The sequence below is a fragment of the Paenibacillus aceti genome, from assembly GCF_003614185.1.
Taxonomy (GTDB): Bacteria; Bacillota; Bacilli; order Paenibacillales; family Paenibacillaceae; genus Fontibacillus; species Fontibacillus aceti.
Genome location: NZ_KZ987724.1, coordinates 4176410 through 4278567 on the forward strand (window position 1 = coordinate 4176410; position 102158 = coordinate 4278567).

General features: G+C 46.9%; 109 protein-coding genes, 1 tRNA gene and 4 pseudogenes (1 of these 114 cut by a window edge). 36 read left to right on the forward strand and 78 right to left on the reverse strand.

The window, feature by feature from the left end; all coding sequences use genetic code 11:
* Positions 1-484: 484 nt before the first annotated feature.
* The 3 genes and pseudogenes from BFJ94_RS18680 (at position 485) to BFJ94_RS18695 (ending at position 2612) form a co-directional block, all read left to right on the forward strand.
* Entirely contained in the window at positions 485-955 is a 471-nt protein-coding gene (locus BFJ94_RS18680) for a pyridoxamine 5'-phosphate oxidase family protein (RefSeq protein WP_120464009.1), read from the forward strand.
* A gap of 332 nt (positions 956-1287) precedes the next feature.
* Positions 1288-2137: pseudogene (locus tag BFJ94_RS25900) on the forward strand (Rpn family recombination-promoting nuclease/putative transposase).
* Between the two features lie 73 nt (positions 2138-2210).
* Positions 2211-2612, forward strand: a complete 402-nt coding sequence (locus BFJ94_RS18695) for a 23S rRNA (pseudouridine(1915)-N(3))-methyltransferase RlmH (RefSeq protein ID WP_120464011.1) — start codon at positions 2211-2213, stop codon at positions 2610-2612.
* Between the two features lie 66 nt (positions 2613-2678).
* Here the strand turns inward: BFJ94_RS18695 and BFJ94_RS18700 are convergent, their stop codons facing one another.
* The 4 genes from BFJ94_RS18700 to BFJ94_RS18715 all read right to left on the reverse strand — a co-directional run bounded on the left by BFJ94_RS18700 (position 2679) and on the right by BFJ94_RS18715 (position 10142).
* Positions 2679-5039, reverse strand: coding sequence for a DEAD/DEAH box helicase family protein (locus tag BFJ94_RS18700; RefSeq protein WP_120464012.1), 2361 nt, complete (start codon positions 5037-5039; stop codon positions 2679-2681).
* Positions 5036-7066 (reverse strand): site-specific DNA-methyltransferase, encoded by a 2031-nt coding sequence (locus BFJ94_RS18705; RefSeq protein ID WP_188831468.1) that lies wholly within the window; start codon positions 7064-7066, stop codon positions 5036-5038. Before BFJ94_RS18705 ends, BFJ94_RS18700 begins: the two co-directional genes overlap by 4 nt.
* Positions 7067-7672: 606 nt before the next feature.
* On the reverse strand, positions 7673-8344 hold the full coding sequence (locus BFJ94_RS18710; RefSeq protein ID WP_120464013.1) for a zinc ribbon domain-containing protein: 672 nt from the start codon (positions 8342-8344) through the stop codon (positions 7673-7675).
* A gap of 43 nt (positions 8345-8387) precedes the next feature.
* Positions 8388-10142 (reverse strand): S-layer homology domain-containing protein, encoded by a 1755-nt coding sequence (locus BFJ94_RS18715; protein ID WP_162944337.1) that lies wholly within the window; start codon positions 10140-10142, stop codon positions 8388-8390.
* A gap of 171 nt (positions 10143-10313) precedes the next feature.
* Here BFJ94_RS18715 and BFJ94_RS18720 point away from each other — a divergent pair, with 171 nt between their 5' ends.
* The 5 genes from BFJ94_RS18720 to radC all read left to right on the forward strand — a co-directional run bounded on the left by BFJ94_RS18720 (position 10314) and on the right by radC (position 12405).
* Entirely contained in the window at positions 10314-10679 is a 366-nt protein-coding gene (locus tag BFJ94_RS18720) for a helix-turn-helix domain-containing protein (RefSeq protein WP_120464015.1), read from the forward strand.
* Positions 10680-10938: 259 nt separating this feature from the next.
* The gene (locus BFJ94_RS18725; RefSeq protein WP_120464016.1) at positions 10939-11157 is read left to right on the forward strand and encodes a hypothetical protein; all 219 of its coding nucleotides are present in this window, start codon (positions 10939-10941) and stop codon (positions 11155-11157) included.
* 31 nt (positions 11158-11188) lie between these two features.
* Positions 11189-11374: a hypothetical protein gene (locus BFJ94_RS18730; protein ID WP_120464017.1), complete on the forward strand. Its 186-nt coding sequence runs from the start codon at positions 11189-11191 to the stop codon at positions 11372-11374.
* A gap of 121 nt (positions 11375-11495) precedes the next feature.
* Positions 11496-11675, forward strand: a complete 180-nt coding sequence (locus tag BFJ94_RS18735) for a hypothetical protein (RefSeq protein ID WP_120464018.1) — start codon at positions 11496-11498, stop codon at positions 11673-11675.
* A 112-nt stretch (positions 11676-11787) separates the two neighbouring features.
* A complete protein-coding gene (gene radC, locus BFJ94_RS18740) occupies positions 11788-12405 on the forward strand; it encodes a RadC family protein (protein WP_229717089.1) in 618 nt (205 codons plus the stop codon).
* A gap of 250 nt (positions 12406-12655) precedes the next feature.
* On the opposite strand, the gene BFJ94_RS18745 is transcribed toward radC, so the two are convergent.
* Positions 12656-13729: a hypothetical protein gene (locus BFJ94_RS18745; RefSeq protein WP_120464019.1), complete on the reverse strand. Its 1074-nt coding sequence runs from the start codon at positions 13727-13729 to the stop codon at positions 12656-12658.
* 88 nt (positions 13730-13817) lie between these two features.
* A complete protein-coding gene (locus BFJ94_RS25455) occupies positions 13818-13979 on the reverse strand; it encodes a hypothetical protein (RefSeq protein ID WP_162944338.1) in 162 nt (53 codons plus the stop codon).
* A 102-nt stretch (positions 13980-14081) separates the two neighbouring features.
* Here BFJ94_RS25455 and BFJ94_RS18750 point away from each other — a divergent pair, with 102 nt between their 5' ends.
* Together BFJ94_RS18750 and BFJ94_RS25905 are read left to right on the forward strand one after the other, a co-directional pair.
* Positions 14082-14789, forward strand: coding sequence for a helix-turn-helix domain-containing protein (locus tag BFJ94_RS18750; RefSeq protein WP_162944339.1), 708 nt, complete (start codon positions 14082-14084; stop codon positions 14787-14789).
* Positions 14776-15813 (forward strand): annotated as a pseudogene (locus tag BFJ94_RS25905) (recombinase family protein); the annotation flags it as partial. The gene BFJ94_RS18750 and the pseudogene BFJ94_RS25905, both read left to right, overlap by 14 nt.
* Positions 15814-16449: 636 nt before the next feature.
* Here the strand turns inward: BFJ94_RS25905 and rlmH are convergent.
* On the reverse strand, positions 16450-16929 hold the full coding sequence (rlmH, locus tag BFJ94_RS25910) for a 23S rRNA (pseudouridine(1915)-N(3))-methyltransferase RlmH (protein ID WP_229717094.1): 480 nt from the start codon (positions 16927-16929) through the stop codon (positions 16450-16452).
* Positions 16930-17370: 441 nt separating this feature from the next.
* On the opposite strand from rlmH, the pseudogene BFJ94_RS18760 reads away from it, so the two are divergent.
* A pseudogene (locus tag BFJ94_RS18760) lies at positions 17371-18004 on the forward strand (sterol desaturase family protein).
* A gap of 112 nt (positions 18005-18116) precedes the next feature.
* Here BFJ94_RS18760 and BFJ94_RS18765 read toward each other — a convergent pair.
* Both BFJ94_RS18765 and BFJ94_RS18770 read right to left on the reverse strand, forming a co-directional pair.
* Positions 18117-18398 carry a small, acid-soluble spore protein, alpha/beta type gene (locus tag BFJ94_RS18765; RefSeq protein WP_120464022.1) on the reverse strand — a complete coding sequence of 94 codons (282 nt, stop codon included), beginning with the start codon at positions 18396-18398 and terminating at the stop codon, positions 18117-18119.
* Between the two features lie 169 nt (positions 18399-18567).
* Positions 18568-19047 carry an immunity protein YezG family protein gene (locus BFJ94_RS18770; RefSeq protein WP_120464023.1) on the reverse strand — a complete coding sequence of 160 codons (480 nt, stop codon included), beginning with the start codon at positions 19045-19047 and terminating at the stop codon, positions 18568-18570.
* Positions 19048-19182: 135 nt separating this feature from the next.
* On the opposite strand from BFJ94_RS18770, the gene BFJ94_RS18775 reads away from it, so the two are divergent.
* The 6 genes from BFJ94_RS18775 (at position 19183) to BFJ94_RS18805 (ending at position 24863) form a co-directional block, all read left to right on the forward strand.
* Complete coding sequence (locus BFJ94_RS18775) at positions 19183-20484, forward strand: IS1380 family transposase (protein WP_120463466.1); 1302 nt, start codon at positions 19183-19185, stop codon at positions 20482-20484.
* A 592-nt stretch (positions 20485-21076) separates the two neighbouring features.
* Positions 21077-21256, forward strand: a complete 180-nt coding sequence (locus BFJ94_RS18785) for an Arc family DNA-binding protein (protein ID WP_120464025.1) — start codon at positions 21077-21079, stop codon at positions 21254-21256.
* A gap of 138 nt (positions 21257-21394) precedes the next feature.
* Positions 21395-22075, forward strand: a complete 681-nt coding sequence (locus tag BFJ94_RS18790) for a response regulator transcription factor (protein WP_120465312.1) — start codon at positions 21395-21397, stop codon at positions 22073-22075.
* Between the two features lie 154 nt (positions 22076-22229).
* Positions 22230-23153 carry an ABC transporter ATP-binding protein gene (locus BFJ94_RS18795; RefSeq protein WP_120464026.1) on the forward strand — a complete coding sequence of 308 codons (924 nt, stop codon included), beginning with the start codon at positions 22230-22232 and terminating at the stop codon, positions 23151-23153.
* Entirely contained in the window at positions 23146-23943 is a 798-nt protein-coding gene (locus tag BFJ94_RS18800) for an ABC transporter permease (RefSeq protein ID WP_120464027.1), read from the forward strand. The genes BFJ94_RS18795 and BFJ94_RS18800 overlap by 8 nt, the downstream gene beginning before the upstream one ends.
* A 20-nt stretch (positions 23944-23963) precedes the next feature.
* Positions 23964-24863, forward strand: coding sequence for a sensor histidine kinase (locus BFJ94_RS18805; protein ID WP_120464028.1), 900 nt, complete (start codon positions 23964-23966; stop codon positions 24861-24863).
* Here the strand turns inward: BFJ94_RS18805 and BFJ94_RS18810 are convergent.
* From BFJ94_RS18810 to BFJ94_RS18835, 7 genes are all read right to left on the reverse strand, one after another.
* On the reverse strand, positions 24860-26458 hold the full coding sequence (locus BFJ94_RS18810; protein WP_120464029.1) for a permease-like membrane multi-spanning protein: 1599 nt from the start codon (positions 26456-26458) through the stop codon (positions 24860-24862). The two genes, BFJ94_RS18805 and BFJ94_RS18810, sit on opposite strands and share 4 nt — an antisense overlap.
* Positions 26455-27165: an ABC transporter ATP-binding protein gene (locus BFJ94_RS18815; protein WP_120464030.1), complete on the reverse strand. Its 711-nt coding sequence runs from the start codon at positions 27163-27165 to the stop codon at positions 26455-26457. The genes BFJ94_RS18810 and BFJ94_RS18815 overlap by 4 nt, the downstream gene beginning before the upstream one ends.
* 120 nt (positions 27166-27285) lie before the next feature.
* Entirely contained in the window at positions 27286-27945 is a 660-nt protein-coding gene (locus BFJ94_RS18820) for a GAP family protein (RefSeq protein ID WP_120464031.1), read from the reverse strand.
* Positions 27935-28714, reverse strand: coding sequence for a MerR family transcriptional regulator (locus BFJ94_RS18825; protein ID WP_120464032.1), 780 nt, complete (start codon positions 28712-28714; stop codon positions 27935-27937). The genes BFJ94_RS18820 and BFJ94_RS18825 overlap by 11 nt, the downstream gene beginning before the upstream one ends.
* A 19-nt stretch (positions 28715-28733) precedes the next feature.
* Positions 28734-28883 carry a hypothetical protein gene (locus BFJ94_RS25460; protein WP_162944341.1) on the reverse strand — a complete coding sequence of 50 codons (150 nt, stop codon included), beginning with the start codon at positions 28881-28883 and terminating at the stop codon, positions 28734-28736.
* Positions 28884-29061: 178 nt separating this feature from the next.
* Positions 29062-29229, reverse strand: coding sequence for a CxxH/CxxC protein (locus BFJ94_RS18830; protein WP_120464033.1), 168 nt, complete (start codon positions 29227-29229; stop codon positions 29062-29064).
* A gap of 146 nt (positions 29230-29375) precedes the next feature.
* The gene (locus BFJ94_RS18835; RefSeq protein WP_120464034.1) at positions 29376-30638 is read right to left on the reverse strand and encodes a S1C family serine protease; all 1263 of its coding nucleotides are present in this window, start codon (positions 30636-30638) and stop codon (positions 29376-29378) included.
* Positions 30639-31022: 384 nt separating this feature from the next.
* Here BFJ94_RS18835 and BFJ94_RS18840 point away from each other — a divergent pair, with 384 nt between their 5' ends.
* A complete protein-coding gene (locus BFJ94_RS18840) occupies positions 31023-31232 on the forward strand; it encodes a hypothetical protein (RefSeq protein WP_120464035.1) in 210 nt (69 codons plus the stop codon).
* Here the strand turns inward: BFJ94_RS18840 and BFJ94_RS18845 are convergent.
* From BFJ94_RS18845 to rpsF, 23 genes are all read right to left on the reverse strand, one after another.
* On the reverse strand, positions 31201-32007 hold the full coding sequence (locus tag BFJ94_RS18845; protein WP_120464036.1) for an MBL fold metallo-hydrolase: 807 nt from the start codon (positions 32005-32007) through the stop codon (positions 31201-31203). The genes BFJ94_RS18840 and BFJ94_RS18845 overlap by 32 nt on opposite strands.
* A gap of 6 nt (positions 32008-32013) precedes the next feature.
* Positions 32014-32763: a two-component system regulatory protein YycI gene (gene yycI, locus BFJ94_RS18850; RefSeq protein ID WP_120464037.1), complete on the reverse strand. Its 750-nt coding sequence runs from the start codon at positions 32761-32763 to the stop codon at positions 32014-32016.
* Positions 32764-32802: 39 nt separating this feature from the next.
* The gene (locus tag BFJ94_RS18855; protein ID WP_120464038.1) at positions 32803-34095 is read right to left on the reverse strand and encodes a YycH family regulatory protein; all 1293 of its coding nucleotides are present in this window, start codon (positions 34093-34095) and stop codon (positions 32803-32805) included.
* Entirely contained in the window at positions 34092-35915 is a 1824-nt protein-coding gene (walK, locus tag BFJ94_RS18860; protein WP_120464039.1) for a cell wall metabolism sensor histidine kinase WalK, read from the reverse strand. Before walK ends, BFJ94_RS18855 begins: the two co-directional genes overlap by 4 nt.
* Positions 35916-36629 carry a response regulator YycF gene (gene yycF, locus BFJ94_RS18865; protein WP_120464040.1) on the reverse strand — a complete coding sequence of 238 codons (714 nt, stop codon included), beginning with the start codon at positions 36627-36629 and terminating at the stop codon, positions 35916-35918.
* 219 nt (positions 36630-36848) lie between these two features.
* Positions 36849-38408, reverse strand: a complete 1560-nt coding sequence (locus tag BFJ94_RS18870) for a peptidoglycan DD-metalloendopeptidase family protein (RefSeq protein ID WP_120464041.1) — start codon at positions 38406-38408, stop codon at positions 36849-36851.
* A 238-nt stretch (positions 38409-38646) separates the two neighbouring features.
* Positions 38647-39423, reverse strand: a complete 777-nt coding sequence (locus BFJ94_RS18875) for a hypothetical protein (protein WP_120464042.1) — start codon at positions 39421-39423, stop codon at positions 38647-38649.
* 433 nt (positions 39424-39856) lie between these two features.
* The gene (locus BFJ94_RS18880) at positions 39857-41143 is read right to left on the reverse strand and encodes an adenylosuccinate synthase (protein ID WP_120464043.1); all 1287 of its coding nucleotides are present in this window, start codon (positions 41141-41143) and stop codon (positions 39857-39859) included.
* A 213-nt stretch (positions 41144-41356) separates the two neighbouring features.
* Positions 41357-42721: a replicative DNA helicase gene (gene dnaB, locus BFJ94_RS18885; RefSeq protein ID WP_120464044.1), complete on the reverse strand. Its 1365-nt coding sequence runs from the start codon at positions 42719-42721 to the stop codon at positions 41357-41359.
* 1 nt (position 42722) lies between these two features.
* Entirely contained in the window at positions 42723-43166 is a 444-nt protein-coding gene (gene rplI, locus BFJ94_RS18890; RefSeq protein WP_120464045.1) for a 50S ribosomal protein L9, read from the reverse strand.
* Positions 43163-45142 (reverse strand): DHH family phosphoesterase, encoded by a 1980-nt coding sequence (locus BFJ94_RS18895; protein ID WP_120464046.1) that lies wholly within the window; start codon positions 45140-45142, stop codon positions 43163-43165. Before BFJ94_RS18895 ends, rplI begins: the two co-directional genes overlap by 4 nt.
* A gap of 11 nt (positions 45143-45153) precedes the next feature.
* Positions 45154-46080 (reverse strand): DUF2232 domain-containing protein, encoded by a 927-nt coding sequence (locus BFJ94_RS18900; protein ID WP_120464047.1) that lies wholly within the window; start codon positions 46078-46080, stop codon positions 45154-45156.
* A 7-nt stretch (positions 46081-46087) separates the two neighbouring features.
* Positions 46088-46390, reverse strand: a complete 303-nt coding sequence (locus tag BFJ94_RS18905; protein WP_188831475.1) for a MazG-like family protein — start codon at positions 46388-46390, stop codon at positions 46088-46090.
* 102 nt (positions 46391-46492) lie between these two features.
* Positions 46493-46921: a CBS domain-containing protein gene (locus BFJ94_RS18910; RefSeq protein WP_120464048.1), complete on the reverse strand. Its 429-nt coding sequence runs from the start codon at positions 46919-46921 to the stop codon at positions 46493-46495.
* 205 nt (positions 46922-47126) lie between these two features.
* Entirely contained in the window at positions 47127-48209 is a 1083-nt protein-coding gene (locus BFJ94_RS18915) for an LCP family protein (RefSeq protein ID WP_120464049.1), read from the reverse strand.
* A gap of 317 nt (positions 48210-48526) precedes the next feature.
* On the reverse strand, positions 48527-49522 hold the full coding sequence (locus tag BFJ94_RS18920) for an ABC transporter ATP-binding protein (RefSeq protein ID WP_120464050.1): 996 nt from the start codon (positions 49520-49522) through the stop codon (positions 48527-48529).
* 4 nt (positions 49523-49526) lie between these two features.
* On the reverse strand, positions 49527-50546 hold the full coding sequence (locus BFJ94_RS18925; RefSeq protein WP_120464051.1) for an ABC transporter ATP-binding protein: 1020 nt from the start codon (positions 50544-50546) through the stop codon (positions 49527-49529).
* Entirely contained in the window at positions 50513-51493 is a 981-nt protein-coding gene (locus BFJ94_RS18930; protein ID WP_120464052.1) for an ABC transporter permease, read from the reverse strand. The genes BFJ94_RS18925 and BFJ94_RS18930 overlap by 34 nt, the downstream gene beginning before the upstream one ends.
* Positions 51490-52461, reverse strand: a complete 972-nt coding sequence (locus tag BFJ94_RS18935) for an ABC transporter permease (RefSeq protein ID WP_120464053.1) — start codon at positions 52459-52461, stop codon at positions 51490-51492. The genes BFJ94_RS18930 and BFJ94_RS18935 overlap by 4 nt, the downstream gene beginning before the upstream one ends.
* Before the next feature lie 120 nt (positions 52462-52581).
* Positions 52582-54333 carry an ABC transporter substrate-binding protein gene (locus BFJ94_RS18940; RefSeq protein ID WP_120464054.1) on the reverse strand — a complete coding sequence of 584 codons (1752 nt, stop codon included), beginning with the start codon at positions 54331-54333 and terminating at the stop codon, positions 52582-52584.
* A gap of 551 nt (positions 54334-54884) precedes the next feature.
* Complete coding sequence (gene rpsR, locus BFJ94_RS18945; protein WP_120464055.1) at positions 54885-55154, reverse strand: 30S ribosomal protein S18; 270 nt, start codon at positions 55152-55154, stop codon at positions 54885-54887.
* A gap of 19 nt (positions 55155-55173) precedes the next feature.
* On the reverse strand, positions 55174-55656 hold the full coding sequence (ssb, locus tag BFJ94_RS18950) for a single-stranded DNA-binding protein (RefSeq protein WP_120464056.1): 483 nt from the start codon (positions 55654-55656) through the stop codon (positions 55174-55176).
* Positions 55657-55705: 49 nt separating this feature from the next.
* Entirely contained in the window at positions 55706-55990 is a 285-nt protein-coding gene (gene rpsF, locus BFJ94_RS18955; protein WP_068778621.1) for a 30S ribosomal protein S6, read from the reverse strand.
* 245 nt (positions 55991-56235) lie between these two features.
* On the opposite strand from rpsF, the gene BFJ94_RS18960 reads away from it, so the two are divergent.
* Positions 56236-56433 carry a YjzC family protein gene (locus BFJ94_RS18960; protein ID WP_120464057.1) on the forward strand — a complete coding sequence of 66 codons (198 nt, stop codon included), beginning with the start codon at positions 56236-56238 and terminating at the stop codon, positions 56431-56433.
* A gap of 1182 nt (positions 56434-57615) precedes the next feature.
* Here BFJ94_RS18960 and BFJ94_RS18965 read toward each other — a convergent pair.
* The 18 genes from BFJ94_RS18965 to BFJ94_RS19060 all read right to left on the reverse strand — a co-directional run bounded on the left by BFJ94_RS18965 (position 57616) and on the right by BFJ94_RS19060 (position 67914).
* The gene (locus BFJ94_RS18965) at positions 57616-58080 is read right to left on the reverse strand and encodes a phBC6A51 family helix-turn-helix protein (protein WP_120464058.1); all 465 of its coding nucleotides are present in this window, start codon (positions 58078-58080) and stop codon (positions 57616-57618) included.
* Positions 58073-58651 carry a Rossmann-fold NAD(P)-binding domain-containing protein gene (locus tag BFJ94_RS18970; RefSeq protein ID WP_120464059.1) on the reverse strand — a complete coding sequence of 193 codons (579 nt, stop codon included), beginning with the start codon at positions 58649-58651 and terminating at the stop codon, positions 58073-58075. The genes BFJ94_RS18965 and BFJ94_RS18970 overlap by 8 nt, the downstream gene beginning before the upstream one ends.
* Complete coding sequence (locus tag BFJ94_RS18975) at positions 58641-58832, reverse strand: hypothetical protein (RefSeq protein ID WP_162944342.1); 192 nt, start codon at positions 58830-58832, stop codon at positions 58641-58643. Before BFJ94_RS18975 ends, BFJ94_RS18970 begins: the two co-directional genes overlap by 11 nt.
* Before the next feature lie 73 nt (positions 58833-58905).
* Positions 58906-59472, reverse strand: coding sequence for a stalk domain-containing protein (locus BFJ94_RS18980; RefSeq protein ID WP_120464061.1), 567 nt, complete (start codon positions 59470-59472; stop codon positions 58906-58908).
* A 47-nt stretch (positions 59473-59519) separates the two neighbouring features.
* A complete protein-coding gene (locus BFJ94_RS18985) occupies positions 59520-60686 on the reverse strand; it encodes a hypothetical protein (RefSeq protein ID WP_120464062.1) in 1167 nt (388 codons plus the stop codon).
* Between the two features lie 74 nt (positions 60687-60760).
* Positions 60761-61621: a hypothetical protein gene (locus tag BFJ94_RS18990; protein WP_120464063.1), complete on the reverse strand. Its 861-nt coding sequence runs from the start codon at positions 61619-61621 to the stop codon at positions 60761-60763.
* A 31-nt stretch (positions 61622-61652) separates the two neighbouring features.
* Positions 61653-62219 (reverse strand): hypothetical protein, encoded by a 567-nt coding sequence (locus BFJ94_RS18995; RefSeq protein ID WP_162944343.1) that lies wholly within the window; start codon positions 62217-62219, stop codon positions 61653-61655.
* 43 nt (positions 62220-62262) lie between these two features.
* Entirely contained in the window at positions 62263-62703 is a 441-nt protein-coding gene (locus tag BFJ94_RS19000; protein WP_120464065.1) for a hypothetical protein, read from the reverse strand.
* Between the two features lie 286 nt (positions 62704-62989).
* Entirely contained in the window at positions 62990-63316 is a 327-nt protein-coding gene (locus BFJ94_RS19010) for a cold-shock protein (protein WP_229717116.1), read from the reverse strand.
* 4 nt (positions 63317-63320) lie between these two features.
* Positions 63321-63500 (reverse strand): hypothetical protein, encoded by a 180-nt coding sequence (locus BFJ94_RS19015; protein ID WP_120464067.1) that lies wholly within the window; start codon positions 63498-63500, stop codon positions 63321-63323.
* A gap of 122 nt (positions 63501-63622) precedes the next feature.
* Positions 63623-63835 (reverse strand): hypothetical protein, encoded by a 213-nt coding sequence (locus tag BFJ94_RS19020; protein ID WP_120464068.1) that lies wholly within the window; start codon positions 63833-63835, stop codon positions 63623-63625.
* Positions 63828-64217: a hypothetical protein gene (locus tag BFJ94_RS19025; protein ID WP_120464069.1), complete on the reverse strand. Its 390-nt coding sequence runs from the start codon at positions 64215-64217 to the stop codon at positions 63828-63830. Before BFJ94_RS19025 ends, BFJ94_RS19020 begins: the two co-directional genes overlap by 8 nt.
* A 116-nt stretch (positions 64218-64333) precedes the next feature.
* Positions 64334-65248, reverse strand: coding sequence for a hypothetical protein (locus tag BFJ94_RS19030; RefSeq protein WP_120464070.1), 915 nt, complete (start codon positions 65246-65248; stop codon positions 64334-64336).
* Positions 65249-65679: 431 nt separating this feature from the next.
* On the reverse strand, positions 65680-65910 hold the full coding sequence (locus tag BFJ94_RS19035) for a hypothetical protein (protein ID WP_120464071.1): 231 nt from the start codon (positions 65908-65910) through the stop codon (positions 65680-65682).
* A gap of 736 nt (positions 65911-66646) precedes the next feature.
* Positions 66647-67000: a hypothetical protein gene (locus BFJ94_RS19040; RefSeq protein ID WP_120464072.1), complete on the reverse strand. Its 354-nt coding sequence runs from the start codon at positions 66998-67000 to the stop codon at positions 66647-66649.
* A 164-nt stretch (positions 67001-67164) separates the two neighbouring features.
* Positions 67165-67380 carry a hypothetical protein gene (locus tag BFJ94_RS19050; protein ID WP_120464074.1) on the reverse strand — a complete coding sequence of 72 codons (216 nt, stop codon included), beginning with the start codon at positions 67378-67380 and terminating at the stop codon, positions 67165-67167.
* Positions 67377-67679, reverse strand: a complete 303-nt coding sequence (locus tag BFJ94_RS19055; RefSeq protein ID WP_120464075.1) for a hypothetical protein — start codon at positions 67677-67679, stop codon at positions 67377-67379. Before BFJ94_RS19055 ends, BFJ94_RS19050 begins: the two co-directional genes overlap by 4 nt.
* 4 nt (positions 67680-67683) lie before the next feature.
* On the reverse strand, positions 67684-67914 hold the full coding sequence (locus BFJ94_RS19060) for a hypothetical protein (RefSeq protein ID WP_120464076.1): 231 nt from the start codon (positions 67912-67914) through the stop codon (positions 67684-67686).
* 274 nt (positions 67915-68188) lie between these two features.
* Between BFJ94_RS19060 and BFJ94_RS19065 the strand changes: the two genes are divergently transcribed.
* From BFJ94_RS19065 to BFJ94_RS25915, 3 genes and pseudogenes are all read left to right on the forward strand, one after another.
* Complete coding sequence (locus BFJ94_RS19065; protein WP_120464077.1) at positions 68189-68413, forward strand: helix-turn-helix domain-containing protein; 225 nt, start codon at positions 68189-68191, stop codon at positions 68411-68413.
* A gap of 806 nt (positions 68414-69219) precedes the next feature.
* Positions 69220-69459, forward strand: a complete 240-nt coding sequence (locus BFJ94_RS19080) for a hypothetical protein (protein WP_162944344.1) — start codon at positions 69220-69222, stop codon at positions 69457-69459.
* Positions 69460-69501: 42 nt separating this feature from the next.
* Positions 69502-69603: pseudogene (locus BFJ94_RS25915) on the forward strand (ATP-dependent DNA ligase); the annotation flags it as partial.
* Here the strand turns inward: BFJ94_RS25915 and BFJ94_RS19090 are convergent.
* Positions 69600-70250 (reverse strand): hypothetical protein, encoded by a 651-nt coding sequence (locus BFJ94_RS19090; RefSeq protein WP_120464081.1) that lies wholly within the window; start codon positions 70248-70250, stop codon positions 69600-69602. The pseudogene BFJ94_RS25915 and the gene BFJ94_RS19090 overlap by 4 nt on opposite strands.
* A gap of 294 nt (positions 70251-70544) precedes the next feature.
* Here BFJ94_RS19090 and BFJ94_RS19095 point away from each other — a divergent pair, with 294 nt between their 5' ends.
* Both BFJ94_RS19095 and BFJ94_RS19100 read left to right on the forward strand, forming a co-directional pair.
* Positions 70545-70736, forward strand: coding sequence for a type II toxin-antitoxin system HicA family toxin (locus BFJ94_RS19095; RefSeq protein ID WP_120464082.1), 192 nt, complete (start codon positions 70545-70547; stop codon positions 70734-70736).
* A gap of 23 nt (positions 70737-70759) precedes the next feature.
* Positions 70760-71179, forward strand: a complete 420-nt coding sequence (locus tag BFJ94_RS19100; protein ID WP_120464083.1) for a type II toxin-antitoxin system HicB family antitoxin — start codon at positions 70760-70762, stop codon at positions 71177-71179.
* A gap of 473 nt (positions 71180-71652) precedes the next feature.
* Here BFJ94_RS19100 and BFJ94_RS19105 read toward each other — a convergent pair whose 3' ends face one another.
* The 7 genes from BFJ94_RS19105 to BFJ94_RS19130 form a co-directional block, all read right to left on the reverse strand.
* Complete coding sequence (locus tag BFJ94_RS19105) at positions 71653-72420, reverse strand: helix-turn-helix domain-containing protein (protein ID WP_120464084.1); 768 nt, start codon at positions 72418-72420, stop codon at positions 71653-71655.
* Positions 72420-73031, reverse strand: coding sequence for a tyrosine-type recombinase/integrase (locus BFJ94_RS25920; RefSeq protein ID WP_229717113.1), 612 nt, complete (start codon positions 73029-73031; stop codon positions 72420-72422). Before BFJ94_RS25920 ends, BFJ94_RS19105 begins: the two co-directional genes overlap by 1 nt.
* Positions 73032-73053: 22 nt before the next feature.
* On the reverse strand, positions 73054-73446 hold the full coding sequence (locus tag BFJ94_RS25925) for a site-specific integrase (RefSeq protein WP_229717112.1): 393 nt from the start codon (positions 73444-73446) through the stop codon (positions 73054-73056).
* Positions 73447-73585: 139 nt separating this feature from the next.
* Positions 73586-73676, reverse strand: a tRNA-Ser gene (locus BFJ94_RS19115).
* A 162-nt stretch (positions 73677-73838) separates the two neighbouring features.
* Positions 73839-74060, reverse strand: coding sequence for a DUF951 domain-containing protein (locus BFJ94_RS19120; protein WP_120464085.1), 222 nt, complete (start codon positions 74058-74060; stop codon positions 73839-73841).
* A 30-nt stretch (positions 74061-74090) separates the two neighbouring features.
* Complete coding sequence (locus BFJ94_RS19125; protein WP_120464086.1) at positions 74091-74975, reverse strand: mechanosensitive ion channel family protein; 885 nt, start codon at positions 74973-74975, stop codon at positions 74091-74093.
* 16 nt (positions 74976-74991) lie between these two features.
* Complete coding sequence (locus tag BFJ94_RS19130) at positions 74992-75228, reverse strand: putative Se/S carrier protein (RefSeq protein WP_120465315.1); 237 nt, start codon at positions 75226-75228, stop codon at positions 74992-74994.
* Positions 75229-75401: 173 nt separating this feature from the next.
* Between BFJ94_RS19130 and yyaC the strand changes: the two genes are divergently transcribed.
* Entirely contained in the window at positions 75402-76010 is a 609-nt protein-coding gene (gene yyaC, locus BFJ94_RS19135) for a spore protease YyaC (protein WP_120464087.1), read from the forward strand.
* Here yyaC and BFJ94_RS19140 read toward each other — a convergent pair.
* The 12 genes from BFJ94_RS19140 to rpmH form a co-directional block, all read right to left on the reverse strand.
* Positions 75982-76482, reverse strand: coding sequence for a DUF4446 family protein (locus BFJ94_RS19140; protein ID WP_120464088.1), 501 nt, complete (start codon positions 76480-76482; stop codon positions 75982-75984). The two genes, yyaC and BFJ94_RS19140, sit on opposite strands and share 29 nt — an antisense overlap.
* Before the next feature lie 26 nt (positions 76483-76508).
* Complete coding sequence (locus tag BFJ94_RS19145) at positions 76509-77663, reverse strand: aminotransferase class V-fold PLP-dependent enzyme (protein ID WP_120464089.1); 1155 nt, start codon at positions 77661-77663, stop codon at positions 76509-76511.
* Between the two features lie 62 nt (positions 77664-77725).
* Positions 77726-78568: a ParB/RepB/Spo0J family partition protein gene (locus BFJ94_RS19150; RefSeq protein WP_120464090.1), complete on the reverse strand. Its 843-nt coding sequence runs from the start codon at positions 78566-78568 to the stop codon at positions 77726-77728.
* The gene (locus BFJ94_RS19155; protein WP_120464091.1) at positions 78561-79322 is read right to left on the reverse strand and encodes a ParA family protein; all 762 of its coding nucleotides are present in this window, start codon (positions 79320-79322) and stop codon (positions 78561-78563) included. Before BFJ94_RS19155 ends, BFJ94_RS19150 begins: the two co-directional genes overlap by 8 nt.
* Positions 79323-79528: 206 nt before the next feature.
* Positions 79529-80347, reverse strand: coding sequence for a nucleoid occlusion protein (noc, locus tag BFJ94_RS19160; protein ID WP_120464092.1), 819 nt, complete (start codon positions 80345-80347; stop codon positions 79529-79531).
* Between the two features lie 280 nt (positions 80348-80627).
* Complete coding sequence (gene rsmG, locus BFJ94_RS19165; RefSeq protein WP_120464093.1) at positions 80628-81350, reverse strand: 16S rRNA (guanine(527)-N(7))-methyltransferase RsmG; 723 nt, start codon at positions 81348-81350, stop codon at positions 80628-80630.
* Complete coding sequence (gene mnmG / locus BFJ94_RS19170; protein WP_120464094.1) at positions 81343-83241, reverse strand: tRNA uridine-5-carboxymethylaminomethyl(34) synthesis enzyme MnmG; 1899 nt, start codon at positions 83239-83241, stop codon at positions 81343-81345. Before mnmG ends, rsmG begins: the two co-directional genes overlap by 8 nt.
* Before the next feature lie 71 nt (positions 83242-83312).
* Positions 83313-84692 carry a tRNA uridine-5-carboxymethylaminomethyl(34) synthesis GTPase MnmE gene (gene mnmE, locus BFJ94_RS19175; RefSeq protein ID WP_120464095.1) on the reverse strand — a complete coding sequence of 460 codons (1380 nt, stop codon included), beginning with the start codon at positions 84690-84692 and terminating at the stop codon, positions 83313-83315.
* 309 nt (positions 84693-85001) lie between these two features.
* A complete protein-coding gene (jag, locus tag BFJ94_RS19180) occupies positions 85002-85715 on the reverse strand; it encodes an RNA-binding cell elongation regulator Jag/EloR (protein ID WP_120464096.1) in 714 nt (237 codons plus the stop codon).
* Positions 85712-86596: a YidC/Oxa1 family membrane protein insertase gene (locus BFJ94_RS19185; protein WP_120464097.1), complete on the reverse strand. Its 885-nt coding sequence runs from the start codon at positions 86594-86596 to the stop codon at positions 85712-85714. The genes jag and BFJ94_RS19185 overlap by 4 nt, the downstream gene beginning before the upstream one ends.
* Before the next feature lie 68 nt (positions 86597-86664).
* Positions 86665-87021 (reverse strand): ribonuclease P protein component, encoded by a 357-nt coding sequence (rnpA, locus tag BFJ94_RS19190; protein WP_120464098.1) that lies wholly within the window; start codon positions 87019-87021, stop codon positions 86665-86667.
* Positions 87022-87218: 197 nt separating this feature from the next.
* Complete coding sequence (gene rpmH, locus BFJ94_RS19195; RefSeq protein WP_068778604.1) at positions 87219-87353, reverse strand: 50S ribosomal protein L34; 135 nt, start codon at positions 87351-87353, stop codon at positions 87219-87221.
* Between the two features lie 331 nt (positions 87354-87684).
* On the opposite strand from rpmH, the gene gnd reads away from it, so the two are divergent.
* The 9 genes from gnd to gyrB all read left to right on the forward strand — a co-directional run bounded on the left by gnd (position 87685) and on the right by gyrB (position 98020).
* The gene (gnd, locus tag BFJ94_RS19200) at positions 87685-88584 is read left to right on the forward strand and encodes a phosphogluconate dehydrogenase (NAD(+)-dependent, decarboxylating) (RefSeq protein WP_120464099.1); all 900 of its coding nucleotides are present in this window, start codon (positions 87685-87687) and stop codon (positions 88582-88584) included.
* A gap of 12 nt (positions 88585-88596) precedes the next feature.
* Positions 88597-89277 (forward strand): GntR family transcriptional regulator, encoded by a 681-nt coding sequence (locus BFJ94_RS19205; protein ID WP_120464100.1) that lies wholly within the window; start codon positions 88597-88599, stop codon positions 89275-89277.
* An 82-nt stretch (positions 89278-89359) separates the two neighbouring features.
* Positions 89360-90904 carry a gluconokinase gene (gntK, locus tag BFJ94_RS19210; RefSeq protein WP_120464101.1) on the forward strand — a complete coding sequence of 515 codons (1545 nt, stop codon included), beginning with the start codon at positions 89360-89362 and terminating at the stop codon, positions 90902-90904.
* A gap of 537 nt (positions 90905-91441) precedes the next feature.
* A complete protein-coding gene (dnaA, locus tag BFJ94_RS19215) occupies positions 91442-92788 on the forward strand; it encodes a chromosomal replication initiator protein DnaA (RefSeq protein ID WP_120464102.1) in 1347 nt (448 codons plus the stop codon).
* Between the two features lie 279 nt (positions 92789-93067).
* Positions 93068-94210 carry a DNA polymerase III subunit beta gene (gene dnaN, locus BFJ94_RS19220; protein WP_120464103.1) on the forward strand — a complete coding sequence of 381 codons (1143 nt, stop codon included), beginning with the start codon at positions 93068-93070 and terminating at the stop codon, positions 94208-94210.
* A gap of 219 nt (positions 94211-94429) precedes the next feature.
* Positions 94430-94645: a S4 domain-containing protein YaaA gene (yaaA, locus tag BFJ94_RS19225; protein WP_120464104.1), complete on the forward strand. Its 216-nt coding sequence runs from the start codon at positions 94430-94432 to the stop codon at positions 94643-94645.
* 46 nt (positions 94646-94691) lie between these two features.
* Entirely contained in the window at positions 94692-95804 is a 1113-nt protein-coding gene (gene recF / locus BFJ94_RS19230; RefSeq protein WP_120464105.1) for a DNA replication/repair protein RecF, read from the forward strand.
* Between the two features lie 17 nt (positions 95805-95821).
* Positions 95822-96070, forward strand: coding sequence for an extracellular matrix regulator RemB (gene remB / locus BFJ94_RS19235; RefSeq protein ID WP_120464106.1), 249 nt, complete (start codon positions 95822-95824; stop codon positions 96068-96070).
* A gap of 33 nt (positions 96071-96103) precedes the next feature.
* On the forward strand, positions 96104-98020 hold the full coding sequence (gyrB, locus tag BFJ94_RS19240) for a DNA topoisomerase (ATP-hydrolyzing) subunit B (RefSeq protein WP_120464107.1): 1917 nt from the start codon (positions 96104-96106) through the stop codon (positions 98018-98020).
* Between the two features lie 86 nt (positions 98021-98106).
* Here the strand turns inward: gyrB and BFJ94_RS19245 are convergent, their stop codons facing one another.
* On the reverse strand, positions 98107-98886 hold the full coding sequence (locus BFJ94_RS19245; protein ID WP_120464108.1) for a YheC/YheD family protein: 780 nt from the start codon (positions 98884-98886) through the stop codon (positions 98107-98109).
* A 321-nt stretch (positions 98887-99207) separates the two neighbouring features.
* Here BFJ94_RS19245 and gyrA point away from each other — a divergent pair, with 321 nt between their 5' ends.
* The gene (gene gyrA / locus BFJ94_RS19250) at positions 99208-101751 is read left to right on the forward strand and encodes a DNA gyrase subunit A (protein WP_120464109.1); all 2544 of its coding nucleotides are present in this window, start codon (positions 99208-99210) and stop codon (positions 101749-101751) included.
* A 189-nt stretch (positions 101752-101940) separates the two neighbouring features.
* Positions 101941-102158, forward strand: the 5' portion of a protein-coding gene (locus tag BFJ94_RS19255) for an HD-GYP domain-containing protein (protein WP_120464110.1). The gene runs 877 nt beyond the window's last position; only the first 218 of its 1095 coding nucleotides appear in the window; the start codon lies at positions 101941-101943; its stop codon lies off the right edge, out of view.

Sequence of the window (102158 nt, forward strand, 5' to 3'; positions counted from 1 at the left end):
TTGTACCACTGATTGATTAAACGGAAATCCGTATTATCGGTAATTACATCAATACCGCCAATCAAACGTTTCTCGCATAATTTGCGAATAGCTTTATCGGTTATCGAACTTGCGATGGCTTGCGCAAAATCCTGCCCTTTTATGACCTTAAAAGGCCGATCATAAAAGAAGGAAACCTGTTCTGACAGCTTTTCGGAGGTACCTAAACGATTGTGTCTGCGTGCTATGAGCTCATAGGCTTTGCATAGCGCCTCTTCCCGCTCCCTCCAAGTCTCAGCTAACTGAACGCCTCTTAAGATCGGCAGCAATTCGTTAGCACAATTCAGTTCCTTGAATGCTGTTCCGAACCATTATTCACACTTGCCAACCCTTCTGGTACCTTACCGTCATTTGCCGCTATTATTGTATTATTCTTCACATGTAATAGGTTTTTACTATGATAGGTTTATAATGTATGCCTTATTACACTCTAGGAGGTAATAAAATGAGCAAGTACGACGAAGCCATGAAGCTGCTGGAAGATAAAGTGGGCAACAAGGACGGCCTGATCTCTCTGTCCACTATCGCGCTGGAACCCGGGGCCGATGGCAAATACCGACCTGCCGCCCGCATTGTGGACGCCTATTATGAGGACGGCGCGTTCTACACCGTCACCTACGCGACCTCAGGCAAGATGCAGCAGATCGCCAAAAACCCCGAAGTCGCCGTCTGTATCATCGTCGAAAACTTTACGGCCGATGGTATCGGTGAAAACCTGGGCTGGGTGTGTGACGAGAAAAACGCGGAAATGATGACAAAGCTGCGCACTATATTCGCCGCGTGGTATAACGAAGCCAATAACGACGAAGACCCTAACACTTGCCTGCTGCGCATTCGCCTGACAAAGGGCCTGTGGAATGACGCCCACAAAGGGATCAGAAATGAGATTGATTTTGTCAATAAGACAGCCAATTAAGTGGTCTACGTGGTTTCTATATTTTGCATATTAGGTTGCTGCCGTAAGGGTATAAACATACTGTGTGGTTCGCCTTATTGGATTAATGTGAAGTAGCCATTTGATAACAGACAATGTTAGCTCAAAGGGAGTGTCCGCACACTCCCTATTTTTTGTCGTTACTTGTGATACGGTTCACCGTATCTATTGATAGGGTAAACTCAGACGAATCGGATACCACCCTACTTTAACATTACAATACAAGTACGCCAATTCACTTTTGCGTGTCTGCTTAATGTGTGATTAAGAACCTGTGGGCATGATATACTATTAATGAATGGAGCTGATTGCAGATGAATGAACTGCTTGACCCTCGCAATGACTTTTTATTCAAACGGATTTTCGGCAGTGAGGAAAATCGTGACTTCTGCTTGCCTTCTTAAACAAAACCTTTATGGAGGCCGACAGACACCTTTGACAGAGATCATTTTGCTGAATCCTTATACTGAAAGGGACGCTCCCCGCGACAAACAGTCGATATTGGACATTCGCGGTAAAACTGCGGATGGTGAACTTATCAACGTTGAAATACAACTATTCAACAAATACGATACCGAGAAACGTACCCTTTTCTACTGGAGCAAGCTATACAGCGGACAGCTTCAAGAGGGCCAGTCTTATAAAGTATTGAAGAAATGTGTCACCATCAATATCCTGAACTACTCATTCCTGCCCAACAGCCAATATCATAACGTTTTCCATCTGCGTGAGGATCGAAGCGACATCCCGCTTATAGATGACATGGAATTGCATTTTCTTGAATTGCCCAAGCTTGGCGATCATGCGGCTCCTGTTGAGAGCGGTTGATTGGTTAACTGGTTACTTTTCTTGAGGGGTGTTGATAAATCTAATTGGGAGGTACTGGCAATGAACGAGCCTGTGTTGAAAAAAGCAATGGACACATTGGAATTTCTTAGTCAGGATGCCGAGGCCCGCCGATTGTATGAAGACAGACAAAAGTATCTGCATGATGAAGCTTCCATGATTGAAGGAGCATTGGCTGAAGGCGAAACTCGAGGCGAGAAAAAGAAAGCGGTCCAGATGGCTCTGGAGCTTCTCAAGCTTGGAGTGGATAAAACTATTATAGCTAAGGCCTCCGGGCTGTCTGAAGCTGAAATCATCGCTTTAAAAAAGAAAAGCTAAAGTGAAATGGTGAAGAGTCAGTCCAATGGAGACTGGCTCTTCATACTATTTTAAGAACGCGAGGTAAGTTTTTATGAAAATTAGTGTTTATACTGTCGGCGACAAAATGGAAAAATTCTATCTTGAGGCCATTAAAGAATATGAGAAGCGACTGAGCTGCTACTGTAGCATTAAGCTCATTCACTTGAAGAAGGAACGCGATCTGCAAAAGAAGTTAAACCCCAGCTCATTTGTTATAGCCATCACAACTTCGGGGAAAAGCATCTCTTCGGAAGAACTGGCAGTTAAGCTCGATCAGGACGCATTATCTGGAGTCTCTGACATCTCCATTGTTGTTGGTGCAAATCCACCTGAATACAATGAAACTTTGACACTGAGCCAGATGGAGATGAATTTCGGGTTACAAACCACGGTTCTTTTTGAACAGATTTATCGGGCATACCGAATAATCAATAATCACCCATACCATAAATAAAACAATTTAAAGGACGTTCCTTTGATATTACTTCAAAAGAACGCTCTTTGAAGTTTGAATTGAATTTTAATAATTGTAGCCTCCAAATGACTCTGCTGCAAGAAAACCTTCTAAATTTGATCCTTCAGGAGCAAGACACTTTTTAACAGCCTCGTTCACACTCTCACAATACAGAGGAAATGCTCTGCCGTTTTTAAGCACCCACACAGTGAAACCAACATTTTCTTCTTTCTGTATATGAGTATTCCAACGACCTTCTGTAACAAGTCGAATTTTTATTTCTGGCCCATTCCCGTATTTTTTTAAATCAAGTAACTTCCTACCTGCATCTCCTACTATGAGATGATCACCTTTTGTGTCAATGGCTACTATCGCATTATCAACCCAAACAATAAAATCAGGGTTGAAATGGTTAGTCCCGCCCATATCTAATAAAGGAATCTCAAAAAAACCTCTTGACGGGTTTCTGAACCAAACTCTTTTGGTAGTATCAATTGCTATTGCAAACTTCTTCTCTAATTTATTCAACCCACTGTAGCCTTCATGTATAGCATTTTTAAATTCCACTAACTCTGAAGGATTTACAGTGAACTCAGGAACCTTGTATGTGCTTAAATCGCTGTGTATAACTACCGAATTATCAATGTAAGCTTTAACTACCTTTTTTGCAGCTTCTCGTATATTGTCCGCTGCTCGACTGCTATATTCAACTAGAGCATCAAATTTGGGGTTCTCAATGTCACAAAGATTGACTGCCTTCGGCTGGTATTTAGAAATTTCACGTATGAAAACCCATCTTGCAGTAACTCTGTTACTATGTTCAATTTCAACCCATTCTTCTTTCTGGCCGTTACTAGTTCCAATCGTTTGAAGTATTTGAATTCTGCCACCTTTACCGACAGTATTAACATCATCATTTGTATAATCGTGTATCTGTTCAATAATTCGTCTAATAGGCTCTTGAGCATTAGCTGAATAAACTGAAATCTCAGGAACAAACCTTTCCTTCTTAGGAGGAAGTGTTGGTTTCTTATCGGATTTTGACCCGCCTTTATAGATTGTTAAATTAATATCTGGTGATTCAACAATTAATTTAGACTCAACCTCAGCAAGCACTTGTTCAAATACACTTTTTTCATCAGTACGAATATAAAAGTAAGCTGTATTCAGTTCTGGACTTGGATAATGTTGGCGGCCAGGCTGCCTCAATACACGGCCAATAATTTGAGTAACCTGATCCTTTGAGCCCATGTCCTTGTCAATATAAGCAAAATATACTTCTGGATCATCCCATCCCTCTTGTAAAGAAAGGTTAAAAATAACATGCTTAAAATCCCCAGATATGAACTTATCATAGTCCGCATCGCCACCTGAAAATAAATTAAACTCAGGTGGGGCTGGCTGTTTGGGACTAAACTTTAGATCACAATATACAGCTATGTCCGCAGGGTCTATCCCCTTCGTCTCAACCAAATACCTCCAAATTAAGATCGGGCGTGCACTCCGCTCAGAAAAGGGCTTATCCTCACTATCCTTAGCCAAACCCGTAACAACATTTGTATTACTGACATAGATAGATTTTGGTGTAAATGAAAGCCCTAATTCAGCAGCGGAATCCCCGACTTTTTCCATTTGCTCTAACATCTCATCAATAGCTATTTCCATCGGGGTTACGTAACCGCCCAAAAGAATATTCTGCTTAACAAGATGTGAATTAACAACTTCTGAGCTTTTCACAGATGTTACAAAATCACTTTCACTCCATCCTTTATCTTGCTGAAGTCGATCAATAGTTCTTTTTAGAGCTTCGGGGATTCGCAGAGTTGCACTTGCAGCAATCAACGCATCTGGTTCGAGTTCCAACAAAAGTTCAGTCTGCTGATTAGATAGGTTATGTCCTTCATCATATACAATGACAAACGGCCTTCTTCTTCCATGACTATCTCTTCTTTGTTTTAGCAGCTCCCAAAGAGATTTATCCGCACTATCAAGTTCAACTTGATAGATTTTACGATCTCCCTTTTCTTTATCTTTCTGATTAAATTTACCTATAGTTGCAACGAGTACAAGACCTCTATCAGTTCTTTCAATATCCCAAAGCTTACAATCCAATAAGGGTTTTACATCAAAACCATCAAGCAAGTTTGCATACTTCCCAGACATTAAGTTGTAGTAAGTCTGCCAAACTACAACCCGACCCTTAGATAACCACAATACTATCGGCTCAACCGGAAGAGTAGAACGAATCTGTGCAATAGAATCGGCTAAAATCAATGTTTTTCCACTACCCGTAATAGAAGATAGGTTCTGGTAAAACGGGACAATCTTTGTTCTAGTAATTGTAAGAGGATCCTCCAGGTAATGTACAAACCTGTCTGTTATTGTTGTAGAAGCCTTGATTTGAAAAGGCAGGAGCTCCACGATCATTCACTTCCTTCATCATCGTTAAACCGGTCATTGTTCTCATTTAAACCAAGATGAGCAAGTATTTTGTCAGGTATCTTGTAGAAGTTTACGCTCTTGGCTTGATAGACTTCATATCGGGCGTACACATGATATGGCGGCTTTAAGCCTGCTTTCTTGGCCTCTTGAATAATCTTACTATAAGTGTCAATATCTAGTTGTCCTACAGAATCTTCACCATTCCATACTATGAAGTACCCTTCATCTAAATCATTTTTACCAACTAAGAACTCAAACCCGGGTTTATCTATTCTTTGTAAATATAGATTTGCCCTTTTTTCATCTTCCCAATGAGAAGTAATAACGACATCAACCAATTCATCCTTCTTCATTGAAAGAACAGTGTTAGCATCTATTTGCTTAGTGAGCAACTGGAATTGAAATCCAGCATTGATGGGTTCAGCCACTTGTACTAACCTACCATGTTCATCTGGTCTTTCCCCAGTAATCACCCTTTTTAACCTTAACTGTGTTAAACTACGGGCATATTTATCCCCTTTATCAGGACTCCCCTGCTCGATAAGAATGAATCGTCTTTGGGCAGCAGTCTCCTTGTTTAGCTCAAGTACCGCATGCCCTGTTGTCCCCGATCCTGCATATGGGTCAAGTACGAGTCCATTGGAAGGACACCACAGTTGAATTATTTTTTTAATCAATTTAAGTGGCTTAACTGTTTGAAAATTATGTCCTTTTCCTACGATAGCATCAAGCTCATTTATTCCCGACTGGCTGTGCCCAGACTCTTCATGGTCCCAAGACTGGGCACCAATGACATCAGGCTCGGTGTAATCGTCGTCCGCCCAATACGTCATAGGTACTTTACCTTGCTTTACTTTATTTAGATGTCGTTTTATATAGGGTCTTCCGAAGCCATCTCCAGAAAAGTAGAGTATTGGCCAGACCTCTGTATCCCTTACTCTAATGGCTTGATCTCTAGACTTTTTAATTATTTCGTGATTATAAATCTCTTCATCTGTTACTACAGGATTATTATCAAGGTTATGCTCAGACATTACTTGTGGTATAGGAGCAGACTTTATAACTAATGCCTTAACTCGACCATCTTGAATATCCTTCTCAACATACTTACTTCCCCAGGCCTCCAGCCAACTTTTCATAGTTTTTTTAGGATTGGACCATGCTCTTGCACCTGGATAATGTAGTGCTCCAGTGAAAGGAGATTGTATTGCATATCTATCCTTTTCAGATGGAGTTGCTACTGTAGGATCACCGTTTGTTTTCCATGGACCGTCTGGATCATTATCAGGATTTCTATACTTTTGATCCATTGCTTCATCCCGTGATAGAAGACCTGTCTTTACCAACGTCTTATCCTTTGCATAAACAAGAACATATTCTGTTGCCGTGGACAGGTGTTTACTATCATTCTTCGGAGAATAAGACTTCTGCCAGTTAATAATTCCTATTCTGTTTTGTTCGCCGAATACTTCATCCAACATCATACCAAGATGGAATAACTCATTCTCATCTATACATATAGCCAACACCCCGTTTGGCTTCAGCATTACCCTCATCATGTTAAGACGCGGTAACATGGCCTTCATCCATTTAGTGTGCCTTGAACCATCTTCAAGAGAAACAAGCCCCCCTAATTCCGGATCATTAGGGTCTGTATCCCATTTATCGTTGTAACGGAAGTATTGCCCAGTATTATACGGTGGGTCTGTGACTATCAGGTCTACTTGACCTCGATATTTATATAATGTGACCATGGCTTGAAGATTTTCACCTTCAATCAATAAATTCTTGCTTTGTTCATGTTCCGACCCCACGGACAAGGACTTATTGACACGGGTAACTCGTGGTCTAACCTTTTTATCTATTTCCTTTGCAGTTCTTTTACCGTAAAAGCTCAGAGCAACTCCACCACTTACCATACTTTTAACAAGCTTTATTAAATCCTCTTTGTCAAGAAGATCAAGTTGATCCAGATCATTTGCCGATACAGCTCCATACTGCTTTTTGAGCATATAGTAAAACCTCCAATTTAACACTTGTATGACTTTAATTCAAGAAGCAGTTTAAAACCTACACCTTTAAGTATCTCTTTTTTACCGAAGATAGTCAAAACCTTATTCTACAAATCTCCCTCTTGATACACTAAAACTGCAGTATTAGGTTTGCTATTTTCTATAGAAATATAGATATAATAAGCTGATTAGTAACGCAATCATTACTAAATAGAACTAGCATCCATATTCCAGTAAAAGATGAACTACACATATCTGATTTATCGTGATTAACAATAGTGGCTGCACAATACTGGCTCGAGCAAAAATAAAGAGAGCAACCAATTCCTCGCTTGCTCTCTTCAGTCGCTATATCTAACACCCTCCCGCCTTCCGGCGAGCAGCTCATACGCTATATGGTACGATGAACCATTTCATGTACGTCGTACCATATGCCGATTATGGTTCTTTATCACTTCGTTATAAACCCTTTCAAGCTTTCTTCCTGATAGAATGGCCTATTGATCGAGGTTTTCTAAAAATACGATGCTGCGATATACCGCACAATGCTCTTCGTCTTCTTATTAAGCAACAACCTCCATGAATTGTAACATTGGAATAATGCTTTTATGCACTTTCCTCAAACTTGTAATTGCAGAAACGACATATCTTCGCTCTCGCCTTTACGATCTCTGCACATTGAGGACATTCTTTCGTGTCGTTGCCGCTGTTGTTATATTGCTTAAGGCTTTCAACCTCGCTGGTTATCAGCTCTTGCTGATTAAGCATATGCTGCTCATAATTGCTCTTGGTTTCATCTATCAAGGCCTCGTAATGCTTATGTTCTCGAATGATTTCGTCTCGCAAAGCGTCTATCTCTTCCTTGAGTGCATTTTTCCTCACTTCTGCTTCCTGTTGCCGCTGCCTTGCTTGTCTAAGCATCGCCTTGGCCTTGCTTTTCCATTTAAGCCCGAACAGAAAGACGACGATCCCAAGAATAGCAACACCTACGACAGCAGCGAGAAAATGATTCAAAGCTTCTTCATCTACAAGCCCCGTTATAACACTGAAGAAAAAAATAAGAGTACCGACGACTCTAGCCAGTGAACCGAAAAAGCCCAGCAAACCGCCGCCAACTTCGGTTCCTAATGCTACAGCCTTGCACTGCTCGTATTCCTTCTCAAGACTCTTGAGTTTGGCCTTCATTGGCTCTGTTTTAAGCTTCAAGTCCTTCTCTAGTTGCTCCATTTTTATCTTGAAGGCATCAGAGGTATTTATTGTCCTGATAAATTGCTGCATACGATTGTTCACTCCTTTCTTGGCTAAAGGGTTGCTCGTATATCTACAGATTGATCCGCCGAATCGAATTGTTCCCGGCATCGAACAGAATAATGTTCCCAGCTTTATCAAAGGTTATCTGATCTATTGACTCAATAGGGTTGCCGTCGTTATATATCAAATCAGTGCCGCGGACAAAATAGTTGAGGTTGCCTGCCGTATCCATCTCATATACGGTATCTCCACTCGAAAAGTAAAACTTGCCATTGTACGATGTAATCGACTCAAGTGCAAATGTATTAATCGTCTTGATCGTTTTGATCTTCCTTGGGAAAAGCTGAATAGCATTCAATGTCCGTGTCCCGGCATCCAGAATATAAATCGCTTGTTCATTGTAAACAATTGCCGCTTTCCCACTGAAAGCACTGCTGCTGTTTTCCTTGGTGCTAGCGATAATTTTGCTTTGTTCACCTTTCTTGGCTTGCAAAATATAGCTATCAAGTACTTTGTTGTTATCGTCACGGGACACGATGCCATATATCACTTCATCTTCACGAATGGCATGCACAAAACTGAGGTAGCTTTGATACCCAAACCCTTCATCGCTACCATACGAAAACAGGTCTACAGAAGGCTGCACCTGATGCAAGCGTGTATCCGCAGTTGCGGAAAAATAACCGCCAGAAACGTGAATAGACCCTACAAGCACCTTGTCTGCCTGATAATTGTACGCCAGCAATTGCTGTTTGCGGTTTTCCTTATCATTCAGGGGAAATAAATCATCCGGCTTGTTGTCTCTCGTATCCATCGTGCTGACAGTCCCATTAGCAGACGTAAATTTGCGGATGCTTCTATTCCGGCTGTTTAGAAAATAAATGTTGTCCGCTTTATCAATCACCATACTGTCAATGTAGCTTATCTTGGCCTGCGACACAGGGCCGTCCGTGTTTCCCGATCCAGTACCCCCAACCAGTGTGTCAACGGTAAACTTGTCGGATTGCTCTGGCTTTTCTGGTGTTTGTGGCAATGAAGGAGCCGGGTTGCTTGGCGTTTTATTGTTGTCTGGCAATGTTGGCGTTGGCGTAACTGGTGTTGTCACATCCGTATTATTTCCACCCACATCTTTGTTGTCGTTGCCATACTGATATGCTCTCCAAAGAAGCACAGCGGCCTCGGCACGAGTAACTGTTGCTTGGGGGCGGAAGGTCTCGTCCTGATAGCCAGATACCAAGCCATTCTCAATAGCGATGGCAACATAGTCCTTGGCCGATTCAGAGATTCCCTCATAATCCTTGAACATAGCTTCCAGTGTACTGTGGTCAGGCAGACGGGTTGCATCATACCCTTTCAATTTAACCAACGCCACAGTAATGTCTTCTCTGAGTGCAGGCTGATTAGGATTAAAAACATACTGGCCGTTCGCAGTTCGATACCCTGTCATATAATCTTTGACAGCTTCAACAAATGGGGATGCCCAATTGGTTACAGGAACATCGGCAAAGGATGAGTAATTGACCTTCTTCACTCCAATACCTGATGCGGCAATCATGATCTTGGCAAATTCAGCCCGTGTAATCGTATTGTTGGGCCGAAATTTACCGTCAGGGTAGCCACTGATGACTTTGCGATTCACCATTTCAGCTATGTATTTGTAGGCCCAGTTGGTTTGAGGTAGATCGGTGAAACTTACGGTTTGCTGTGCTGCATCTGCACCCTGCCACTCCTCGCCATAGGATGGCAAAGCAGCGAACGCAGTTGTTGCGATACTTGAAAATGAAAATATTAACGCTGCGATGCCAAGAATAAACTTTCTCATCATGCTTTGTATCCTCCTGTACATTTGTTTAGTGCATCTATCATTCATAGATGTCATTAGGCATATTTTACTATATCGATCAAAAAAGGTCACTTATAAATGTACTTAATATGAACTTTGATGGTGTTATGCTGATCTTTCAACTCCTCTACGCTTTACATTAGAGGTGATATCATGTCGGAGTTTGTAAAGCTGGTAGGTGAGAATATCAGACTTGTACGTAAAGCACAGGGAATAACTCAGGAGAAGCTTTCAGAGATGTCCGGATTAAGCGAAAAATACTTATCAGATACAGAGCGAGGAGTACGCAATATCTCGTTGGAGTCTTTAGAAAAAATAATGCAAGCATTGAAGATCAAGCCTTATGAGCTGTTTCTATTTGCAGGTGCGGAAGAAGCCATTACGGACAAGCAAAAACTGATTGAGATGTTCCAGCCTTTACTCGCTGACCGCAATGTCAATGAAATTCAGTTTCTGCTTAGAATCGCTCAGGATTTTGTTAGTACGTTTGAGAAATCGAACAACCATTATACAGACTAAAAATACACATATTTTCCCGAGGCACCACGTCTAATATAACAAAGGGGGTCGTCTTCCGTTTCATGCCCCACCCCTATTTCCAAGGGCTGCTTTCTGCTGTTGATACAGCGGATTGCAGTCTTTTTTGTTTCTGCGACAAATCAGTAAAATTCAATTCACATAGCCTGCTCGCTTGATGAGCGGGCTATTTGTCGTTGCTTGACAGAGATCAATTTACTGGCTGTGAGATGACGCCGCACAAGAAAGGAGATGAATGCAGATGTCTGTTAAGAAAGGTTTGCCTGCGGAGATGGAGGAGCTGTTGAAGCAACTTGTCATGAATGGGGGCATCCGCATGGCCGGGATAGTGCTGTTTGCCTATTGCCGCAGGATGTACCAAGTGGATGAAGAGACAGCTGCTCGCTGGATGGTTGCCTACTTCGAGCGTGAATTCCCTCGGCAGTTGCAACGATATCGTAATCACATCGCCAAGTCTTAATCCAACTATATTCAGAGAGGAAGATCGGACAATGAATTATCAATCCTTCAAATGCAACAGCTCCAAGGAATATTTAGGATTTTGTGACCAGAAAGGTTTTATCTACAGCGTGCAACTGGACACTAACAACTATGCAATCGTCGCTCTGTACAACGGAGAGGTCACAACATTGATTCACTACACTGTTCAATCGTCTGCAGTGCAGAAGAAGGCATAAGTCAGATTGTGCAAATTTCCGTAGTTTCGATCCCAAGCAATATCATAGAGACTCAGATGGGGCCGTATCGTCAAATGACGAGAAAAGGCTATTTTATTGCCTTGAAGGGAGGTGAAGGGCTATGAAAACCGTTGAATATCTGGAAGCACAGAGAGATCGTTTGAAGACCATGATACAGAGGATGAACACAAATGCCGGATTTGACTCGGAAGATGGGAGAAAGTACACTCAGGTTCTTGTGAAGCTGGCTCTGACTCATATGCAGATTGAAGAAATAAAAAAAGAAGCCGCCCGCAAATGAGGCGACTCAACAAAAAAATAATCTTATATTCATCATACTGAACATCATCATATCACGCAATAGGAGGAGTCTAATCGGGCTTCTCCTTTTTGCATTTCAGGAGGAAATAGCCGTGAACTATTCATACGAAATGTCATCCATCAAACCTCTTTTGATCAACGCTTTCGCTGAGAAAGAAGGCTCCTATATAGTACATGAGATCATTACCCGGTTTCCAACGATGCGAGAGCTAATAAATGTTTCCGAGCAAGAGTTGCTTTCTATCAAAGGCGTCGGCAAGGTTAAAGCTCGACAGATCGTCGCCGCGTTGCAGTTGGCACAACGTTTAAGCAGGCCTGCTTGCAGTCAGCCGCGAATCATCCGCAAACCGCAGGATGCCGCCGATTTATTAATGCAGGAGATGCGTTATCTTCAGCAAGAGCATTTTGTTACGCTGTTCCTGAATACGAAAAACCACGTTATCGGACAACCCGAGACGCTCTCCATCGGCTCTTTAAACGCGGCAATTGTTCACCCTGCTATTGTGTTTCGTGCTGCTGTAAAACGATCGTCTGCATCCATCGTGGTCTGCCATAACCATCCCAGCGGCGATCCGACTCCATCCGCAGAGGACATCCAACTAACGAAACGATTATCCGAGGCTGGCGACGTTATAGGTGTAGACGTACTTGATCATATCATCATAGGCGACGGCATCTTTGTCAGCTTGAAAGAACGTGGATTAATGTAGCTTGTGTTTATTGTGTAGTATCAATAAAGGGAAAGGCCGCTCGCTGACGTCGCGGCCCACCCTACGGCGATACAAATAAACCACCCCTCCGCCCCTGAGGGGAACGCAAGGACTACTGCCCTTGCATCCCATCACTCGCCGTGCGGCGTTCCTTGGCTAACGCCAAGGAGTCAGAGCAGTGTCGGAGGTGAAAGACGCCTATCAAGCCTGTAATGAACTCGCTATCGCTCGGGCTTGACAGGCTCCTGTCCTAGTACAGAGGTATAACATGCTCTGAGAAATGGTTGCTTCTAGTCGGACTGTATACCTTGTTAAAACCAATCAAAGAGGTGGTTATTGGCTTGTACTCTGAACATATCGGATTCACTTTCATATCAGTTCTATAACTTATATCCTGATTATTCCAACTCTTTTCGACAGCATCAAGGTTCGTTTTCATTAACCTTAGGATCGGCGATGTAGATAGCCAAATATCCAAATCAGTTCTGAAAGCTTCAAACAGGTTCATCTTGGGATTCTTGAAAGCCTCATGGTTCCTTAACTTTCTTTTTTCCTGTGCATTTAAAGACATATATGCTGCCTGAAAGGTGCCATATTTCTTTATTCTGCGGATAATTTTATCCCGGCCACTAAATCTCCCGGTATCAACTACCAGCATATTCTTTAATGCGTCAGATCGATCATCGAACAGAAATTGGAATACCGTTAGTCTTGCGTTCTTGTCTCTTATCTTTCTCGTTTTCTCAACCCGAGTCCATGTGATATCAGAAATCCCCTGTTCTTCAGCCTTATCATAATTCTTTACCTGTTGACCTTTGCTCTTGCCATATAAAAAGGTCTGATCTAGCATCATGTAGTTTGTCGGCGGCTTTTTTTGATATCCTACGAAAAGGCACTTCGATAGTTCTTCTGATGTTACCGTATGGAGATAATCAACCTTGTCGTCGCTTTTTACTACGTATGCAAAATGATGACTGCCTATTACGAAGTCAATTATTTTAAGCACTGCGGCAGGAGTGAGCCTGTGTTTCCATGGATTCAGCATGATTGAGGTCGTCGCCGCCTTAGGGTTCATCTGCTTCCACTGCACACTGAAAAGCTCATATACCAACCTATATCTATAGTGCGTTTCGTCGTCTTCAGTTTGATACATTGCAGGCTTTATGATAGCGAGAAACTCCTGCGACGGTAGCTCTTCAGAACAAATTATCAACTTATCATAAGGACATGAAAAGCTATCATCAGTATCATCAGTTATGATATCCTTTAAAGCTTGGACTGTGTTCAATAGCTCTGATATTTTTCGCTTATTATACAAATACATGAGAATTCACTCCAAATATCAAGAGGCCTCAAATCCAGACGTAGCAAGGGATTGAGGTCTCTTGCTTGTCATTCTTGTACACCCGTTGTTAGAGCCGATAAACCTGTTCTTTAATCTCAGCTTCCACAAGCAAAGCCAGCTTTCTTAGGAATTGCTCCTCAGCCCTGTGCTGACCCTCTTGCAATTCAACAATGCTTTTGTCTAACTCATCAGGAAGCTCAGCACCACAAACATGGTCCTTCATATTCATTTAAACACCACCATTTATATTTGTCTAAGTAAATATATTTGCTTATTATCATATCAACACATATAATTGGTGTAAAGAAAAATTAGAAAGGGGATGCCGACCATGGCCTCCAGACCGATAACTACATTTGAATTTCTAAAGCTTAAGGAAAGCACTCTTGGTGAGCGTATCCGCTTTTTCCGTGAAGAAGTCGGCAAACTCAATGCAAAAAGCGATTATACAACGAAAGCGATCAGTGAGAGGTTGGGAGTGACACCGCAATCTATTACCGCCGTTGAACGCGGAGATTCAAAAAATCCTTCATATCAGCTTGTTTATGGATTAACCAAGGAATTAAACATTTCGCTGGATGTTCTGAATGATGATTTTTATAGGGGTGAAATAAAGACATTCACAATTGGCTGTTCAGAATTAAAACCTGCTTCTCAACAATCTTCATCTGCTGAACGCCAATCCGATTTGCCATCGGACTTTCATTTCGGATGCTACATTTATCAGCTCTTTCCGAACGGCAGAATGCGGTTTATTTACAATAAGGATACTGTCAACACAGTAGATCACAAGACCTTTATTGACTGCCTGGCCCGTTTTATTGCCGAAGTCGAAATGCACAGTCGTTCAGGAGATTTATTTGATGATGCTATTGCAGACCATCCTTCACCACTGCATCATGCTATTGAATTATTTAAGGCCTCTATTGAACATCCAAATGTATTCCCTCTGTTCCCAATAAAGGACTGGAATCAACTTTACAACGATTTTCTGAGCAAATATGAGCAACAGGAGGACAAGCAGGATGAGCAAGCTTAAAGCGGTCATATACGCACGTGTGAGTACAGAAGAGCAAGCCAAGGAGGGCTTTAGTATCGCCGCACAGATCGCAGAACTGGAGAAATATGCAGGGCTGAACAATCTTGAGATTGTGGAGCGATATATTGACGAGGGAGCCAGCGGTAAAAGTATCAAAGGAAGATCGCAACTCATTAAACTGCTGAAGGATGCCGAGCAGCAAAAATTCCAGATCGTTATGCTGTATAAGCTTGACAGACTTGCCCGCAAGTTGCGTGATCAATTGGAAATCAGTGATACGCTGGTCAATTCCAATATCAAACTGGTCAGCTTGAAGGAGAACTTCGATACATCAACACCTACTGGCATGATGACCTTTCAGATGTTTGGCATGATTGCAGAATTGGAACGAAGCAATATCATCGAGCGAGGAAAGCTTGGACAACAACAGCGGGCACGCGAAGGAAAATACAATGGCGGCGTTGTTCTCGGCTATAACAACATCAACAAGGAGCTTGTGGTGAATGAATCCGAAGCAATCATCGTCAAGAAGATATTTGAATACGCCGACCAAGGTTTGGGGCTGAAGGCAATCACGCGACGGCTCAATGAAGCCGGATACCGTTCCAAGCAGGGCAAGCCCTTCTCTACCAACGGCATCAAAACGATCCTGAGCAATCCGATCTACATCGGCAAGATTCGCTACAATCAGGTTGAGAACTGGTCTGAAAAAAGACGCAAAGGAAAGAACGCCGACTTCATTCTGACAGACGGCATCCATGAGCCAATCATTGCGAAGGAGCTATGGGATAGAGTCCACTCGGCGATTCAGAAACGCTCCTACAAGCCTTCACGCTCGTATACGCCGTACATTCTTAGCGGAATATTGAAATGTCCCGCTTGCGGCCACGGCATGGTTCCTGCACGTTCCAAGGGAGGCAGTGGAGAGCAATATCGTTATTACGTCTGCGGGCAGTTTCATAATAAAGGGGCGAGTGTATGCCGCTCCAACATGATCAAGGCTGAATACGCCGAGCAGCAAGTGATGGATGAGTTGCATCGTATCGTAGCAAAGCCATACATTTTGAGAAAGCTTGTTGACCACATAAATCAGCAACGATCAAATGCAGAGTTGCCCCTGCTAGATGAAAAGAAGGTGGTTGAGCAGCAAATTGCCAAGATACAAAGAAAGCTTAAAAGTTTGAAAGAAAGCATTATGAACGACCCTGACTTGGCTGATATCTTCAAGCCCGATCTGCTGGCGACTCAATCCGAGCTGCATTCACTTCAAAAACGCTTAGATGAAATTGTAGTCAGTGAAGCACAGTACGATAACAAATCTGTCGATTATGACTCTCTGCATAACTTGCTCACCAAGGTACAGGATGCTTTAAATCACGCCGACAAGGATGAGCAGAAAGCCTTGCTTCGACTCCTCATCCAGAGCATTCTTATATCCAAGGACAAGCCTTCCAGAAGGGAAAGCCGCCGCATAGAGCGAATCATCCTGCACTTCGACTTTGCTATCGAATCGCTTCATAGCGACACGGCAGAGCTTGTAAGACGCATGGCGAATTACTCCAAATCCATTGCTCCTATTCATCCATCTGCTTTGGATTGTATAAACAATTTAACAGAAATCAGCTACGGGGACTTGATGGAGTCCCTTTCTATTTTACCCTTAAAGGCGATACGGTTCCCCCCGATTGATCTTCACCGCGCGATAAATCTGCTCGGTGAGCACCAGCCGCATCAGCTGGTGCGGCAGCGTCATGCGCCCGAAGCTGAGCTTCTGCTGGGCGCGGCGCAGCACTGGATCGGAGAGCCCATGGCTCCCTCCGATCACGAACGCGACATGGCTCGACCCGTAGGTGCCGAGCCGGTCGAGTTCGGCGGCCAGCTCCTCCGAGCTCCAGAGCTGGCCGCCGATGGCGAGCGCGATCACATGCGCGCTCTCCTTCACATGCGCGAGGATGCGTTCGCCCTCGCGCTCCTTTACGATCGACACCTCAGCTTCGCTCAAGGTGTCCGGCGCCTTCTCGTCCGCTACTTCAATCATCTGAAATTTGATGTAAGGGTTCAGGCGCTTGGCGTATTCCTGGATGCCCTGCACCAAATATTTTTCTTTTAATTTGCCAACGGCAATAATCTGAATCAACATATAAATCCTCCGTCTCGACGATTAATCCTCATCATTCTTACTTTTCTAACGAAACGTCATATCGCTATTTACTCCAAAAAGAGCCACCAAAACTTCTAACGAAACAGGGTATCGTTATTACGCTCAAAAAGTAGATTATAGCCGCATTTCTGCCCAAATAACGATCGACAGTTTCGTTAGATTTAATTTGCCACGATTTTTGCCTCAATAACGATATGGAGTTTCGTTAGAACAATTACCCGCTCCATTTTATCAAAAATCCCCATCGAAGTATTCCAATCACGCAAATAAAACCTGCAATAAGCTCGTATCTCCTGCATATCCATATATCAGCATGACCGAGTAAGGTTGCGGCCCGCAGACCCATTGCTTAATTCTGGACTTACAGCTGAACATGGCATCGAACCGCCAGACTATCCCTTAATACGGAGGTGTTTTAAAATGAAGGCTAAATATGTAAAGGAGTATTTCCTGTTCCCCGACATCAGCATCATGTGCTTGATCTTCCTGATCAGCTTCGGCTTCCTGATTCCAAATCTGACATCCATAGGCCTGTGGATTGCACTGGTCGTAGGCATGGCCGCTTATTCAGCTGCCGAGTATTTCACTCATCGCTTCCTGTTTCATATGAGAACCCCAAAGAAGCCCTTCTTCCTAAAAATACTTAAGCGTTTACACTATGACCACCACGCCAGTCCGAACGATCTGCATCTATTGTTCCTGCCCCTATGGTACTCCCTGCCGAACATGGCTATCGCCGGAGCAGCCGCCTACCTCATCACATCAAGTCTTGTTATTACGATTGCTTTTATCGATGGGGTAATCCTGTTCTTACTGTTCTACGAAATGGAAGCATTATATCGCCCATCGTCCAGTCAGCCCAATCTCCCCCTGGGGGCGTTGGATGAAGAAAGTCCACCTATGGCATCACTTCAAGAACGAGAATTACTGGTATGGTGTCACAAACCCGGTGTTTGACCTAGCCCTGGGAACCTTCGAGGATCACAAGAATGTCGAGTTAAGCCAAACCGCGCGGAATCTTGAACAACGTGAAAATAAAAAGCACGAGCTATAATCGTTCCCCCCATACTCAGTCATAGATCGTCGAACAACCCCTGGACGAACTCAGCCCGACAAACACGAAACGGTTTGCGGGCTGCTTTTTTCATTATTTTAACTTACTGCTGCTATTTCTTAAAATTCGCCAGCTTCTGCTGCGACATGCGGATCATCTCACGCACCATAGAGCCGCCGATCTTACCGCCGATTTTCCCGACCGATTCAGTCGTCAAATCGCTGTTGTCCCCCTGTGTCAGAGGAATACCCATCTCCTCGGCCACCTCAAACTTCACATCATCCGGCCGGTTGGGGTCAACGTCGTAGCCCTCTTTTCTCATCACTTCAGCCTTAAATGACTGCATCTCCTGCTCAACTCCAGGGACAACATACCTTCTGCGTCTTCTAGACATATCCTTGAATCACTCTCCACATCTATTTTGGCCTAATATGCCCGGAATCGGCAAAAGATATCCCTTATCATACCTCACTATTCACTTGATTCTCCTGGTTCGAAGTAATGATACAAAAAAGAAGGCTTGTTCCTACTCATAATTCAAAGTAAGACAAGCCTATTTTTCTTCAATTATTCTTTACATATTCCATCATTTTATTAATCTTAATTCTATCACTTTCATCTTGTGGGATATTATTCAAGTATTTATTTTCCCAATACTCCAACCTATCTGAAGGCCCAAAACCTGACTCTCCCCATCTTGTATAATCATATTCTATTTTTAATTTCCCTTCAAATGTCAGTTTCATAGTCATTGAAAACCAAGGTTCTTGACCATTTTCCAAAAATACATTCTTCAGATCAATTATAGCTCTAAACAATTTGTCCTCTAATTGATTGTATATGTCTAAATTAATATTGTATCTACTTGGAATGTCTAAAGAATAAACATAGTCCTCTCCATTCTTAGGTTTAAAGAAAAAGAATACCCCTCCTTCTCCATCTTCTACCTCACCATTGAAATAAAAATCTTCCCATTCTGTCGGTATCATTTGATCTACTGTTTCTGCAATTTCCCTGTATAAATTATTCATTTTCTTCTCCACTCAATTAACCTCCCGATTGATTTAATCCTGAATTTCGAAAGTAACATCGTCTGAAAAACAAGAAAAGGGCTCCAATTCTTTGGTAGAATGGTGTTTGTCCAGAACATCACCTACAAAGAAAGGAGCACCTTTTAGATGAAGTCTACCACACCCGTCAGCAAAATCAAGACCGAATTTACCTTGCAAAACGCCTCAAATGTTGGAGGAAGCAAAATCTTTCTGGAATATCTCGAAAAAATCAAGCTCGGTAAGGCTTTGCAGAATTTAAATTGTACCAAGCAAGGCAATTCCCTGTTCCCTGTTTTCCGCATCCTGCTCTATCTCATTGTCGGCTGGATACTCGGATGCGAACGCCTCTTTCATTTCCGCAGGCTGCAACATGACGCGCTCATCCGGCGGTTTCTCGGCGGGCGCTGTCCGCATCACACCCTGCTGTATAAGGAACTGGATCGACTCAGCAAGACCCGCCCAACCTTAACGCTGGATTTGCGAAAGCTGAATCAGCAGATTATTGCACCCTGTCTGCCTTCTGAACTCATCGTGGACCTAGACTCCACGGTAGAAACGGTATACGGTCACCAAGAGGGGGCGGCAGTCGGCACGAATCCCCACAAACCCGGACGTAAAAGTTACCATCCGCTGATGGCGTTTGAGGGCCAGTCGCGCCTGTGCCTGAATGCAGTACTGCGTGCTGGGAATACGCACGCTTCCACCGATGCAGCCGCCTTCCTCCGTCAGATCTTTGAGTTGCTTGGTGACCGTCCGGTAAAGTACGCCCGGTTTGACAAGGGATTTGGCGGCGAAGACTTCTACAGCCTATGGGAAGCCAAGCGAATCGGGTATGTCGGGAAATTGAAATGGACGCAGCGACTTCAGGCCGAAGTAGGGCGATGCCGCTACTGGAAGCGGTTTGTCGATGAGGATTGGGTCATCGAGGGGATCACCCTGATCTACCAAGCCACCTCATGGAAGAAACCGCGCCGCGTTGTGGTGATTCGTAAAGCGCAGGTGTTTGACGGCGATCAAGCTCGGCTTCTCCTCGATACGGACTGGCATTACGAAGCGATCGTCACCAATCTCGAGTGGGAGCCGATCGACCTTTGGCGCTTTTACAACCAGCGTTGCTGCATGGAGAACTATATCAAAGAAGCCAAACGCGGCTTTTCCATCGATCGAATCGCTACCGGTGACTTTACCGCTAATGAAATCGACCTGCTCATCAAGCTGCTCGCCTACAATCTCTACGAGAGATTCAAGCGAGACTGTTGCGAACCGGTCCATCAAGGGTATACGATTGCCCGGTTCCGTCTAGAGTTTTTCCACTGTGCAGCTACGATGATTCAGCATAGCCGACAAGTCGTTCTGAAACTGGCTAAAGATTTCGCGAACCGCTGCGCCTGGCAACGTATCGCCGCCAAAGTCGCTGCCTTAGAATGACGTTTACCACAAATTAACATGGAAACCGTTTAGCCCTGTCTTATGGGGAGGGGGAAAGACTACCCTCTTTTCAGAATCGTCGCGTAATCCACTGGGTATTTCCCTGTTTATTACAGTTGTTGCCTACTAATCCTGCTACAAACTGGCCACCATTATGGGCTTTCGAAATTCAGGTTAATATTCTTTTAGAAACGGGCCTCTTATTGCCTATTTGATAAGTGACTTTGAATAAATCGGGTCTCAATGAGTCCCTGTCCATATATAATTGCAAATAACTTTGAAGCTCCTTCATTTGTCAGTTCCTCATATTGGAACAATTCGGACTGCTTTGGCTCAGGTAAACATTGAAGTATTTCGTGAAACAACGATTGAAGCCTCTTTGATTTAGCTCGATACTCCTCATTTCGACTCGATACAATGCTTCCGATTTCGTCAGCTCGCATTGTAATAAATTCATCCAAGTAACTCCTTAACATTTTCACTGGCCATCACACTCCGCTTCTAATTGACATCATTTAGATGTCAATATGAATGTATAATAAGCGCACTCACATTGATATAATATTGACATCACTCTGAAGGAGCAGATCTCATGGCTACGAATAAACGTGTATTCACATTGCGCTTAGAAGAAGAGAACTTTGAAAAGATCAAATTCATAGCGGATAAAAATAAACGATCCATTGCCAAGCAAATCGAATACTTGATCGAACAACATATCGAAGATTATGAAACAAAGCACGGAACCATCTTACTCCCCAAAGACTTCTAACAATCAAAGTCTCGTGACCTCTAGTTCATCCCATAATTAAAGGCAACCCATCACGGTCGCCTCTTTTACTGGTTTCTAAGGATTATAGCTTCCATATTATTCATAATAACAAATTCAGAAAGGAATCTGGTGCAAGCCGTGAATAAGATTCTGGTGATCGAGGATCAAGAAGATGTGAATCACTTGCTGGCGGAGGCGCTGAACACGGCGGGCTATCGCGTTAAATCCGCATATACCGGCCTGGAGGGGATCCAGGAAATTCAGACCAACGCCTATGATTTAATTTTGCTGGATATTATGCTCCCTTACAAGAGCGGAGACGAAATTCTGAGAGAAATGCGAACCTTCTCGGATGCGCCAGTCATTATTATTTCCGCCAAGGATATGGTCGGGGTGAAAATAGATCTGCTGCGGTTAGGTGCGGACGACTATATGACCAAGCCCTTCGATTTAGGAGAAGTGATTGCTCGGGTCGAGTCTAACTTGCGCCGCTCTCATCGACAGATTCAAGAGAACCCGATTCAGACCTATAAAAATATTACACTCGACGAACGCACCAAGCGAGTTTGTGTGAGCGACAGCGAAATTGAGCTGACTGCCACGGAATATATGATTCTGGAGCTGCTGATGAAGCACACGGGCAAGGTGTTCACCAAGGCCAATCTATACGAATCGATCTGGCAGGATGAATATCTCGGCGACGACAACGCCGTCAAGACTCACATCAGTAATCTGCGCAGCAAGCTCAAGAAGGTTAGCCCGGACGAGCAGTATATCGAGACTGTATGGGGACTTGGGTATCGCTTGTACCAGGAATAAATTGAAACTTTACGGCGGCGCGCTGAAGAGCCCTCCGTCGCCTTGAACCCACACTCAAATTATCGCTTTCCTAACACTTTTTCGCGTGGCTCTTGACCTTTTCTTAACCTTTACACCCTATACTTTAGCGTATAGAAAGGACAGGTGAACCATCATGGCAGAGCATGTACTACGAACTACGAACCTGACGAAGAGCTATCGCGGAGCCGCTGTATTGAAGCAGATATCATTGAGTCTAGCTCCAGGCAGAATCTATGGCCTCATCGGACAAAATGGGGCGGGGAAAACGACGTTAATGCGGCTCATCACCGGGTTGAGTTTTCCCTCAAGCGGAACGATTGAGCTATTCGGCCATCAGGGCGAGAAAGACCTGCAACTCGAACGTAAACGAATCGGCAGCATGATTGAATATCCCAGCTTAACCTTGAGTATGACCGCCCAGGAAAATATCAGGCTTCACCGTATTATGCGAGGTATCCCGAACAAGGAAATCGAGGACGAAGTATTGAAGCTGGTCGGCCTGGCCGGTACCGGGAAGAAGAAAGCCAAGAACTTCTCGCTTGGCATGAAGCAGCGCTTGGGGATCGCGATCGCCCTACTCAGCAGCCCCGAATTTCTAATTCTGGACGAGCCGATTAATGGCCTTGATCCTGTAGGGGTCATAGAAATCCGCAATTTGCTTAAGAAGCTGTGTGAGGAACGGCATATGACCATCCTGATCTCAAGCCACAACCTGCCAGAGCTGTATCAGACGGCAACCGACTATATCATCGTCCATCAAGGCGAATTGAAGCAGCTCCTTACACAGGAACAGCTGGAGGAACGCTGCAAGCATCATTTTCTCATCCGCAGTAATGAACCGGAAAAATTGGTAAGCGTACTGGAAACGCAGCTGCATACGACGAATTACAAAGTAATGCCTGATCAAAGCGTGAAGCTATACGATTATCTCGATGACAAAGAGAAGGTATCACGTGTCCTGTACGATCACGGAGTAGTGATCACTAATCTCTCTAACGAAGGAGACACGCTGGAGAACTATTTTATCTCGGTCATAGGGGGTGAGCCGCATGCTTAATCTGATTCAGGCCGACCTGTATAAACTGCGGAAGTCCGCGCCTATTAAAGTGTTGCTGGCCATCACAACGATCAGCGCGATCATCATGGCAGTAATGGCTTATCTGATCCCCCAAGGCAAAATAGATCCTAATCTGACCGGGCTTGGATTCATGTTCTCGGATGTCAACGTCATCAGCATTCTGGGCGCCGTCATGGCTGCGGTGTTAATCTGCGGCGATTTTGACTCAAGGACATTTCATGATGCGGTGGCCAGCGGCTCCAGCCGGGCTTCGATCATCCTGGGCAAAACCGTCGTCTTCTGCTTCTCCATCCTGTGCATCCTGCTCCCTTATATCATCACAACAGGTATTGTCCTCGGCACGGGCTTCAAATTCAGCATGGGTTCCGTAGCTGTAGGGTTCCTGAATATGATGACAACAGAAGCCGGGAAGGCACTAACAGCGGCGGAAATGTGGAAAATAGCCAGTATCATCTTAAGCATAACCCTGGTCTATATAGCTCAAGTCAGCATCTGTATCCCGCTTGCTTTTACGTTGAAAAAGCCTGTACTGGTCGTCGCCATTTATTACGGATTTTCCATCCTGATGGCGCAGCTTGGAAGGCTGAGCGAAAGCTCCAAGTGGTTTGACCGTATTTTCTCTTGCACACCCTATGGAGGGAACTATACCTTTCTAACACTGGCTTCAGAGACGGGAGAGATCATCAAAGCCCTCACGATCAGCTTGATATTCATCATTCTCATGCTCATTGTCACCTACAGCTTGTTCAGAAAGTCGGAGATTAAATAACGGAAGGTCGGTGAGACGCGGTGGCCATTGCAGCAGGATTCCTAAGTATTCTAGTCATCGGGCTTATTCTATATTTCATATTCATCCTGCGGCAATTGCGCAGCATCAACCGGCAGCTCAGCAAGCGTCTGAGCGAACAGACGCGACAACCGATCAGCCTACAGCTCGTAAGCAAGGAACTGAATGATTTAGCGATCCATATCAATCAATGCCTGCAGGCGGAGGAGACCCTCCGTCTTAAAGGCATTCGCGAAGAAAAAAGCCTCAAGGAAATGATCACTAACATCTCCCATGATCTGCGGACCCCCCTTACCGCTATTAAGGGCTACCACCAACTGCTGGCCCAGACCGAATTATCTGATGACCAGCAGAAGAAGCTGGAAATTGCCCAGAAGCATGCCAATGAGCTGGGACTACTGGTCGAACGCTTCTTTGAATATTCCTATCTGGTCAATGCTGAACCGGCGCTGGATCGGAAGCGAATCAACCTGACCAATCTAGTAGCAGAATGCCTTGCCGCATCCGTTCCTGTGCTTGAAGAACATAAGCTGGCTGTGCAGCTTGAGGAGTCTCCGCCCATCTATGTGCTTGCCGATCAGGAGCGGATCACTCGAATTATCCATAATTTGATCCGCAATGCGATCCAGCATTCAGCCGGAACTCTACATGTCAGTCTATATGAGGCCGATCAGGCCATTCTATCCTTCCGTAATAGCATTAGATCCGGCTACAACATCGATGTGAAGCGGCTGTTCGACCGCTTCTATACAGGAGATCAAGCGAGAAGCAGCAGCACAGGGCTCGGCTTGTCTATCGTGAAATTATTGGCCGAGCAGTTGGGCGGAAGCACGGATGCAGCGCTGCAAGACGGTTGTCTGGAGATACGAGTTCATTTTCCATTGTGCCGGAATGAGCATTAGAGCGCCTGAAACAACCGCTCCCCTCGGGTCGCAATATACCTATACATCACATAACATAGCGCAAGCAGGATGACTCCAATGCCTGACAAGACGAGATTTCCGTCCACATGGGATAACATGAACATAATCGCCAACGGAACCACTACGCTGATGAAGCCTAGGAGCATAGACACAAGCACCGCCGCGCTTTGTTTAATCACAGTGACTTCCGTGGTCCACTCCAGATTAGGGAGCTTCAAATTAGCAATTACTCCAAGCATCGCGGAATAACAAGCGTAGATCACAGGAATCACCATCAACAACAAGCTCTCCACCCATCCCGTACGCAAGGAAATTATAAGCATCCCGCAGCTGATCATAGAGATCGGAACAGTGATGGTAAGATTCACCGCGACTTTACTGAGCAGAATGTCTTTTTGGGATATAGGCGAGCTTTTGAGAATCCATAGATGATTGCCTTCCAGAGAAATAGAACTTGATGCGGTACAGCTTAATATGACGAACAAAGAAACAGCCAGCGGGACCATTCTGCCCAAGTAGTCAGTCAATTGCGGGACTTCTATCAGCTGCCCCAGCCTCTCTGGGTTCATGAACAACAAAGCAATCGATGTCACCAGCAATAGGATCATGCCTATGCCTGTGTTCAGCACATATAAGGAAGAACTGTAATATCGGCGCAACTCCTTGAAATATAAGGCACGGAAAGGAGATGATGTTCTTAGCGACTTCAGCACATATTTACTGTTGGTATGAGAAGTCGTCAACCCGGTGTGTATCGCCTTATATTTCATACCAAGTACAGTAGAGAACAAGATGAACACCAGTAACGATATAGAAATAAATAACAAAATTGAGAAAACTTGAGACGAACAAACAGCATCAACATAGATCGCTGCCAAAGGATACAGCTTAAAGATCATATCCCCCAATTGTGCACTGACATCCGCAAGCACCTGCTCGCTTCCATTCATCCGGAACGAAGCCATGATTATCCCTATCGTTACAGCCATAGTTAGAATAAGACTGATCAATCGACTCGCTCTGAACCGGGAGGATATCCAACTGATCAGTGCGCCAATCAAAGTCGCAGCGATGATCGGTAATAACGGAATAAATAGAAGCGTGATCAGAAAGAACAGATAATATGACGCTCCAGGACTCACTTGTATCGCATACACCGCACCAGCTGGCAGCATCAGCACGAGAGTGAAAAATAAATTCAGCATATAGAGCAGAAGAACACGGCTCGCTACCACATGACTAGTTCTAATCGGCAACGACATGACCAGATCATAATCTTTATAGCCAAATAATACTCCACTTGCTTTATAGATCGTTGTAAAGAACCCTATGACCGATGCCGCCGACATCATAATCGCCAGTAGCAGATCCATACGGCCCATTTGTTCGAAAAGCTGTGCCATCGCGTAGCTATATCCAAAGGAAGCTGCCGCTACCATGAATATGCCTATCAGGATGCTAAGACTGAGCAGAAGCAGCTTGCGCCTTTCCTTTGTATCTTGGGTATGCAGTGCTTTATTCAGGCCAAAGGTGGATAGCAGCTGTATTTTCGTTAATCGCCATATATTTATCATTTGTCCACCAACTCCAGGAATACATCTTCAAGGCTATGATCCCCCTTCACATCCTCTGTCTTGCCATGGGTAATCAACCGACCTTCCTTAATGATCGCAATCTTGTTGCACAGCTTCTCTGCCACATCAAGCACATGGGTGGAGAAGAAGATCGCACTGCCATTGCTGCACAGCTCTGCCATAATCGTCTTCAACATATGGGCCGCCTTCGGATCAAGTCCGACAAAAGGTTCGTCCAGCACTAACAATTTAGGCCTATGAATAAGAGCCGAGATGATCGCCAGCTTCTGCTTCATGCCATGAGAGTAAGAGGAAACCAGATTCCCCAAACTGTCTGTAATCTGAAAAGCATCGCCATATTTCTTAATTAGCAGCTCCCGGTCCGCTCGCGGTACACCATAGAGATCACCGATAAAATTCAAGTACTGTATGCCAGTAAGATGATCGTATAGATCCGGGTTGTCCGGAATATAGGCAGTAACCCTCTTGCAGGCCACCGGGTCCTTCTTGATCGAGATACCATCAATTTCAATATCCCCTTCTTCAAAGTCCAGAACACCAACGGCTGAGCGGATCGTCGTCGTTTTTCCTGCCCCATTATGTCCGATAAAACCGTAAATATCGCCCTTCTCAACCACCAGATTCAGGTCGTCTACAGCCTTCTTACCGCCCTTATACCTCTTAGTGAAATGTCTTATTGTAAGCATCTTCCCTCACCCCTCCATGGATATGTATAACCTAACAGAACAAATATAATACGATTAATCTAGGTTAAACGTTCAATTGTATCCATCCACTTTGGGGTAATGTAGATTTTTAGGCTCCAATTACAGATTGTCTACACTATTAAAAATTAAAATCAGCCCCACAATGCACATGATCCACGAAAGGGCCGATCCGGTATTCGAGAGCTTGATTCGCAGCCGCTCCAACGGTCTTTGCATGACCCTACCAAATAAAGCATGTAGGATAAACAATACTAGTGGCGGCAGAATCATGATGAAATTATAGCCGCCTAGAATGGTAAGCCACTGATACGCGGGTAAATTGGCGGCAGTCATAAGACCAATCGCTGCAAAATAAGGAAGTGCCATCCCCACTTCAACCACGGATGTCGTAAATCCAAGGGCAATCATAGCGGCTTTACTTTTGGACTTCGGTCTTGGCAGATCTGTCCTTTTTTTCTTACTTGTAGGACAGAAGAAGCTGGCTATGAATAAAATGGTGCCGATTATCATCATCGTCCAGCTAATGGACCGATGCTCAAGAATCGAGGATAGCGTTGACAACAGCTTATCCAGACCTAGCATGAGCGCAAAGCCTACCGCGAAATAAAAAGCGGCAACCGTGACCAAATAAATCATTAAGCGTGAACCTAATCGCTCCTTTTCAGATAGTAGCAAATAAACCGTTACTCCCAGAGTTGCCGGACTCAGTGTATCTAATAAGGCTAGTCCGCCGATCATACCTAGTAGTTCAAGACTCACGATATTCCCCCTTCCCTCCTAACCGCCCTTGCAATAAGACCATATGAGCCTCATAAGCCTGCTCCATAAAATCAAGAAGCTCCTGCTCAATCGGATATAGTCCGAGCAGCTCGGATTGCTGCGGGGATTTTCTCACTTCCCACAATTTATCGATAAATTCATTTTCATCTTCAAATTCCTCCGCTTGCTTTTCCAGCATACGGCGTACAATACTTTGAACCTTAGGTGAATCAGGCCCATCCTTCATATGCTGCTTCAACTGGCCCAGCAAAGCGATCCACTCCATTGTATCTGGATCTTCTCCGTTCATTTTTGGAACCCTCGCTAATAGCTCCCTCTCCCTCTTGCTAAATATACTCTGCTCCAAAGAGGGCGATCTTTTCTTGTATTGCTGGGACAACTGGATTAGCTTCTGCACTGCCGCCTGTTCATCCCCGCCTTCGACGACAATTCCATGAATTAACTCCCGCAGAGAAGACTCCATACGCTTTAGTCTCTGCTGCTCTTCGAGGATACAGGCCAATTGGTTATTTAGACTGTCCCGCCAATTCCAATTGGGGTCAGATAGCATTTTTTTGATCTCTTTCAGACTGTAGCCCATCCCTTTTAAAAAATGGATATATTGGAGTCTCTTCAGCTCCTCTTCCGTATAGAGACGATGTCCTCCCTCTGTTTTGGCAGGTGCCGTCAGCAATCCGATCTGATCATAGTAACGAAGAGTTCGGACGGAAATGTCTGTCTGCTTGGCAACTTCTTTAATATGGATCAAGACAAGGAACCTCCTCGTGTTATTCTTCTCTATCCTTAATTGCAGCATATTTCAGTAAATACCCCAGCCCTAGCCCAATAATGACCCCAGGCAATGCCTTATCCACGATAAAGCCAAGCCCCGCGCCAATAATGACACATCCATAAATAATGGCATCATCTTTCTTCATAACCGCAGCCCCTCCATAAGGATTAGAAATTAAGTCATTGTCTCGATTATACAAAATGACGTAACGTCACTTTCAAGGGCTTTCGTCTTGAATTTACGTGTTCCCTCCAAATTGACTTTTTAGTGAAAAAAATAAGCCCTCCCAGCAAGGGAGAGCTTATTGTTCTTCACTATAGTTATCACACAACCAAGAACCGCGCCTCATGCTGGCATTCCTCACATTTTACCGGCGGCTCCCAATCAATAAATTTCGTATGTTCCAAATCTACAACGTCCGGTGCTTCCTCGAACTCTTCAATGAACTTATCGATAGCTACATCTACATGATCTTTGCACACTACATACATATACGTTAAAGCATCCTCTCTGTTGCCGCAGCTACTAAAGCATACGCTTCTAGAATTACAAATATCCTGTATCTGTTCTACCACACTCGGACGCAAAAAGGAACCAATTTACGCATACTTTCTCGTGGAAAATATGTCCCTCACTTCTACCGATCCTCAAGTCCCGATTCGATCTCCGCTTCGGACGGCTTATCCGTCAGCTTACAGTTGGCCGTCTGTACCTTACCATCGCGGTAAAAGGTAATCTCCAGCGTATCCCCGACCTTCTTATGATCATACAGATACTTGCGGAGCTCCCGCGTCGAGGCGATCGGCTGTTTATCAAACTGCACGATCACATCATTCAGCCGCAATCCCGCCGACTTGGCCGGGCCATGCGCCTCCAGTACAATTACACCCGCTGTGACGTTCTCCGGTAAGTTCAGCTCCTTGCGCTGCGCCACATCAATCGGGGCATATGGATTATCCAGATCCAGGGAATACACCCCGAGATAAGGACGGATGACCTTGCCATATTGCATAATGCCATCCACCGTCTTCATCACATCATTCACCGGAATGGCAAAGCCCAGCCCTTCCACACCGGTATCGGAGATCTTCATCGTATTGATCCCGATCAGATGCCCCTTCAGATCGACCAAGGCACCACCACTATTGCCTTCATTGATCGCCGCATCAATCTGAATGACCTCTTGCTCCCAATCATACACACCATCCTGATTCAGTGATATGGGAATCAAGCGGCTCGTATAACTGATAATCCCTGACGTCAATGTCCCCCCAAGACCGAGTGGATTACCGACAGCAATCACCGTCGCTCCAGCCCGTAATTTATCAGAATCTCCAAGCTCAATGACCGAATCGCTCCCCTTGCCTTCTACGCTCAGCACCGCGATATCATCGATGGAATCCTGGCCAATGATCTCCGCCTTCCGCGATAACCCGTCACTGGACACGACCTCAAGATCATCCGCTCCGCTAATCACGTGGCTATTCGTAATTATGAAGGCCTTGCCGTTCTCTTGCTTGAAGATTACCCCTGATCCCAACGCAGCATCCTCCGGATTTATCCTCGAATACTCATTATGATTCAGAATGCTGACCACACTCGGCGACGCCTTATCGGCTGCCATACTAATCCGGTTGAACGGATCAGTCGCATCCTCCCACGCACTAACTGTATTAATCAAGTCCACAGGATTCTTCGAAGCGTTAAATCCCGAGAATAATATAAATAACAACACAACAAAGGTCGCACTAAGCAAGGAGGAGATCAATGAGACTTGCCAAGTGGACAGACCCTTTTTCTTATGCTTCGGCGCTCTCCAGCCCGGCTTCTGATTCTGTGACCTGCGCAAATACCGCCTTGAAATCTTTGTGGAGTAAAAATCATCATCGAACAATCCCATCAAGTCTCCCCCTCCATGACTCTGCCCTGGGTATGTGTCTATGTCCATCCAGTTTTTCAGCTGGTCAACCCATCAGAGTCTTCAGTTCCCCTTCAAACTGTATGCCGGTACAGCAAAGCCATATGACCACACAATTCCCTAAATGATCTGACGTTAAAATCGACTTATAGGTTGCTCTCCTGAAGCAGTTATAGATCTTTTTTTATGCTGAATCAGGAATGTTTGTCCCGATCCTGGACTACACTAAATTTAGGCGATAAGTTTTAGTTTCATTCTACCATATCCTGAGCAATACCGGATGGGACTATAGTATTTTCAATTCAGGGAAATTTAACTAGATATCGCTTCCAATTTACCCTATTCATAAAAAAGGAGAGAATTATCTTGAATACCAACTCTTTATCCCTGCTCCAGGAAGTGCATATGCTGGCCAAGCTGGCCGATATAAAAGAAGAGCATTACCATCAACTGGTAATGCTCAGCGCTATGATAGAGCTATTAATCGAGAAAGGGATCATTACTCGTCATGAAATTGAGGCCAAAGCGGCCGAATTGAACTCTTTTATAAGTCCGCCACCTTATCCCATGGCGTAGGCCGATCATAATAAGTATCACAGAGCTTGAACTCACTGTCCTTATAGAAGCAACCACGATCCTCCATGGCACCGCGCACGGACATTCTGGCCAGATCCGGCATATTATGCTCCCGGCTTAGATGAGCTAGATAGACCCGTTTGATGCGTCCGCACAGAATCTCACTCATTAACTCTCCGGTTGCTTCATTGGACAAATGGCCCATATCCCCGAGAATACGACGCTTAATATTCCAAGGGTAACGCCCCATGCGCAGCATCTCGATATCATGATTCGCCTCCAACACGATCACATCGGAGTCAGCGATGGCCATCTTCACCTTATCACTGGCATAGCCCAGATCGGTGCAGACACTCAGCTTCTCCTTGCCGTCATAGAAACAGTAGGCTACAGGCTCGGCGGCATCATGCGAAATACCGAAAGACTCGACCCGCAGTGAACCGAAATCCCGGGACTGACCAGTTCCGAGGATACAGCGGTTCTCTTCGGCGATCTTACCGACGGCCTTCTCCATCGCGGCCCATGTCTTCTCATTGGCATAGATCGGCAGATTATATTTTCTCGCCACCGGCCCAAGGCCTTTAATATGATCTGAATGCTCATGCGTGATTAGAATCCCTTGGATCTCCTCTCCGGCAACTCCGCGCTCCTGCAACAGCTCGTCCACCCGCCTCGCGCTGAAGCCGGCATCCACCAATAACGTCGTCTCTCCATTAGTAACCAGTGTCGCATTTCCCGTTGAACCGCTAGATAATACTGTAAATCGTAGCCCCATTCCCCATTACTCCTTCACTTTCTCTGTATTCGGACTGATGACATCCCCGCTGATTCCCTGCACGTAATACTCCTTACCGCTCTCCAGGATGAATCTCCAGGCTGGCGCCGCAGGCAGATGTGCATCCGAATTGAACACCTCTCCGTAATAACCGAGTTCGATCTCTGTGACGACCGAGCCATCCGGCAGGAAATTCTCGATCAGATTGCCGAGCGCCTTGGAGGCGGACAGCACTCGCTGCGCCTTCTCATCCCCCGTGTCACTAATCTCAATCCTCGGCTGCCGATAGGAAATGATCTTCTGCTCACTGTAATAGAGCGTCAGATTAATCTTAAACAACGGCCATTTGCCATCCACTAGAGGATGGAGGATGAACTCTCCCGCCCGGCTGGCCGCTTCATCATATCTATATTGCCCGATATCCGGGATACTTGCCTTAAGTGCGTTCACAAGCTCCTTGCTCGTAAAGATCAGCTTGCTGTCGATAGGGGCTTCAAGCTCGACCATCCGGTCATGGTAATCCCCGTTCACGAAGCGATAAGAGATCTTCGGTAATGCCGGCGTATCTCCGGGAATTTTGGCCAGTACCTTGATCCCCTTCTCATCCATCGCCTTCTGAATATTACTCTCTAGCGAGGTGAAGTCCAGATTGGAATCCGCCTGCTCCTGTAGATCATTCCATAGCTGATAGCCAAGTACCAGATTCAGCAGCAAAAAAGCATAGATTAACACATTCTTCGCGCGGCTCCAATCCATCCTCCAGCCTCCTTTCCATACTCGTATTGTCAAACCGAATCAAGGCAAAATCCGTGTCGCTCCGTTCTGCAGCTCAGCCACCCACATCGGAGTCAGCTTAAGCCCATTCTCGCCAAGCGTAGGAAGGTAAGCCGGATACAGTCGCTTGATGACGGATTCATGGCTTAACAATTCAATCTTCCGGCGAAGCTCATCTCCGCCGGCCAGCTTAATGACCTGCTTATCCGCCTTCTCTCCTAGCGAATAGATTAATGATCGTTCATACCCGGTAATCGTCCCCTGACGCAATTCAAGAGAGATCACCCCATAATGGAAGGTCGATTGATCGATGATCGGAAAAGCCCCATACTGCCCCGAGCCATAATATTGCTGGAACATCACAGTCTGCGATTCGGCATTAGGCCCCTCACTCTGATCTAATCGATATTTTCCGTTCCAGCCGCCATGCTGATTCACAAAATCAACAGCAGACAGCGCATTCCGACCCGGACTACTCTCGCCCGTCACGGCCGCCGCCACAGGATCCGTATAATTGATCCAGTTACGGCTCTGACGAACCTGGAGACTGCGCCTGCCATCAGTATATATCTCCGAGCCATCCTTCTCACGAATATAGCGGGTGATGCTCGGATCAAAGAATATGCTCTGCATCTGCTCTGTAGAGAACAACCCCGTACGCAGCGTTGTCTCGACCATTTCTATAGATTGCTCAGGGATATAATACCCCTTCTCCAGTGTATAAGAAATCCAATCCTTGCCGAAATCAGCCTGTTGCTTCACATACTGCATCCTCAAATCGGCCTTAGTGGCTTCATAGACGACATCCCCCCGAGAACTGAAGAAGAAGACTCTCACCTGCTCCTCGGTATCCGTGCTGTAGATCAAGAGTCGGCTAATGCTCTCCCCTTCGAATAACGGGTCCTTGGTAATTTGCATCACCTTCTGCAGCAGCTCTACCGGCATTCCCTTGCCGAATTCCAGTTCAAGACCGATCTGCTCACTGCGGATCTCCGACCAATTGATGTTGTTTACGGGATAGCGCTGAAAGCCGTCAAATTGCCGACCCTTCAGCCGCGAATAGATCAAATTATAGAACGTCGATTCCGGGTAAAAGACCGTATGGCGGTTGTCCCCCAAATGCACCGTAATCTGCGAAGGATACAGCAGCTCATCCGCTTCCAGCTCGGTACCCATATTCTCCGTCTTGATATATTCATTCGCCGTCTTCACCACCGGATTACTGCCCGGCAGGCGATAGATCAGGAAATAACTTTGCACCAAGCTGCAGACGACTAATAGAACAAGGGTTATCGATTTTATTTTTTCCTTCATGTCATCCTGCCCCCTTGTTCCTGCTGCGGCAGTGTGAAGATTACCTTCGTGCCCTTGCCCACTTCCGATTGCAGCCAGATCGAGCCACCATGCGCCTTCACAATTTCCCGGGCAATGGATAAGCCAAGCCCCGTACCGCCCATATTCCTCGAACGAGCCTTATCTACCCGGTAGAACCGTTCAAAGATTCGCTCCTGATCCTTCTTCGGAATACCCATCCCGTTATCCTCTACCGAGATAGCGAGCATTCCGTCGTCGGCATTTCTGGCCTCCAGGGAAATCGTCCCGCCCTCCGGCGTATACTTAAGTGCATTCGAGATCAGATTGTCCAGCACCTGGTCGATCTGATCGCGGTCAATCCAGATCATGCCCACCCCATCGCCAATCGATAAGCTAGGTTTAATCCCCTTCTCCTGCATCTGGAAGGAGAACCGATCCGTAACCTCCTCCAGCATATCCACCACTTGAGTCGGACGCTTACGAAGCTCAGACTCCTTCGAATCCAGCCGCGATAAATGCAGCAGATCCGTGACGAGCCGGATCATTCGCTCCGTCTGATTCTGAATCACCGATGCGAACTTCGGACCGAGCTCTGCGTCCTGCATCGCTCCATCCTCCAGCGCCTCGGTATAGCTCTTGATCGTAGTCAGCGGCGTCCGCAATTCATGAGACACATTAGCCACGAATTCCCGGCGTGACGCCTCCAGTTTCTCCTGCTCCGTCACATCCTGCAGCACAGCGATGGTTCCGACGATGCCGATCTCACGGCGATGAATCGGCGTGAACGTCACCCGGATCATGAACTCATCACCCTCCGGCGTTTCGTTCTCCAGCAGGGTAGAATGCATCGTCCCCTGAGACAGAATAAACTGCTCCTCCTCCGTAAGATGAAGCAGCTCCATAATGTCCATATTGCCGACCCGTTCTTCCTCGACCTTAAGCATTTCACTGGCTCGCTTGTTCATCAGAATGACTCTATTATTCTCATCCGTCGCGATCACGCCATCGCTCATATTGGTCAGAATCGAAGCGAGCTTCTCCTTCTCCTCTTCGTTCTGAGCCAGCGCTTCCCGCAGCCTGCTCGTCATATAATTAAATGCCTTGCTGAGCTGACCGATCTCATCGCTGCCGAATTCCGGCATCTTCTGATAGAACTGTCCCTCCGCTACGGCCGTTGCCCGCCGCGTCAGCTCCTTGATCGGCGAAGTGATCGTATGGGCCAGAATTACGCCCAGCACCGCCGTCAGGCCTAGCGCCAGCAGGATTCCGGATATGAATATATTGTTAATCCGCTCCATCGTTGCATAGAGCTCACTCATCGAGGCAGCGATATAGATAGCCCCAACGATCTTCCCGTCACTAAGGACCGGCTTGGCAACGACTTTCTTACGGATATTATCGTCGTCGATAATGTACTCCTCGTTATCACGAATGCCCTGCAGCGCGCGGCTGACCACCGTCTGCGTATTCTTCGTGCCGACATAATCGGCATGAGATGGCTTAGAGGTCGTCAGTACCTTGCCGCTGGCATCCAGCACTTGAATCTCGGCTCCGTTAATCGTGAACAGATTGTTGACGAGCACGCGCAAATTGTCCATCGACTCTTCCGCCGATTCTCCGACCACGCCCAAATTCTGTGCCGCCAGCACCGAGAGCAGCTCCGCCCGCTCCTGCAATTCCTTCGTAAAATTGCTGGTAAGCGAAGTCTTCATCGCGCTCACAAAATAAACCCCGATCAACTGCATGGCAATCAGGATCAACAGCACGTAAATAATGATCAGCTTCACTTGGAGCGTACGAAAGAAAGCGGGCAACCGCATCTAAAAACCACCCACCTTGGAGCTGCGCATCATATACCCAAGTCCGCGCCGCGTCAATATGTATTCCGGCTTGCTTGGATCCTGCTCGATCTTCTCCCGCAAACGGCGAATCGTCACATCCACCGTCCGCACATCTCCGAAGTATTCATATCCCCAGACCGCTTGTAGCAGATGCTCCCGGGTCATTACCTTGCCTGTATTCCTGACCAGATAATAGAGAAGCTCGAACTCCCGATGCGTCAGATCAAGCGGCTCTCCATTCTTATAAACGGTATACATATTCGTATCTATAAACAGCTCGAACAAGCTGATTCCCTGACGTTCCTCCGGCTCCTCAAGCTGGGCCGGCTTCTGCTGCCTGCGCATCTGCACCTTCACCCGGGCCAGCAGCTCGCGCGTACTGAAGGGCTTAGTCACATAATCGTCCGCACCCAACTCAAGCCCCAGCACCTTATCGATCTCGCCATCTTTGGCAGTCAGCATGATGATCGGTGTCTGCAGCTTGGCCCGAACCTCCTTGCATACGTCCATCCCGTCCTTGCCGGGCAGCATCAAGTCAAGCAGAATCAGATCGGGTTGCTCCGAGAAGGCAAGCTCTACAGCCGCAATACCATCGAAGGCAAGAATAACCTCATATCCCTCTTTTTCCAAATTAAATTTCAGAATATCTGCAATTGGCTGCTCGTCATCAACTACGAGAATCTTCCCTTGCATACTATACTCACCCCACACCTTCAGGCTTGACCAATCTCTTACTATCTTACCATATCAAGCAATCCTCTTCATAACCTATCCGTAATTGCTCACCAAGTCCGGAGATAACCCGCATATACACACAGACCAAACTATGTGATCTCATATAAAAAGACCCAGTCCAACATCGACCAGGCCCTAGAGTCAAAGCTATTATATGAATTAAATATCATTGCGTTATTATAAATATTTCAGAGGATTCTGCAGATTGCCATTCTTATGGATCTCAAAATGAAGATGCGTTCCTGTCGAGCGCCCTGTATTGCCCATGACACCGATCTTCGTGCCCTTCTCGACAACCTCGCCCTTCTTGACGCTGATCTTGCTCAAATGACCATACAACGTCTTATATCCATTCTTATGATCAACAATAATACAATTGCCGTATCCCGATTTCTTTCCAGCGAAGCTGATCACGCCATCATCCGCAGCCTTAATCGTCTTGTTGGAGGATACCAGGTCAACCCCTTTATGCGTTCTTCCCCAACGCTTCCCGAAGCTGCTCGTCAGACGGGCTCCCGATACCGGCCAGGCAAAATCCCCCGACCCCTCGCCGAGAACGATCTTCGTGCCCTTCACAATAATCTTCGGCGACGCCTTCTTCGTCACTTCCTGACCCAGCCATTCCTCGGCAATGACCTCGCCATTCTCTTTCGTAATCCGATATTCCACGGTCTTGAGACCGCTGCTGCCTTCCGAGATTACCTTCGACTCGCCGGAACGCATATTATCACTCTTGCGAACCTCGATCTGCGGCTCGGTTACAATCTCCTCGGACACCCGTTCTACCGTACGAACCGTAAGAGATGGCTGCACAGCCTTAATGCTCAGAACCTCGCCGATCTGCAGGGTGAATTCCTTAATTCCCGGATTATTCACCTTCAGCTCATGCTGAGTAATCGCGAATTTCTTGGCGATCGATGAGATGGTATCTCCCTCGCGAACCTCGTAGGTAATCGCTGCCTCGTCGCCCTGCAAAATCCGCTCGACCGCTTCATTTGCATCCAAGACCTTGTTCGGGTCTGTCTTCGTCGCAAACCTGGCCACATTCTCCTTGATCTTCACCGATTCAAGCGTAGATCCAGATGAGCCAGAAGCCTCCGCCGTCTTCTGCTGAATACCGCCCGTCTTCTTCACTTTGGCAGCATAGCCCTGTGCGGCCGGCGCCTGTGGGGCGAACTTGTTCTGAAGCGTACTTAGCACCTGATCCGCTGCCGCCTGATCCTTCACAATCCCGATCAATTTGCCATCGACTCTGAGTTCTACGCCTTTGGCATAGCCCTTCAGCATGCCGTCCAGCTCCTGCAGCGTCTGCTCGGTATTCACCTCGGCCTTATACGACTTCTCCATCACTGTAGTGATGCCCTCTGTATGTAGCGCCATCTCCACTTGAGGATATTTCTCGTTATATTCCTGCTCTTTTTGCTTATATAGAGCTTGTAATTGTCCTTCATCGGCAATGGTCCCAATTTCTTGCCCATTCACATACACCCGGTAATAAGGCACCATATTCGCCTCAACATATTGTTGACCTGCAAAATAAACCGTACCCGCAAGCGCGATAGTCGCAACCGCACTAATAGCAATAATGCGGGTCTTGCTGCGGCGACGGCCTGCATCAGGATTGGCCTCTTGGTGCTCGGACATCTCTTGATCGCTTTCCGGGCGACTATGATCTATGGACGCACCTTCTTGCTTCCCGCGCCATAGTTGCCACCGTTTTCCCCTGAAACCTCTCATATTGATCTCCTTTTCAATCGACTATATACGACATCAAATAGTATCAAAATTTTAACCATTTACAACTATTTAATACTTTATCATAGCCAGGTAAGGGATTTCAACTCGCGCCAAAAACACCGAAACCCCACATACAATGCGGGTTTTCAGTGTTTTTCATATAATTGGCATGTTTAATATATAATTTACAATTGTGCTAACATTGTCGAGATCCCCGGCCAAAAAATCCATAAATAAGCTATTTTTTTAATATATTCATCATTTTCGTATATTCCGTCTTATCCAAGTATTTGGACAAAATTTGCTCGATCTCTATCAATTCCTTCTCCGTTAACCCATCTTCCATCGACTCGGTCAACTTCTGCATCTCTTCCTGAGGAAGTCTCGTCATTAAGATCTTGAACACTTCCTCCTTCTCCTGATCTGGAATTTCATCCTTCTTCGCAATCAGGTCCTCCGGCGTAACCAGCACATTGCCCTGCTGTCCTGCGGCATTCTGCTCCGCTTGAGAGGATATACCTCCCATCGCAGCTACCGAATCTTCCGGCGGCTGATCCGTCTGATCCTGATCCGCCCCCGCTGGCTTGTCAGCTCCAGCTTGATCACCTCCGGTAGTCCCGCCGCCGTCGGATGCCCCTGCATGCGAATCAGAGCCACCACCAGAGCCCGTCTCTAAGCCGCCCACCGCTTCTCCGCCATTACTAGTACCGGAGGACTTTTTCGGGTCAGAATCCCCCCCTACCGTGCTTCTATGGAGATCAGCTAGCGAATCCTGGGCAACCTCCTTCTTATTGCTTATATTACTACCACCCTTGCTATCTCCCTTACTTCCGAACCCAAGCATTCCTTTGACCATACCGCCCAAAGTCGGAGCTTCATTGGCCATCGGTATATTATAGCTGCTCAGCAATGACTGAACATACGAATTGACGACATAGCCTGTCGTCATCACCGTCAGCAAGCTTATGACAATAGCTGTAATAGATAACTTGAATAGCCGCCACATCCACTTCATTCTCTTTCCTCCTTCTAGCCTACCTACCGCCCTATTCTTCTGTTCTCGGCATTCTATCATCAGTATGGACGGCAGATGGAGAATTCAACCGCTAGGATTCAACATTAAATCCTGACGATCGTCTCAGGGACATGGCGCATGAAGTCTAAGGAAACTCCATATCTCTATTCTCGCCAAAACATGAGTAAATCAAATCTAACGAAATTACAGATCGTTATTGGCGCTAAAAACGGGCACAAAGTAGCTAAATCCGCTATATAGCGATGCCCTGTTTCGTTACGATTTTTAATCGGCCTTTTGGGCGTAAATAGCGATATCCAGTTTCGTTAGAAGCGGCCGCCACGGCACACAGGACCATGCCAAAAAGCCGCTCCAAGAGAGGACTAATCCCCCCCTTGAAGCGGCTATAAAAGTACCCTTGTATCGCGCTCGCCTATTCGTAAATCGGCAATACTTGATTCGTCTGACTACGATTACGGCCCACGGAGAAGATCGCGATTGGAACCCCGGTCAGCTCAGAGACGCGCTGCACATAGTTGCGGGCGTTCTCCGGCAGATCCTCCAGCTTCTTCGCCCCGGAAATATCCTCCGACCAGCCTGGAAGCTCCTCATAGACCGCTTCGCATTCCGCCAGCATCTTCAGACTGGCTGGATAATGCGTAATAACCTCTCCACGGTACTTGTAGCCGGTGCAGATCTTGACCGTCTCCAGTCCCGTCAATACGTCGATCGAGTTCAATGACAGGCCTGTCAGCCCGCTGACGCGGCGAGCATGGCGCACGACTACACTATCGAACCAGCCGACACGACGCGGACGGCCCGTGACCGTACCGTATTCATGACCCGTCTCACGGATCGTATCGCCGATCTCATCATTTAACTCTGTCGGGAACGGTCCATCCCCTACACGGGTCGTATAGGATTTGGCAACCCCAATTACCTGGTTAATCCGCGAAGGACCGACGCCCGACCCGATACATACCCCGCCAGCAGACGGATTAGAGGACGTTACGAACGGATAGGTACCTTGGTCGATATCGAGCATTACACCTTGAGCGCCCTCGAACAAGACTTTCTTGTCAGCATCAATCGCATCATTAAGCACTACAGAAGTATCCGTCACATATGGGCGAATTACCTCGGCATATTCCAGATACTGCTTCAATACTTCTTCTACATCAAGCGGCTCCGCACCGTAGACCTGCTGAATGACTTGATTCTTCTCCTTCATCAAATGACGAAGCTTCAATTCGAATTCCTCTGCGTCCATCAAGTCAGCGATACGAATTCCGTTCCGCGCTGCCTTATCCATATAAGCCGGGCCGATCCCTTTGCGGGTCGTACCGATCTTATTCGGTCCCTTGCGATCCTCTTCAAGCGCATCGAGCAGCATATGATATGGCATAATGACATGAGCACGGTCACTGATCACCAGATTCTTCGTGCTGAAGCCATTGTCATGGATATAATTGATCTCTTCCAGCAAGGCGGCCGGGTTCACGACCATCCCGTTACCGATCACACATTTCTTATCTTCATAGAAGACCCCTGACGGAATCAGGCTGAGTTTGTACTTCTTGCCGTCAATCAGAATCGTATGACCGGCATTGTTACCCCCTTGATAGCGGGCCACCACATCAGCGCTTTCCGCTAGATAATCCGTGATTTTTCCCTTGCCTTCGTCCCCCCATTGGGTCCCTACAACGACTACCGTTGACATGTACATTCCCCCGCCTGGTGCGTAAGCGCACCTGTTATTCATATTGATCATACAACCACAAATAGCGCTGCTCCTGAGCAGCAATACAAGTTTACCAGCCTCATTTTTCAAAGTCAAATAAAAAACGAACAATCAAACGGATGTCCGTATGATTGTTCGGGATTATGGAAGATGTTCACTATTCATATATTATTATACCCTGAATTAACCTATTTATCCGGCAAACGCATCCGAATGGGCACGTTCATAATTTGCAAATTTATTGAAGTTCTTCAAGAACACAAGCTCTACCGTACCGACAGGGCCATTCCGCTGCTTCGCGATAATGATCTCGATAATATTCTTCTTCTCCGTCTCCTGATTGTAGTAATCATCACGGTATAAGAAGGCAACGATATCGGCATCCTGCTCGATGGAACCCGATTCCCGAAGGTCAGACATCATCGGACGCTTGTCCTGACGCTGCTCCACACCCCGGCTTAGCTGAGACAGAGCGATGACCGGAACCTCTAGCTCCCGGGCAATCTGCTTCAGCGTACGGGAAATTTCCGAGACCTCCTGCTGGCGATTCTCGCCGGGCTTGCCCCGCCCATGAATGAGCTGGAGATAATCGATCACGATCATACCAAGCCCCTTCTCTTTCTTCAAACGGCGGCATTTGGAGCGTATATCCGCTACCGTGACCCCCGGGGTATCATCGATATAAATCTCGGCCTCAGACAGGGCTGCAATCCCCATCGTCAGCTTGGACCAATCTTCATCGCTCTTGAAATCTCCGGTCCGCATCACGCCCGCATCAAGATTGGCTTCAGCGCAGATCATCCGCTGAACCAGCTGAGGGGCCGACATTTCCAGACTGAATATAGCCACGGTCTCCTTGGCCCGTACCGCCACGTTCTGGGCGATGTTCAGGGCGAAGGCCGTCTTCCCGACAGAAGGACGAGCCGCCACGATAATGAGATCGTTGCGCTGGAAGCCGGAGGTCATCTTATCCAGATCGACGAAGCCGGAAGGAATTCCTGTCGTCGTCCCTTTATTCTGATGCAGTACCTCTACACGGTCGAATACTTCCATCAATACATCGCGGATGGCAATGAAGCCACTGCCTGAACGGCGGTTTGATATTTCCAGAATACGCCGCTCGGCATCGCTTAATAGCGCTGAGACATCCTCACCGCCGGTATATCCCTCGCTCACGATCTGAGTTGCCGTCCGGATCAGGCGCCGGAGCATCGACTTCTCTTCAATAATCCGTGCATAATATTCCACATTCGCGGCTGTAGGAACGGCATGAGCAAGCTTCGCTAAATAGCTCACACCGCCGGTATCCTCGAGTTCACCCCGGTCCTGCAGGCGTGAGGTCAGCGTGACCAGGTCGATCGGCTGACCTTCCTCGCCCAGCTGTACCATCGCCTCATAGATCAATTGATGGGGCTTATCATAGAAATCCTCGGTCCTCACCCGCTCCATGGCGGTAATTAACGCTTCGGACTGAAGCAGTATCGCTCCGAGCACGGCCTGTTCTGCCTCCAGATTTTGCGGGGGGATCCGGTCGTAAAACAGATCTGTGCTGCTCATTTTATTCCTCCGTTACATGAACCTTAAATGTTGCCTTTACCTCAGGATGAAGCTTCACACTAACCTGGGTTACACCAAGGTTGCGGATCGGCTCATCCAGCTCAATCTTACGCTTGTCTATCTTCACGCCAGCCTTGCCCATCGCTTCGGCTACCTGCTTGCTCGTTATAGCGCCGAACAACCGACCGCCTTCGCCAGCCTTCGCCTTCAGCTCTACGGTCATTTCCTCCAGCTTCTTACCAAGCGTGATCGCCTCTTGCTTCTCCTGCTCCTTGCGCTTCTGCTCAGCCGCTGTCTGGTGCTCCAGTGTTTTCACATTACCTTCCGTCGCGGGACGAACGAGTCCGCGCGGGATTAGAAAATTCGTTGCGTAGCCTTCTGAGACTTCCTTGATTTCCCCTTTTTTGCCTTGGCCCTTAACATCCTTCAAGAATATAACCTTCATTCGAATAACCCCTCTTCCTGATCTATTTGCTCCAGTACCTCAAGCAGCCTCTTCTCTGCATCGGCCTGGGTACCCTCTAACTGTGCTGCGGCGTTCGTTAAATGACCGCCGCCGCCAAGCCGCTCCATGACGACCTGGACATTCATACTCCCGAGTGAACGGGCGCTGATTCCTATCAGACCATCCGGGCGCTCGCTAATGACAAAGGAGGCGAGCACATTGGTCATATTCAGCAGCGTATCCGCTACTTGGGCAATCAGCATCTGCGGTATTTTGCGGTTAGGCTCGGTCACAGCCAGAGCGACATGACCATAGATGATCTGCGCATGCTTGATAATATCCGCCTTGGCGATATATTCCTGCAGATCCTCCTTCAACAGCCGCTGTACCATGACTGTATCTGCGCCCATGCGGCGCAGGAAGGCCGCGGCCTCAAATGTACGGGAGCCGGTATGAAGCGCAAAATGCTTCGTATCGACAGTAATCCCGGCCAGTAAAGCTGTAGCCTCCAGTTGACTGAGCTCTACCTTCTCATGGATATACTGTAGCAGCTCTGTCACTAGCTCAGAGGCCGAGGAAGCATACGGCTCCAGATATACCAATACCGCATCATTAATAAATTCTTCGCCGCGGCGATGGTGATCCACGACGACGACCCGCTTCGCGGTATGCACAAGCCTTGGCTCGATGGTCAAGGACGGCTTATGCGTATCCACCAGCACGAGCAAGGTGTTCGGCGTCATCATGCTCAACGCCTGCTCTGGCGTAGCGAAGCGCCTCACCAAGGATTCATCCTGCTGAATCCGGTCAAGAAGGCGCTTGATGCCCGGGTTCGGGCCGTCGAGGACGATATGGGACTCGACATTGAACATATCGGCGGCCTTCAGCACGCCGATCGAGGCGCCGATCACGTCAAAGTCAGGGACGCGATGGCCCATAATAATGACGCGGTCGCTCTCCTGCATCAGATCGCGCAGCGCATGCGCGATCACCCGTGCGCGGACCCGCGTCCGCTTCTCTACGGCGCCGGTCTTGCCGCCGTAGAAGGACATGCGTTGACCCGCCTTCACAGCGGCTTGGTCACCGCCCCGGCCGAGAGCCATATCCAGACTGGACTGGGCTAATTCGCCCAGTTCACTCAGGCTCTCGGTGCCGAAGGCCAGGCCGATGCTCAGCGTCATCGGCACCTTCAGGTCCGCAGTCATCTCGCGGACCTCGTCCAGAATCACGAACCGGCTCTGTTCGAGCTGGTTCAGCGATTTCTGATTCATGACCATCAGATAACGCTCGGAGGACAGTCTGCGCAGATAGAGGCGATAATGCTTCGCCCAATCGGTGATCGCAGTCGCTACGCGAGCGATCAGAGCCGCTCGCTGCTGATCATCCATGCCCTGCGTAGCTTCATCGAGATTATCCAGCATCACGATGCCAAGCGCGACCTTCTCATTCTCGTAGCGCTCGCGCAGCCCAGCCAGCTCGGTCATGTCATGAATATAGATGAGCCGCTCATCGGCATCGATGGTCAGCTCATAATGCCGCTCATTTACGACCACCTCGACCAGCGATTTACCATGATGATCCTTCTTATCATGCGTAAGCTGTGGCAGCGGGGGCAATAGCTCCGTTAGAGACGCCCCGACGACGCTATCCCGCCCGAACATTCCATTCACGAAGCGGTTATGCCATTCGACTGTGCGATCCTCGCCATAGAGCAGAAGGCCAAACGGCAAGCGACTCACCGCTTCGCCTTCTACCCGCTTGATCCGATAAGTCAGATCCGTCACATATTTCACTAGCTCCTTGCGGAAGCGCCGCTCCGCTTGGAGCATCGTATAAGCTAATGCACCAACCAGGCAAAGGCTGACCAGACCGAGAATCCAGTTGTAATAAGAGATAAATATGACGAGCAGCAGCTCGAGCATAAATACCCATACCGTCTGATACCCATACCAACGTTTTTGCAGAAGATTAGGCATTCCTTTTCACCCTATCGTTTTGATTTCGTAATCATGTCACGCAGTGGAAAAGCAATGTCCGCGATCCCGATAAGCCATAGTGGCAGCAGCGGTATGAATACCATAACAATGACGAGCAGGACGGGGAATACTGGATTCCACTTACGTTGATAAGCTATGAAAAAGAAGAGGCTAGCCGCCTGAATCATAAATAAGAACTGTAATAATGGTATTAAATTAAGTATAATCGTGCCCAGAAATCCTTGTCTGATCGCTGCGCCGCCCAATAATTCAAGCAATAGAGCGATTAAATAATACCAAATCAGAGAGCGCGGCAACCGCCAATTTCGGAATGCCGGCATTTTTGGAACGATCAGCCCCATGCTGCCGAGCGTCGGGCGTGAAATCGCCTGAGTTACAGCCGAAATAGCGAGCGAGCAAACAATCAGTGTAAACGGAAGCAAGCGTACGGTTAAACTGGAGAATTGCTGAATCATCTCCTGCGACCATACGATACTGCTACCCAGCGAGCTATCCGCCATATTCCTGAACGGGTCCATCGCTGTATTAATCATATCTTCAATAGCCCATGACAAATTAAAATTAAACATGACCGTACTAATTAGCAGCACCAGCAGAAATTCTACCAATATCGTGCCTGCTCCCATCATTACTGTTCGGAAAGCAGGTGCCCGCTTCTTATATAACTCTCCCATCACGATCGATGGAACGATAAAATACAGGGCCTGCAATAGAATGATCGGTCCGCACAGAAGAGCCGCCAGAATCCATGCCGGTACGATATGCAGCAGGAACGACCGCCTCGATAAAATGGAATAGAGCAGAACGGTCGGAACCAAGAGAAAAAATACCGTAACCACAGCAAGTGGAGTAGCTAATGATAATAGGAGCAGTAAATAAACAACGCTCCAAGCGACCGATGTCCAGCGCAGTTTCAAAATAGGTTCACCTCTTACGCATATGATCTTCAAGTGTAGAAATATCCTGATACCAATCCTCGAGCTGATGTCCGTCTTGTTGATGCTTCTTTAACTTCTCCAAAATCGAATCATCTAAATCCCGATAAGAAATCCCCAGCCTGCGTCCCAGTACATAACTGCTGACGACCAAGCTAGCCAGGCTATCCGTTATCCGTGTCGTGCTGCCTTCCCACAATGCCTTGAATAAACGGGATACGTGATCGACTACTTCCGTTTTGAGCCATTCAATCACCTTGGCGCGTTTGGCCACATCCATTTCCTTGTGCATGGCAGACAGCCTCCACCCTTCCCCCAAAAAACTTGTACTCTTCATTATAGCATAATGCAATTAGGCCTATCGTTGCAAACCGTATAAGAGGTGCCATGTGATTTATTTATTGACTACAGAATCATCTCTGGTGACGAATTTCTCGCAATATTCTATGATCTGGCTGCGGCGAACAATACCGATGAATCGCCCCATATCATCAACGACAGGGACAAAATTTTGCACCTTGGCCAGATTAATTAAATCCTCCATATCGGCATCAATCGAGACAGGCTTATTATCCATCCGCAGCGGCACATCCTCCAGATAGAATTTTGAAGCGTTCTCAAAATTAACCTTGCCGTCCGAATTTTTCATATACCAGAGCAGATCGCCCTCCGTGACCGTTCCGACATATTCTCCATTGTGACCGATAATTGGAACCGCCGTATACCTGTGATATTCCATCCGCTCCAATGTCTGCCTTAGCGTTGAATCTACTCTCACCGCAGCTACATCATTCTTCGGCAATAGAAAAAACGCGATATTCATACGAGTGAAATCCTCCTCTATTCTCTTCATACTCCCCAGTTTAGGGATGATTATAAGCATTAGCAATACGTATTAATACAATCTTCGCTCCGATTATTTCAATGGGCTCTCCATCGCGACAAATCGGCAGCCGGGAACCGGACTGCCGAAATATAAAGTTGCTTATAAGAATAGATATGATTACTGTGATGCTGAAATGTGCTTATTATTGCGCTGCTGCAGAATTATCCGCTTCAGATTCAGATTCATTACGGGACTCCGGTAAGAGCAATTGCTCCGGCTTCGTATCTGGGTCCGCCCAACTGTCGATCATTTGCTTGGCGAACTCAAGATCCTCTTTATTTACAGCATCATAATAAACGCCATTCTTGCGGAAGCCCTCGCCCATGATCGTGAACCCTTTGATCGTCGGCGAATCGCCTAACATGACTTGCTTGGACAGATCGATAATCTGGCTCGGCATCATATCGGTCTTGAAATTCTCGCCCATCAGATCCATTAAATCAGGAATCTTCGAGACCTGGTCCAGCTTCATCATCCGATTCACAATCGCATTCAGGAAGATTTGATGCCGCCCTGTCCGGTTGAAGTCACTATCCTCGCGGTATCTTACATAATTCAAGGCCTCTTCCCCGCTATAAATCGGTTTATTCGCCTTGATTGTGAACTTCTCGTGATACTTCTGCTTATTGACGATATCCTTCGTAATCGGCAGTTCAACTCCGCCTAAAGCGTCAACCACATCACGCAGTCCATGGAAATTGATCGCGGCATAATAATCCACGGGATGATCTAGCAGTCCTGTAACGGTGTCTTTGGCCATTTTCGCTCCGCCGAAGGCATAAGCATGGTTGATTTTATCCTCACTGCCTTTACCTACAATCTCGGTATAAGTATCCCGAGGGATCGAGACGAGCAGCACCCGGGATTCCTCTGGACGGACGACCGCATAGATCATCGTATCCGAACGAGCCGGTTCATTATCCCGCTGGTCCACGCCCAGAAGCAGCATGCTGAACGGCTTGAACTTCTCCTCGACTGACACCTGTTGAGGCTCCTTCTCCTCCTCGACCGGAGCGTAGGATTTCTCCAGCTTCTTCTCCACCTGGCCCGACAGGAACAGATCGAAGGCCACGACCGTCAGCTCTTTCCTGAAGATATATCCTCCTACCCCAACGACTAGAAGCACCGCCAGTGCAATCAGCGCCCGTTTACCTAGATTACGCTTTTTGGACTTGGCCTTGGATGATTTGGCTTTATTTTTTAAATGTTGTTTTCGTTCTAGCATCTTTGCCTCCAGATTTAAAAAAGTTAAATTAGACCGCTCATGATCTCTTCTTAATTACTGCGCACCCTAATCCTTATTATTGTAAACGGATATCTAGCGAAAAAAGCTACAAAAAAGACACGTTCCTCTTTTAAAGCAAAAAAATATTCTATCGTCTCGTAATATATCATATTTTGGAATTTGGATACAACTTCGCTTATTACACTGAGCTTACAATCTGCATAATAATAGCAAAGGCCTTGCTCTATTAATAGAGTAGGCCTTATCTCTTTTCCATAAATTTTATGTTGTCTAACTATGAAACTGGCTTCGCTTCATTATCCCAGTGGATAATGGCAAGCTACCTGCCGTCCGGGAACAACCTCAGTTAATTGAGGCTCTACTTCAGAGCATTTGCTCTGGGCGAAGGGACAGCGGGTATGAAAACGGCACCCGGAAGGCGGATTCGCTGGCGAAGGGACATCTCCCTGTAGCACGATCCGTTCCCGGCGATCACTAATTCTCGGCTTCGGAATTGCAGAGAGAAGCGCGGCGGTGTATGGATGCAGCGGCTTTGCGAATAAGCTCTCTGTCTCCCCGACCTCGACCAATTTACCGAGATACATCACACCAACCCGATCCGAAATATGTCGAACTACATTCAGACCGTGAGCGATAAATAGATAAGTCAGGCCCAAATCCTTCTGCAGCCTCATCAGCAGATTAATAACCTGGGACTGCACAGACACGTCCAAAGCTGATACAGCTTCATCCGCTACGATAAACTTGGGATTCAGGGCAATTGCCCGGGCAATACCGATCCGCTGCCGTTGACCGCCGGAGAATTCATGCGGATACCGATTTCGTCTTGAAGCGTCAAGACCTACGAGCTCCATTAACCGTACGACCTCTCGATCGATCTCGTTACTGGACATACCGCGATGAATACGCAAAGGCTCACCGATAATATTACGGACGTGGAAGCGCGGATTAAGCGATCCAAACGGATCTTGGAATATAATCTGCATTTCCTCACGCAAAGCTCTAAGCTCTCTAGAATTCATTGTCAGTAAATCCTGTCCATCGAAGTGGAGTTCGCCGCCCGTGGCATGCTGAAGCTGGAGAATCACCCGGCCCAGCGTGGATTTTCCACAGCCAGATTCACCCACCAAGCCGAAGGTCTCCCCTTGCTTGATCGTCAGCGAGACACCATCTACCGCCTTCACATGTCCTACAGTACGATTTAATATGCCTTTACGGATCGGAAAATATTTCTTGAGATTCTTGATTTCCACCAAATCTTTGGCCGGGGTCTCTTTCGTGACAATACTCATCTATCTATACCCCTCCTTTTACCTTACGCTGATTAGATTTGTTCACCTTGTTATCTTCGAACAGCCAGCATGCTGCGCGATGATCCTGCGTAATCCAATAATCGCTCGGCTCTTGGCTTCGGCATATATCCATAGCATGGGGGCAACGCGGATGAAAACGGCAGCCGGTTGGAATCTGCCCTAATCCCGGAATACTCCCTTGAATTGTAAATAACTCTTTGCCGCGGTCCCCATCCAATCCCGGGATCGATTGAAGCAATCCAACGGTGTACGGATGAGACGGGTTATTAAAGATCTCCTGAACGGTACCTTCTTCTACGATCACTCCCGCATACATAACCGCGATCCGGTCAGCCATCTCCGCAGCCACACCCATGTCATGGGTAATGAGAATAATCGACATCCCCAGCTCGTCTTTTAAGTTCCGCAGAAGGTCCAGAATTTGTGCTTGAACCGTTACATCGAGCGCAGTTGTCGGCTCATCGGCAATTAGCAAGTCCGGTCTGCAAGCCAGAGCGATCGCGATCACGACCCGCTGACACATACCTCCTGACAGCTCATGCGAGTACTGCTTAGCCCTAAGAGCGGGGTCTGGTATGCCGACCAGCCTTAACAGCTCCACCGCTTCCTTCCAGGCTGCACTATCGCTTAATCCGCGGTGAAGTCTAAGACTCTCTGCAATCTGATCTCCAATGGTGAATACAGGGTTCAAGGCGGACATTGGGTCTTGGAAGATCATCGCTATTTTATCGCCGCGAATTTTACGCAGCTCATCCTGACCTATCTGAGCCAAATCCTTGCCATGGAACTCAATGCTTCCTTCTAATACCATGCCTCCGGCATAATCAATCAATCGCATAATCGACAGCGCCGTCACACTCTTACCGCTACCTGACTCACCAACCAGACATAAGGTTTGCCCCTTCTCTAACTGTAGCGATACCTTGTCGGTCGCTTTGACAATTCCCTTCTCAGTTACAAAGCCGGTTGTTAAATCTCGGATTTGTAGTATTCTTCCCGCCATTTGTCCAGCCTCCTCCGGGATATCATAACTTTATGTCTAGGGTCCATGGCATCACGAATCCCGTCGCCGATAAAGTTCACTGCCAATACCACAATCAGAATACATAAACCAGGGTAAACCGCCTGCATAGGATCAACCAGCATAAACTCCTGAGCATTGCTGAGCATAATCCCCCAGCTTGTCATAGGAGCTTGGATTCCTAATCCAAGGAACGAAAGAGCTGATTCAGCCAAGATGGCGCCGCCTACCATCAATGTTGCGTTAACGATAATCGGAAAGCTTGCATTGCGTAGCAGATGACGGAAAATAATCCCCCAGTTGGAGACACCAATCGCTTTAGCTGCTTCAACATATTGCATTTCACGCAACTGCAGGAATACGCCGCGTACAAGCCGTGCTACACCCATCCAGCTGGTCAAGGAAAGAATCAAGATCATATAAACAAACTTCGATCCGAATATAGCTAGCACCAGTATGTTAATAAATAAAGTCGGAAGCGAGTACATCACATCGATGATACGCATAAAGATCGTATCGATAATACCGCCAAAATACCCTGAAATGGCCCCGAGTATGGATCCAATACAGACAGCAGCTACAGCTACAGAAAATCCAACCATCAACGAAGTTTGACTACTATAAACAAGCCTGGAGAAAATGTCTCGGCCCAGTTCATCTGTCCCTAGAAGATGCCCTTCAGATCCTGCTGGTAAATTAGCGAACATATAATCGATATAAGTTGGATCATGTGGAGCAATCAGACGGGCAAATAAAGCGACTAAAATAAAGAAGCCAAGCACGATCAATCCGATAACAGCAAATCGGTTACGAGAGAATTTGCTCCAGAATAGACGCCATGCACTTGATGGAGCGTCTGCAGCCTTGGTAGCTTCTCCCGAACCCAGCTCAGGAGTACCGAGAGATGGATCCAAATTAAGCTCTGTCATGCCGCTCTCCCCCCCTTACGTCCCAGCTGTACACGGGGATCAACAATCGCGTATAGAATATCAGCAACAAGATTCCCAATAATGACCATGACAGCGGTTACTATAGTGATGGCCATTAACACTGAATATTCCCGCGCCAGAGCCATCTCAATAAATAAACGCCCCATCCCTGGCCAGTTAAATACCCGCTCTGTTAAAGTCGCTCCGCCAACAAGAATTGGCAGATCCAAACCGAGAACCGTTATAATCGGAATTAGCGCATTGCGCAGGGCATGACGAAATACCACCTTCCGCTCCGGAACCCCCTTCGCACGAGCTGTACGAATATAGTCCTGATCCAGCACTTCAAGCATGCTTGAACGTGAATATTTCACATAGGAAGCAAGGAAGCCCAAAGAAAGAACCGTTACAGGCATGAGTAAATGCAGGATCAAATTGCCGATGTTGCCTTCCTCCCCCATGGTCCACATATCGGATAAAGGCAGTAAATTCAGCTTAAGCGCAAATAGCTCCTGTAATAGAATCCCGAACCAGAACGCCGGCATAGCAAATCCGACATAGGACACAAAAGATGCCACCTGATCGGAGATTCCATATGCCGAGGTACTATTATAGATCCCCCAAGGGATTGCGATAATCAAGGAGAGTAGCCAAGCAACCGCCATGAGTACCAGCGTATTGCCTACCGTTGGCCAGAGAATATCACCTACTGGAAGGTTATTCTTAAAGGTATAGCCAAGATCCCCCTTCAGCATGTCACCCAGCCAACGGATATATTGAATATGTAATGGCTGGTCAAGCCCAAGGTTATGAGCTTGTACTTTAAGAGCTTCCGGAGATAGACCCGGGGATAGCATAATCTGCGTCGGACCGCCTGGTGCTGCATGGATCAGACCGAAGGCGACTAATGTAATCAGAAACAATACTAGGACAGATTGAAGTAAACGCCGAACCAAATACTCTGTCATGTCTTTCCTCCTCAAGTTTTAGAGGTTACCCATCTTCGTCACTCCCAAGTATGGAAATAGAGGAAGGAGATTGGTCTCCTCCCCCTCCACACTGACACCGGTGGCGTAACCGCTGCTATATTATTCGACCCACCATTTAATAATATGGAAGAAGTATCCGTGAGCTCTTGTAGGCTCTGGAGCATCCTCCTCTGCATATTTAACCCGCGGGCCGAGTCCTTGAGGTGTTCCGTATTGATAGAGGAATACATATGGCAAATCGGTGGACAGCTCTTGAGCAGCTTCGGCATAGACTTCTTTACGTTTGTTCTGATCTACGGTCGAGTAGCCATCGACCCACAATTGATCCAGTTTCTCATTCTTATACCAGCCCATATTCTGACCTGCTTCCGGGAAGTAGTTGGATGAGAAGATACTCTCTTGGTCAGGGTCCGGATTCGTCAGGGACCAACCGAGCAAGATAGCCTCAAATTTACCCGGTGTCAGATTCTGTTCGGCCCATGCCGAGAAATCAATCGCCTTCGGAATCAACTCGATGCCCACTTCCTTCAGGCTTTGCTGAGCGATCGCTGTAACTTGCTCACGACGGCTGTTACCTGTGTTGTATTGTAATTCGAATGAGAAGCGATGTCCGTCTTTTTCTAAAATTCCATCTTTACCAGCGACCCAGCCATCTTCTGCGAGCAGCTTCTTGGCGGCCTCTATATCATAAGCATAGTTCACTGCCTTATCGCCTGGATCAGCCCAGGAGCCCGGCAGGAATGGCGCGTTCATCAGAATAGCGGTTCCCTTCAGTACATTATCGACCATACCTTGACGGTTAAGCGCGTGAGCAATCGCCTGTCTGGCCTTCTGGCTTTCGAATGGAATGAACTTATCCTTGAAGTTATTCTTATCGAAGTTGAAACCGATGAATTCATAGGATGCGCCTGGTTTATTGGAGATTGTAATCCCCTTCTGCTTCTTCACTGCATCCAATTGAGTCAATGGAATAGATGTGACAGTATCTACATCACCCTTGAGCAAGGCTTGAACCTCTGTATTCTGATCCGCATAAATCTTGTATATTACCTTACCGATATGCGGCTTAACTTCGCCCCAATAGCTTGGATCTGCTTCAAATGTCAAGTATTGCTTCTGCTTCCACTCAGTCCACTTCCAAGGACCATTCGTTACGGTCTGGGCCGGATCTACACCGTACTTGCTCTTCTTCAGTTCTGTAGGAGGAACATCCTTCAGAACATGAGCCGGCACCAACGAGAAGTTAAGCGCATAACCGAACGGAGCATAGACTTCTTTCATATGAATCTTTACAGTCTTCTCATCAACCTTCTCGATCTTGTCTACTTTGTCATATTGGCTGATGCCTGGTGCACCAACTTCTGGATTACTAATGGTATTAATCGTAAAGATAAGGTCATCGGCAGAAACAGGCTTGCCGTCATTCCATGTTGCCGCTTCCTTTAATTTAACCGTGTAAGTCTTCCCATCCTCCGAGATTTCTGGAAGGCTCTCTGCGAGAGACCAAGGCTCCACGACAAGATTACCAGCGCGGTCCAAATCATAAACTTTCGCGAAAATTAATAGCTCAGTATCTGCTGAAGGCGTATCATTGATAAATATTGGGTTAATACTTACGATGTCCGAAGGGCTACTGAACGTGAACGTTCCTCCATCCTTAGGTGTACCTGTATCCCCTGTGTTCTCGACCTCACCCTGCTTATTATTATCTGTCTGCTGATTCGTGTTCTGCGGCTTATTATTGCCTTCCCCGGACTCGGTCTTCGAGCCCCCGCAGCCTGCCAGTAAAGCACCGAATAATGAGAGTACCATGAATAGAGATAACCAATACCTTTTCCTTTTCTTCGCCATTCTTACATTCCTCCCCTTAAATGAATGATCTTCTTACAACCATGCTTCGTTGCTTCCGATTCTCTGTGTACTACTCAAGCCCCCTCGGTAGAATCATTGCATCTTCGATGGTTATACAATGAAGAAATATATTATAAAATAATATATCCGATAAGTATGATGCACTAACTTGGTTTTGTATTTTTGAAAAAAGCTGTTGTTTGTTAAATTTTATTAAGAGTTGTAGGGAACGAGAAATCGATAAATCATACATAATCTAAAGTGTGGGTATCACATAAGATGTAAAGAAAGGTAAGAGTTTCGTGGATGTATATTGCATAAATAAACCAAAGGTCAATTGAATATGCAGTCATATCTTAGAAGGTATTCGCAACTTTTTTTAATTTAGTTAATAATATAACCTAATTCCCCTAATATTCCAAGTCTTTTATTATATTTTTTAACGCTTCATTTTAAATATTTTCTATATATTAACACCGCTTGCGTAAGAGAGCCTCAAATCACAAAAAAAGTGCCAAACGCTAAGCGTCTGACACTTTGGTATTTCTATATTACTCCGTAGTGTACGGAAGCAATGCGACTTGACGAGCGCGTTTGATCGCAACTGTCAAGAGGCGTTGGTATTTTGCGCTAGTGCCGGTTACACGGCGTGGCAAAATTTTACCGCGTTCGCTGATGAATTTCTTCAACAGCTCAGTATCTTTATAGTCAATGTGAGTAATCTTATTCACAGTGAAGTAGCACACTTTACGACGTTTGTTACGTCCGCCGCGGCGAGCCGGTCTCTTGTCGTCTCCGCCTTCTCTTTGCTTGAAGCTCATGCTTTTCAGTCCTTCCTAATTAAAATGGCAAATCGTCATCCGATATATCGATCGGTTTCCCGTCGTCAGAGAATGGATCATCCTGTTGATTGCCGCGCGAATAATTACTATTATTGCTACGGCCTGCGTTACCGCCTCCAAAAGGATTATCCTCCCGTTGTCCACCACCAGCTCCGGCTTCACGGTTTGATTCCAAGAAACGGACATTATCAGCAATGACTTCGGTGACGTAGACACGTTTACCTTCGTTATTTTCATAATTCCGCACTTGAATGCGTCCTTCTACAGCAACCAGACGACCTTTACGCAAGTAATTCGCACACGTCTCAGCAAGCTGTCTCCAGGTTACAACTGGAATAAAGTCTGCTTCGCGTTCGCCACTTTGCGAGGTGAAGGGTCTGTCAACAGCTACAGTAAACTGAGTAACAGCCACTCCGGATGGTGTATATCTTAGCTCCGGATCCCGGGTAAGACGTCCGATTAGAATAACACGGTTCAACAATCAAATCCCCTCCTTCGGGCAAATGTTCTTTACTAAACTGGATTACGTATTAGGCTACGTCTTTTGTAATGAGATAACGGATAACCTCGTCGGAAATCTTCAAAATCCGTTCAAGTTCTGCAACAACATCAGGAGTTGCTGTGAAATTCACGAGCACGTAAATTCCATCACGAATTTTGTTAATCTCATACGCAAGCCGGCGTTTGCCCATTACGTCATGCTTAGTAATTTCACCGCCGTTTTGGATGATGCCTTGGAATTTCTCGACTGTAGCTTGAACAGCTTCTTGTTCAAGATCTGGACGAAGAATGTACATCACTTCGTATTTGCGCATTTGTGTCACCTCCTCTTGGACTATGGCCCCCAAATCACTTCGCTTGGGAGCAAGGAACGAGCATAAACTCGAACTATACTAATATACCAAATCAGAAGCGCCAACGCAAGCTCACACATGATTACGGGTCAGCCTGCGCACAATAAAATGCAAGCTCAAAAATGAGGGTTTCAGCATCAAGAAGTTTGAAGCCAGCTGGGACTGCATCATTTTTGAAACAACCTATAGAAAGGAGAATTTTACCTATGGGCGAGAAAACCGAATATGAAGAAGGGGACAAGGCTCCAAACCCGGGAATGTACACGGAGGTGGGCGAAGCACGGAGCTTTCATACCCAGATTCAGAATCCGAAGCGGATCAGAATGGAGAAGGGCGACACTTTCCCAGAGACAAGCAATAAGAACCGCAAATGGAAAAAGGCCGAAAAAGCCCGTGTCCATTGATCTTGTCCCCATTGCGGCCTAGCGTAAATGGAATATCCGAAATTTTATTTGTCCAAACCGCATAAAAAGGGGTAGGCCCGAGCATAATACACTCAGACGGCGTTGCGCAGAGAGGTGTGGTTCCGTTGGGCCAATCAGCGAGTAACAACGCTTTAGGAGTCTTATTCACTGTCGAGAGTAGAAACCAAGATAATAACGGGTTATTGAAGACCCCTCTTCGATAAGACGTGCTGCGATTCATCGCATATCGACGTTTCTGAGTTCGTTAGAAAAAGAATTCCATTAAGCTTCGCCGTCAACCAGAAAAGGACCTGTAAAAAGGGTCCTTTTCTTTTTTGCGTTTATCGTTTGGGCTGGCCCGTATGGCCCGTGGCATTTGCGTTTTGGCCTGGCGCGTACCGGCCTATGGCTGTGGCTAACGAAACTGGGGATCGCTATTGCCCTGCTTTACTCCCTTTTCACCTGAATTTGCCACGAATAAGGTTATGGTGTTTCGTTAGAGATATCAGATATCAAAAAACCTCCTACGTTTAATTCACGTAGAAGGTCATTATTGGTTGTATCTATGGCGGAGAGGGTGGGATTCGAACCCACGCACGCCTTGCGACGCCTAGTTGATTTCGAGTCGCATACCTGCGTATTGATTTCGGAAATTGTCCGAACTATCAACGTTCAGTTTGCGAACACATACCGGACTGACTCCGATACTGCTACGTTGTTCCAATTATCTACTATTATAATAGAAGAAACTAATCAGTCAAGCGTAGCATTTTACATTTTATACCTTCGAGTCGTGGAAACTATCTAGATTTAGCGAGTGCCTGTCGACGGCCCCTCGACGGTACCCCTTGGGGGTAATGCGTTACCGCGATAAAGCATACGGATGATACCTAGGTGATTGATAATCATGTAGATGTAACCCACACCGCCGGAACCCGCGCCCCGTCTAAGTTCTCGCCATTTGTCCGCGTATACAGAGCGTAGGATAAGCGATTATTTGCACTATTATACATAATTCTGGCGCACCCAGCCGCTTGACCCCCGAGTTTGCAGGCGCGTGTCTGCCGGGAGCTGCGTGCAGGTGAATCGCGTTATTAGTCCGATTTAATCCGAAAATAAAGCGCCTGTAACACGCATGATTACACGTTATCACAGGCGCACATATCTCGGACTCCCTACGTCTTAGCTCGCTTTTTCTCCGTTAATCATCGCATCTAATTCGCTGATCTCCGCGCGAATCTCTTCGTCAGTCTTAACTCGCGTCTGAACGGTATCACGCATATCCTCAACGACAGTACGATCGGTGAGCAATCCGTATCGACGAAAGAATAAGTCGAGCGCTTTAACGGAAGGAACTCCGTTTGCTCCTCCGCGAATCAATTTCATTAATTGAACGTAAGCTTCCGAACGCATTGCGTCGAGATTACGTTCAGATAAGTAGTTAACGTAAGCTGCGAAATGCTCTTGCGATTTCCATTCGAATAAAGTCGAGCGAGCAATTCCTAACTCGTCCGCGAGCTCCTGCATTGTCTTCTTCTTTCCACCCTCGCCTAGCAACTCGCCCCATTCGTTCTGAACAAATAGCTGCGCGGCCTTCTCTTGCTGCGGTGTGAGCTGCGCCTCTAATACCTTTCGTTGTCTACTCATCAATATCGTCCTCCTCTATAATCTTGTTCGCGGCATCAATCGCAGCCTGTAACGCGTCCGGATCGGCCAATAGGCGCCTGGCTTCCTTCTTCGCGTCCATATCGTATTTACCGTATTGATCGAGCAAGTCATGATCTAAGCTGTCATCCTTCGTCATCCATTCGATATAAATACGAATCTTGCGCATCTCGTCGCTTACGTTAATTTCTTCGGTTCTGCCCGCGTCAATCATTTCGGTAATATGCTTCATCGTATCCAGTACAGCCCCGGCCCCAAGCGCATGTACTCCACAGAAAAAGCCGACGGAGTGATCCAGCAATCGAACCGCCTCAACGTATTCGCCAAGCTTACCCGTATCAATCCGCGTCACTTGTCCGGCCGCTAGGATCGACGCATATTTAACCGCGATTGCTCGGAACGGCTGCAGGCGCTCCACTAGCGCAAGCGATAACGGAATATCTACGAAATCTTCTCGCTCCGGCGGATCGGGCGTAAGTCCCTGTTCGATACGGATTTGACGCAGGCGCTCCGTTAATGCCGCGATGTCAACACGAAGCTCATCATTCGTCATCCTCTTCACCTCCCTCTAACGCAAGCAGCGCAGTCGTTACCGCGTCGTCCAGCGCTCGTAAAACGGATAGTCGCGTATCGGCATCAGGCAACGCGGATATAACTGCGCTGATAGTTGCGGTAAGCTCCGTGTATGGTTGCGCGAGGTCTATCGTACATTCGATTAAATTACGTTGAATCATGCGATTCCCTCCGTTTTTAAACACACGAAAAAGAGCCCGCATAATTGCGAGCCCCTTTCGAATATGTTCGTTATTATTTTCCGAGCTGCGCTTCTAATTTCGCGATTTCCGCCTCGGCTGCGGTTATTTTCGCTTGAATATCGGCGATTTCATCCTGTGCCTTTTTTAGCTTTTCTTCCGCGCCAGATGTATCCATCTTTATAACGTCTTCACCGGCTTCTTTATTCCAGGCTTCGGCTCTTTCGATTGCTGATTCAGCCTGTTTTATTGTTTCTTTATTACCGTCAATCGTAGCTTGCCAAAAGACGATATTATTTCGCAGTGTATTGATTTGGTCTTTTACCTTTAGTTCCTTTACAACTTCTTCCTCTGTGCGGTTTATAGTTTCAGGCATTGTTAACTGTACCTCTCCTTTCTCAACCTTAACCGTGTAGCCGGATGCCTCTGAAAAGCTCCGAACTGGTGCATAAGTCGTTCCGTCTATTACTACGGCATCTTTCACGGCCTTTCCGTTTACAGTAACCGCGATTACGCCCTGTACCTTCTTTCCGATTAACGAACTCGTTGCGGCGGATACAACTGCGGTCAGTGAGCCCACTAATACTATTGAAGCAACTAACGAATAAACAAGTTTTTTCATAATTCTACCTCCGCTATCATGTTTATCCGTAGTATACATCATAATTGCTATTTTGGGATGTTTACTATCGCGAGTGTTTGGCCGGTTGTACTATATAACTTTAAGTTTCGCGTAGAAGTATCAAACGTCATATTTGTCGCCGTCTCGCTCTTACTCGGTTTATCGCTTATTAAGCTTCGTAAACTATACAATTCGCTTTGCAACCCGTCGACATTCGAAATAGAGATACCTGTCGCGCCTCTTCCAAATTCTACGGGGTCCGAAAAATATGTTCTTCCTTGTACTTGAACCGTCCCTCCGACAGCCGCGAGAAAAAGGTTTCCGGAAGCGGCTAACGTCATTAGGCCCGGCTGCCCGTTCAAATAGCCATCAAGCCCTCTGGAACTCGAAAAGTGAATTGCATTTGATCCGTGTTGATTATTTTGGCTTATCGAAATGCGGACGGTATTACTCGAATCGTATACGCGCCATCCTCGAGAGTCCGTCTCCACACGCTCCCCACTCAGGGCCGTCCTCATGAGCGCGCCAGTTATTGTGCCACCAGTCAGCCCGCCCGACATGCTTTCCATATCAATAATTGGATACTTAACGACCTCATTGATTTTTTCTCGACTTAGCAACTTTGCTCCGAACGCATCCATACGGTATAAAGTAAGATCGCCCCCAATATCCCCGCCGGCCAAACTTTCAAACACGCCTTTAATTAATGTCCTCGGGTTTTTAACACCCGCAAGATTTGACGCAGTAGCTAATTCAAGCGCTTTGTCAGACTTACATCCACCTGCAACAAGGTGTGTGAAACCCTTCTTACCTATTCTCTTTTCATCCTTAAACCCGGTATTATAATTAAATGAGTGGGAAACGGTTCGTCCACGCGAATCAATCTCAAAGCAAGCCACCCCGAGCAAAGACTCCCCTACTTCTTCTGCTGCTTTAACTTTCTCTGGCGTCTCCATCAGGATTTGACGGTATCTTTGTTTTATAATCCGCTGTAAATTAAAAATTGATTTCACTTTTTCGCGTCTAAATGAACTAACCACGTCAAGCGCGGCGGATAGGTCGCCACATATAAACAGCAAATACTGGTCAACCTGCACCAATTTTTCAATCCCTTTAGCGCCTCTGCACCGTTTTCCGTCAATAGTGTGTGAAATTGCAGTATCCGCTCCGACAATAATGTGATCCTCGCTTTGCAAAAATACGCATAAGCTCAAATAAACCCCTCCCAAATTAAAGTAAAAGCGGACCCAAAGGCCCGCCAATTCATCCGTTTAATCAATTTAATAGTCTATTCTGTAGCCTTACTAGCTTCACGCTCACGGGCATCCTGGTTTATCCTCCGCCAAAAATCCCTTTGTTCTTCTGTCCACTCAAACGGGTCATTCTGTTGCTTTGGGTTTGCATCCTTCTTGATTTCTTCTTTCGGTCGCTCGTCTTCGTGAGCTGCGAAATAATCGTCTGTCCGATTTATATAAGACCCGTAATAAGTTCCCAATGTATCGTTAACCGCACCGCGTACAATTTCGTTAAAAAAGGCCGTCTGATCCAAGGCGGTGGCTGTCTCTAACGAGTCTCTAGCTGCCCCGGCTTCCGGAGATTCGTATTTCGAGGTTAATCCGCTAAATTGCTGCGATAAAGCATACCGAGTTTTGGCGAGTTCACCAGGCTCCTCTACTGCGAGAATCGATCCAGCCAACTCCCCGAACTGTTCAGAAACTTTATGCGCGAAGTAAGGTTCTTCGATTCCTTCGATAAACGCCGTTAGTTTGGCCGCCGCTGATTTCGCGTTATGTGTTAGCATAATCTCCGTTTTAAGTACGCGCAGGGCTTCGTCGAAACGATCGATCTTCGTTGCGTCCGGCTTCGGAATCTTTGTATAAATTACTTCCTCGGCGTGCTTTCTAGCTTCGGACAAGTGCGCGCGGAACTCTTGGCGACGCTTATATACTTGCTGCATAAGTTCTTTACCGCGCTTTTCCTTAATCTCAGAGACTTTGTTTGTTTGGCCTTCCGGAGATAGATTGCGGTCTTCTTTAACTGCGGTGATCTCTTTGCGGATAGCGTCGTTAAACTCTCGATAAAAACGTGTATTGTCATTCCGTAATTCGTGCGCTTTCAAGATACTTTCTTTAGCTTTTTGCTGGCTCATTGATCATTTTCCTTTCTTATTTGGATTGTAGTTATTTCCGTTTAATACCGTCCGGTAACTCACGTCGATTTTTGATATTTCTTATGTCCATCTCTTTTACGAGTGGAAGGTTATAGTCCTGTTCAATCTCTGTAATGTAACGTGTCGTTCGTCTCTCTGCGTTACTTTCTCGATCTTCAAGTTCGGCAATTTCGCGACGAAGAGGGTCATATTTGTCAACCAATTCGTAAAAATCAAGTAATGCGTTGTACATATCACTCCGGGCGGACGCGAGTCTCCCAACAATAGGCGCAAGCTCTTTTTCGCGAACGCCATTAATAAAGTTTTCATTCCAATCAAGCGCAAGATCGAGCGCCTTAACTCGTCCCTCTTTCGACTTCTCAACTGTATAAGCAAATGCAGCGTCACGGAGTTCCTTCGCTTCCTGGACGGCCTTTTCTGCCTTATCAATAGCTGCCGTCGATTTTGCACGCTCTGCGGACAAGTCTACTCCTTCCTCAAACTCTCTCCGCAATAACTCCTGTTTCTGTGCGAGTTCCTCTGCTAGTTTATCCTCTGCGGCCTTCACGCTGGCCTCATGTTTGGCGCGCAATTCCATAAAGCGTCCTGCGTATCGTATTTCTCTTTCAGTTCCCATTTAATCATTGTTTGAACACTCCTCTAATAAAGTTAATAATTCGGGCCCACCTGTTCGGATTCTCTGGCATCGGTTCCTCGGTATCTTCTGCTCCCTCTTCTTCCTCCGGTTCGTATAACTCCGCAAGTATTGGGTAAATAGGGGAGTCCGGCTCGAATTGCCGATATAACGCGCTTAGATTATGACGGGAGGTAAGCGAAACGTTCACGCCCGGCACCGCCAAAAACAGCTTAAATAGCGTGTCGTTGTCGGTTTCTATATCCACCGTATCGAGCTTATGAACGTGCACTGTACCTAACACCGCATCAATCAACGCCAGTTCCTCATCGTCGCCCACTGCTCCGATATGTTGGTCCGCGTGTGCCCCGTTTTCGTCAAAATAATTAATTGCGACGAGCTTCTCCGGCCCGAAATTGACGGTTATCACCTGAAACAGCGGCCTCATACACGCACCTCGTATCCATCCGCGGCTAAATCATCTTTAAAGCCCATTAACCGCGTAATAATCACATACTGCATGACCGGCTGTGTAGTCCTAAACGATTCCGTCCGGACGACCTCGCCCGTGTTTTCGACAATGGCCTCGAGTGTCACTGTTGCGTGAATACTTCCCGGCTTCGCCTCGATCTTTCGCTGGATCGTTACGGGCTGCGCGGGCTGTTTCGACTGCGGTTGTGGTGCTGGACGCGTGACGACGCCGGACGTTTCGCTTATCAATCCGCGAGCCGTAATCACTGTGATAACCTCACTTTCTTCGCGCAAACCCGGCCCCGGCTGTCCTCACCAATCTCAAAGGTAACGCGGTCTCCGCGCATAAATTTCTGACCGTTTGCGGCCGACTCGTTAAAATGCACGTCCTCCGCGCCATAAACCGAGATAAATCCGAACCCTTTACTCGCGTTGATAAATTTGATCCGCCCCTGCTTGCGGCTTGCTTTAGGTTTCTTCTCTTTGGGCGGCGCGACCGGCGACCGATAACCCGTCGGCACTACGCGGCTATAAACAGCCGCCATTTCTGTAGCAGGATAGCCGCCCCAGGTCTTTGATTCAATGAACATATAATTACCTCCCGTTATATTTCGCAGCTAAAAACGGCGCCCTCATTCGGATCGTCGCCTCGCTGACGCTATCCCCGTAGTAAAGCGTGTATTCCGCGCCTGTCTTCGTGTTCCGTAGCGTTACGCGCCGACGATAGTATTCGGCCGGTTCGATGGCGGTTACGACCACATGGTCGCTTTTCATCGCATATCCTCCCCTCCGTAAAAACTGTGCATAATCGGTACGCTTTTGGTTGATTTCACACGTTTTCAGGCACGCCAAATAATCCGGCAAGGTGTTACATCCTCCGGACATTAAGCGAGCTATTATCGCGTAATATTTACGTTAAACAAATGACGCGCCGACCGCTTTCGAACGGAAGGAATACGGTACTGACGTGCGAAAATAACGCCGTTCTTCTCATACGTCGCCATTTCCACGAAGTCCGGATATGACCGCCTTATCTTTCGCATAACCTCCGCGTCCTCTGTGTATCCGGCCAAGTTGTCCGAATCTAAACGCCAAACTACGTTACTCAAGTCGGCCCCTCCCGTCCTGTACAAAGGTGTTATGCCTGATTTCGTAGGCCGTCGGCCATTCTCCGGCAGCAATACCGGCTTGTAATACAAAAAGAACGATCCCGCGAATCTCCTGTTTTGAGACGCCCCAATTACGAAGCGGCGAGAACTTGCGGCAGGCCATGACGGACAAGCGTTCGACCAAAGCGTAAAACTTCGACTCCTCCATTTTGGCGAGGTGATGCGGCGCGTTCGATTCGCGAACCACAAAGCCCATAACTTGCTGCAGTATTTCCGAGTCTTCCTCGTATTTAATAACAAACGGCTCGATCTTTATCGGGCGCTTGTCTCCCGCGTATTGAATTATCGTGCCGTGTTGATCCTGGCTTATGGTAACAGCCATTAAAACCATCCATTCAGCGGCCTAGCAGTTTTGCCGTGGATTTTCCCTGCGTATTGACCGAGGATTATCCGCCTCGTACGGATGTTTTTGCGCAAAATAAAAAGCGCTTCAATGGCCTAGTTGAATAGTACTTTAATACCCGCAAGAGTCTCCGCCTTACCTGCGAACACGATACGCGGATTAACTATGATTCTGCGTTTTCGTTTATCGTTTACATCAGGAATTAATAAGAATACAGGCTTACCGTCGAGCTTGAGCGCGCCGAGTGCGGTACGCAGTTTATGCGTATCCTTATAGTTAAGCAGCGCGGCCAAATTCTCTAAATCCATGGGCTTTACCCGATCTTCGTCAATCTCCTCCGGATTGAAACAAACGACGTTGAACGCGAAATTTATAAACGGTAGTACCGCGAAAACAATCGCCAGTTGCTTGATAGTCCGGCCGTTATATCGCTCGTATAGGTCACGAACCGTTTTCCGGAATAAGCGCGTGTGGCGATAATCATCGAGCTTATACTCCGCGTCTCCAAGTTTTCCGCGATAAAATATCGATGGATTAATATAAATGTCGCCGTGCTCATTCTCGTCTTTTACGATCTCTTCTATGAGCAGCTTTTGATATAACTCAGAAAACCGCGCGCGATTCATCCCGAGAAGTGCCTCAAGTGCCTTACGGTTAATCGGGCGGCCGTTGTCGTATTGGAGGCGTCCATCATAGTTCGTATATGTCCCAATAAACATCAGGCGCGCGAGATCGGATTGAGTAAGCGACGGGAAACGCTCGGCCATCGTCATACAGCCGTTAAATAGCGCGAATACGAATCCACCGTTTTCCTCCGCGTGGGTCCGGATTTCATCGAGAGACTTTTTGCCGCGGACTTGAGACTCTGGCGTTCTAAGCACAACCTCAAAATTCGCCAGACGCTCGCCAAATTCCGATTCGATCACATCTTTCTGCGCCAGTATTCCGCGCTTCGTTCGCGGTGTGAGGTTCATCCAATACCGTTGTTCTCGCATTCTATCGACTGCCATTCTACCCCTCCTAGAATAAATACACTGCTTTTCAGGAACAAAAGTGCCGAATTATACTGCTTTTCGGGAACATGCCAAAAAACCGAAATCCCACGTCCTGTGTGGAGTTTCAGCTTTTCTACTGCTGCTATCCCTATTTATTAGTCCAATTATTCTTTTCTTCCGCGAAGGAAATCTATCACACTACTATAAGTTGATCCAGTAATGCTCGCCGTCACCTATCGGCTCCGTCAGTCTTGTCGCTCTCGCGCCATCGACACCATATAGTTTCTAACCGCGGCATAAATCTCAATAACTTATCTCCGCGGATAAGAATTTGATATCCCACAAGGACACGGTTTGGTCCGCAGTGGTGAGGAACGAAGTGACGAAAGGTTGTTCGCGCTTGTTATTACGGGAACATTACGCAATATACCGGCATTTGTAGCGTCTTACCCGGCGGTGTTAATTCTACGATTCGCTGCAACAATATCCGCAATCTGTCCGTCGGTAAGCGGAATAGCTTCCCGGATTCTTTTCGCAACGTGCGGCAGTAGCGCCCTGTCTTCGCGCTCGATCGCACCGAGTAGCGGGCAGGAAATCGCAGCCTTTCTTGCGAGTTGTCCCTGTGACATTCCGAGATTGACGCGGCAAATACGAATTACTTCCGGTGTTAGTGTCATAGTAGTACCTCCTTTGTTTGTGGTAGATTTTTTTTCTTACATTGCTCCAAATAAAAAGAACCGCGCACATACCGTCAAGCACGCGGTACGTTTGCGATTTAGCTTATATCCCTCTATATTCTTAGTCCTGAAATCGAACAAAATACAACCTATTTACTATAACTTCCTCATAACCCGTAGACAACTGAGCGCACAAAATATAGCCTATCCACGTCAAAAAATTTCTTTCTATACCCGTAAATAACTAAAGGCGTAAAATACAACCTCACGTTGCAAAAATCTTTCTCATAACCCGTAGACACATAATGGCGCGAAATACAACCGTCCTTACAAAACTTTAAACCTTCGGTTGTAACGTAACGGCGTTAAACTACCAATAATACAACCCTTTAAATAAAAAAACAGACAGGGCGTGCCTGAACCACGGAGCTACCCGCGCACCCTATCCGTGCCTATATCGATAAATGCGACTTCCCGATCCGGGCGTTGCCGCGCCCGAGCCGCAGAGATTAGCGATCGCCGGTCGATAGTTGGCGCTACCGGCCGGAAAAACGACGACGTCGTCGCATTTGCCGAGCATTTGGCGCTACTCGACGTTTGAATTACGTGGTACGTACCACGTTTAGCGCCGCGAGATACTACGGGCTTGAAACAGTGACCTGGCGTCTCCTCCCCTTTACGGTGTTAGCGCACCTTTAGCCGTGGCAGCGACGTTAGGTTCATCGGAGACGCGGAGTTATCTAACGACTCGAAACTCTTCGCCCGCCATCGGGTCGGACATTACGCAGTCAATAAGAAAGTCGAGCGCTGACATTCGTAATAGGCAGGCCGCAACCTCCGCAACAAGCTCGTCCGTTTGGTCGATACCTTTCGCGACCCGAACCGAATCTTTCAGTTCCTTTGCTATGTAGAGCCGCGGATGGTTAACCACGTCTGTATGACGCACGACACACCGTAAAACTAGTTCGTCACCGATAAAATATAGTGCGAGGTCGCTGCGAATGAGCCAAGACTCCCGGAGTTCATAATCTAGCGGACCGTCTCCGAAACAACCATCAACAACGAGGACACGTTCAAGATTGAGCTTCATGTAAACTACCCCTTTCGGTTATGATCTGCCGCGTTACCGCGGCCTTATAAGCAAGTAAACGTTTATAGCGAAGTGCGGGCGGTCTCTTGGCGGAGCGGCCGCGCAAATAATCGTATCGGAGCGCCCCGTATTCGTTAGCCTTGCGTGTAAAAAATGCTATGCGCTTAGAAATCATGTGCCGGGACCTCCTTCCAGCCAACCGGTGCGAACTCGTCCGGAGTCGCTTCGATGCCGACGTGCTTCAAGTCCTCAATTGCCCCCGCAATAGCAAGCGGAAGCAGTTCATCGTTAGTTACCGGGAGCGGCGTGTATACGTCGAGTGTGATTCGCCAACCTGCGCGATCCAAGACGCAAGTGTAACGATGTTCCTCGTGTCTCATAGCGTAACCTCCCCACCTATTCCTGCAGCGACTGCCAAGAACTCAAGCGCGGTCATAGAAGCGAGCTTTTGGATTGAAATCTTACCCGGTAATACTACGTCAAACAGTAGAGAACCTTTATAGTTACAAACGTATACCTCGCCGTCGATTTCCTCCACGCGCTCAACCACCAAATACGTACCGCTCACACTCTCGCTTCCAAGATCGACGGACACCGCGACTGATTCGGTTAACATGATACCTTCTCGAATAATCGTCTCGTCCTCGTCGCAAATCTCCGTTACCTTTACGAAATTCATCTCATTAACCCTCCAATACAGCCATAACCAAGTCGAGTTCATTTCTCGCAGTGTGAATCTCGTGAAGTAATTTAAGAGTGAGGCGCGTCTCAAAATGTAAAAATCTGCACTCGTCGACCTTTCCTTTTTCATTGAGGCGTGTTAGAATCGCCGCCTCTTCTTCTATGTCGATAATCACAACAAGATCACCCTTCACCACATATGCATAACAGCCTTCCATCTCAAAACTCACCATATCGAAATCCCCCTTTAGTTATGAATTAATAGTTCCAGCGCGATCCAATTACCGCCGCGAGTCCTTACATAAAGCCGCCCGTTGATTTGTCTACCTCCGCTGTACATGATCCGGCCCCCTTGTCCTAAAAATGGCATGACAAACAAGCAGAAAGTTGTGGCTTTTTCTGTAAATAGACTGTATACTACAACTGTACGCATTTACGTACAACCTGTGATTTGATTATAACGTACGCTTATGCGTACAGTCAATACCTATTTTAGAGGAGATATTTATGGGGATAAGAATTAAGGTTACTTTTGGCGAGTTATTAGAGCAACGGGGAATGTCTTTGAGTGAATTATCCGAACTGTCCAACGTTAGACGCGCGGCTCTCTCCGAGTTAGTAAACGGCAAGCGCGAAAATATTAACTTTGAACACATCGTAAAAATCGCGGAAGCACTCGGGACAACTGATATTAATCAAATCATTACTATCGTGGGAGATTCCGAGGAATAATCGCTATCCTGCGGCGATCGTTATTGCCGGGACAGCGAGCAGCTATCGTTTTGGAATTTACGGAGTTGGTCGAGGAGTTGCGGGAGAAGGCAAGGTCGCAGAGGTTTGCGAACTTAAAAAAAGGTGAGGAAGTCCCCGAAAGCCCAGCTTTGGGCGCTCGGGAGCTCCGGGGTAAAATCGCAAGAACACTCGCAGAGAGAGCAGGTATCGGAAAGTCGTCGATGGAGTACCTAATCGCAGTCCAACGCGACGAGCCCGGATTATTCGAACGAGTAAAATCCGGAGAGATTACGATCAACTAGATGCTCCCCATCTGAGTTCCTTCGTATAAAAGAGCGGAATATGCGCGAAATTGTCAATAGGGCATACACGGATTTGGGACGGGAGTTAAAGGAAGCACAAGATACTCTAGCGGGGAAAAATCAATATAACGGGCTGTTTGTCGCGTGGCTTGACTACATGGGCTACCCTCGGCGAACTGCTTACGAACTGATAAACAGGTACGATGAGCTTTTGCGGATTCCGCAAAACCTTAGAGATACTTTCGAGGCTCTCCCGATCAGTCTTTCAAAACAGATATCTACACCTTCGGCAGAGTCCACGGAACCAAAACGCCAGCACTAACCACCGACCTCCCGACAATCACAGCCGAAATTAACGCATACAAACGCGTTGCAGGCGAAGCAATATTCGAGATAGGCCGTCGCTTGAAGCACGTAAAGGAGAACGACTTAGCCCATGGGTAGTACCTCGAGTGGCTACAGACCGTTGATATGACACCGCGACACGCGCAGCAGTTTGTCCAGTTGGTAGACGAGTTCAAGGTAAATGCGAAATCGGTTGCGCATTTGGGAATCGCAAAACTCCTGCAAATCGCGCAACTACCGTCTGATGTTGATCGATCTGATTTCGTATCAGAAACGCACACGATCCCGTCAACCGGCGCAACCAAAACGGTCGACGAAATGACGGTCCGTGAGCTACGCGAGGTTAAATCGGCACTCAAAGCGGAAAGGGAGGCGCGAGAAAAAGCGGAGGCGGATTAGGAAGCCGTTCGAGAAGCGTTAGATAAACGCCCTCTAGTCGAGTACATGGACATAGAGCCGCGGATTAGGGCGCGTGTTAAAATGCGAAACTGGACTCGCGCGGGGATGCTGCGGAGCCCAGTGTTTGAGAGGTTTATAATCTAGTTTTTAGTTTTTGAAGTTCTCATCTTACGGTATTCTTTAGCAAGAGATTGCTTTCTTTCTTCAAGTAGATTATGTACCTCTATGGCCCTATCGAGGCTATCCTTAATATGTTTTTCTACTTTAGAGTTATCATTTCGAGGAGACGATTTAAATATAATTGTGTCTCCATCGAGAGTTCTAAACTTTGCATCAAGGACCTCAAATACGGACCACTCTAATTTTTCCGCCAGCTCGGGCGATTTGGTGTTTATAATATCAATAAATTTATCTATGGCCCTCTCTTTGTACTCGAGAGTCGCGCCCTCGTCGGGAGTATCATCATAATTGACGAATTCAGTCCGCTTCACTGCTGATATAAATTTCGTTTCACGCGTGATAACATACAACATACTAATCTCAGCGCTGTAGTTTTTTAAGAACGTATCCTTTCTTTGTTCGTCAAGTGTTTTCTTCACACCAAACCACGTAAATAACCCTCCAATTATTGCACCCAAAAAAGCAAGAATATCCATATCCTTAATGTTTATTATTGGACCAAGTTTAATCAACAGCGCCAGAAGAATTAAAAAACAGCAAGAACAAGCAAGTACCAGAAAAATATTAACTAAAAGATTTCTTATTGGATTAGTATAATCTTTTTTGAACATAAAATGATTTCACCCTACATCGCATATTTAAACGTACAACTCTCGCGGAGATATCGCTCTCCTCCGATCCTCACGCTATTTTCCGTTATGTCCTTGATCTTCCCGCTTCCGACAAGCTCGTCCGCGACGAATACAACGATTGGCGACCGGTCTCCTTTCGTATATATACCGAAATTTTACCATATTTCGCGGAGAAATGTCTCAACGGAAATTTAATACGTGCACAAGCACGTATTAAACTATTGACACGTATCATCATACGTGTTATATTAGAAGTGTAAGGACGGTGTCGCTATGAAAGGATACTCTTCGAGGGAATTAATAAAACTAATCGAAGCCGACGGGTGGTACTACATAAGAGCAACAGGCGACCACTACCAATTCAAACATCCTACTAAACCCGGCAAGGTTACAATCCCTCACCCGAACAAAGATTTACCGCAAAAGACAATCGCAAGTATTCTGAAACAGGCGGGGCTGAAATAAGCCCCTCCTAAGGAGGTTTATATATGAAAGACCGCTATGTTTACCCCGCAATTTTCGATTATGCGGCCGATGGAATTTCCGTAGAGTTCCCGGATTTGCCTGGCGCAATCACTTGCGGAGACACAGACGAAGAAGCGTTGTATATGGCGAAGGATTGCCTCGGCCTACACGTTTACGGAATGGAAGAAGACGGCGACGTAATCCCCGAACCATCTCGTGCAGCCGATATCGTCACAGAACCGAATCAAGTCATCGTATTAATTGATGTCTGGATGCCGCCGGTTCGTGATAACATGGCGGAACGTGCCGTTAAGAAGACGCTAACCATTCCGAAATGGCTTGATGATATCGCCGCAGAAAATAAGGTCAATTATTCGCACGTCTTACAGGACGCGTTAAAGGAATATCTCGGTGTGAGTGATCGTAAAAAGGTGCGCGACTAATCGCTCAATTTATGCGAAAAACCGGAGCGTTCCCCGTATGGAAACGTCTGGTTTCATTGTTATTCCCCCACTGTTCGGCTTTCAGTATTTAGTGCTAAGTAAACTATTTGTTGATAAATCAGTCAACAATGTGTAAACTAAAATTGACAAAACCGATAACGAAATTATCGTTACCGGCTAATTCGCGAGGTAAGGGTATTTAACTAAAATCGAAGAAGTAATACAAGTAGTAGTCGGTTTCTCCGCCAAGAGACCGGCTACTTTTTCTTTTCTACTGACTTAATCAAGTCAAGGATAAACTTCATAAAAGTTAACATAAAAATCATTGCTGTAAAAATTAATGTTATTACTTGATAGGTGTCTATTACTATCACCACCGGGCCGCTTACCTCGCAGATATATTATACCAGACTATATCTTGTTGATGCATCTGAAAAGGACGCCATTTTTATTTTTACGAGATTTATATTTTTTCATTTCGCGGCCCTCTTCCGTTTGTACCGAAGCGCCTTATATTGCGCCAGCGCCGTCTTATATGCATCAACAAATAGGCCGACCGGATTTTTAACGTCGATCCGGGGCAGATTGGTGCGCATGTCTATCGTCATCATGACGTACTGCTCCGCGGCTAAATCTATTATTTCCGGATCGAGACGGTCGGGAAAATGGCGTAGAAGTGCCGCATATATATCCGCGAAATAAAAGTCACCGACTGCGTGCGTGTCGTTAAGTGGGATTGTGGATAGACGACGAGATAAGGCGGAAAGAGTAGCGTCATTCGTACAATCATTCTTAAAGTCATTATTATTTAAATCATTAATTACTAGGGGCGGTTTCACCGTAGACGGTTTTTCCATATCGGGAATTTCCGCTTGTGGAATATCCGCACTTGGCTCCGGCTCTTGTGGCTCGATCGGCTCAACCGGGCGCTCAAATACAACCGTCTCATATCCGGTTATACGCTTCGTATCGGGGTCGCGTGTCTGGCGGCGCTCAATGTATCCCGCGGCTTCTAATTCTTTAATCGCTGAATAAACCGCGTCTTTGCCGTCTTTTGAACGTTTGACGAGGTCTGAAACATAAACGCGCCAGTCTGACGGTTTAGAGAGCAAATAGCCGAGCAGCCCCTTCGCTTTCCACGAAAGGCGCTCATCTGATAGAAAATATGGGTCAATAATCGCGTAAGAAGAATCACGCTTTGATACGCGGACAATACCGCCCTTACGTTGTTCTGTCGTCATTAGTGCGAGCCCTCCCGCTTCATAATCCGCGTAAGAGGCGAGTGTTTCCGATGTTCGTCAGCAATACTTTCTTCGCTAATTTGGACGTACTTCCGCGTTGTTGATATGTCCGCGTGCCCCATGATCTTCTGTAAATGAAATATACTCATCCCGTTCTCTGCCGCCATTGTCGCAAAATTGTGGCGCAGCACGTGCGGCGATACACTCCGCCCCAGCTTAGCCTTCTCCGCGTATCTATCAAACGACTTTTGGATCGTCTTATCGCTTAATTGGTCCCCGTAATTCGTTGTAAATACATACGATGTCTCGAAATGCTCCGCGGACTCTGTTATCAACTGCTTCAATAGGCGCGCAGTTTCTGTTGACAAGGGAAGTATCCGAGATTTCCTATTCTTATTTTTCGCGGCAGGTAATAGTATGAGCTTCCGTACGAAATCAATCTCTGACTTCTCAAGTGCGCATATTTCATTAAGTCTGAGGCCAGTGTCCAAAATTAACGTCATGATTATCGCGTCCCTCCACTGAGCCCACTGCCGTTGATCAGGCGCCTTTAAGAAACGACGCAGCTCCTCCTCTGTCAAAGGCGTAACTGTATCGACGTCCTGGCGCATTAGAGACAGGTTAGCGGCCGGATTACGGCTTATTCAAAACGGCAAAGAACGTCCTTAGAACGCGAATACGAACGTTTACTGATGCCGGAGAGAGGCCGCGCCGATCCTTCTCAAACTCCGCTTTATACGGATGCCCTGCGTAATACTCCTTTTCTTTCGCGCACCATATTACATAATCGCGAAGTAAATCCGCGGTAACGTCTTGGATCGATATCTCTCCGCGATGGTCGGCTACCCATTCGATAAAGTACCGCATGTTCTTAACGTAGCCCTCGATCGTGCCTTCCTTGAGATTGTTTGCGCGCTTAACCTTTACTACGAAGTCTACCGCCTCATTGAGCGTGTACGATGGCAGGCCAACATCCGCAATAGGCTCCCGTTGGTTCAGCGTCTTTTTTCCAGTACGTTTATCCATAACAAAAAACCTCCTACGCTTTATCAACGTAGAAGGTCGGAATCACTCAGGTATGTTTAAATCAACTAGCGCTCACTCGCGTCCAGTTTCCGTACACATAACGTACTGAAAACGTGATAATGACGCGGTATTAAAGCTATGGCGGAGAGGGTGGGATTCGAACCCACGCACGCCTTGCGACGCCTAGTTGATTTCGAGTCAACCCCCTTGGGCCTCTTGGGTACCTCTCCACAGCAAAATTGATTGTATCATGATTTAAAAACAATTGCAATAGGAACGGTTTCCATCCCAAACGGGGCGAATAGAGGGTGGAAAATACAAGGCTACAGCCCTCTCTCCCCTTCTCCTTCGTCCCGCTAGCTTAACGTACACGAACGGGTTGTACGCTCTTCCTATTCACTGCTCGAAGCATCCGTCTCGGAGGCGGCGGAACGCAGCACCTTCTTCATATTCTTCTCAAACTTGGCTCGCGGAATAAGCACACTATGCTTGCATCCCACGCATTTGATCCGGATATCCATGCCCATCCGGATAATCTCCATCTCATTACTGCCGCATGGATGATTCTTCTTCATTTGAACGATGTCACCTAACTGGAACTGTTTCCGCTCCATTTTTGCCTCCTCCTTTATATTGAAAATATATTACACAGACCCAGCCGCCAATCTCCTGCTCTCCTCTTGCTCCAGCGCCTCCTTCGCATACATTTGAATCAGCCGCTCCGCTTCGGACCTGGCCCCTGGCTGACATTCTACCGCGATCCGTATTACATATTCACTGGACGTCAAGGATTGAATCCCCAGTACATTCGGCACCTGCTCGATCTCTTCATGCTTCTCCTTCAAGTCCAACATCGCCTTCTCCAGCAATTCGATACTGTCCTCAAGCTTCCTCGTATTGCTGAAGGGCAGGTCTACAACCGCAAGTGCGGTCCCAATCGAATAATTGGTCACATTGGTAATCATACCATTAGGGATAATATGAACCTCCCCTGTCCAACTTACCAATCGCGTCGAGCGAAGCCCGATCATCTCGACCGTGCCCTTTAAAGCTCCTGTCTGAATGACGTCACCTACCGCAAACTGATCCTCTAATATGATAAAAAATCCAGTTATTACATCTTTAACCAAACTCTGTGCACCAAAAGCGATGGCCATCCCCAGCACCCCAGCCCCTGCGATCAAAGGTCCCAGCTGGAATCCCAGTTCCCCGAGTACGATCAGAACCATAATAAAGTTACTTATCACTGAGGTCATATTCTTCAACAACTCGCCCACAGTAACAAGTCTGCGCGGATTCACCTGCAGTCTACCCTTTTCTTTCCTCTCTAATGAGCGATCAATAATCCGGTAAACAATACGTACCAATATGCGTGTTAACAGGAATATCAGTATAATCCGCAATGCGGACCACATGAAATGCTGCCACATATCCATATCGGTGAACCAGCTTGCAACCCCATCCGTCCATTTCTTCGCAGCCTCTACCGGATCTTCTTGCGGATTCTCACTGCTTAGCCAACTTCTCATCAATCCAATCCCTCTCCTATAGGCTGATGCTATCATACTCTCCTGCTGTACTCCGCTTATAGATTCCACGGATCTCCACCTGTTCCGAAGTCACAATCTCCTTAACCAGGCGCAAGGATCCCTGAGGAAACTGAATCGATAATGCGCAGCCCGCTGTAATCTCTTTCGGGGTCGGATATAAATCGATTTCTACCTGGGCATATTCCAGCAGCATCTCAGCACGCAGTGCCTGTTGGGTAGAGTCAAAGGCCATAACCAGCCATTCTTCTTCCAACTCTTCCTCTCTCCCTCTAATACTCCATTATTATGAATTATGACTTAAGTACGAGTATATAATCCCCTTAATTTCCATATACTATCTACTACAATAAGCGAACAGGTTCATATCTATGTAACCTATTTTAATACTCGTGAAAGGAAGATTCCATGTCTCAGATCCAACCGTCGCTGCCAAGCCAGGAGATCCCTTACTTGAAGATTGCTCACACCGAGCCTGGCATTAAATCTGTCATCATTCATCGCCTTTTGCTGCACTTTGCTAAAGTGTGCCCAGGACAGGAGATCGTCATCGTCTGCATCGGTACAGACCGGTCTACCGGAGATTGCCTCGGACCTTTAGTAGGTACCTCACTATCGAAATGGAATAGCAAGCACTTTCACGTCTATGGCACCTTGGAGGAGCCTGTACATGCGATGAATTTAAAAGATACGCTACAACATATCAACGAAAAATTCAACCTTCCCTTTATTATCGGGATCGATGCTTGCCTTGGCCAGACCTCTAGTGTCGGCTCTATTCAAGTGGTACAGGGCCCCTTGCGTCCAGGAGCAGGCGTAAATAAAGAATTACCGCCGGTCGGCGATATCCATGTTACAGGTATCGTCAACGTCGGCGGCTTTATGGAGTATTTCGTATTGCAGAACACAAGACTCAGCCTTGTGATGCGTTTATCTGAAATCATTGCCAACAGCGTCTACGCGGCTATCAAAGAATGGAATCGCTCGTTCATTCCCCTAGGCCAGCGAGAGCAATAGCTTCCAGTTCCTCCGGGGAGAGCGCATGCGGCGACTCTCCCTTGGTCAGAGGCTTGGCATATACATAGGACCCGTCTCGATTGTAGAGTCCTGTAATGACCACACCATCTTTATCATCATTCACAATCGCAATGGAGAAGCTCAAGTCATTTCCCCGTTCGCCAAAAGCGTTATAACGCTTGATGCCAATCTTGGACTTCTGTTTAGGCAGCCATCCCTGGATAGCTGCTATTTCTGCATCCTGCTTCGTCTGTAACTCTTCTATGCGATCCTGCCCCAGCTTCAGATCAATAAGCAAGCTCTCCAGATCTTCCACGCCGGTACCGCCCATCATTAAGTCATACTTTTTTCGCATTTTTCTCAATTTACTGCCTTGAATGAAGTTCCAAATCAACAGCCACAAGAATACTACTGCCAAACCAACAACAATCCATACCATTTGATCTAAAAATAGCTCATTCCATTCCCGCATGCTACTTTCTCCTCTATGCCTAAATATCACTCAGTAATCCTCTTTATAGCTAACACTAAAGCGTCAACTTCATCAACCACAGTATTGTAACTAACACTGGCTCGGACTGCACCGCCTGCCATAGTTCCGGCCGTCATATGCCCTAATGGAGTACAATGATAGCCTGCCCTCACGGCAATTCCGTAATTCTTATCCAGTAGAAAAGCCACCTCGGAAGCATCCCGATCCTCTAACACAAAAGAAACTAGGCCGGTGCGTGGTTTCCCAATCTCCGGTCCCAGTAAGGTTACCCCTGCTATCCCAGATAGCTTCTGCATCAAATGCTGCGTAAGCTCCCACTCATACTGATAGATCTTCTCCGGGCCCTGCTCAAGAATATACCTAACTCCTTCTCGCAAACCGGCTATGCCGACTGTATTCGCCGTTCCCGCTTCATAACGATCCGGACGTACTGCCGACTGCTCAAGCTCCTCCGACTGACTGCCCGTACCCCCATGTAGCAGAGGAACCAGGTCAATCTTGGGGCTTATATAGAGGCCTCCTGTTCCCTGAGGGCCAAGTAAACCTTTATGTCCGGGAAAAGCAAGCATATCCACGCCCAGTTTCTCGACATCGATAGGCCAATTTCCAGCGGTCTGAGCCGCATCCAGTAAGAGCACTGCCCCATGATCATGGGCAAGCTGGCTGATCTCCTGCACAGGAGCAATGCTTCCGAGCAGGTTCGAGCTATGGGAGCATACCACTAAAGATGTATTAGATCGGAAATTCTGTTGCATCTTCTCCAGATCTATTTTCCCTGATGGACTAACCGGCACATAATCCACTTTGATTCCTTGCGTCCTGCGCAAATATTCTAGTGGTCTCCTGACGGAATTATGCTCGACCATCGTCGCCATCACATGATCTCCGGGCTTTAACCATCCCTTAATCGCCAGATTAAGCGCCTCGGTCGTGTTCGAAGTAAATATAACGTCATTTGGATTGGAAATATGAAACAATTCTGCCAATAGAACTCGGGTGCTAAATAACTGCTTTGCAGCCGTTAATGCCATACCATGGCTTCCACGTCCCGAGCTGCCGATGGGTCTGTCTATCATTTCCAGCATTACCTTACCTACTCCAGGAGCCTTCGGCCATGATGTCGCGGCATGATCCAAATATATAGTGGGTTTGTCCTCCATCATTCTCCTAGTTCGACCCCTATCAGCAAGGTAATATTTTCAAGTAGAACGCCACTTTCATTTTATTGACTTAGCAAATCTAGCAATCTTTGTAGATCCTGCTTACTGTAGTAATTGATCTCAATTTTCCCTTTATCTTTGCTTTCTTTTATTTTAACCGTCGTTTTATAGCGCTCCCGCAAGCCTTCCTCTACCTCTTCGATATATGGATCACGCTTTTTAGCAGCACTTTTCTTGATTTCCATCTTTTTCTTATCCAATTGTTGGACCGCGTTTTCTAAATCACGGACGCTCCACTCATGATCGATACATTGCTTAGCTAATTGTTTGATCATTGCGGAATCCTTCAATCCAACCAATGCTCTGGCATGGCCCATTGATAATGTTCCACGTGAAACATATTCTTTGACTTCATCAGGAAGGGATAGTAATCTCAGGAAATTCGCAATATGAGAGCGTGATTTCCCAACTTTGAGAGATAATTCCTCTTGCGTCAATTGAAATTGATCCATCAATCCTTGATATGCAACAGCTACCTCCATCGCATTCAGATTTTCACGCTGAAGGTTCTCAATTAAAGCAATTTCCATAACCTGTTGATCAGAGAAGGATTTAACAACCGCAGGAATCGTGGTATTCCCACAATATTGTGAAGCACGGAAACGCCGTTCTCCGGCAATAATTTCATAGCCCTTCAGAACACTACGAACAATAATAGGTTGAATAATGCCATGCTGACGAATGGATTCTGCCAATTCCTTAATCGATTCCTCATCAAAGGCTTTACGAGGCTGATATGGATTAGCACGAAGCTGATTCAAAGGGATCTCAATCACTTTCTCATCTTCTTCAATAGAAAGCGACGGAATCAAAGCATCCAGTCCTTTACCCAAACGCTTACTCATTAGAAACCACTTCCTTTGCCAACTCTAAGTATACTTCCGCCCCTTTGGATCTCGGATCATACGTTATTATCGATTGACCATGCGATGGAGCTTCGCTCAAACGTACATTCCGAGGAATAACTGTCTTGTACACTTTTTGCTGGAAATACTTCTTCACTTCTTCAATAACCTGAATTCCCAGGTTAGTACGGGCATCGAACATCGTTAATAGAACACCCTCAATTTGCAATGAAGTGTTCAAATGCTTCTGAACAAGACGTACCGTATTCAATAGCTGGCTCAGGCCTTCAAGCGCATAATATTCACACTGAATCGGAATCAATACCGAATCCGCAGCCGTCAGGGAATTCAGTGTTAAAATGCCGAGGGATGGCGGGCAATCGATCAGAATATAATCATAGAAGCGCTTAACCTGCTCCAAAGATTTCTTAAGACGAACTTCGCGGGAAACCGTCGATACCAGCTCTATTTCAGCCCCTGCTAACTGAATCGTCGCTGGAATAATATCCAGTCCCTCAATTTCAGTAGGTGAGATAGCATCCTTAGGGTTCACTTCATTAATAAGCACATCATAAATGCAGTTTTCCACATCGGCCTTATTAATGCCAACACCGCTAGTCGTATTCCCCTGGGGATCGATATCTATGAGCAGTACCTTCTTACCAATTGTTGCTAGACCCGCCCCCAAATTCACAGAAGTCGTCGTCTTCCCGACGCCGCCTTTTTGGTTAGCTATGGCAATGATTTTAGACAATCCATTTCACCTCAATATATAAGAAGAATCTTCTTGTAGATTTTCTATGATTGTAAGCACTTAGCTGCAGCTACAAAAAGACCAAAAAACCTTGGTTGTTTTCGCTAAGCTACAGAATTTAAATAATATTTTCATATTTTCAGAAAATGATCGAAAAAGAAGCTGACCCTCAACCCTGTCCGGTTATGGTCAGCGAACATAAGAACTTATCTCTTCGGAATCTGAATGACGATTTCATAATGATCTTCATGATCCTTCTCTTCCGTCTTGATCTGCAATCCTGAACCGGACACCATATCAATCGATTGACGTATCGTATTCAAGGCCAGCCTTACATCCTTGGTGAACGAGATCCGTTTAGATTTCTTCTTGTTCTTATTCACTTCTTTGTAAAAAGCTATTCTTGCTTCGGTTTGCTTCACATTTAATTCTTTATCGATAATTTCCTTTAATACCTTAAGCTGTAGCTCCTCTGTATCCAGAGATAGCAAAGCTCTGGCATGGCGTTCCGTGATCTTACGCTCCATCAAAGCGGCTTTGGCAGGTTCAGGAAGATTTAACAACCTGATCTTATTAGCGATCGTAGATTGGCTCTTGCCTAACCGTTGCGCTAGGCTTTCTTGTGTCAAATGATGTAAATCAATTAAGTTCTGATAGGCTAACGCCTCTTCCAGAGCGGTCAGACCTTCCCGCTGCAGATTCTCGATCAAGGCAATCGATGCCGCCTGAGAATCATTGAAATCCCGTAAAATAGCAGGAATACTCTCCATTCCCAACTTTTTCACAGCACGCCAGCGTCGCTCACCAGCTATAATCTCGTACTTATTATTGCGATAACGGACAACGATCGGTTGAATAACACCATGCGTCTTAATCGTTTGGCATAGCTCATCAATCTTCTCATCATCAAATATGGTCCGGGGCTGATAAGGACTTCCAACGATGTCTCCCACCGGAATTTGCTTCACTTCATCACTACTGCTTCGTTCGGCTAAGCCAAACAATTTGGAGAATTGTTCTTTCATTCTGTAGATTACCACCTAATTTCATAGTGACATAAGGCCAAACCTTACTAATAGAACTATAAAAACTCAAAATAAACACGATGAAGTATAAGGGTAGCTCTCAGCTATCAACAGAATTGTTATGCTGATCCCTATGTAAATATTAACTCTGTAACGTTATATCTATTCTACCACTTTTTTCACTATAATCCTATTCTCTTATGAAATGTATTTTTAAAAGATTTATCCCCCTTAACGATGTTTCACGTGGAACATTTTGTTAAGAGGGATACAAATTTTTCTAAATGATTGGTGACTTTAACGGAGTACCTGCCTTGCGCGGATATTTCTTAGGAGTCGAAGCAATCTTATTAATCAGAATAATATGACGTTCAGAATTTTCCATCGGTAGTGAAAAATGCTGCGTTGCAGACAACTTACCCTTAAGCTCAGTCATGCTCCGCGCTGCCTCCTTCACCTCTTCCTCTGGATGAACTCCCTTCATAGCAGCAAAAATACCGCCCGTGCTAACAAATGGAAGGCAGAACTCGTTTAACACTGCCAAACGTGCAACAGCTCTGGCCGAGACCAAATCAAAGGAATCTCGAAGCTGATCTTTACGGGCCAAATCCTCAGCTCGACCATGTAGTAACTGTACATCCTGAAGACCAAGCTGATCTACAACATTTTGCAGAAATTGAATCCGTTTATTTAATGAATCGATAATGGTAAGCTTCAGATGGGGAAAACAAATTTTAAGTGGGATTCCAGGAAAACCAGCGCCAGATCCAATATCTGCCATTGTCGATATCTGATTAAAGTCCACATAGAACGACAATGTAATCGAATCATAGAAATGCTTGATATATACCTGCTCCCGCTCCGTAATCCCCGTCAAATTCATTTTCTCATTCCAGGTTACCAATTCTTGATAATACCTTTCAAATTGCTCCAGCTGCTCCGCAGAGAGCTGAAGCTGACGTTCACTTAATAAATTCTGAAAATTCTCCTGTACCTTATCCAATCGAAGGTCCTCCTGCAGCCGTAACACGATTATAATGCTCCAAGTATACCAATAAAATGGAAATATCCGCCGGTGTCACACCCGAAATTCTCGATGCCTGACCGATGGAAATCGGGCGAATCTTGGCTAGCTTCTGTCGTGCCTCAATAGCCAAGCCCTGGATCACCTCATAATTGATATTGTCCGGGAGCTTCTTCCGTTCCATCTTCTGCAGCCGTTCCACATGCAGCAGCTGCTTCTCAATGTAACCGGCGTATTTGATTTGAATTTCAACCTGCTCCTTCATCTCGTCATCCAACCCTGCCTCAGATGGAGAGAAGGAATCGATATGAGCATAGCCCACTTCTGGACGACGCAAAATGGTCAGCAGATTGCTGCCATCTTGAATAGGGGCAGAACCAATCGAGGTGAGAAGCTCATTGATCTCCGAAGGACGCACCTTCGTTTCCTTGAGCCTGATAATCTCATTCTCTACCTTCTGCTTCTTATCCAGAAATACTTGATATCGTTCTTCACTAATCAGACCGATCTCATGTCCAATCGGTGTAAGGCGAAGATCCGCATTGTCATGGCGTAGCAACAGCCGATACTCCGCACGGGAGGTAAGCAAACGATAAGGCTCGTTCGTGCCTTTTGTAACCAGATCATCGATCAAGACGCCGATATAGCCTTGGGAACGATCGAGAATGACCGGCTCCTTACCCTGGATCTTGCGGACTGCATTGATCCCGGCCATAATTCCTTGTGCCGCTGCCTCCTCATAACCAGAGGTACCGTTAATTTGCCCCGCAGTGAACAGACCAGCTATACGCTTCGTTTCCAGCGTAGGCCAGAGCTGGGTCGGCACGATCGCATCATATTCAATCGCATAACCATTGCGCATAATCTCGGCATTTTGCAGCCCTGGAACAGAACGGACGATTTGGACCTGAACATCCTCCGGCATACTGGTCGATAAGCCTTGGACATAATACTCCGATGTACTCTTCCCTTCCGGCTCCAGGAAGACCTGATGCTTCGGCTTATCGCTGAAGCGCACGATCTTATCCTCAATCGATGGGCAATAACGCGGTCCGGTTCCTTCTATGACGCCAGAGAACATCGGCGCGCGTTGCAGATTGGCATTGATAATGTCATGAGTTTCCGCAGAGGTGTAAGTCAACCAGCAAGGGAGCTGCTCATTATCCGAGCTCTTCGTCTCGTAAGAGAAGAATTTCGGATTTTCATCTCCAGGTTGTATCTCCATCTGCGAGAAATCAACCGTATTCTTATTCACCCGCGGCGGAGTTCCTGTCTTGAAACGCACTAACTCGAAGCCAAGCTTCTTCAAATTATGGGACAATTGCACGGATGGCTGCTGATTGTTCGGCCCGCTCTCATACATCAGTTCACCCATAATAATTTTGCCGCGTAAATAAGTGCCTGTTGTGAGCACAACCGCCTTGGCCCGATACTCCGTCCCCGCCATCGTGATGACACCCACGCATTTATCGTCCTCAACGATCAGATCCTCAACCATACCTTGACGAAGCGTCAAATTCGGCTGACTCTCAAGCGTCTCCTTCATCGTATGCTGGTACGAGAATTTATCGGCCTGAGCACGCAGAGCATGTACCGCAGGCCCTTTACCTGTATTTAGCATCCGCATTTGGATGAAGGTCTTGTCGATATTCCGGCCCATTTCGCCACCAAGCGCATCGATTTCCCGGACAACATGGCCCTTAGCCGGACCGCCGATCGAAGGATTGCATGGCATAAATGCAACCATATCCAAATTAATTGTAATCATCAGCGTCTTGCTGCCCATACGAGCCGCCGCCAGAGCAGATTCACAGCCTGCATGTCCAGCACCAACGACAATGACGTCAAAATCACCGCCATAATAACCCATCTAACAACCCCCCTGCATATTTGTCATCATACCATGATCTGAAGATTATAATACACGCGGCATACGCACCGTTATTTTCCAAGACAGAATTGTGAGAAAATCTGATCGATCAGCGCATCCGGTGCGGAGTCGCCGACTACTTCACCAAGCTGCTCCCAAGCAAGCCGCACGTCAATCTGCATTATATCGATCGGAATTCCTGCATCTGCTGCTTCATAAGCATCCTGCAGCGATTGCTTCGCTCGCTTCAGCAGCGCGATATGTCTCACATTGCTCACATAAGTGAGATCGCCTGACTCCAGCTCCCCGCCGAAGAATAGCTGAGATATAGCTCCCTCTAAATGATCCAACCCTTCCTCCGTCTTCGCCGACAGCTCAACAATCGCTTCCTCAGGGAAGTAACGGTTGACCTCGCTACGATCCAATTGCTGCGGCAGATCGATCTTATTCAAGATCACGATCACCGGCCGACCGGATAACTGCTTCAGCAACAGGATTTCATCCTCATGCAGCTCCTCCGCATTATTCAACACCAGCAGAATCAAATCTGCTTCGTCGACCGCGGCCTTCGAACGTTCTACACCGATCTTCTCCACCACATCAATCGTCTCACGAATCCCGGCCGTATCCAGTAATTTTAGCGGAATATTGTTAATCGTCACGAACTCCTCGATCACATCGCGCGTCGTCCCTGGAATATCCGTAACAATCGCCTTATTCTCCCGGGCCAGCGCATTAAGCAGCGAAGACTTCCCTACATTCGGTCTGCCCACGATCGCCGTCGTGATCCCTTCCCGGAGAATCTTGCCCTGACTGGCCGTCTTCAGCAGCGAATCAATCCCCTGCATCACCAGCGAGCATTTCTGCTTAATGAACTCCGTCGTCATCGACTCCACATCATGCTCCGGGTAATCGATATTAACCTCGATATGCGCCAGCGTCTCCACCAGCGTATGCCTAAGCTCCCCGATCTTGCGCGATAGCGCACCTTCCACCTGCTTCAGAGCTACTGAGAACGCCCGATCCGACTTCGAGCGGATCAGATCGATCACCGCCTCCGCCTGCGACAGATCGATCCGCCCGTTCAGGAACGCCCGCTTCGTGAACTCCCCCGGCTCCGCCAAGCGAATATCACGCTGCTCCAGCAGCAAATCCATCACCCGCTTCACGGAGATAATCCCCCCGTGCGTGCTGATCTCCACCACATCCTCGGTCGTAAACGACCGTGGCGCTCTGAACAGCGACACCAGCACCTCTTCCAGCTTCTCGCCCTTCTCCGGATCTATAATAAATCCATAATGGACCGTATGACTATCCGCTTCCGTCAACTTCGTCTTCGAGCGAAATACCTTCTCGACACTTGCTATCGCCTCCGGCCCGCTCACCCGAATCACAGCGATCCCGCTCTCTCCTACCGCTGTAGAAATCGCCGCAATCGTATCACTCAACATCTGTTCTCTCACCCCTACCTCATCAAATATCTATCCTAAACAGCGAATACTGTTATCTTCAATTATATGATCCTCATCCCACCCAAACCCTCCCTTACCGTAAGGAAGGGCCCCAAGGGCTGCGCCCTCTGGACACCCGCAACTGGACTAACGTGGGAGAGGGAGAGGCGCACCAAGAAGACTATGGATCGTGGAACGCTTTTCCCCCTTAGGGTACGTCTTACTAATGGAGCACCCGGGTCACCTGCACAGGTTGAAAAAAGACGCAACACAACATCCCCTAAGGAAACGTCGCTTGCGTCTCATCCATCATTTACTGTGCTTCAGTGCTATAACGACCCGCCGGTTCGGCTCTTCGCCTTTGCTGAACGTCTTAACCTCCGGATGATCCTGAAGTTTGGAATGAATCACTTTACGCTCCTGTGGCGGCATCGGTTCAAGAGCTACTTCCTTACGAGTGCGAACGACTCGATTGGCCAGTCTAACGGCCAGATCCTCCAGCGTCTTCTTGCGTCTCTCCCGGAAATTCTCCGCATCAAGCGTGATACGAATATAACTATCAGAATAACGATTCGCGATAATATTCGCCAGATATTGAAGCGCGTCTAGCGTCTGCCCCCGGCGCCCGATAATCATACCCAGATCGCTGCCTGATATATTGAGTACGGTAGCATCCTTCTTCTCTACGATCTCCACATCTACTTGAAGACCCATATTCTCGCCAACGTCTCTGATGAATGACGCCGCCTCTTGATAAGGATCATGATCGGTATGAGAGCTGAGATCCTTCCGGGATACCAGACTGCGATCCTCCGAATGATCTCCCTTTGGCGGAACTGATGGAGCTTGAGGCAATAGAGTAAGCTCTACCTTGGCCTCCTTCACTCCGATCAATCCCAGGAATCCTTTTGATGGCTGTTCTAACACATTAACGGCGACTTGATCCTCGGTGGTGCCAAGCACAGCCAATCCCTGTCTTACAGCTTCTTCAACGGTTTTCCCTGACGTCACAATTTTATTCATTTCGACTTTTTGGCCTCCTTGGCACCTCTGCCGGGATGACCGGCTTTGAGATTCGAACCGCCCCGTTTCTTTCCTGATGACGTATTGCTACTGGTTGCTGCGACAGCAGGTACAGGTTCTTTCTTTCTATAAATGAAATAATTTTGACCTATCGTATACAAGTTAGAGAAAATCCAGTACAGCGGCAGTGCAGATGGGAATTTGAAAGCCATAATGAAAATCAGCACTGGATAAACCCACATCATGAACACCATCGGGTTAGGGCCGCTCGTATTCGTATTCATATTCGACATCATCTTCGTCTGGATGAATGTCGTAAGCGCCGCTACTAACGGCAAAATATAAGTCTTGTCCGGTTCTCCGAGCTGCAACCACAAGAATGAATGGTCACGGATCGCCGAATTATAATAAATCGAGTTATAGAGCGCGATAAATACCGGCATCTGAATCAGCAGTGGGAAACATCCCGCCATCGGATTAACTTTATGCTCCTGGAACAGCTTCATCGTCTCCTGCTGCTGCTTCTCAGGATTATCCTTGTAATCCTCTTTGATCTTCGCTAGCTGCGGCTGAATCGCCTGCATCGCTTTTGAACTCTTAACCTGCTTCAATGTAAGCGGAAGAATTAACGTACGAACAATAATCACCATAATCAACACGGCGATTCCATATGCCCCATTGAACCACTTCGCAAACGTATCCAAAGCTAAAGAGAAATAGTAGACGACATTAGAAGTCCAGAATGAACTACTATTCTTCATATCTTCAGTAGTGGTTGCCAAATGGGCGTTTTGCGTTCCACAACCAGCCAGTAATACTACGAGACCGATTGCAAGAACTAGGAGGACCAGTTTCCTCTTGTTATTGGCAATTCGCGACACTTCAAAACCCCTCTCTTAACCTATCCGTCATCGTAAATCATAACATATTTATAGGGACAAAGAAACAATCATGCTTGGCGTCCGGAAGGCTTGAGCAATGAGGCTTTACGGAGAACGTGAAGTACGCTTTTCTCCAACTCCTTATACTCCATTCCGACTGCGCTGTTACGTACAATGAGAATGATATCGACATGATCCTGAATTTCACTTTCATGCGAGCGGACGATCTCCTTCAGCAATCTACGCATGCGATTTCGGACCACTGCATTACCGATCTTCTTACTTGCCGATATACCTAGCCGGAAACGCTCAATATCCGGTTTTCTTGACCAATAAACAACGAGTTGACGGTTAGCAAAAGACTTTCCATGCCGGTACACCCGGCTAAAATCCGCCCGATTCCTTAATCTTAACTTTTTTTGCACGAGCAATCTCCTCAACTCTAGACCTGCTAACTGCTATTGTAATTATAAACCATCCATTTATGCAGTAAACCTGATTTTTTGCAAAATCGAGTTCCTTCATATTATAGTCAACCAAATTGTCACATAAAAAGGGTATTTTAATTCTTAACCATTTGGCGTACAAAAAAAGACCACCGCAGTGGTCTTCACGCACTATTTTACGCACTCAATACTTTTCTTCCTTTTTGGCGACGAGCAGCAAGAACCTTACGGCCATTCTTTGTGCTCATTCTTTTACGGAAACCGTGAACCTTTTTACGTTTGCTCACATTTGGTTTGAAAGTCGGTCTCATCTATTGCACCTCCCTTTACAGGAATCACTCACTGTTATATTCACCATTTTCATAATCCACAGAAAATGCCTTTTTACATTTAAACACAAGCACCATAAAAAGTCAACTGAGCCCGGCATATCTGCACCCAGCCAAATTTATACACAGCCCAGGCTTCTCCCCCTTTTATATCGGTTTTCCACAGGCTGAACTATAATATCTCCCGGAATAAAGGTTATACACATGTGGAAAAGTATTTTTATCTGCTTTTTTAATTATTTACAGTCCCTGGGGTTCGGAGTATGATCTGTAGTGTATAGTTGTATACAAGTATACTGAGAGGATGTATTTTATGAAACTAGGAATGATAGGTCTAGGAAAAATGGGCCATAATCTGGTCATGAACTTGCTGCGCCACAATCACGAAGTTGCAGCCTATGATATGAATTCTGACGCAGTAAGTAAAGTGGCCGAGCACGGTGCTATCCCTGCATCCAGTCTGGAGCAGCTGGTCGCAGCCCTGGAAACGCCGCGAATTATTTGGATTATGGTTCCGGCCGGTGCCGCCCTTCATTCGGTCATTACAAGCCTAACCCCTCTTCTGAGTGAAGGCGACATCGTCATTGACGGAGGCAACTCTCATTATAAGAATTCCGTTCAACTGGCCGATGAGCTGGCGAAATCCGGCATCCATTTCTTCGATATTGGAACCTCCGGCGGCATTGAGGGCGCTGAACAAGGCGGCTGTTTCATGATCGGCGGAGACGAGGCGGTATTCCGCAGCATCGAACCGATATTCAAGGATATTGCCGTAGAGAACGGCTATATGTATACAGGCAAGCCTGGCAGCGGTCATTTCCTGAAGATGGTTCACAACGGAATTGAATATGGTATGATGCAAGCAATAGCCGAAGGTTTCGAAGTTCTGGACAAGAGTCAATATGAATACAGTTATGAAGATGTAGCCCGAGTATGGTCGAACGGATCAGTTATCCGCAGTTGGCTGATGGAGCTTATGCAGGATGCCTTCGCCAAGGATCCGAAGCTGGAGAGCATCCGCGGAGTGATGCAATCCTCGGGAGAAGGGAGATGGACTGTGGAGACAGCGCTGGAGCTGCAAGCAAGCGCACCGGTCATCGCTATGTCCCTGTTCATGCGCTATCGTTCCCTTGAGGATGACACCTTCCATGGCAAAGTCGTTGCCGCACTGCGCAATGGATTTGGTGGCCATGCTGTCGAATCAAGCAAATAAGGAGTTAGAATCATGAAGTTTCCCTCAAGTTGGTTAAAGGGCAGTTCACTCGGCGAATCGATCGCCAGTGAGCTGCGCCTGCAAATTATTAGCGGATTTATTAAACCGGATACGGTTCTATCAGAGAATCGCATCGCTGCAGATTTTGGAGCCAGTCGCTCTCCTGTGCGCGAAGCCTTGAAAACGCTGTCTAATGAAGGGCTTATTACTTTGCAGAGAATGGGCGCGGTGGTGAATGGACTTCAAGTACAGGATATCGAAGAGCTGTATGATGTTCGCTACCTCATCGAGAGCTTCGCTTGGAAGCGCCTCGCTAGCGAAGATTCAGCCCCATTGATCCTGCAATTGCGGCAGATTATCGACAAAATGGAGCTGGCGGGCAAGCACCGTGATGTGGTCGAGTTCGCTTACCAGGATCTCTCTTTTCATGAAATGATCATTACCGCTGCGCATCATACCCGGATTTGGCATCTGTGGCTGAGTATCCGTCAAATTGTGATGACCGTCATGCTGATTACGACCGAGCAGGTCTTATCCCAGGATGATTACAAGGTCAATTATGTGGTCAATAAGCATCGCAAGCTGTTAGCAGGCCTCGAATCCAAAGATCCATACATCATCGCCAGTAATGTCGAGGAATACTTCGAGGATTCCATCCAGACCTTACATACAAGCATCCCGGATTCCCATTAGAGCAATCGTATTGACTTACTAACGTAACGCCTGGATTTATGGAGCAACCTCTTATACCTCTTTTATAGAAAGAAGGGTAGTTATGAATACGTCATATATGATCGGTGTTGATATCGGAACAACTAGCACGAAGGCGGTACTCTATGAGGAAAACGGTACAGTGATGGCAAGCTCAAACATAGGGTACCCACTCTACACCCCCTCTGCCGATATTGCTGAACAGGACCCGGAGGAGATCTTCGCAGCCGTCCTGCAGGCCGTGAAGCAAGTGAACGAGCAGGGTAAAATGAAGCCAGGTCAGATCATGTTCGTATCCTTCAGTACGGCAATGCATAGTGTAATTCCGGTAGACCGAGCTGGAACACCATTGATGCGCTGCCTGACATGGGCCGATAACCGCAGTGTTGGATGGTCAGACAGACTGAAGAAGGAAATGGGCGGGCATGAAATCTATCTGCGCACAGGGACCCCGATCCATCCGATGTCGCCGCTCACGAAGATCCTGTGGCTGCGCCACGAAAAACCTGATATTTTCAATAAAACTAGCAAATTTATATCTATTAAGGAATACGTCTTCTTCAAGCTGTTTGGAAAATATATCGTCGATTATTCCATCGCTTCCGCTACGGGTCTAATGAACCTGAAGCAGCTGAATTGGGATGCAGAAGCTCTGCATATCGCCGGAATTACAGCTGAGCAGTTATCACCCCTCGTATCGCCGACGCATGTTCTGCATGGGATTGCCCCTGAATTTGCCGAGAAAATGGGGCTGCCCTCCTCTACCCCGTTCGTCATCGGCGCCAGCGATGGAGTCCTCTCCAATCTGGGTGTCGGGGCGATTGATCCCGGGGTTGTCGCTGTAACCATCGGCACTAGCGGAGCGATCCGCACGGTCATAGATGAACCGAGAACCGACCCGAAGGGCCGGATATTCTGTTACGCTCTCACAGAGCACCATTGGGTGATCGGCGGAGCTGTGAATAATGGCGGTGGCATCTTCCGCTGGGTCCGTGACGAGATAGCTGCCTCTGAGGTAGAAACCGCTAAACGGCTCGGAATCAGCTCTTATGATGTGCTGACCAGGATCGCCGAGCGGGTTCCGCCTGGCTCTGACGGCCTTCTCTTCCACCCTTATCTCTCGGGAGAGCGGGCTCCGCTGTGGAATCCGAATGCCCGCGGTTCCTTCTTCGGCCTCACCCTGCATCATCAGAAGGAGCATATGATTCGCGCAGTTCTGGAGGGCGTGATCTTCAACCTCTATACCGTGCTGCTAGCGATGGAGGAACAGATTGGCCAGCCTCTGAAGATTCAGGCAACGGGCGGCTTTGCCCGTTCTCCGCTATGGCGACAAATGATGGCCGATATCTTCGATCAGACCGTCATCATCCCGGAGAGCTTCGAGAGCTCCTGTCTGGGAGCTGCCGTGCTAGGCCTCTATGCTTTGGGCAAAATTGACTCCTTCAGCCAGGTTGCTGACATGATCGGTCAAACCCATGAGCATAAACCCCTTCGCGAGCATGCCGCCATCTACAAGGAACTGCTTCCGATCTACATCCGGATCTCCCGCAAGCTGGAGGAGGATTATCAAGCCATTGCCGAATTTCAGCGTAATTTCCACGCTAACTGAACTGATTCTTAATTATATAAGATGGGCCCTGACGAATCGTCAGGGCCTGTTTTTGTATATCTATACAACATATACACGAAATTTGGGGCAAATAAGGGCAACTTCCCATTAGTCATCGATCAACGTATTATACACACCTCTCAACTAACATTTTTCGATCCCTCGGTATAAGCTGTGCATATTTTTTTTCGTAAATTAACACCTTCTGTCGATTTTTAAACAGATTATAAACAATATATAGTGTTGTTGACGGAATTTATACACAAGTTATTGAATTTGTGGATAAATCCGCGCATTCCATTGAAATATAAGGCTTCTTTTGCTATGATTATATTGCTTTCACTGTGAATATCTAAAAAACACTATAAAATTATCAACAGGCTGTGGATAATATTGTGAACAATTCAAAGTTATCCACTTTTATAATGATTACATTTTACTTAGCTATGGGGATAAATCTCCCCTTTATTTATGTTTTTTCGACTTTTTTTGCATGGCTCATGCCACAATTGGATGATTTAAAAGGAGTGACAGTCTGTGGATAGCCATACCTCTGAAATATGGCAGAACATTTTATCCATCATCAATACCAAGCTCAGCAAGCCCAGCTTCGACACTTGGTTCAAAGCAACCAAGGTCGTATCCATCGATGATCATTCCATCGTAATCTCAGCTCCCACCACCTTTGCCGTGGAGTGGCTTGAGAGTCGGTATACGAAATTAGTTGCTACCACGGTCTATGAATATCTTGGTAAGCAGGTGGAAGTAACCTTCGTTATTGAGGAATCAGCCCCACCCGAGCAACCCCCAACCAATAAGGAACCGCAGGCCCCCGTCCAAACCGAGGAGAGCATATCTCATATGCTTAATCCCAAGTACACCTTCGATACTTTCGTTATTGGGTCCGGGAACCGATTTGCACACGCCGCTTCCCTTGCCGTTGCTGAAGCACCGGCGAGAGCTTACAATCCACTGTTCTTATATGGTGGTGTGGGCCTTGGCAAGACGCATCTAATGCACGCCATCGGGCACTATATTCTGGAGCATAGCCCCAGCAGCAAGGTCGTATACATTTCCTCTGAGAAATTTACGAATGAATTCATTAACGCGATCCGGGATAACCGGGCGGAGAACTTCCGCAACAAGTATCGAAATATCGATATATTGCTGATTGATGATATTCAATTTATCGCCGGGAAAGAGTCTACACAGGAGGAGTTCTTCCACACCTTCAATGCACTTCATGAAGAGCGGAAGCAGATTATCATCTCCAGTGACCGACCGCCTAAGGAGATTCCGACCTTAGAGGAGAGGCTGAGATCCCGGTTTGAATGGGGACTTATTACCGATATTCAGCCTCCAGATCTGGAGACGCGGATCGCTATTTTGCGTAAGAAGGCCAAGGCCGAGAATCTCGATATTCCGAATGAAGCGATGGTATATATCGCCAATCAGATCGATACGAATATCCGGGAGCTGGAAGGAGCGCTAATCCGCGTCGTAGCTTACTCTTCCTTGATTAATCAGGATATTACGACTCATCTGGCTGCGGAAGCCTTAAAGGACATTATTCCTTCCAGTCGTCCGAAGATGATTACGATTCAGGATATTCAGCAGAAAGTCGGGGAATATTTCAACCTCAAGATGGAAGACTTCAAGGCACGCAAGCGGACGAAGGCCATCGCCTTCCCGCGCCAGATTGCGATGTACCTATCCAGGGAATTGACCGATTTCTCACTGCCGAAGATTGGCGAAGCCTTCGGAGGCCGCGATCATACAACCGTCATTCATGCTCATGAGAAGATATCGAAGCAGATTAAGAATGATCAGGAGCTCAACAAAGTTATCAACAACATCACAGAAAAAATAAAAAATTCATCCTGAATAAGCTATAAGCCTATGCACATGATATGCACATGTGGATAGGCTTCATTTCATATGATTTGACTTGTTATCCACATATTCAGGGTACCTACTACTACTATTACTATAAATTAATATATTTCATCTTAATAATAGCGGCACTTGCCGCAACTCAAATCGGCAGGTCTGCCCCTTCCCACGGAACAAGCTAATTGTTTTACTTTTATGCTTATATGAGATGATATAGAACCGTTAAATCTTTAAAATGAGAACAAGATACTTTCCTTAGGAGTTGAATTTATGAGAATCCGCGTTTTAAAACATGAATTGAATGAATCGATCCAACATGTCAACAAAGCCATTTCCAGCCGTACAACGATTCCGATTCTGACCGGGATCAAGATTGAAGTGAATTATCAAGGAATGACGCTGACTGCCAGCGATACAGACATATCGATTCAAGCCTTTATTCCCGTTGAGGATAGTGAGAAGCAAATCGTGCAGGTAGAGCGTCCGGGGAGTGTCGTACTACCAGCCAAATTCTTCGTAGAGATTATCAAGAAGCTGCCTTCCTCAGAAATTGAGATGGAGGTTCAAGAGGGATTCCAGACAAGAATTACTTCCGGCTCAACCGATATCCAAATGGTGGGGATGGACCCTGAGGAATATCCAGTACTTCCTAGCATTGAGGAGAATGAAGTGATCTCGATCCCCGGCGAATTGCTTAAGAATATGATCAAACAGACGACTTTCTCGATTTCTACGCATGAGACTTCGCCGATTTTGACAGGTATTTTATGGGACATTCAAGGAAATGAATTTAAGCTGGTTGCCACTGACCGCCACCGGCTGGCTAGTCGCACCGCCCAAATTGATAATGCGGATGATGTGCGCGTCAGCAATGTCGTTATTTCCGGTAAGACACTCAATGAGCTGAGCAAGATCGTGCCTGACCAGAATACGATTGTGGATATCGTAGTCGCCGATAATCAGGTATTATTTAAAATTGACCGTGTACTGTTCTACACACGAATTCTGGACGGGACTTATCCGGATACCTCCCGCATTATCCCGACCAATTATAAGTCGGAGCTGATCATCGATACGAAGCAGCTGAGCGAATCCATCGATCGCGCTTATTTGCTGTCGCGTGAGGAGAAATCCAATATTGTCCGCCTGCAAACTTTCGATAATGGTACAATAGAGATTTCCTCCAGTTCTACTGAACTCGGGAAGGTTGTTGAGCAATTGGAAGTCGCTCAGTATACCGGAGATCCGCTACGGATTTCTTTTAACTCTAAATATATGCTTGATGTGCTTAAGGTGGTTGAGAGCGAGCAGCTGCATATTGGCTTTACCGGGGCGATGAGCCCGATGATCGTCAAGCCTATGGATGATAGCCAGAGCCTCTATCTGATCCTGCCGTACCGCACCACCAATTAACTTTATAGGGAGTTCAAAAAGATCGCTTTTGATCACGAAGTGAATCAGGATGAATCAGGAAGTGGATTCGACATCGAACCTTGAATTCAGCTGGGCCTTCCGATGCTCACGTACACACTACGTACGCTGCGCTTCTCAGTCCCAGCTTCATCCAACCTTCTCGGTGCTGAAAACCGATCTTTTTGAACCTAATGAGTAGAGAGGGAGTTCAAAAAGAGGATGAAGAAGATTAGCATCTCGGATGAGTATATTAAGCTGGATCAATTTCTGAAGCTGGCTGACTGTGTGAATACAGGCGGTATGGCCAAGGCCCTCCTGCAAGATGGGGCGGTTAGCGTGAATGAGGAGCCTGAAGAGCGTCGCGGCCGCAAGCTGTACCCTGGGGATATTGTCGAAGTGCGGGATTGCGGTATTTTTCAAGTGGCCAGCAAGTAGCTCCCTGAACCTGATCAGACGGGTGGAAATGAGGGCATGAATTATCGTGTTTGTAAATAAATTAAGCTTGCAGCATTATCGAAACTACGACTCACTCCATCTCGATTCCTTCGGGGATGTCAATCTCATCCTCGGCCGCAATGCCCAGGGCAAGACTAACTTGCTTGAGGCCTTGCTTGTCCTTGCCCTGACCAAATCCCATCGTACGAGCAAAGATCGCGAGCTGATCTCCTTCGGACAGGACCATGCCATTGCCTCTGCTGAGGTAGAGAAGAAGTATGGTACAGTCCAGTTGGAGCTGCGCTTCTCCAGCCAAGGCAAGAAGGCCAAGCTTAACGGACTGGAGCAGCGCAAGCTAAGCGAATTCGTCGGCGCGCTCAATGCCGTTATGTTCGCCCCGGAGGATCTGGAGATTGTGAAGGGAACCCCTGGCGTAAGGCGCCGCTTCCTGGACATGGAGATCGGGCAGGTACAGCCTAGCTACTTATACCATCTGCAGCAATACCAGAAAGTGCTGGTCCAACGGAACAATCTGCTCAAGCAGGCTTGGGGGAAGGAAGCGGAGCTTTCGGTCATGCTGGAGATTTGGAATGAGCAATTAGCGGAGCATGGTGTTAAAATTATCAAGAAGAGGAAACAATTTATAAAGAAACTGCAAAAATGGGCGGAACAGATTCATGACGGCATTACCGGGGGGAGCGAGAAGCTGAAACTATCCTACCTCCCTTCGTTCGGAGAGCCTGAGACGGAAGATGAAGCTGTCTTATTGCAGCAATTTATGATAAAGTTATCACAAATGAAAGATCAAGAAATCCGCCGCGGTATGACCCTTTCGGGTCCTCATCGCGATGATATAACCTTTTATATTAATGGCAATGAAGCACAAACCTATGGTTCACAGGGACAGCAGCGGACCACGGCATTATCACTTAAATTGGCGGAGATTGAGCTTATTAACGAGGAGATCGGCGAATATCCGATCCTGCTTCTGGATGATGTATTGTCCGAGCTTGATCCTTTTCGTCAAACCCAATTGATTGAGACGTTTCAGAGCAAAGTGCAGACGTTCATCACGGCTACGGGAATTGAGAGTATTAACGAGAGCCGGCTTCAGAACGCCAGCATTTTTCATGTTCAAGAGGGACAAGTCCAGAGATAAGGTGGGAAGATAAGGCGATGTACATTCATTTAGGGGGAGAAAGGATCATTCTCTCATCGGAATTGGTAGCGATCTTTGATATATCGATTGAGAAGTCGTCGAAGATTTCCAAACAGTTCGTAAGTCATGCGATCGAGGGGAAGAATGTGGTACGAATTGGAGAGGAAGAAGCCAAATCGATCGTTGTCACCAAGAATATCGTGTACTACTCGCCGATCTCCTCCTCCACATTGAAGAAGAAGACCAACCTCAATTATTTGGTGTGATCTTGAATTGAATCTATAGAAGTAGGTGAAGGCATGTCTATGAACGAACAATCGTATGATGAGAGTCAGATACAGGTATTGGAAGGCCTGGAGGCTGTCCGCAAACGTCCGGGGATGTACATCGGTTCAACCAGTGCACGGGGCTTGCATCATTTGGTCTGGGAAGTCGTTGATAACAGTATTGACGAAGCATTGGCCGGCTACGCTGATAAGATTGACGTAATAGTTCATGAAGATAATAGCGTGACCGTTATCGATAACGGACGCGGCATTCCGGTCGGTGAACACCCGAAAATGAAAAAGTCAACCCTTGAGGTTGTTATGACCGTTCTCCATGCGGGTGGTAAGTTCGGCGGTGGCGGGTACAAAGTATCCGGGGGGCTGCACGGGGTCGGCGTGTCTGTTGTAAATGCCCTGTCCGAGAAAATGGTCGTAGAAGTGAGACGGGACGGTCATACCTATCAACAGGAATATCGCCGTGGCGTCCCTCAATATGACATCCGCGTTATCGGCAATGGCGATCCGGAAGAGACCGGAACGAAGACGACCTTCCATCCCGATCCGGAGATTTTTACAGAGACGACCGTCTTTGACTATAACACGCTGTTGATGCGGATTCGTGAGCTTGCTTTTCTGAATAAAGGCATCAATATTTCCTTGACAGACAAACGCTCGGGGGTCTCGGAGACCTTCCACTACGAAGGTGGAATTAAGGAATACGTCAGATATTTGAATCATAACAAAGAAGTGTTGCATGAAGAGCCGATTTACGTGGAAGGCCAGCGTGATATGATTCAGGTCGAAGTCGCGCTGCAATATAATGACAGCTACACGGAGAATATCTTCTCCTTCGCTAATAACATCAACACGCATGAGGGCGGTACGCATGAATCGGGCTTCAAGAGTGCGCTGACGAGAATTATTAATGATTATGCCCGCAAGAACAGTATGATCAAGGATAATGACTCTAATCTGAGCGGGGATGATGCGCGTGAAGGTTTGACGGCGATCATCTCCGTGAAGATCCCTGAGCCACAGTTCGAAGGCCAGACGAAGACGAAGCTTGGCAACAGTGAAGTGCGTGGAATCGTAGAATCCCTGTTCGCGGAGAAGCTACAGGAATTCATGGAAGAGAATCCGGCGGTGTCGCGTCGAATTCTCGAGAAGGCCTTGCAGGCCTCCCGTGCGCGAGAAGCTGCCCGCAAGGCGCGGGAATTGACACGCCGTAAGAGTGCACTTGAAGTGAGCGCCCTCCCAGGTAAGCTGGCTGACTGCTCCTCCAAGGACGCAACGCTTAGCGAACTGTATATCGTCGAAGGTGACTCCGCAGGCGGATCGGCCAAGCAAGGCCGTGATCGTCATTTCCAGGCGATTCTGCCGCTGCGCGGGAAGATTCTGAACGTAGAGAAGGCGCGCCTCGATCGCATTCTTGGCAATGCGGAGATCCGGGCAATCATTACGGCGCTAGGTACCGGGATCGGGGAAGAATTCGACCTCTCCAAAGCCCGTTACCACAAGGTCATCATTATGACCGATGCCGATGTCGACGGTGCTCATATTCGTACCCTGCTATTAACGTTCTTCTTCCGTTACATGCGGAAGATCATCGAGGCAGGATATGTCTATATCGCTCAGCCGCCTCTGTTCAAGGTAGAACGCAATAAGGTCGTTCGTTATGCCGGTTCTGAAGCGGAGCGCGATGAGATCATCGCTTCATTTGGCGAAAATGCGAAATACAATATTCAGCGTTATAAAGGTCTCGGCGAGATGAACGCTGAGCAGTTATGGGAGACAACCATGGATCCGGAGAGCCGCACTATGCAGCAGGTATCGATCTCCGATGCGATGGAAGCAGATAAAATATTCGATGTGCTGATGGGTGACAATGTCGAGCCGCGGCGCGACTTCATCCATGAACATGCCAAATATGTGAAAAACCTGGATATCTAAGCGATATAATCCCGGTGACGAAGGCCGAGAAGAGGTAGTAGATCCTCAGCTCGGCCTTCGTCTATTCCCGTATTGATGGGGACGCTCTATTTTAGTGATTTCAGCCGCCCGTAGTGGACAGCGTAGCGACGAATTTTTTTATAGATACTCTTGTTATGCAGATGCTTGAACGGGAAAAGTGCGGGAAGAGTGTTAACCTCCAGAATCCAGATATGAAGCTGCTCATCGATCGCCAGGTCGAGACCGATCTCTTTCAGATTCGGAAATCTGCGGGCGAGCTGGGCGGCAACGCGCACCCCTAGTATTTTCATTTCCTTGTACACAGAAGTAAACTGCTTCGGTGTGAGATGGGGGGCGAATAAATTCTCAATCGTCATAATGGTGCCACCGCTGCGGTAGTTGGTGATGATCTTCTGCGGAGCTGCCAGCCGTCCGATAAATCCGGTCGTTTCCCAGTTCTTGTGGGGTGTCTTCTGGACGAGGGCGCGGATATCAAATTTGGAGCGCCGGAAGGTCAGAGTACGGATTCCAGTTTGAATCAGGTACAATCTTTTGCCAATATGAGGAGTGATCGCCGCGTGTAGTTCCTCGAGCGTCGGAAACATCTCAGTGTGAATGCCATGCCTGAGTTTATAATTGGGGTTGGCACTAGAATCAAGCTCGTCACGCCACAGTTCGGCACTCATAACCCCAATCCCGTAAGTTCCGCAATCCGGCTTGATAAATACGACGCCATAAGTATTCAACATATCTCCAAGATGTTCGACAGAGTATTTTCTTGTATCTGGAATGTAAGGATGTATAAGTTCATTCTGCCGTAAAATGACGGTCTTCTCCCATTTACTTGCTATGCGCTGTATCGCCAACGACTTATCCTTCCTTTCTGTACCCCGGATGCTGCCCTAACGTATGAAAAACATAGGACAGGAGAGATAAACAATGATATAATTATAAGATGCGGGGATTTTATAAGTTTTTTGATGAATCGAATAAATTGCCTATATTTTCAGTGTATGAAGATACGTAACAATGGGAATGGACACATCCCCATTTAATTGTGATCTATGAGAGATAGGATGAAAATCGTTACGTTTATGTAAGCCGTTTTTGTGCAATTATGTTAATGACTGGCTTTTTTCATAATCATCCTTGCATAGGCACATGGATAAATTTCTAGGAGGTCCAGCATGGCGGAGGAAAAATTTTCGCAAATCGTAGATAGGGACATTAATGTTGAAATGCGCGAATCCTTTATGGATTATGCGATGAGCATCATTGTCAGCCGTGCTTTGCCCGATGTTAGGGATGGTTTGAAGCCTGTCCATCGGCGCATTTTGTATGCGATGTCCGAGCTCGGTATGTATCCAGACAAGCCGTTTAAGAAATCAGCAAGAATCGTCGGCGAAGTAATCGGTAAGTACCACCCTCATGGTGATTCAGCTGTATATGAGACTATGGTACGGATGGCGCAGGATTTCTCGATGCGTTATATGCTCGTTGAAGGGCATGGTAACTTCGGCTCCATCGACGGTGACTTTGCAGCAGCGATGCGTTATACGGAGGCGCGTCTATCGAAGATAGCGATGGAAATGCTGCGCGATATTAATAAAGAGACGATCGATTTCATGCCAAACTATGATGGTGAGGAACATGAACCGGTGGTTCTCCCAGCGCGTTACCCGAACTTGCTCGTTAATGGCGTATCGGGGATCGCTGTCGGGATGGCAACCAACATTCCACCGCATAATTTGGGTGAGGTCATCGATGGGGTTCAGGCAATGATCGAGAACCCGGACATCGATTCCTTGGAATTGATGGAATATATCAAGGGACCGGACTTCCCGACTGCTGGCTATATTGTCGGACGTTCCGGTATTCGTCAGGCGTATACGACGGGCCGCGGCTCGATTACGATGCGCGCTAAGACGACCATTGAAGAGAATAACAATAAGGCGCGGATTATCGTTGATGAATTGCCTTACCAGGTCAATAAAGCCCGCCTCGTCGAGAAGATCGCCGAACTGGTTCGCGAGAAGAGAATCGACGGCATCACCGATCTGCGCGATGAGTCAGACCGTAATGGAATGCGGGTTGTTATCGAGCTGCGTCGGGATGTTAATCCTAACGTTGTATTGAATAACTTATATAAACATACTTCCTTACAGAGTACCTTTGGCATCAATATGCTGGCGATCGTAAATAATGAACCGAAGATATTGACGCTACGGGAAGTGCTTCATCATTATCTGCTGCACCAGGTTGAGGTGATTCGCAGACGGACAGAATTCGATCTGAAGAAGGCCGAAGCTCGCGCTCATATTCTGGAAGGCTTGCGTATTGCGCTGGATCATCTGGACGAAGTTATCGCCTTGATCCGCAGCTCGCAGACTGCCGAGATCGCCCGCAATGGCTTGATCGAACGCTTCGGTCTGAGTGAAGAGCAGGCACAGGCTATTCTGGATATGCGTCTCCAACGTCTGACCGGCTTGGAACGTGAGAAGATCGAGGCTGAATACCAGGAGCTGCTGATGAAGATCGCAGAATACCGTGAAATTCTTGCCAATGAATCGCTGGTATTGCAGATTATTAGCGATGAACTGCAGGAAATCCGCGAACGCTATTCCGATGATCGCCGTACGGCAATTATAGTCGGCGAAGAGAGCATCTTGGATGAGGATTTGATCCCGCAGGAGGAGGTCGTCATTACGATCACTCATACGGGCTATATCAAGCGTCTGCCGGTTACGACCTATCGCAGTCAGAAACGGGGCGGCCGGGGCGTCGTCGGGATGGACACGAAGGATAATGACTTCGTCGAGCATCTGTTCGTGACGAATACGCATCATTATCTGATGTTCTTCACCGACCGGGGCAAGGCTTACCGTCTTAAAGCTTATGAGATTCCAGAGCTTGGCCGGACAGCACGTGGGACGCCTATTATCAATCTGATTCAGATTGAGCAAGGCGAGACGGTTAATGCTGTGATTCCTGTGGAGAAATTTGATGAGAGCAAGTATCTGTTCTTTGCGACCCGTCACGGGATCGTGAAGAAGACGCCGCTTGAAGATTATGTTAATATTCGCAAAGGCGGGCTCATCGCGGTTAATCTCCGCGAGGATGATACTCTGATTGACGTCAGACTTACGGATGGCGAGCAGGAGCTCATCATGGGTACGGCCAAAGGGATGTCGATCCGCTTCCCAGAGAGCGATGTACGATCGATGGGACGGGCAGCTACCGGTGTGAAGGGGATTACGCTCGATGCGGATGATGAACTGATCGGAATGGACGTGATCGTTCCAGATCAGGAGATTCTGATCGTCACGACGAAGGGCTATGGTAAGCGTACTCCGGTATCTGACTATCGCATTCAGAACCGCGGCGGTAAAGGGATCAAGACGATCAACATTACTGACAAGAACGGCCCTGTAGTCGGCCTGAAGGTTGTTAAGGACGACGAGGATTTGATGATCATTACGAGCAGCGGAACCTTGATCAGGATGAGCATGGAGGGGATCTCCACCATGGGACGTTATGCGCAAGGGGTTAAGCTGATTAATATTCGTGACGAAGATTCCGTAGCTACGGTCTGCCGTTCCGACAAGAGCGATGACCACGATGATGAAGAGGCGGATGAACTGAACGAGATCAATGGCGTTAGTTCCAACTTGAATTCAGAGGAAATCCCTACTGATGATGAGAGCGAAGCATCTGGAACAGACGAAGAATAACAGCACGTATTTAAGGGGGCTTCCATCAGGAAGTCCTCTTTCATTACATTACAGCGTTAAAAAGGAGGATTGTTGGTCTAGTTAACTCGTAATATAATGACTATAGCCTTATAGTGCTTTGTAACTATAATTCGCATATTTTCACATATCATATCAATCTGAAGATTTATCCAAGGAGAGATTAAGAACATGGCGAGTATCCCTGTAGCAGATTTAAGACCTGGTCTCAAAATAGCAAATCATGTGTATACCCCACTTGGCGGGCTTTTACTGCAAAAAGGGAAGGTGCTCTTACCACGAGATTTGGATATACTTCATGCTTTTATGGTCGGATATGTAGAGGTGGATGAGACGTCCGTGAATGGGCAACGGGAGGCCACAGGCTCCCATGCTGCAGATCTATCGAA

Excerpts from the sequence above, each read along its gene's own strand:
- BFJ94_RS18845 (WP_120464036.1), bottom strand. The coding sequence starts at position 32,007 with ATGGGGCTACGATTTACAGTATTATCTAGCGGTTCAACGGGAAATGCG.
- gnd (WP_120464099.1), top strand. The coding sequence starts at position 87,685 with ATGAAACTAGGAATGATAGGTCTAGGAAAAATGGGCCATAATCTGGTC.
- BFJ94_RS19100 (WP_120464083.1), top strand. The coding sequence starts at position 70,760 with ATGAAAGACCGCTATGTTTACCCCGCAATTTTCGATTATGCGGCCGAT.
- remB (WP_120464106.1), top strand. The coding sequence starts at position 95,822 with ATGTACATTCATTTAGGGGGAGAAAGGATCATTCTCTCATCGGAATTG.
- BFJ94_RS25920 (WP_229717113.1), bottom strand. The coding sequence starts at position 73,031 with ATGCGCCAGGACGTCGATACAGTTACGCCTTTGACAGAGGAGGAGCTG.
- BFJ94_RS18785 (WP_120464025.1), top strand. The coding sequence starts at position 21,077 with ATGGCTACGAATAAACGTGTATTCACATTGCGCTTAGAAGAAGAGAAC.
- BFJ94_RS25925 (WP_229717112.1), bottom strand. The coding sequence starts at position 73,446 with ATGGATAAACGTACTGGAAAAAAGACGCTGAACCAACGGGAGCCTATT.
- gntK (WP_120464101.1), top strand. The coding sequence starts at position 89,360 with ATGAATACGTCATATATGATCGGTGTTGATATCGGAACAACTAGCACG.
- BFJ94_RS18750 (WP_162944339.1), top strand. The coding sequence starts at position 14,082 with ATGGCCTCCAGACCGATAACTACATTTGAATTTCTAAAGCTTAAGGAA.
- BFJ94_RS19090 (WP_120464081.1), bottom strand. The coding sequence starts at position 70,250 with ATGTTCAAAAAAGATTATACTAATCCAATAAGAAATCTTTTAGTTAAT.
- dnaN (WP_120464103.1), top strand. The coding sequence starts at position 93,068 with ATGAGAATCCGCGTTTTAAAACATGAATTGAATGAATCGATCCAACAT.
- BFJ94_RS19010 (WP_229717116.1), bottom strand. The coding sequence starts at position 63,316 with ATGTTCATTGAATCAAAGACCTGGGGCGGCTATCCTGCTACAGAAATG.
- BFJ94_RS18930 (WP_120464052.1), bottom strand. The coding sequence starts at position 51,493 with ATGACAGAGCTTAATTTGGATCCATCTCTCGGTACTCCTGAGCTGGGT.
- BFJ94_RS19150 (WP_120464090.1), bottom strand. The coding sequence starts at position 78,568 with ATGAGTAAGCGTTTGGGTAAAGGACTGGATGCTTTGATTCCGTCGCTT.
- BFJ94_RS19130 (WP_120465315.1), bottom strand. The coding sequence starts at position 75,228 with ATGGCCTTTGACTCTACCCAACAGGCACTGCGTGCTGAGATGCTGCTG.
- BFJ94_RS18715 (WP_162944337.1), bottom strand. The coding sequence starts at position 10,142 with ATGATGAGAAAGTTTATTCTTGGCATCGCAGCGTTAATATTTTCATTT.
- BFJ94_RS18795 (WP_120464026.1), top strand. The coding sequence starts at position 22,230 with ATGGCAGAGCATGTACTACGAACTACGAACCTGACGAAGAGCTATCGC.
- mnmE (WP_120464095.1), bottom strand. The coding sequence starts at position 84,692 with ATGTTGAGTGATACGATTGCGGCGATTTCTACAGCGGTAGGAGAGAGC.
- BFJ94_RS18905 (WP_188831475.1), bottom strand. The coding sequence starts at position 46,390 with ATGCACAAGGAAATGGATGTGGCCAAACGCGCCAAGGTGATTGAATGG.
- BFJ94_RS18990 (WP_120464063.1), bottom strand. The coding sequence starts at position 61,621 with ATGAGCCAGCAAAAAGCTAAAGAAAGTATCTTGAAAGCGCACGAATTA.
- BFJ94_RS18895 (WP_120464046.1), bottom strand. The coding sequence starts at position 45,142 with ATGCCTAATCTTCTGCAAAAACGTTGGTATGGGTATCAGACGGTATGG.
- BFJ94_RS18875 (WP_120464042.1), bottom strand. The coding sequence starts at position 39,423 with ATGAAGTGGATGTGGCGGCTATTCAAGTTATCTATTACAGCTATTGTC.
- BFJ94_RS19125 (WP_120464086.1), bottom strand. The coding sequence starts at position 74,975 with ATGAGAAGTTGGCTAAGCAGTGAGAATCCGCAAGAAGATCCGGTAGAG.
- BFJ94_RS19040 (WP_120464072.1), bottom strand. The coding sequence starts at position 67,000 with ATGAAGCTCAATCTTGAACGTGTCCTCGTTGTTGATGGTTGTTTCGGA.
- yaaA (WP_120464104.1), top strand. The coding sequence starts at position 94,430 with ATGAAGAAGATTAGCATCTCGGATGAGTATATTAAGCTGGATCAATTT.
- BFJ94_RS18725 (WP_120464016.1), top strand. The coding sequence starts at position 10,939 with ATGTCTGTTAAGAAAGGTTTGCCTGCGGAGATGGAGGAGCTGTTGAAG.
- BFJ94_RS19120 (WP_120464085.1), bottom strand. The coding sequence starts at position 74,060 with ATGGAGCGGAAACAGTTCCAGTTAGGTGACATCGTTCAAATGAAGAAG.
- BFJ94_RS19055 (WP_120464075.1), bottom strand. The coding sequence starts at position 67,679 with ATGAATTTCGTAAAGGTAACGGAGATTTGCGACGAGGACGAGACGATT.
- BFJ94_RS18925 (WP_120464051.1), bottom strand. The coding sequence starts at position 50,546 with ATGGCGGGAAGAATACTACAAATCCGAGATTTAACAACCGGCTTTGTA.
- BFJ94_RS18695 (WP_120464011.1), top strand. The coding sequence starts at position 2,211 with ATGAAAATTAGTGTTTATACTGTCGGCGACAAAATGGAAAAATTCTAT.
- BFJ94_RS19030 (WP_120464070.1), bottom strand. The coding sequence starts at position 65,248 with ATGGCAGTCGATAGAATGCGAGAACAACGGTATTGGATGAACCTCACA.
- rpmH (WP_068778604.1), bottom strand. The coding sequence starts at position 87,353 with ATGAGACCGACTTTCAAACCAAATGTGAGCAAACGTAAAAAGGTTCAC.
- walK (WP_120464039.1), bottom strand. The coding sequence starts at position 35,915 with ATGCGGTTGCCCGCTTTCTTTCGTACGCTCCAAGTGAAGCTGATCATT.
- BFJ94_RS18970 (WP_120464059.1), bottom strand. The coding sequence starts at position 58,651 with ATGACGAATGATGAGCTTCGTGTTGACATCGCGGCATTAACGGAGCGC.
- BFJ94_RS18735 (WP_120464018.1), top strand. The coding sequence starts at position 11,496 with ATGAAAACCGTTGAATATCTGGAAGCACAGAGAGATCGTTTGAAGACC.
- BFJ94_RS18965 (WP_120464058.1), bottom strand. The coding sequence starts at position 58,080 with ATGAGTAGACAACGAAAGGTATTAGAGGCGCAGCTCACACCGCAGCAA.
- BFJ94_RS19205 (WP_120464100.1), top strand. The coding sequence starts at position 88,597 with ATGAAGTTTCCCTCAAGTTGGTTAAAGGGCAGTTCACTCGGCGAATCG.
- BFJ94_RS19000 (WP_120464065.1), bottom strand. The coding sequence starts at position 62,703 with ATGAGGCCGCTGTTTCAGGTGATAACCGTCAATTTCGGGCCGGAGAAG.
- yyaC (WP_120464087.1), top strand. The coding sequence starts at position 75,402 with ATGTCTCAGATCCAACCGTCGCTGCCAAGCCAGGAGATCCCTTACTTG.
- yycI (WP_120464037.1), bottom strand. The coding sequence starts at position 32,763 with ATGGATTGGAGCCGCGCGAAGAATGTGTTAATCTATGCTTTTTTGCTG.
- BFJ94_RS18995 (WP_162944343.1), bottom strand. The coding sequence starts at position 62,219 with ATGGAATTGCGCGCCAAACATGAGGCCAGCGTGAAGGCCGCAGAGGAT.
- dnaB (WP_120464044.1), bottom strand. The coding sequence starts at position 42,721 with ATGAGCAGCACAGATCTGTTTTACGACCGGATCCCCCCGCAAAATCTG.
- BFJ94_RS18940 (WP_120464054.1), bottom strand. The coding sequence starts at position 54,333 with ATGGCGAAGAAAAGGAAAAGGTATTGGTTATCTCTATTCATGGTACTC.
- BFJ94_RS18765 (WP_120464022.1), bottom strand. The coding sequence starts at position 18,398 with ATGTCTAGAAGACGCAGAAGGTATGTTGTCCCTGGAGTTGAGCAGGAG.
- BFJ94_RS25460 (WP_162944341.1), bottom strand. The coding sequence starts at position 28,883 with ATGAAGAAAGATGATGCCATTATTTATGGATGTGTCATTATTGGCGCG.
- BFJ94_RS18960 (WP_120464057.1), top strand. The coding sequence starts at position 56,236 with ATGGGCGAGAAAACCGAATATGAAGAAGGGGACAAGGCTCCAAACCCG.
- BFJ94_RS18920 (WP_120464050.1), bottom strand. The coding sequence starts at position 49,522 with ATGAGTATTGTCACGAAAGAGACCCCGGCCAAAGATTTGGTGGAAATC.
- BFJ94_RS18975 (WP_162944342.1), bottom strand. The coding sequence starts at position 58,832 with ATGATTCAACGTAATTTAATCGAATGTACGATAGACCTCGCGCAACCA.
- BFJ94_RS18775 (WP_120463466.1), top strand. The coding sequence starts at position 19,183 with ATGAAGTCTACCACACCCGTCAGCAAAATCAAGACCGAATTTACCTTG.
- BFJ94_RS19015 (WP_120464067.1), bottom strand. The coding sequence starts at position 63,500 with ATGAAAAGCGACCATGTGGTCGTAACCGCCATCGAACCGGCCGAATAC.
- rlmH (WP_229717094.1), bottom strand. The coding sequence starts at position 16,929 with ATGTTGATTCAGATTATTGCCGTTGGCAAATTAAAAGAAAAATATTTG.
- BFJ94_RS19105 (WP_120464084.1), bottom strand. The coding sequence starts at position 72,420 with ATGACGACAGAACAACGTAAGGGCGGTATTGTCCGCGTATCAAAGCGT.
- BFJ94_RS18935 (WP_120464053.1), bottom strand. The coding sequence starts at position 52,461 with ATGACAGAGTATTTGGTTCGGCGTTTACTTCAATCTGTCCTAGTATTG.
- yycF (WP_120464040.1), bottom strand. The coding sequence starts at position 36,629 with ATGCAAGGGAAGATTCTCGTAGTTGATGACGAGCAGCCAATTGCAGAT.
- BFJ94_RS19095 (WP_120464082.1), top strand. The coding sequence starts at position 70,545 with ATGAAAGGATACTCTTCGAGGGAATTAATAAAACTAATCGAAGCCGAC.
- BFJ94_RS25455 (WP_162944338.1), bottom strand. The coding sequence starts at position 13,979 with ATGAATATGAAGGACCATGTTTGTGGTGCTGAGCTTCCTGATGAGTTA.
- BFJ94_RS18730 (WP_120464017.1), top strand. The coding sequence starts at position 11,189 with ATGAATTATCAATCCTTCAAATGCAACAGCTCCAAGGAATATTTAGGA.
- BFJ94_RS19060 (WP_120464076.1), bottom strand. The coding sequence starts at position 67,914 with ATGGTGAGTTTTGAGATGGAAGGCTGTTATGCATATGTGGTGAAGGGT.
- BFJ94_RS18705 (WP_188831468.1), bottom strand. The coding sequence starts at position 7,066 with ATGCTCAAAAAGCAGTATGGAGCTGTATCGGCAAATGATCTGGATCAA.
- BFJ94_RS18800 (WP_120464027.1), top strand. The coding sequence starts at position 23,146 with ATGCTTAATCTGATTCAGGCCGACCTGTATAAACTGCGGAAGTCCGCG.
- BFJ94_RS19035 (WP_120464071.1), bottom strand. The coding sequence starts at position 65,910 with ATGACACTAACACCGGAAGTAATTCGTATTTGCCGCGTCAATCTCGGA.
- rpsF (WP_068778621.1), bottom strand. The coding sequence starts at position 55,990 with ATGCGCAAATACGAAGTGATGTACATTCTTCGTCCAGATCTTGAACAA.
- BFJ94_RS18680 (WP_120464009.1), top strand. The coding sequence starts at position 485 with ATGAGCAAGTACGACGAAGCCATGAAGCTGCTGGAAGATAAAGTGGGC.
- BFJ94_RS19145 (WP_120464089.1), bottom strand. The coding sequence starts at position 77,663 with ATGGAGGACAAACCCACTATATATTTGGATCATGCCGCGACATCATGG.
- BFJ94_RS18870 (WP_120464041.1), bottom strand. The coding sequence starts at position 38,408 with ATGAGAGGTTTCAGGGGAAAACGGTGGCAACTATGGCGCGGGAAGCAA.
- BFJ94_RS18880 (WP_120464043.1), bottom strand. The coding sequence starts at position 41,143 with ATGTCAACGGTAGTCGTTGTAGGGACCCAATGGGGGGACGAAGGCAAG.
- mnmG (WP_120464094.1), bottom strand. The coding sequence starts at position 83,241 with ATGGGTTATTATGGCGGTGATTTTGACGTCATTGTCGTTGGTGCTGGA.
- BFJ94_RS18810 (WP_120464029.1), bottom strand. The coding sequence starts at position 26,458 with ATGATAAATATATGGCGATTAACGAAAATACAGCTGCTATCCACCTTT.
- BFJ94_RS18815 (WP_120464030.1), bottom strand. The coding sequence starts at position 27,165 with ATGCTTACAATAAGACATTTCACTAAGAGGTATAAGGGCGGTAAGAAG.
- BFJ94_RS18720 (WP_120464015.1), top strand. The coding sequence starts at position 10,314 with ATGTCGGAGTTTGTAAAGCTGGTAGGTGAGAATATCAGACTTGTACGT.
- BFJ94_RS18710 (WP_120464013.1), bottom strand. The coding sequence starts at position 8,344 with ATGCAGCAATTTATCAGGACAATAAATACCTCTGATGCCTTCAAGATA.
- gyrA (WP_120464109.1), top strand. The coding sequence starts at position 99,208 with ATGGCGGAGGAAAAATTTTCGCAAATCGTAGATAGGGACATTAATGTT.
- BFJ94_RS18980 (WP_120464061.1), bottom strand. The coding sequence starts at position 59,472 with ATGAAAAAACTTGTTTATTCGTTAGTTGCTTCAATAGTATTAGTGGGC.
- BFJ94_RS18700 (WP_120464012.1), bottom strand. The coding sequence starts at position 5,039 with ATGATCGTGGAGCTCCTGCCTTTTCAAATCAAGGCTTCTACAACAATA.
- BFJ94_RS18830 (WP_120464033.1), bottom strand. The coding sequence starts at position 29,229 with ATGTATGTAGTGTGCAAAGATCATGTAGATGTAGCTATCGATAAGTTC.
- BFJ94_RS19025 (WP_120464069.1), bottom strand. The coding sequence starts at position 64,217 with ATGGCTGTTACCATAAGCCAGGATCAACACGGCACGATAATTCAATAC.
- gyrB (WP_120464107.1), top strand. The coding sequence starts at position 96,104 with ATGTCTATGAACGAACAATCGTATGATGAGAGTCAGATACAGGTATTG.
- BFJ94_RS18745 (WP_120464019.1), bottom strand. The coding sequence starts at position 13,729 with ATGTATTTGTATAATAAGCGAAAAATATCAGAGCTATTGAACACAGTC.
- jag (WP_120464096.1), bottom strand. The coding sequence starts at position 85,715 with ATGAATAAAATTGTGACGTCAGGGAAAACCGTTGAAGAAGCTGTAAGA.
- BFJ94_RS18910 (WP_120464048.1), bottom strand. The coding sequence starts at position 46,921 with ATGAATATCGCGTTTTTTCTATTGCCGAAGAATGATGTAGCTGCGGTG.
- rpsR (WP_120464055.1), bottom strand. The coding sequence starts at position 55,154 with ATGAGCTTCAAGCAAAGAGAAGGCGGAGACGACAAGAGACCGGCTCGC.
- BFJ94_RS18915 (WP_120464049.1), bottom strand. The coding sequence starts at position 48,209 with ATGCTAGAACGAAAACAACATTTAAAAAATAAAGCCAAATCATCCAAG.
- BFJ94_RS18855 (WP_120464038.1), bottom strand. The coding sequence starts at position 34,095 with ATGAAGGAAAAAATAAAATCGATAACCCTTGTTCTATTAGTCGTCTGC.
- BFJ94_RS19050 (WP_120464074.1), bottom strand. The coding sequence starts at position 67,380 with ATGAGACACGAGGAACATCGTTACACTTGCGTCTTGGATCGCGCAGGT.
- noc (WP_120464092.1), bottom strand. The coding sequence starts at position 80,347 with ATGAAAGAACAATTCTCCAAATTGTTTGGCTTAGCCGAACGAAGCAGT.
- BFJ94_RS18835 (WP_120464034.1), bottom strand. The coding sequence starts at position 30,638 with ATGGGATTGTTCGATGATGATTTTTACTCCACAAAGATTTCAAGGCGG.
- rplI (WP_120464045.1), bottom strand. The coding sequence starts at position 43,166 with ATGAAGGTTATATTCTTGAAGGATGTTAAGGGCCAAGGCAAAAAAGGG.
- BFJ94_RS19065 (WP_120464077.1), top strand. The coding sequence starts at position 68,189 with ATGGGGATAAGAATTAAGGTTACTTTTGGCGAGTTATTAGAGCAACGG.
- BFJ94_RS19140 (WP_120464088.1), bottom strand. The coding sequence starts at position 76,482 with ATGCGGGAATGGAATGAGCTATTTTTAGATCAAATGGTATGGATTGTT.